The 115,343-nt window shown below is 43.0% G+C and carries 102 protein-coding genes (1 of these 102 running past the window's edge); 72 read left to right on the top strand and 30 right to left on the bottom strand.

What is annotated here, in order from left to right:
* Positions 1–452 carry the 3' portion of a DUF2959 domain-containing protein gene (locus tag ACGHAV_RS15370; protein WP_390382551.1) on the top strand. Its footprint begins 187 nt before the window's first position, so the window shows 452 of its 639 coding nt (coding positions 188–639); its start codon lies off the left edge, out of view; its stop codon occupies positions 450–452.
* Between the two features lie 112 nt (positions 453–564).
* Here ACGHAV_RS15370 and ACGHAV_RS15365 read toward each other — a convergent pair whose 3' ends face one another.
* Complete coding sequence (locus ACGHAV_RS15365; RefSeq protein WP_390382548.1) at positions 565–1,449, bottom strand: virulence factor BrkB family protein; 885 nt, start codon at positions 1,447–1,449, stop codon at positions 565–567.
* 284 nt (positions 1,450–1,733) lie between these two features.
* Positions 1,734–2,621, bottom strand: a complete 888-nt coding sequence (gene metF / locus ACGHAV_RS15360; RefSeq protein WP_334015779.1) for a methylenetetrahydrofolate reductase — start codon at positions 2,619–2,621, stop codon at positions 1,734–1,736.
* Positions 2,622–2,782: 161 nt separating this feature from the next.
* Between metF and metJ the strand changes: the two genes are divergently transcribed.
* Entirely contained in the window at positions 2,783–3,112 is a 330-nt protein-coding gene (gene metJ, locus ACGHAV_RS15355; protein ID WP_390382545.1) for a met regulon transcriptional regulator MetJ, read from the top strand.
* A 65-nt stretch (positions 3,113–3,177) separates the two neighbouring features.
* On the opposite strand, the gene ACGHAV_RS15350 is transcribed toward metJ, so the two are convergent.
* Positions 3,178–4,413, bottom strand: coding sequence for a malic enzyme-like NAD(P)-binding protein (locus ACGHAV_RS15350; RefSeq protein WP_334015777.1), 1,236 nt, complete (start codon positions 4,411–4,413; stop codon positions 3,178–3,180).
* Positions 4,414–4,823: 410 nt separating this feature from the next.
* Here ACGHAV_RS15350 and ACGHAV_RS15345 point away from each other — a divergent pair, with 410 nt between their 5' ends.
* A complete protein-coding gene (locus ACGHAV_RS15345) occupies positions 4,824–5,138 on the top strand; it encodes a hypothetical protein (RefSeq protein WP_390382542.1) in 315 nt (104 codons plus the stop codon).
* Positions 5,139–5,238: 100 nt separating this feature from the next.
* On the opposite strand, the gene rpmE is transcribed toward ACGHAV_RS15345, so the two are convergent.
* Entirely contained in the window at positions 5,239–5,451 is a 213-nt protein-coding gene (gene rpmE, locus ACGHAV_RS15340) for a 50S ribosomal protein L31 (protein WP_334015775.1), read from the bottom strand.
* Between the two features lie 321 nt (positions 5,452–5,772).
* Between rpmE and priA the strand changes: the two genes are divergently transcribed.
* Positions 5,773–7,956, top strand: a complete 2,184-nt coding sequence (priA, locus tag ACGHAV_RS15335) for a primosomal protein N' (RefSeq protein WP_390382539.1) — start codon at positions 5,773–5,775, stop codon at positions 7,954–7,956.
* 192 nt (positions 7,957–8,148) lie between these two features.
* On the top strand, positions 8,149–8,727 hold the full coding sequence (locus ACGHAV_RS15330; RefSeq protein WP_390382537.1) for an SPOR domain-containing protein: 579 nt from the start codon (positions 8,149–8,151) through the stop codon (positions 8,725–8,727).
* Positions 8,728–8,916: 189 nt separating this feature from the next.
* On the opposite strand, the gene ACGHAV_RS15325 is transcribed toward ACGHAV_RS15330, so the two are convergent.
* The 3 genes from ACGHAV_RS15325 to ACGHAV_RS15315 form a co-directional block, all read right to left on the bottom strand.
* Positions 8,917–9,639 (bottom strand): hypothetical protein, encoded by a 723-nt coding sequence (locus ACGHAV_RS15325; protein ID WP_390382534.1) that lies wholly within the window; start codon positions 9,637–9,639, stop codon positions 8,917–8,919.
* Positions 9,640–9,797: 158 nt separating this feature from the next.
* Positions 9,798–10,520 carry a hypothetical protein gene (locus tag ACGHAV_RS15320; RefSeq protein ID WP_390382531.1) on the bottom strand — a complete coding sequence of 241 codons (723 nt, stop codon included), beginning with the start codon at positions 10,518–10,520 and terminating at the stop codon, positions 9,798–9,800.
* 167 nt (positions 10,521–10,687) lie between these two features.
* On the bottom strand, positions 10,688–11,320 hold the full coding sequence (locus tag ACGHAV_RS15315) for a DUF1294 domain-containing protein (protein WP_390382528.1): 633 nt from the start codon (positions 11,318–11,320) through the stop codon (positions 10,688–10,690).
* Positions 11,321–11,572: 252 nt separating this feature from the next.
* Here ACGHAV_RS15315 and hslV point away from each other — a divergent pair, with 252 nt between their 5' ends.
* Both hslV and hslU read left to right on the top strand, forming a co-directional pair.
* Positions 11,573–12,097 carry an ATP-dependent protease subunit HslV gene (gene hslV / locus ACGHAV_RS15310; RefSeq protein WP_334015767.1) on the top strand — a complete coding sequence of 175 codons (525 nt, stop codon included), beginning with the start codon at positions 11,573–11,575 and terminating at the stop codon, positions 12,095–12,097.
* Positions 12,098–12,203: 106 nt separating this feature from the next.
* The gene (hslU, locus tag ACGHAV_RS15305) at positions 12,204–13,532 is read left to right on the top strand and encodes an HslU--HslV peptidase ATPase subunit (protein WP_390382525.1); all 1,329 of its coding nucleotides are present in this window, start codon (positions 12,204–12,206) and stop codon (positions 13,530–13,532) included.
* A gap of 127 nt (positions 13,533–13,659) precedes the next feature.
* Here hslU and ACGHAV_RS15300 read toward each other — a convergent pair whose 3' ends face one another.
* The 5 genes from ACGHAV_RS15300 to ACGHAV_RS15280 all read right to left on the bottom strand — a co-directional run bounded on the left by ACGHAV_RS15300 (position 13,660) and on the right by ACGHAV_RS15280 (position 18,768).
* The gene (locus ACGHAV_RS15300) at positions 13,660–14,601 is read right to left on the bottom strand and encodes a RimK family alpha-L-glutamate ligase (protein WP_390382522.1); all 942 of its coding nucleotides are present in this window, start codon (positions 14,599–14,601) and stop codon (positions 13,660–13,662) included.
* 84 nt (positions 14,602–14,685) lie between these two features.
* A complete protein-coding gene (locus ACGHAV_RS15295) occupies positions 14,686–14,868 on the bottom strand; it encodes a hypothetical protein (protein ID WP_390382519.1) in 183 nt (60 codons plus the stop codon).
* A gap of 41 nt (positions 14,869–14,909) precedes the next feature.
* Positions 14,910–15,221 carry a helix-turn-helix transcriptional regulator gene (locus ACGHAV_RS15290; RefSeq protein ID WP_334015761.1) on the bottom strand — a complete coding sequence of 104 codons (312 nt, stop codon included), beginning with the start codon at positions 15,219–15,221 and terminating at the stop codon, positions 14,910–14,912.
* On the bottom strand, positions 15,218–17,512 hold the full coding sequence (locus ACGHAV_RS15285) for a peptidase domain-containing ABC transporter (RefSeq protein ID WP_390382516.1): 2,295 nt from the start codon (positions 17,510–17,512) through the stop codon (positions 15,218–15,220). Before ACGHAV_RS15285 ends, ACGHAV_RS15290 begins: the two co-directional genes overlap by 4 nt.
* A 2-nt stretch (positions 17,513–17,514) precedes the next feature.
* The gene (locus ACGHAV_RS15280; protein WP_390382513.1) at positions 17,515–18,768 is read right to left on the bottom strand and encodes an HlyD family secretion protein; all 1,254 of its coding nucleotides are present in this window, start codon (positions 18,766–18,768) and stop codon (positions 17,515–17,517) included.
* Positions 18,769–19,177: 409 nt separating this feature from the next.
* Between ACGHAV_RS15280 and ACGHAV_RS15275 the strand changes: the two genes are divergently transcribed.
* Complete coding sequence (locus tag ACGHAV_RS15275) at positions 19,178–20,722, top strand: hydroxymethylglutaryl-CoA reductase (RefSeq protein WP_390382510.1); 1,545 nt, start codon at positions 19,178–19,180, stop codon at positions 20,720–20,722.
* Between the two features lie 110 nt (positions 20,723–20,832).
* Here the strand turns inward: ACGHAV_RS15275 and ACGHAV_RS15270 are convergent, their stop codons facing one another.
* Positions 20,833–24,168 carry an amidohydrolase family protein gene (locus ACGHAV_RS15270; RefSeq protein WP_390382507.1) on the bottom strand — a complete coding sequence of 1,112 codons (3,336 nt, stop codon included), beginning with the start codon at positions 24,166–24,168 and terminating at the stop codon, positions 20,833–20,835.
* A gap of 271 nt (positions 24,169–24,439) precedes the next feature.
* Between ACGHAV_RS15270 and ACGHAV_RS15265 the strand changes: the two genes are divergently transcribed.
* Positions 24,440–26,611 carry a molybdopterin oxidoreductase family protein gene (locus ACGHAV_RS15265; RefSeq protein ID WP_390382675.1) on the top strand — a complete coding sequence of 724 codons (2,172 nt, stop codon included), beginning with the start codon at positions 24,440–24,442 and terminating at the stop codon, positions 26,609–26,611.
* 93 nt (positions 26,612–26,704) lie between these two features.
* Here the strand turns inward: ACGHAV_RS15265 and gorA are convergent, their stop codons facing one another.
* From gorA to ACGHAV_RS15240, 5 genes are all read right to left on the bottom strand, one after another.
* A complete protein-coding gene (gene gorA / locus ACGHAV_RS15260) occupies positions 26,705–28,054 on the bottom strand; it encodes a glutathione-disulfide reductase (protein WP_390382504.1) in 1,350 nt (449 codons plus the stop codon).
* Positions 28,055–28,290: 236 nt separating this feature from the next.
* Positions 28,291–29,622, bottom strand: coding sequence for a response regulator (locus ACGHAV_RS15255; protein ID WP_390382501.1), 1,332 nt, complete (start codon positions 29,620–29,622; stop codon positions 28,291–28,293).
* Between the two features lie 63 nt (positions 29,623–29,685).
* A complete protein-coding gene (locus ACGHAV_RS15250) occupies positions 29,686–31,350 on the bottom strand; it encodes an ATP-binding protein (protein ID WP_390382498.1) in 1,665 nt (554 codons plus the stop codon).
* A 10-nt stretch (positions 31,351–31,360) separates the two neighbouring features.
* A complete protein-coding gene (locus ACGHAV_RS15245) occupies positions 31,361–32,191 on the bottom strand; it encodes a phosphate/phosphite/phosphonate ABC transporter substrate-binding protein (RefSeq protein ID WP_390382495.1) in 831 nt (276 codons plus the stop codon).
* Positions 32,192–32,214: 23 nt separating this feature from the next.
* Positions 32,215–32,775, bottom strand: a complete 561-nt coding sequence (locus ACGHAV_RS15240) for a response regulator (protein WP_390382492.1) — start codon at positions 32,773–32,775, stop codon at positions 32,215–32,217.
* A gap of 213 nt (positions 32,776–32,988) precedes the next feature.
* On the opposite strand from ACGHAV_RS15240, the gene prlC reads away from it, so the two are divergent.
* From prlC to ACGHAV_RS15195, 9 genes are all read left to right on the top strand, one after another.
* On the top strand, positions 32,989–35,025 hold the full coding sequence (gene prlC, locus ACGHAV_RS15235) for an oligopeptidase A (protein WP_390382489.1): 2,037 nt from the start codon (positions 32,989–32,991) through the stop codon (positions 35,023–35,025).
* A gap of 6 nt (positions 35,026–35,031) precedes the next feature.
* Complete coding sequence (locus ACGHAV_RS15230) at positions 35,032–35,721, top strand: DNA-3-methyladenine glycosylase I (RefSeq protein WP_390382486.1); 690 nt, start codon at positions 35,032–35,034, stop codon at positions 35,719–35,721.
* A 69-nt stretch (positions 35,722–35,790) separates the two neighbouring features.
* Positions 35,791–36,576: a bifunctional demethylmenaquinone methyltransferase/2-methoxy-6-polyprenyl-1,4-benzoquinol methylase UbiE gene (gene ubiE, locus ACGHAV_RS15225; protein ID WP_390382481.1), complete on the top strand. Its 786-nt coding sequence runs from the start codon at positions 35,791–35,793 to the stop codon at positions 36,574–36,576.
* Positions 36,576–37,211 carry an SCP2 domain-containing protein gene (locus ACGHAV_RS15220; protein WP_390382478.1) on the top strand — a complete coding sequence of 212 codons (636 nt, stop codon included), beginning with the start codon at positions 36,576–36,578 and terminating at the stop codon, positions 37,209–37,211. The genes ubiE and ACGHAV_RS15220 overlap by 1 nt, the downstream gene beginning before the upstream one ends.
* Positions 37,212–37,224: 13 nt before the next feature.
* On the top strand, positions 37,225–38,856 hold the full coding sequence (gene ubiB / locus ACGHAV_RS15215) for a ubiquinone biosynthesis regulatory protein kinase UbiB (RefSeq protein WP_390382475.1): 1,632 nt from the start codon (positions 37,225–37,227) through the stop codon (positions 38,854–38,856).
* Positions 38,857–39,149: 293 nt separating this feature from the next.
* Positions 39,150–39,359 (top strand): cold-shock protein, encoded by a 210-nt coding sequence (locus tag ACGHAV_RS15210; RefSeq protein WP_012519905.1) that lies wholly within the window; start codon positions 39,150–39,152, stop codon positions 39,357–39,359.
* Positions 39,360–39,533: 174 nt separating this feature from the next.
* Positions 39,534–40,217 carry a hypothetical protein gene (locus tag ACGHAV_RS15205; RefSeq protein WP_390382470.1) on the top strand — a complete coding sequence of 228 codons (684 nt, stop codon included), beginning with the start codon at positions 39,534–39,536 and terminating at the stop codon, positions 40,215–40,217.
* A gap of 40 nt (positions 40,218–40,257) precedes the next feature.
* Entirely contained in the window at positions 40,258–40,731 is a 474-nt protein-coding gene (locus tag ACGHAV_RS15200) for an Lrp/AsnC family transcriptional regulator (protein ID WP_390382467.1), read from the top strand.
* 86 nt (positions 40,732–40,817) lie between these two features.
* Positions 40,818–41,306: a methyl-accepting chemotaxis protein gene (locus ACGHAV_RS15195; RefSeq protein WP_390382672.1), complete on the top strand. Its 489-nt coding sequence runs from the start codon at positions 40,818–40,820 to the stop codon at positions 41,304–41,306.
* A 581-nt stretch (positions 41,307–41,887) separates the two neighbouring features.
* Here the strand turns inward: ACGHAV_RS15195 and ACGHAV_RS15190 are convergent.
* Genes ACGHAV_RS15190 through ACGHAV_RS15180 form a run of 3 tightly spaced genes read right to left on the bottom strand, consistent with a single transcriptional unit; the run spans position 41,888 to position 44,847 of the window.
* Entirely contained in the window at positions 41,888–42,895 is a 1,008-nt protein-coding gene (locus ACGHAV_RS15190) for a cytochrome d ubiquinol oxidase subunit II (RefSeq protein WP_334015737.1), read from the bottom strand.
* 9 nt (positions 42,896–42,904) lie between these two features.
* Positions 42,905–44,278, bottom strand: a complete 1,374-nt coding sequence (locus tag ACGHAV_RS15185) for a cytochrome ubiquinol oxidase subunit I (protein ID WP_390382464.1) — start codon at positions 44,276–44,278, stop codon at positions 42,905–42,907.
* Between the two features lie 11 nt (positions 44,279–44,289).
* Positions 44,290–44,847: a MarR family transcriptional regulator gene (locus ACGHAV_RS15180; protein ID WP_334015734.1), complete on the bottom strand. Its 558-nt coding sequence runs from the start codon at positions 44,845–44,847 to the stop codon at positions 44,290–44,292.
* Between the two features lie 242 nt (positions 44,848–45,089).
* Between ACGHAV_RS15180 and ACGHAV_RS15175 the strand changes: the two genes are divergently transcribed.
* The 5 genes from ACGHAV_RS15175 (at position 45,090) to ACGHAV_RS15155 (ending at position 53,973) form a co-directional block, all read left to right on the top strand.
* A complete protein-coding gene (locus tag ACGHAV_RS15175) occupies positions 45,090–48,416 on the top strand; it encodes a S8 family serine peptidase (RefSeq protein WP_390382461.1) in 3,327 nt (1,108 codons plus the stop codon).
* Between the two features lie 409 nt (positions 48,417–48,825).
* On the top strand, positions 48,826–49,923 hold the full coding sequence (locus ACGHAV_RS15170; RefSeq protein WP_390382458.1) for a glutathione S-transferase family protein: 1,098 nt from the start codon (positions 48,826–48,828) through the stop codon (positions 49,921–49,923).
* A gap of 46 nt (positions 49,924–49,969) precedes the next feature.
* Positions 49,970–50,506 (top strand): hypothetical protein, encoded by a 537-nt coding sequence (locus ACGHAV_RS15165; protein ID WP_390382455.1) that lies wholly within the window; start codon positions 49,970–49,972, stop codon positions 50,504–50,506.
* A gap of 204 nt (positions 50,507–50,710) precedes the next feature.
* Positions 50,711–50,896, top strand: a complete 186-nt coding sequence (locus tag ACGHAV_RS15160) for a hypothetical protein (RefSeq protein WP_390382452.1) — start codon at positions 50,711–50,713, stop codon at positions 50,894–50,896.
* A gap of 359 nt (positions 50,897–51,255) precedes the next feature.
* Positions 51,256–53,973 carry an ATP-binding protein gene (locus tag ACGHAV_RS15155; protein WP_390382449.1) on the top strand — a complete coding sequence of 906 codons (2,718 nt, stop codon included), beginning with the start codon at positions 51,256–51,258 and terminating at the stop codon, positions 53,971–53,973.
* A 68-nt stretch (positions 53,974–54,041) separates the two neighbouring features.
* On the opposite strand, the gene ACGHAV_RS15150 is transcribed toward ACGHAV_RS15155, so the two are convergent.
* The 4 genes from ACGHAV_RS15150 to ubiD all read right to left on the bottom strand — a co-directional run bounded on the left by ACGHAV_RS15150 (position 54,042) and on the right by ubiD (position 59,209).
* Positions 54,042–55,082, bottom strand: a complete 1,041-nt coding sequence (locus ACGHAV_RS15150) for a substrate-binding periplasmic protein (protein ID WP_390382446.1) — start codon at positions 55,080–55,082, stop codon at positions 54,042–54,044.
* Between the two features lie 135 nt (positions 55,083–55,217).
* Positions 55,218–56,570, bottom strand: a complete 1,353-nt coding sequence (locus tag ACGHAV_RS15145; protein ID WP_390382669.1) for a M28 family metallopeptidase — start codon at positions 56,568–56,570, stop codon at positions 55,218–55,220.
* 320 nt (positions 56,571–56,890) lie between these two features.
* Entirely contained in the window at positions 56,891–57,586 is a 696-nt protein-coding gene (gene fre / locus ACGHAV_RS15140; protein ID WP_390382443.1) for an NAD(P)H-flavin reductase, read from the bottom strand.
* 156 nt (positions 57,587–57,742) lie between these two features.
* Positions 57,743–59,209, bottom strand: coding sequence for a 4-hydroxy-3-polyprenylbenzoate decarboxylase (gene ubiD / locus ACGHAV_RS15135; protein ID WP_390382440.1), 1,467 nt, complete (start codon positions 59,207–59,209; stop codon positions 57,743–57,745).
* A 221-nt stretch (positions 59,210–59,430) separates the two neighbouring features.
* Between ubiD and ACGHAV_RS15130 the strand changes: the two genes are divergently transcribed.
* Both ACGHAV_RS15130 and ACGHAV_RS15125 read left to right on the top strand, forming a co-directional pair.
* A complete protein-coding gene (locus ACGHAV_RS15130; RefSeq protein WP_334015722.1) occupies positions 59,431–59,682 on the top strand; it encodes a TIGR02647 family protein in 252 nt (83 codons plus the stop codon).
* Positions 59,683–59,885: 203 nt separating this feature from the next.
* Entirely contained in the window at positions 59,886–60,515 is a 630-nt protein-coding gene (locus ACGHAV_RS15125; RefSeq protein WP_390382666.1) for a tetratricopeptide repeat protein, read from the top strand.
* Between the two features lie 116 nt (positions 60,516–60,631).
* On the opposite strand, the gene ACGHAV_RS15120 is transcribed toward ACGHAV_RS15125, so the two are convergent.
* Both ACGHAV_RS15120 and ACGHAV_RS15115 read right to left on the bottom strand, forming a co-directional pair.
* Positions 60,632–61,195, bottom strand: coding sequence for a cytochrome b/b6 domain-containing protein (locus ACGHAV_RS15120; RefSeq protein WP_390382437.1), 564 nt, complete (start codon positions 61,193–61,195; stop codon positions 60,632–60,634).
* 112 nt (positions 61,196–61,307) lie between these two features.
* Positions 61,308–61,592, bottom strand: a complete 285-nt coding sequence (locus ACGHAV_RS15115) for a PepSY domain-containing protein (protein WP_390382434.1) — start codon at positions 61,590–61,592, stop codon at positions 61,308–61,310.
* 244 nt (positions 61,593–61,836) lie between these two features.
* On the opposite strand from ACGHAV_RS15115, the gene rnr reads away from it, so the two are divergent.
* The 43 genes from rnr (at position 61,837) to ACGHAV_RS14900 (ending at position 106,121) form a co-directional block, all read left to right on the top strand.
* Positions 61,837–64,227, top strand: coding sequence for a ribonuclease R (rnr, locus tag ACGHAV_RS15110; protein ID WP_390382431.1), 2,391 nt, complete (start codon positions 61,837–61,839; stop codon positions 64,225–64,227).
* Positions 64,228–64,968, top strand: a complete 741-nt coding sequence (rlmB, locus tag ACGHAV_RS15105) for a 23S rRNA (guanosine(2251)-2'-O)-methyltransferase RlmB (protein ID WP_390382428.1) — start codon at positions 64,228–64,230, stop codon at positions 64,966–64,968. It begins immediately after the preceding gene.
* 727 nt (positions 64,969–65,695) lie between these two features.
* The gene (locus ACGHAV_RS15100) at positions 65,696–67,420 is read left to right on the top strand and encodes a S8 family serine peptidase (protein ID WP_390382425.1); all 1,725 of its coding nucleotides are present in this window, start codon (positions 65,696–65,698) and stop codon (positions 67,418–67,420) included.
* A 232-nt stretch (positions 67,421–67,652) separates the two neighbouring features.
* Positions 67,653–69,053 (top strand): DUF4397 domain-containing protein, encoded by a 1,401-nt coding sequence (locus ACGHAV_RS15095; RefSeq protein WP_390382422.1) that lies wholly within the window; start codon positions 67,653–67,655, stop codon positions 69,051–69,053.
* 162 nt (positions 69,054–69,215) lie between these two features.
* Positions 69,216–69,866, top strand: coding sequence for a response regulator (locus ACGHAV_RS15090; protein WP_390382419.1), 651 nt, complete (start codon positions 69,216–69,218; stop codon positions 69,864–69,866).
* A gap of 221 nt (positions 69,867–70,087) precedes the next feature.
* On the top strand, positions 70,088–70,456 hold the full coding sequence (gene rplN / locus ACGHAV_RS15085) for a 50S ribosomal protein L14 (RefSeq protein ID WP_012519228.1): 369 nt from the start codon (positions 70,088–70,090) through the stop codon (positions 70,454–70,456).
* 12 nt (positions 70,457–70,468) lie between these two features.
* Entirely contained in the window at positions 70,469–70,783 is a 315-nt protein-coding gene (gene rplX / locus ACGHAV_RS15080) for a 50S ribosomal protein L24 (protein ID WP_390382416.1), read from the top strand.
* A gap of 17 nt (positions 70,784–70,800) precedes the next feature.
* Positions 70,801–71,340, top strand: coding sequence for a 50S ribosomal protein L5 (gene rplE, locus ACGHAV_RS15075; RefSeq protein WP_071816102.1), 540 nt, complete (start codon positions 70,801–70,803; stop codon positions 71,338–71,340).
* A gap of 12 nt (positions 71,341–71,352) precedes the next feature.
* Positions 71,353–71,658, top strand: a complete 306-nt coding sequence (gene rpsN, locus ACGHAV_RS15070) for a 30S ribosomal protein S14 (protein WP_390382413.1) — start codon at positions 71,353–71,355, stop codon at positions 71,656–71,658.
* Between the two features lie 13 nt (positions 71,659–71,671).
* On the top strand, positions 71,672–72,064 hold the full coding sequence (gene rpsH / locus ACGHAV_RS15065; protein ID WP_131093534.1) for a 30S ribosomal protein S8: 393 nt from the start codon (positions 71,672–71,674) through the stop codon (positions 72,062–72,064).
* Between the two features lie 13 nt (positions 72,065–72,077).
* A complete protein-coding gene (gene rplF, locus ACGHAV_RS15060; RefSeq protein WP_071816101.1) occupies positions 72,078–72,611 on the top strand; it encodes a 50S ribosomal protein L6 in 534 nt (177 codons plus the stop codon).
* A gap of 12 nt (positions 72,612–72,623) precedes the next feature.
* On the top strand, positions 72,624–72,977 hold the full coding sequence (gene rplR / locus ACGHAV_RS15055) for a 50S ribosomal protein L18 (RefSeq protein ID WP_105932260.1): 354 nt from the start codon (positions 72,624–72,626) through the stop codon (positions 72,975–72,977).
* Between the two features lie 9 nt (positions 72,978–72,986).
* Entirely contained in the window at positions 72,987–73,487 is a 501-nt protein-coding gene (gene rpsE, locus ACGHAV_RS15050) for a 30S ribosomal protein S5 (RefSeq protein ID WP_012519221.1), read from the top strand.
* 6 nt (positions 73,488–73,493) lie between these two features.
* Complete coding sequence (rpmD, locus tag ACGHAV_RS15045; protein ID WP_044058207.1) at positions 73,494–73,673, top strand: 50S ribosomal protein L30; 180 nt, start codon at positions 73,494–73,496, stop codon at positions 73,671–73,673.
* 3 nt (positions 73,674–73,676) lie between these two features.
* A complete protein-coding gene (rplO, locus tag ACGHAV_RS15040) occupies positions 73,677–74,111 on the top strand; it encodes a 50S ribosomal protein L15 (protein WP_012519219.1) in 435 nt (144 codons plus the stop codon).
* 5 nt (positions 74,112–74,116) lie between these two features.
* Positions 74,117–75,436, top strand: a complete 1,320-nt coding sequence (gene secY, locus ACGHAV_RS15035) for a preprotein translocase subunit SecY (protein ID WP_159627411.1) — start codon at positions 74,117–74,119, stop codon at positions 75,434–75,436.
* A 38-nt stretch (positions 75,437–75,474) separates the two neighbouring features.
* Positions 75,475–75,591, top strand: coding sequence for a 50S ribosomal protein L36 (gene rpmJ / locus ACGHAV_RS15030; RefSeq protein ID WP_012519217.1), 117 nt, complete (start codon positions 75,475–75,477; stop codon positions 75,589–75,591).
* Positions 75,592–75,762: 171 nt separating this feature from the next.
* On the top strand, positions 75,763–76,119 hold the full coding sequence (gene rpsM, locus ACGHAV_RS15025) for a 30S ribosomal protein S13 (protein WP_039217822.1): 357 nt from the start codon (positions 75,763–75,765) through the stop codon (positions 76,117–76,119).
* A gap of 14 nt (positions 76,120–76,133) precedes the next feature.
* Positions 76,134–76,526, top strand: coding sequence for a 30S ribosomal protein S11 (gene rpsK / locus ACGHAV_RS15020; RefSeq protein WP_013786215.1), 393 nt, complete (start codon positions 76,134–76,136; stop codon positions 76,524–76,526).
* A 24-nt stretch (positions 76,527–76,550) separates the two neighbouring features.
* The gene (gene rpsD / locus ACGHAV_RS15015; RefSeq protein ID WP_012519214.1) at positions 76,551–77,171 is read left to right on the top strand and encodes a 30S ribosomal protein S4; all 621 of its coding nucleotides are present in this window, start codon (positions 76,551–76,553) and stop codon (positions 77,169–77,171) included.
* A gap of 19 nt (positions 77,172–77,190) precedes the next feature.
* Complete coding sequence (locus ACGHAV_RS15010) at positions 77,191–78,180, top strand: DNA-directed RNA polymerase subunit alpha (RefSeq protein ID WP_334015833.1); 990 nt, start codon at positions 77,191–77,193, stop codon at positions 78,178–78,180.
* A gap of 41 nt (positions 78,181–78,221) precedes the next feature.
* Positions 78,222–78,623 (top strand): 50S ribosomal protein L17, encoded by a 402-nt coding sequence (rplQ, locus tag ACGHAV_RS15005; protein WP_390382402.1) that lies wholly within the window; start codon positions 78,222–78,224, stop codon positions 78,621–78,623.
* A gap of 321 nt (positions 78,624–78,944) precedes the next feature.
* Positions 78,945–81,932 (top strand): SLBB domain-containing protein, encoded by a 2,988-nt coding sequence (locus ACGHAV_RS15000; RefSeq protein WP_390382399.1) that lies wholly within the window; start codon positions 78,945–78,947, stop codon positions 81,930–81,932.
* Between the two features lie 92 nt (positions 81,933–82,024).
* The gene (locus ACGHAV_RS14995; RefSeq protein ID WP_390382396.1) at positions 82,025–82,972 is read left to right on the top strand and encodes a Wzz/FepE/Etk N-terminal domain-containing protein; all 948 of its coding nucleotides are present in this window, start codon (positions 82,025–82,027) and stop codon (positions 82,970–82,972) included.
* Positions 82,972–84,093 carry a non-hydrolyzing UDP-N-acetylglucosamine 2-epimerase gene (gene wecB / locus ACGHAV_RS14990; RefSeq protein WP_390382393.1) on the top strand — a complete coding sequence of 374 codons (1,122 nt, stop codon included), beginning with the start codon at positions 82,972–82,974 and terminating at the stop codon, positions 84,091–84,093. Before ACGHAV_RS14995 ends, wecB begins: the two co-directional genes overlap by 1 nt.
* A 35-nt stretch (positions 84,094–84,128) precedes the next feature.
* Positions 84,129–85,403: a UDP-N-acetyl-D-mannosamine dehydrogenase gene (gene wecC / locus ACGHAV_RS14985; RefSeq protein WP_390382390.1), complete on the top strand. Its 1,275-nt coding sequence runs from the start codon at positions 84,129–84,131 to the stop codon at positions 85,401–85,403.
* Positions 85,400–86,476 carry a dTDP-glucose 4,6-dehydratase gene (rfbB, locus tag ACGHAV_RS14980; protein WP_390382388.1) on the top strand — a complete coding sequence of 359 codons (1,077 nt, stop codon included), beginning with the start codon at positions 85,400–85,402 and terminating at the stop codon, positions 86,474–86,476. The genes wecC and rfbB overlap by 4 nt, the downstream gene beginning before the upstream one ends.
* Positions 86,473–87,348, top strand: coding sequence for a glucose-1-phosphate thymidylyltransferase RfbA (gene rfbA / locus ACGHAV_RS14975; RefSeq protein WP_390382385.1), 876 nt, complete (start codon positions 86,473–86,475; stop codon positions 87,346–87,348). Before rfbB ends, rfbA begins: the two co-directional genes overlap by 4 nt.
* Positions 87,349–87,494: 146 nt before the next feature.
* A complete protein-coding gene (locus ACGHAV_RS14970; protein WP_390382383.1) occupies positions 87,495–88,040 on the top strand; it encodes a GNAT family N-acetyltransferase in 546 nt (181 codons plus the stop codon).
* 2 nt (positions 88,041–88,042) lie between these two features.
* Positions 88,043–89,179, top strand: a complete 1,137-nt coding sequence (gene rffA / locus ACGHAV_RS14965; protein ID WP_390382380.1) for a dTDP-4-amino-4,6-dideoxygalactose transaminase — start codon at positions 88,043–88,045, stop codon at positions 89,177–89,179.
* A gap of 31 nt (positions 89,180–89,210) precedes the next feature.
* Entirely contained in the window at positions 89,211–90,248 is a 1,038-nt protein-coding gene (locus ACGHAV_RS14960) for a TDP-N-acetylfucosamine:lipid II N-acetylfucosaminyltransferase (RefSeq protein ID WP_390382377.1), read from the top strand.
* 98 nt (positions 90,249–90,346) lie between these two features.
* Positions 90,347–91,783, top strand: coding sequence for an MOP flippase family protein (locus tag ACGHAV_RS14955; protein ID WP_390382374.1), 1,437 nt, complete (start codon positions 90,347–90,349; stop codon positions 91,781–91,783).
* Between the two features lie 2 nt (positions 91,784–91,785).
* A complete protein-coding gene (locus ACGHAV_RS14950; RefSeq protein ID WP_390382371.1) occupies positions 91,786–93,534 on the top strand; it encodes an asparagine synthase-related protein in 1,749 nt (582 codons plus the stop codon).
* A gap of 354 nt (positions 93,535–93,888) precedes the next feature.
* Complete coding sequence (locus ACGHAV_RS14945) at positions 93,889–94,743, top strand: hypothetical protein (protein WP_390382368.1); 855 nt, start codon at positions 93,889–93,891, stop codon at positions 94,741–94,743.
* Entirely contained in the window at positions 94,740–95,870 is a 1,131-nt protein-coding gene (locus tag ACGHAV_RS14940; RefSeq protein ID WP_390382365.1) for a hypothetical protein, read from the top strand. The genes ACGHAV_RS14945 and ACGHAV_RS14940 overlap by 4 nt, the downstream gene beginning before the upstream one ends.
* A complete protein-coding gene (locus ACGHAV_RS14935; protein WP_390382362.1) occupies positions 95,863–96,753 on the top strand; it encodes a glycosyltransferase family 2 protein in 891 nt (296 codons plus the stop codon). Before ACGHAV_RS14940 ends, ACGHAV_RS14935 begins: the two co-directional genes overlap by 8 nt.
* A 77-nt stretch (positions 96,754–96,830) precedes the next feature.
* Entirely contained in the window at positions 96,831–98,459 is a 1,629-nt protein-coding gene (locus ACGHAV_RS14930; protein ID WP_390382359.1) for a heparinase II/III family protein, read from the top strand.
* Positions 98,460–98,471: 12 nt separating this feature from the next.
* On the top strand, positions 98,472–99,641 hold the full coding sequence (locus ACGHAV_RS14925; RefSeq protein WP_390382356.1) for a glycosyltransferase family 4 protein: 1,170 nt from the start codon (positions 98,472–98,474) through the stop codon (positions 99,639–99,641).
* A complete protein-coding gene (locus tag ACGHAV_RS14920) occupies positions 99,642–100,589 on the top strand; it encodes a UDP-glucose 4-epimerase family protein (RefSeq protein WP_390382353.1) in 948 nt (315 codons plus the stop codon).
* Positions 100,590–100,609: 20 nt separating this feature from the next.
* Complete coding sequence (locus tag ACGHAV_RS14915) at positions 100,610–101,158, top strand: sugar transferase (protein ID WP_390382350.1); 549 nt, start codon at positions 100,610–100,612, stop codon at positions 101,156–101,158.
* Positions 101,159–101,253: 95 nt separating this feature from the next.
* Complete coding sequence (locus ACGHAV_RS14910; RefSeq protein ID WP_390382347.1) at positions 101,254–103,191, top strand: polysaccharide biosynthesis protein; 1,938 nt, start codon at positions 101,254–101,256, stop codon at positions 103,189–103,191.
* Positions 103,192–103,338: 147 nt separating this feature from the next.
* Complete coding sequence (glmM, locus tag ACGHAV_RS14905) at positions 103,339–104,679, top strand: phosphoglucosamine mutase (protein ID WP_390382344.1); 1,341 nt, start codon at positions 103,339–103,341, stop codon at positions 104,677–104,679.
* Between the two features lie 266 nt (positions 104,680–104,945).
* On the top strand, positions 104,946–106,121 hold the full coding sequence (locus ACGHAV_RS14900) for a nucleotide sugar dehydrogenase (protein ID WP_390382341.1): 1,176 nt from the start codon (positions 104,946–104,948) through the stop codon (positions 106,119–106,121).
* An 84-nt stretch (positions 106,122–106,205) separates the two neighbouring features.
* Here ACGHAV_RS14900 and ACGHAV_RS14895 read toward each other — a convergent pair whose 3' ends face one another.
* Positions 106,206–107,612 carry a mannose-1-phosphate guanylyltransferase/mannose-6-phosphate isomerase gene (locus ACGHAV_RS14895; protein WP_390382338.1) on the bottom strand — a complete coding sequence of 469 codons (1,407 nt, stop codon included), beginning with the start codon at positions 107,610–107,612 and terminating at the stop codon, positions 106,206–106,208.
* Between the two features lie 375 nt (positions 107,613–107,987).
* On the opposite strand from ACGHAV_RS14895, the gene ACGHAV_RS14890 reads away from it, so the two are divergent.
* On the top strand, positions 107,988–108,662 hold the full coding sequence (locus ACGHAV_RS14890; RefSeq protein ID WP_390382335.1) for a YkgJ family cysteine cluster protein: 675 nt from the start codon (positions 107,988–107,990) through the stop codon (positions 108,660–108,662).
* Between the two features lie 45 nt (positions 108,663–108,707).
* On the opposite strand, the gene ACGHAV_RS14885 is transcribed toward ACGHAV_RS14890, so the two are convergent.
* On the bottom strand, positions 108,708–109,598 hold the full coding sequence (locus ACGHAV_RS14885; RefSeq protein ID WP_390382332.1) for a LysR family transcriptional regulator: 891 nt from the start codon (positions 109,596–109,598) through the stop codon (positions 108,708–108,710).
* Between the two features lie 109 nt (positions 109,599–109,707).
* Between ACGHAV_RS14885 and ACGHAV_RS14880 the strand changes: the two genes are divergently transcribed.
* From ACGHAV_RS14880 to ACGHAV_RS14870, 3 genes are read left to right on the top strand one after another with little or no spacing between them, the layout of a single operon-like run.
* Entirely contained in the window at positions 109,708–111,411 is a 1,704-nt protein-coding gene (locus ACGHAV_RS14880; protein ID WP_390382329.1) for an ABC transporter transmembrane domain-containing protein, read from the top strand.
* The gene (locus tag ACGHAV_RS14875; protein WP_390382326.1) at positions 111,412–112,458 is read left to right on the top strand and encodes an HlyD family secretion protein; all 1,047 of its coding nucleotides are present in this window, start codon (positions 111,412–111,414) and stop codon (positions 112,456–112,458) included.
* Between the two features lie 26 nt (positions 112,459–112,484).
* Positions 112,485–113,933: a TolC family protein gene (locus ACGHAV_RS14870; RefSeq protein WP_390382323.1), complete on the top strand. Its 1,449-nt coding sequence runs from the start codon at positions 112,485–112,487 to the stop codon at positions 113,931–113,933.
* Positions 113,934–114,025: 92 nt separating this feature from the next.
* On the opposite strand, the gene ACGHAV_RS14865 is transcribed toward ACGHAV_RS14870, so the two are convergent.
* On the bottom strand, positions 114,026–114,829 hold the full coding sequence (locus ACGHAV_RS14865; RefSeq protein WP_390382320.1) for a hypothetical protein: 804 nt from the start codon (positions 114,827–114,829) through the stop codon (positions 114,026–114,028).
* Positions 114,830–115,343: the final 514 nt, after the last annotated feature.

Raw genomic sequence — 115,343 nt, 5'->3', positions numbered from 1 at the left:
CCGTGGTAGCGTTTGATGGTGGCGAGCTTGAAGAAGTCTACGACCGCTTGAACGGCCAGTATGAAGATAGTGTTGCGGCAGCCGAGGATGTTACTGCGCGTATAGATAAAGTTGAAGGTGTAGCTGAAGCGTTGTTTGATGAATGGCAGGAAGAGCTTGAAAAGTATCAAAATGCCTCACTTAAACGCGACAGTGCAAGCAAACTTCGTGAAACACAGCGTCGTTACAAATCGCTGATGAAGGCCATGCGTAACGCTGAAAGCAAAATGGCTCCTGTGTTAAGTGCTTTACAAGACAACGTTTTGTATTTAAAGCACAACCTAAATGCGAGTGCTATTGGAGCATTACAAGGCGAGCTTTCTACCATTGAAAACAACGTGGCGCAGCTGCTTCGCCAAATGAATGCAGCTATTGAAGAGTCTGACGCATTTATTGCGTCGATGAAAAACTAACGTTTCGAAGCAAAATTCTCATGAAAAAAGGGAGCAAGTGCTCCCTTTTTGGTCGCATAGTCTCTTGTCATACGCTTGGTAGCGTAGTATCGCTCTTTACTCTGCGATCTCTTCATTCTTCAGGCACTTTTCTTGGCGCGTGCTCTGCTTTTTTATTCTCTAATGCCTCTCCCAAACTACATGTGAATTCAGCGCCAAACAGCACAATAATCCAAGATAAATACACCCACAAAAACAGAATAGGTACAACGGCTAGTGCGCCATAAATAAGTTCGTACGACGGGAAATTAGTGACGTAAAGGGCAAAGCCAGATTTGGTAATTTCAAAAGCGATGGTAGCAACTACCGCACCTGCAATAGCATGGCGCGCATATACTCGTCTGTTGGGCACCACCATATATAAAATAGCAAACGCCAACATGGCAGCGCCGCTTGGCACTAAGCTTAATAAAAAGGTGCCAAGGCCTGGTGTATACTCTTCAGTAAAGGCGGCTAGGCCGGCTAAGTAAGAACTCACTATCACGCTAGAGCCTATAAGCATTGGACCAAGAGTAATGACCATCCAATAAATAGCAAATGTATAGACAACGGGTCTGTCGCTTTGCGTGCGCCAAATACGGTTTAGTGTTTTATCTACATTCGATATAAGCATAAGTGCCACTACAAGCAGAGACAAAATACCGATGGCACTCATTTCCGATGCATTACCCACAAAGTCCGTCATGTACTTATGAACTACATCGCTTGCGGTTGGCACGAAGTTGCTAAATACAAAGTGCTCTAGCTTACTGCGTACAGAGGCAAAAGCGGGGAATGCTGACATGATTGTAAAGGTCACCATGATGAAAGGCACAAGTGATAACAGGGTTACATAGGCCAAGTGGCCAGCCGAAATGGTGATATTGTCTTCTTTACAGCGCTTTACAAAGATACTGCTTAAGTCTTTAAGCTGAGGCTTAACGTTTTGGTAAACCGTTTTAACCCTGTTTAAATCCACTCGATTTCTCCTGACGACGTCCATGGGTTTGCATTTAATACCAGTGCAGCCATGTTTTAGTTTTTCATTTGGCTAAGCGGATGGGTATATCAAAAGTTAAATGTTAACTGTGCAGACGATAGGTAGCAAAAGGTTTGTTTAAAAATAATAACAGGGTGAATGCCAATAACGCTGGTTTAATTAAAAAGGGGGCTGGTTTTAACAGTAAGGAGAGTGTTAACTTTGAATAGCTGAACTGCAAACCCGCAGTACAGCTATTCAAAGAGGGGTATTAAACAGGGTGATTAACTGTTACCTCGAACGCCAAGCATGTGGCAAATGGCATAACTAAGTTCGCTTCTATTTAGCGTGTAAAAATGAAAATGTTTAACGCCTTCTTTCGCCAGTACTTTTACCTGATCCATGGCGATATTAGCGCCAATTAGGTTGCGGGTGGCCTGGTCGTCTTCATCTAGTCCGTCGAACATTTTATGTAGCCAGCCTGGTACGTGCACGTTTGTAAAGCCAGCAAATCGTACTAATGTTTGGTAATTAGTTACTGGCAAAATACCGGGCACAAGGTCTAAGTCTACCCCAGCTGCGGCGGCGCGATCTCTAAAGCGTAAAAATACGCTGGTGTCGAAGAAGAACTGAGAGATAGCTTCCGTAGCGCCTGCTTCTGCCTTGCGCTTCAAATTAAGTAAATCGAACTGGGCGTTGGGGGCTTCGGGATGCTTTTCAGGATACGCTGCTACCGATATATCAAAATCGGCTACGTCTTTTAACAGGGCAACCAAATCTGACGCGTACATTTCCGTTTTATCTACACCTGCGGGTAGGTCGCCACGTAGGGCTACAATACGGCGAATACCAGAGTTCCAATAATCTTGAGCAATTTGCTTTAGTTCTTCTCTACTGGCATCAACACACGTTAAGTGTGGAACAGCTGCCACGCCAGTCTGTTGCTGGATGCGCTTTACAACGTCATGGGTTCTGTCACGTTCACCGCTATTAGCACCGTAAGTTACCGACATGTAACTAGGCTTTAATGGCGCAAGACGTTCTACAGATTTCCATAAGGTTTTTTCCATAGCTTCAGTTTTCGGGGGGAAAAACTCAAACGACACATCAATATCTCGCAGCTCAGACAGAGACTGATTTAGGGCATCGATACCTTCTGCGTAAGAAACCATGGCTTATTCTCTCAAAATTAAAATCTTATGGACGTTTAGACGTCTAAACTAAAGAATATATGTCTAGACGTCAAGAGGTTTACACTGCTCAATTGACCTTTTCGTTAATCTGTTTAGAATTTCTATTCATAACATAAAAAAGAGTAAACCGAGTTAGTACAATGGCAGAATGGAACGGCAACTATATTCACCCCTACGCAGAGCACGGTAAAAAAAGCGAACAGGTAAAGAAAGTCACTGTTTCCATACCTATTAATGTGCTGAAAGCGTTAACCGATGAACGCACGCGCCGACAAATTAATAACTTGCGTCACGCAACCAACTCAGAGTTGCTGTGTGAAGCATTTCTACATGCGTTTACGGGTCAACCGCTACCCAACGATGATGATTTACGCAAAGACAATCCTAACCGTGTGCCTGCTGAAGCGCGCCGTATTATGGAAGAAATGGGCATAGACCCAAGTTTAGAAAACGACGTATCAGAAGACTAATTACGCTTTACTTCAAATAAAAAACGGCGCTGTATAAGCGCCGTTTTAGTCTGCTGGGCAAGCAGCTATTCTTTTTCAGCTCCAGGAATACGAGCAACGCCCGATTTGATAGCTGCTTCAGATACGGCAGAAGCAATGCGCTGGCAAAGCCGCGGATCCATTGGCTTGGGAATAATATAGTCTTTACCAAAGGTTAGGCTTTCGCTTTTGCTGGCGGCAAGAACTTCAGCCGGCACTTCTTCTTTGGTTATTGCACGAAGCGCTTCAACGGCGGCAACCTTCATTTCATCGTTAATAGCAGTTGCTCGTACGTCCAGTGCGCCGCGGAAGATAAATGGGAAGCACAGTACGTTGTTTACCTGGTTAGGGTAGTCAGAGCGCCCTGTTGCCATAATTAGGTCTTTACGTACTTCGTGAGCAAGCTCTGGCTTAATTTCTGGATCTGGGTTTGAGCAGGCAAACACAATTGGGTTTTCTGCCATTAGCGCCAGCGTTTCCGGTGGTAACAAATCTGGGCCTGAAACGCCTACAAAGATATCTGCACCGTCCATTACATCTTCAAGCGTGCGTTTATCGGTATTATTGGCAAACAGCTTTTTGTGTTCTGTTAAATCATCGCGGCGAGTGTGAATTACGCCTTTGCGGTCTAGCATATAAATACGCTCACGTTGTGCGCCGCACTTTATGAGAAGCTCCATACATGCAACGGCTGCAGCGCCTGCGCCCATGCAAACAATTTTAGCAGTCTCAATATCTTTCCCTTGAATTTCCAAGGCGTTTAACATGCCTGCGGCAGTTACAATAGCCGTGCCGTGCTGGTCATCGTGAAATACAGGAATGTTACAGCGCTTAATTAGCTCTTGCTCAATTTCAAAGCATTCAGGTGCTTTAATATCTTCAAGATTAATACCACCAAACGTGTCTGCAATGTTCGCTACGGTATTAATAAATTCTTCTGTTGTGCGATGCTTAACTTCAATATCAATGGCATCAAGACCTGCAAAGCGCTTAAACAGAAACGCCTTACCTTCCATTACGGGCTTCGATGCAAGAGGGCCTAAGTTACCTAAGCCTAAAATAGCTGTACCGTTACTAATAACCGCTACCATGTTGCCCTTGGCGGTATATTTATAGGCGTTATCTGGGTCTTCTGCTATTTCTCGTACTGGTTCAGCCACACCTGGGCTGTACGCTAATGCTAGGTCGTCAACGCTATCAGCCGGCGTAGTAAGCTCTACACTAATTTTGCCCGGCGTTGGTTTGGCATGATAATCGAGGGCGCGTTGTCTAAAATCTGACATGTAAGTTAATATCCTTAAGACGTAGGGTTCATCGGTGTTTTTCGTCTGTGCGATGCAGTTAATGTTGTTATTGTTGTTTTAAATTGCTAAAGCACATGTTCGACGTTGTTAGAATTCGTCCAGCAGCACTAGTCTGCGCCGTAAACAGATATCATTATTCATGAAATTAATACTCACTATTACGGTGACGGTGGCAACTCTAACACAGCCTTTCACTGTGTACATATCTGATCAGAATTCTCATATATCAATTTAGGTGACGCTCAGTTATTAGACCAGTAATATACGGCTATAATTGCCATTCATGCTATTTATTGATGTTGTGTTAGATATATAGTTTCTGTATTTTATTTAACGGTTAAATCTGTCAATAAATACGGTAACTATTGAGCGTTAAAAAAGAGGAAGTAATGACGGAAAGAAAGCTGGTTGCAGCGCTTACCGAGGTTTGCGAAGAGCTTAAACAAGATGATAACGGTTTTTGTTGGCTTACTCATATTGGCCATTGGCGCTTGCCTACCATTATTGCTGTGTTCAATACACAAGCTCAGCTAACTGCAGCTCTATCACGAAAGTGGGATATAGACTTTATAAATCGCGTGAATATAGCGCTTGATACGGTAAAGTCATCTGCACATGCCTGTCGTTTTACAAGTGAGGAGGCATGTAGAACGAAAAATGGTGGAGATTGGGACAGCCATTTGTCGCAAATAGACTTGCATTAACAATACAACATGCGCAAACAAGAGAATAAAATGGTTTTCAGGTAATAAAAAAGCGCCGTATAGGCGCTTTTTAGATTGGATACCGATAAAGGTAATGGGCTTACTTTTTGCCCAATGCACCGAAACGCTTCTTGAAGCGATCAACACGACCACCGGTATCAACGTTACGTTGCTTACCAGTGTAGAATGGGTGACATGAAGAACATACGTCTAGGTTAATGTCTTTACCCATAGTAGAGCGGATTTTCATTACGTTACCGCAAGAGCATGTTGCTGTGATTTCAGCGTATTCTGGGTGGATACCTTGTTTCATGGGATTACCTCATTAATAAGGCCGTATCGCTATACAGCCCGAAGCCGCACACCATACGTAACTTAAAATTCAAATGATGAGTCGTTTACTTAAACAGCCCATCGCAAAAGAGCGGCGCATAATAATAGATGAGCCCGCTGTTATCAAGCGGTTTTTGTACGCAGAATAGGCAGCTTGTGATTCTCCTTAGGGTTAAATAAAAAAGTGTGATTAAATATTTGTACATACTGGCTTGTTGCACTTATTGACGGGCATCAGGGCAAACGCGGAAATAAAAGACTCACGTGCGCATTCAATGCGTTAAGGCATTTTTCTTCAACCATGGCATATATTCAAGTTGCTGTACCTGTTCCACTAAGGCAGTTATTTACTTACACCCACACATCTACGTTGCATCGTGGGGTGCGTGTCTCTGTGCCTTTCGGGCCACGTAAGTTGGTTGGAGTAGTGATAGGTACTGTGCCTGAAAGCGATGTTGAAGATGTTAACAAGCTAAAAGCAATAGACAGTGTTTTAGATGATAACGCCGTTATAGATGATGTGCTGCTTAAAATGGCGCAGTGGCTCTGGCAATACTATCACCACGCACCAGGTGAGGTGCTGCATGCCATGCTGCCGGTGTTACTAAGAAAAGGCGAGTCGCCCAGCCCTGAACCCGAAGATATGTTGTCGTTAACAAGCGATGTTGAAAGTATCGATTTAAGTATTTTATCAAAGGCGCCAAAACAAAGAGCGTGTGCTGAAGCACTTGAAAAAGGCGACATGCTTGCGTCTGCCGCAAGAAAACGCTTCGGAGCACCAGCAGTTAAGGCATTGGTAGAAAAAAGCGTTGCCACCATTACCGCTATTATCCCTCAGTTTAAATGTGCCGGTTGGCTTAACACCATGGAAGTGGGTGAAAAGCCCATTCCTGATAAAGAGCAGTCTGTCGCAGTTGCAGCGCTTAATCGTCAGCACAACAGCTTCGCCGTTAGTTTGCTGGAAGGTGTAACCGGTAGCGGTAAAACCGAAGTGTATCTGCAGGCAATTGAGCCACTTTTGGCAGACGGCAAGCAAATTCTTATCCTTGTTCCTGAAATTGGGTTAACACCTCAAACCGTATCGCGTTTTGAAAAGCGTTTTGGCATTGATGTAGGCGTACTTCACTCTCAGCTGTCTGATAAAGCAAGGCTGCAAGTGTGGCAGCGAGCAAGGGCTGGCGAGTTAGGTATCATCATTGGAACGCGCTCGGCCATCTTCACCCCCCTTAAAAACCCAGGTATGTTGATTGTTGATGAAGAGCATGACGAGTCGTTTAAACAACAAGACGGCTTACGCTATCACGCACGAGATCTCGCTGCGATGCGGGCCAAGCAGCATAACATCCCTTTGTTGTTAGGCAGTGCAACGCCAGCATTAGAGTCACTGAATAATGCGTTATCGAATAAGTACCACCATTTGCAGTTAACTAAACGAGCAGGTGGTGCTCAAAGTACCCATCAGCACTTATTGGATGCCCGCGATCAGCCCATTCATTACGGTATTGCCCAAGGCATGTTAAGCATAATGCGTCAGCATATTAGTGCTGGCAATCAAGTGCTAGTGTTCGTTAACCGCCGTGGTTACGCACCGGCAATGCTGTGTCACCATTGTGGTGAAACTGTAACGTGTAAGCGCTGCGACCGACCGTACACCGTGCATAAAGGTCAAAATCGCCTTCAGTGCCATCATTGCTCCGGTACCCGCGCTATGCCGTCAAGCTGCGAGGCTTGCCACAGCAGTGAATTGGTTACCGCCGGTACCGGCACCGAACAAGTTGAACAGGGGTTAAGTGCATTATTTCCCGGTGTTAAGCAAGTTCGTATAGACAGTGACTCGGTACGCGGTAAAGACAAGTTACACCAAACCCTTGAAGCCATAAATCGACAGGAATATCAGCTGTTAGTTGGCACGCAAATATTATCGAAAGGGCATCATTTTCCGCACGTTACGCTGGTGGTTGTATTAGACGTAGATGGTGCATTATTTAGCGCCGATTTTCGCGCCCCCGAGAAGCTTGCACAGCTGGTAACACAGCTAGCCGGTAGAGCGGGACGGGCTAGCAAGCCAGGCGAAATGTGGCTGCAAACACACAATCCCCATCATCCTTTGCTGCAAGACCTTGTGAATAATGGTTATGGCCATTTTGCACGACTTGCATTAATGGAAAGAAAGGCTGCTAGCTTACCGCCTTATATCAGTCAGTTTGTTATTCGCGCCGAGGCTACCGACAGTCATCTTGCTTATAATTTCTTGCAAGGCTGTAAAGGTATTTTCAATCAGCATCAGGCTGTGGAAATGAACGGACCATTCCCTTGCTTAATAGAGAAGAGACAAGGAAGGTTTCGCTTTATGTTGGTATGCAGCCACCAAAAGCGAGCACCGCTTCATGAAGCGTTGCGTTTAGCGCTTCCTTTTTTGCAAGCCTTACCCCAAGCTATAAAAGTGCGCTGGTCGGTAGATATTGACCCTACCGATTTCAGTTAGCTTGTTGGCGTGCAATACGTTAAAATTTAGCAATTACGCCGGCTATTTTTTATCGCGGATATACACGAATAAGGTATGTTGGCAGCTTCAAAAAAAAGCTGGTACTTTGAAAAAATGGCCGAATAAAGCCTTGGTATAAGACGTTTTTCTTACGACCACGAACAATGATAACAAGTAGGAATATTGCCAACTATGGCTCAACGCGATTATGTCTCTCGTGGACGCTCTACACAAAAAAAGAAGCCTGCGAATAATGGCAGGAAACCCGCTTCACAAACCCAATCTAATGCCCCAGCGTTAGGTAAGCTACCTATCATTCGCCTTGTGGGCGTGTTTGCTTTGGTTATAGGTTTTGGTGTTTTTCTATGGTCTATAAAAGACAATGTTGAAGAACAAGTAGATGTACAGGCGGCAAGGCCTGTAGCGCCTACCGAAGAGGCATTACCGGAGTTGCCGGAAGAAGAGTGGGAATATATTAAAACACTTCCAGGTTACGAAGTAGAAGTTGAAGTTCAAGAGCAGGAAAAGTCTGATAAACGCTACCTAATGCAGTGCGCGTCATTCAGAACTCGCGCGCAAGCTGAAGAAATGAAAGCTAAAATTGCTTTCCAAGGTTTAGAAGCGCTAATTCGCCACAGCAGTGGCAGTAACGGCGACTGGTTCCGCGTTATTCTGGGGCCATTTGAGTCTAAGCGCGATGCTGAAAAAGCAAAGCATAGCCTGCGTAAAGTGAATATAGCGACTTGCCAAATTTGGTACTGGAATTTGTAGGCCACTGCCCGTATGAAAAGTAGGGGCAAGAAGAGCACTACGCGAATAATAAAAATGATCTTAAAATAAACGGGGGAGCTAACAGCTCCACCGTTTGGTTTAAGGTCTATCGTCGTTGCCATCTGTTAACCCTATAATGCTCTATCTGGTAAACCTGTAATGACAGTGTAGGCAACTTATAGCGCGTCTCTAATCAATAGCTCCGGTCTTATCCACAGAAAATTCAGCTAATCCCGAGAGGGCGTAATACGTTCCATATATTTCTTCAAGTTTGCCGCTGTCACGCAAAAGTGGCATTTTGGCATCAAAGTGTGCAGCCAGCATTCTACCTCGATGGGTATTTCTAAATGCCAAAAATAACTCGTCTCCTTCACGAATAGCTTTGTGATGAATACGGCCGCGGTAAGCCTCTAAAAAATTAATGTCGTAATCAAGCATGTAGTCAAGGCGGCGATTCAGCACAAGCTCAAAACCAGCTTCTATTGTGTCTACTGGGTAGGCGCTTTCAATGTTATGAAATAGCTTGTTGAAGCCATAGCCGTTACGAAAAGCAACTTGTTTCCCCGTAAAAATATCGTCTACATCGTCCGAAGGCGGCGACTCAGGTCGATAAAAAATATGAATGGCAAGGTCTGTATCCAATATCCACTTGGCATAAACTGCATCAGGTAATTCGTGTTGATACACGCCAACCATAATGTCGGCTTTGTCTTGTTTAAACTGATTCAGTGCTCGAGGGTAAGTGCTGGTTTGATGGGAAATAGTGTAACCGTCGAATACCGCGTCGAGCAGTTCATAGTACACGCCTGTATTGTCTCTGTTCGTAAAGCCCTCCCAGTGAGCTGCCGATACTACAATCGGGCGCTCACTCGTGTCAGCAAACGCGGTGCTGTTTAATAAAAATGACAACACAAAAAGGCTCGAAATGAGCATTGGAAAGTACAAACGGTTTCGCAATATACCGCAGCCTTAAATTTTTGTTATTCGTACTTCTCAGTATAGACACCAATGTGTCGGGATCTCAATTTATTAACACGTAAGAAAGCGCCCTAAGGTTCCTACAGCTTTAATTACTGACGGGAAGCTTTTACCATCTCGACTCCCAGCAACAAAAACCATATTATTTGCCCTAAGCCAAAAATGGACGTTGAGGCTTCAAATACCATGTTTCCTTCTAAGGCTGATAAGCCTGAAAAGAGTGTGAAGACCCCAGCGATACCCACTGCAATACCGATAATGTGAATGGTTTTTGCGTACTTATTGGCTTTTATGCCCATATAACTAATAAGCAGCACCCAAAGCGCTCCGAGAAGTTCGATACCTCCTCCAAGCGCATCTATCACAATATCTACACTGTTTAAGACCACAACTGCATTGTCTTCACTGGTGTTAGCATAGTTTGCAAGAGACGGCAGGCTTACTAAAAAAATAAAAGTGCTAGCGAGTACAAAGGTTGCCCAGATGTTGCCTAATGAACTGTTAAATTGTGCTGTGATAGGGCTCGTGCTTTTGTATATCTTTAACAACGATTGGTTCAGCAAAATAAGGCCTAAGCTAAACACAATGCCAATAACAATATAGCCCATAAAAAAGGTATCGCGCTGTGACAAAAGGAACGTAAGGCGAGAAGTCTCAGTGTTATCTGCAGGTGCTTCAATTAGGCCAAAAAACAGCACGAAGCCGAAGATATAAGTAAGTCCACAAACGAGTGATGCTATGCCGCCCGCTTTGCGTTGTGCAGAAGTTACTGTCTCATGGGTAGATGCTTCAGATGTGTGTGGGTTTAATTCCATTTTTATACTCGTGTTCTACTCTTGCTTGGCTTTTGCTCGGTTCTTACTCAGCTCTTACATAGCTCCTATATAGCAGGGCTACTGATTTCCATTAAGAACTACATGATGTAACCCATCAACTTCAATTTGTAACAAACATTGATTGCGCGGTAGCAATGGTTCTTTAATTACTGGTGAAGAAACGGAATAGCTATACCCCAGCGTTCTGCAAGCACGTTAGACGCCAATACACCAATGGCGAAAGTGTTAAGTGAAGCCGCAGCCCAAAACACACGCATAAAAGCCGGCTTGCTACGTTTATGTTTAAAAACATGCTGAGCAATAAAAGCACCGGGCCATCCACCTAAAAGCCCAAGTATGTGAAGTTTACTTTCAGATATGCGCCATCGTTGATGTTTGGCGGCAGATTTATCGATGCCATAACAAGCAAATGCAATAGCGCTTATTACTGCGCAGAAATAAGTGACATTAACAGGCAATTGACCTATTAAATTTAGCAACACCAACGCGCTGCAATACACTGTTACAACTAATTTAGCCACTTTTGAGCCTGACTTACCTGCGTTGTGTTGAGAGCGCACGTTTTTGTAGTCTTTTAATAGTTTTACAGAAGCCGCCTTTTGCCCGCCTTTACCATCGTCTTTCATTTCATAAACGATAATATCGCCGTTCACTGGGCGCCGAGATCGTTTCAAAAAGCTACTGATATGAACAAAGGCACGGGTTCCGCCTCCATTAGGCTCTACAAAACCAAAGCCTTTGGCGTCATCCCAATGCTGAATTCTTCCCTGATACTTCATTTATCTTCCTTTTAAACTACTTATTAAAAGCACAGAGTATGTGAAGCAGGGCACATTTATTCAATGTACTTTTTTAAACACAGGTATCTTTTTTCCCACTACAGTGAAACAGCATGTGGTAATACCCTTGAAAATAAGGCGTGCTGCCCCACTTTAAGAAGTATTGGACTTATAGGCTATCGCAGCGAGACGTTTTTAGTGAAACTGTTTTAGATAGTTTGGCGATAGCACCCAGCAAAACGGGGAATTAACGTGACAACGATTGTATCTGTACGACGTGGAAATCAGGTAGTAATGGCCGGAGATGGTCAGGTATCGCTAGGCAATACCGTAATGAAGGGCAATGCGCGCAAAGTTCGCCGCTTGTATCACGATAAAATTTTAGCAGGCTTCGCTGGTGGTACTGCAGATGCGTTTACGTTGTTTGAGCGCTTTGAAGCGAAGCTAGAAGCGCATCAGGGGCATTTAACCAAAGCGGCTGTTGAACTGGCAAAGGACTGGCGCACCGACCGAATGTTGCGAAAGCTCGAGGCATTATTAGCTGTAGCCGATGAAACCGCGTCATTTATAATTACAGGTAATGGCGATGTGGTTCAGCCAGAGCAAGACTTAATTGCCATTGGGTCTGGTGGTAACTATGCGCAAGCAGCAGCAACCGCGCTGTTAAACAACACCGAATTAAGTGCAAAGGAAATTGCGGAAAAATCGCTCACGATTGCAGGTGATATTTGCGTATTCACCAACCACAGCCAAACTGTTGATGTACTAGATTATTAAATCACCAAATTACTCAGTTTTTGCCTAAGCAAAAACTCATTCGCCGCGTTGGCGCTTTTTGTAATACCTTCCAACGCGAAGCGCTCTGTTAGAAAAGGGTTTATTCATGTCTGAAATGACACCAAGAGAAATTGTCCATGAACTGGATCGCCATATCATTGGTCAGCAAGACGCAAAACGCGCAGTCTCTATTGCGCTGCGTAATCGCTGGCGCCGTATGCAGCTTGAGCCAGAATTACGCCAAGAAGTAACGCCTAAAAACATTCTCATGATTGGTCCAACCGGTGTAGGCAAAACTGAAATTGCGCGCCGTTTGGCAAAGTTAGCCAATGCACCATTTATTAAGGTGGAAGCAACAAAATTTACTGAAGTAGGTTATGTAGGTAAAGAAGTAGAAACTATCATACGTGACCTTGCGGACATTGCCGTTAAGATGACGAAAGAGAACGAAATGAAGAAGGTAAAATTCCGTGCTGAAGAAGCAGCGGAAGACCGCATTCTTGATGTTCTTATTCCGCCACCAGAAGACGCATGGGGCAACAAAGAAGATGTTGAAGATCGCGGTACGCGCCAAGCGTTTCGTAAAAAACTTCGTCAGGGCGATCTAGACGACAAAGAAATTGATATTGATGTGGCACAGCCGCAGGTGGGCGTAGAAATTATGGCGCCTCCTGGTATGGAAGAAATGACCAATCAGCTTCAAGGCATGTTCCAAAATCTGTCGGGTTCGCAAAAGAAAAAGAAGAAGCTGAAAATTAAAGACGCATTCAAACTGCTTGTTGAAGAAGAGGCTGCCCGCCTTGTCAATCAAGAAGACTTGAAAGAAAAAGCGATTGAAGCAGTAGAGCAGCACGGCATTGTGTTTGTTGATGAAATTGACAAAATTTGTAAGCGTGAGGGTAATACATCTGGCGATGTGTCGCGTGAAGGCGTACAGCGTGACCTATTGCCATTAGTAGAAGGCTCAACAGTATCTACCAAGCACGGTATGGTTAAAACCGACCACATCCTGTTTATTGCTTCTGGTGCTTTCCAAATGAGCAAGCCGTCTGACCTTATTCCAGAGCTACAGGGTCGTTTACCTATTCGTGTTGAGCTATCAGCACTTAAAGTAGATGACTTCAAACGTATTCTAACCGAGCCAAACGCATCGCTTACGCAACAGTATATTGCGTTGATGAAAACCGAAGGCGTTGACATTAGTTTCGACGAATCGGGTATTCAACGTATTGCTGAGGCCGCGTGGCAGGTAAACGAGCGCACTGAAAATATTGGTGCCCGCCGTTTGCATACGGTGCTTGAACGCTTAATGGAAGATATCTCGTTTGATGCTTCTGAGAAAAGCGGTGAAAGCTTTGTGATTGATGCAGCGTACGTGAATAACCACTTAGAAACACTGGTAGACAACGAAGACTTATCGCGTTTTATTCTATAAATAAGTGTTTTACAGCGTAGGTAGTAGCGCTATATTAGCCTAGTGAAAGCCCTGCTATGTGATATTCACACGCTGGGCTTTTTTGTATTTTCAGTATTACCTACTTCTTTAACCTTCCGCTGCGCTCTTAATTAGTCAGTAATGACACTAAGCGGCCCGTGATATCAAGGCCGGTGTCTTTTTCTACTTTCATGAAAAATGGGCTAGGGTTTGCTTCTAAGAAAAAGTACTTACCTTTAGCACTTTTACGCCAGTCTATTGCACACCAGTGCATACCTAATGCTTTGCAAATAGACACCGCTAAACGTTGTGTTTCTTTTGGAACGAGTGTGATTACAGGTGTAGCGTTCTTATCGTTTCTAAAGTCTAGTTCGGTAGAGGGGATCTCAACACTTAATACATCGTTACCTAAAACATAGCTTCGAATATTGGTGCCACCAATATATTTTTGAAAAGTAACAGGGCGCTGTTGAAGCAGTGTGGTTAACAAGGGTTTTAACTCAGGCGTTTTATTAACGAATTGTGCCGTTTTCCCGCCTCTAACCGGCTTATACACTATGTTTTCCATGTTATTACAAAACTGAGTAGCGACATCTGCAGCGTTGCCGATAAATGTATAAGGTACTTTAGCGCCTAACTTGGCCGCTGCTCTTAGCTGAGCGGGTTTACACTGATGAGAGCGAACCGCGTCAATTGAGTTAACCCACTTAATGTCGTTAAAGCTAAACCAGCACAGCATTGCGCTACTTTTTTCTTGTTCAATCCAGCTTTGTTCATAAGTAGCCTCTTGATTTGAAGACGTAATTGGCTCACCCCCAATATACTCGTGCCAGTAGGCAGAATGCGTAGATGAAAACGTAATACGCTGGGGCATAGACTGGTTTATTTCACATACTTCATGATTAAAGTGAATGCATCCATCGTTAAAGTCGGGGTCGTAACTCAGGTTCCAAGAAATGCCAAACTGTGAGGTATTGATGATAAAATTCTGATGGCCAGACTGCGTGATAGCAGAGGCGACGTGCTGAATTTGTGGGTCTTTTTCGTTACCCAATAACGCAATGTGCATGTTTGTCCTTGTCGATACAAGATAAAGTGTAAAGCTTACAAACTGCGCGCTTGGACATCCTTTTCACCAAGCGCGCTTGGTTAATTAAGACAGGATGTCAGGTAATTTACCGCCGTCTTCTCCAATAGCCATTGTTATGTAAACCGGCTCTTTGGGAGGTCCTAAGCGCTCAGGTTCATCGCAGAGGTATGCTTTAGATACTCCTCCAGCTATTTCAAAAAGTTGGTTTTCAGCTAATTCAACACAGTCTTGTGTGGTGTTTTTCATATTACGCTCCTTGTAAGCGTTAGTTTTAAAATGCGCCGCCGTTAAGCCGACAGCGCTTCGTGGTAAAGGGTTCTAAAGCAGCCTGCAATAAGCGCTGTTCTGCTAGAAATATTCAGCTTTTTATAAATATTTGCGCAATGAAACTTAACGGTACGCTCGCTAATGAAAAGGTCTTGCGCAATAGTTTTGTTTGAGCAGCCCTCCATTATTTTGTGCGCTACCTGCAGTTCGCGTTTAGACAAACAATTTATTGGCAATAAGTCTTCGCTTGGCATTATGCCTTGCTCTTCAATAGACAGACGTTCTTTTTCCGTCATAAGCTGCGGCGTTTCTTGTCTTTCTCTATGTGTCATTGGTTTTCTCCTGGAAGGTCTTGCATTTGATTCCCTGGTACTTCAGAGGGAGAGTATGAATGTAGTTGCCCGTTGCGCAGACATAGCACGCGGTCTGCGATGGCAATAGATTGAGGTCGATGTGCCACAATAATGCGGGTGATATTCAGCGACTTCAGGTGAGCGTTAATCTTGGCTTCGTTTTCTATATCTAAATGACTACTGGCTTCATCAAGAAACAATATGTCGGGGTTTTGATAAAGGGCTCTTGCTAAAAGTAAACGTTGCTTCTGTCCGCCACTTAAGCTGCTACCCATGTCACCAATTAGCGTGAAGTACTGCATAGGCATTGCCGCTATTTCATCGTGAAGGCAGGCCAGTTGCGCCGAGCGCACAATTTTTTCTATCGAAGGATTGTCTTCAAAACAGCTGATATTGTCAGCTATTGTGCCGCTTAAGCAGGTATCTTCTTGAAGTACAGACGCTACCTTAATAGGGGCTCTTTCACCGATAGAATGATATTGAGGTGGACATGCTTCAGAAGAGCAGCCTTCAGATGAGCTAGCCTCTGACGAGTAAGGTGCAGACAAGTCCTGTTGTGACAACACGTTTTCTGGCTTTTTGCATTCTGCAGTGTGAAAGTGCTTCAGCCTTCCTTCGTTTAACGGGTAAAGCCCCATCAAACATTTCAATAGTGTGCTTTTTCCGCTACCGCTGTCTCCAACTATTGCGATTATCTCTCCCGCTTTTACCGCTATGTTTAAATTGCGAAATACCCATTCGCTGTTTTCGCTATAGCGATAGCCGATGTGTTCTGCCGTCATAGCGTTTAAAGAGCGCTGGTTTGTGGAAAGGCAGAGTCTTTGGTTTTGATCAACAGTTGTCTGGGATGTTGCAGGCGCAGTGAACAGAATATCGCTCAAGCGTGCAAAGTGAACATTCAGCATTTTTAGCTCTATAAGCTTTCCAATAATGCCGTCTATTGCCCCTACAAAGCGAGTTTTATAGGCAATAAAAGCTAAAAGCATGCCTATAGTTAGTTCGTTATCCATAACCAGCGTGGCACCGATGTACACAACAATAAGGTTCTCTACACCGAACAAAACCTGATTGGCGGAGGCACTACCAATGTTAATTTTTCCAAGAAGAATGTCTTTGTTTAGCGATGCTACGAGTTTGTTTTGCCAATCGCTGTGGCGCACGGCGCCTTGTTGGTAAACTCTAATAGGGAGAATGGCGCGAACACTCTCCATAAAATGGGATTGCTCATTTGCAGACAGCGCAATTTTCTCGGTAGTGAGGCGTTTCATCACTGGCAGCAAGTACAGCCTTATAGCTAAATACAGTGCCATAACAACGAGTACAGTAGCGCTAAGTTTTATGGAGTACATTGCCATAACAACTAGCGTGACAATTGCCATAACACCATCAAGTACTGCAGTGACTACGCCTGTTGTTAAGAACTCTCGAATGTGAGCCAATGAGCCAAAGCGCGAGACAATATCGCCAATATGTCGCTTGGCAAAGTAGTCTAGCGGCAGTGATAAAAGGTGTTTAAATACTGAAGCAGATAGCTGCAATTGAACTCGGGTTGATACCGAAAGGACCAGTAGCTTTCTAACGATGCCCGTAAAAACTTCGATAAACAGTAAAAAAGAGAAGCCAATCGCTAATGCTTTAAGCAGCGCGTCATTGTTGTGTGTAAGCACATCATCAATAACAGTTTGCATGTAATAAGGCGTAGCCAATGCAAAAATTTGGAGAACAACAGACAACGCTAGAAGCGTGGCCAGATTGCGCTTAAATCCTATGGCTTTACTAAAAAAAGATGCAAGGCGTAAACGCGGTGAGTTTTTCTCTGGCGTGAAGTCATCACTGGGTTTCACCTCAAGGGCAATACCCGTAATGCTGCGAGAAGCTTCGGCAAGTGAAAGTTGACGCAAGCCTACTGCGGGGTCGTTAATCCACACCTTTTTATTTTTAACCCGCGTTAGCACCACAAAGTGATTCATGTTCCAGTGCAAAATAGCCGGGCAGGTTAATGACGATAAGTCGTCCATTTCAATTTTAAGTGCTCTAGTTTGAAACCCCATCGACGTTGCTATATGCATAACATCTTTTAATGTGGCGCCTCGTAGCGAAACACATAGCTGCTGTCGTAAAGCCGTGAGATCACGCTTATCACCGTAAAACTGGGCAATCATGTTAAGGCAAGCCAAACCACATTCCGCAGCTTCACTTTGAAGCACAACGGGCACGCGCGCTTTCTTGTTTAGCTGTTTAATGGGATTGGTAAAGGTTAGTGTGGTCATTATTAAAGCTTCCCAATTACGCTGTACAGGGGTTCAAGCAACCACTCCATAAGCGTCCTGTTACTTAGTTCAACGTCAGCTGAAAACGTCATTCCAGCGCGCAGACCAACGGCTTTTCCGTAAGCGAGTATTTCTTGGCTACCAATAGTTGCGGTAACCAAATACGTGGGTTCATTTATCGGTATAGGTGCATTATTTAGGTCGCCTGGGATAAGCACGGTATGCGACACCGACTTAACCAGTCCTTGCTGCACGCCAAACTTTTGATAGGGAAACGCGTCGTAGCGAATATGTAGCGCTTGGCCAACATCAACAAACCCAGCTGAACGAACGGGAACTAGGATTTTTGCTTGAATATCGTTGTCTTGGGGCAGCAATGTAAGTAATAAATTAGAACCATCTACAATGTGTCCAGGCTGCAAGTGCATACCCGATACTATGCCTGCTTTAGGTGCGTATACCGTTTCTTTTGTTTGTTCGTTGTGAAGTACAATTTGCTGCGTTACGTCGCTAAGTGTATTTTTGAAATTCGCGAGCTCATTAGCGTGTTGTTGTGGAAGTCGCTCTATTTCCCGCTGTAAGGTATTAATTGCTATGAATTCTTTGCGTTTATCCTGCTGAGCTAGCTTGAATTGCTGCTCTGCACTTAAATATTGCAGCGTTTGGTTATCAAATTCCGACGCACTAATATGCCCTTTACGTTGCAGTGTTTGTGCATTCTCTAGGCTTACTTTGGCTAAGCTCCATTGCTTCTGTGCTAATGCTGTAATGTTGCTTTGCGCTTCGAACGACTGCTGTAATGCAGCAAGTGTTTCGTTCTTCGCGATGGTATTAGCAATATGCAGCGCCTCAAGTCTATCTATGGTGTTTTGCAGTCGCTGCTGCTTCGCATTTAATTCTTTCAAAAGCATACTGCTGGCACGTTCACCGGTTTCGCTTTGTTTACTGTAGGTAATTTCAAGAAGTGGTGCGCCCGCTTCAACTACATCACCTTCATTAATTAAAACCTGGATTACTGTACCTCTGCGCATATCTGGATACAGTTTGAAAACACCAGTGGCGGGCTCTAGCCAACCTAGCACCGAAGCTTTGCGCGAGAATGATGTGGTGTTCATATAAACGATAACAGCTAGAATCCATATGAAAATGGCGGTGGTTAACAGCATAAATGCAGGTTTAGGTGTCATTAATAAACGCCCCTGCGTTTTGCTGTTTTGGGCGCTAACCGCTTCTTGTCGAAAAAGTCCTTTTCTCATTTGATCCCCACAATTTCCCTATTTGCATTGAACGTTGGTTGCCCTTTGATGAAAAAGAAAGGTATCTGGTGTCGCTTCCATGACGACGCATTATCCTTGGCATCAAATCCCTGACGCCTCCGTTGTTACTGCCAGATACCCTGTGAAACACATCATCAGAGTGACGCAAACAAGACTATGTCTAATTGTGTTGTTTCGTATTTGTCGCGAGGTCGAATTTTCTGAAGCTCACTAAAACAAAGGGCGTGGCGCAATTTTTAAAGTGGTTGGCTCAAAAGTGTAAGTTGATTTGGCGCAATTATTTCGCGCATTGAAATGAATAAGTAATAGAACTGACTAAAGAATGTGCTATAAAAAACAAAGAAATATGAAAAAACAGTAAAAAAGACGTACTAAAGAAGGAATACTCATGTTTGTACCCAGCATACTCTTAAAGCAACTTTACACACGTGGCAGCCTTACAAAAGCCGGTAACGGGTTAACGTTTACGCTTAAAAACCGTTTAAAAGACGCCACAATTAACGAGGTGAAATGGATTTCATTGGATGGTGAGAAAATTCCCGAAGATAAGATATCGATACAATTAACTGGCGATACACGTATTTCAGTTGCAGAGCTGAATAAGTCAGAGGGTAAACCATTCGGGTTACGTCAAAGCATTACGGTGCATCTTGATATTAACGAAGGGCCGTGCCCGGAAAAGCGTAAACTTGGCATTTGTTTTTCAGCATCGCCTTTTGGAAAACTTAAGTTTGAAGTAGATGACAACATTACTGCTGAAGGGCAGCGCAGTGCGTCTATTCCGCGTGACGATATGGACGACTATGGCGAGTCAATTATAAAAACACGTCAGGAATATTTTGAAAGCGCCACTGGAAAGAAAGTGAATCATGTGGGCAAATATTCAATAGATCCCACAGAGCTTCAAGGCAACATCGAGCACTTCATCGGCGTGGCACAGGTGCCAATTGGTATTGCGGGGCCACTTAAAATTAACGGTGAGCATGCGAAAGGCGAATTCGTTGTGCCATTAGCTACCACAGAAGGTACGCTGGTTGCGTCTTACAACCGCGGAATGAAGCTTTTGAACATGAGTGGCGGTGTAACGGCTACCGTTGTTGATGATGCGATGCAGCGCGCTCCGGTATTCATTTTCGAAAATGCTCGCGGCGCAAGAGATTTTGTGAAGTGGGTAAAAGAAAACTTCGACAAAATTAAAGAAGAAGCTGAAGCAACATCGAGTGTTGCGCAGCTTACTTATATCGATCATTTCCTATCAAACAAGTTCGCGTTCTTGCGTTTTAATTACAAAACGGGCGATGCAGCAGGCCAAAACATGGTGGGGCGAGCGACGTTTGCTGCGTGCGGGTGGATTTTGGACCACTATGAAGGCATTGAAAACTTCTACTTAGAATCGAACTTCGCAACCGATAAAAAAGCATCGCAAATTAACATTATGCGTACGCGTGGTAAGCGTGTTACGGCAGAAGCGACTATTAAGCGTGAGCATCTGCTTGAAGTTATGCGCGTAGATCCTAAACAAATTGACTACCACGGGCGCGTAGCAGGTGTAGGCTCTTTCTTATCGGGTGTAAATAACACGGGTCTTCATTCACCAAACGGCATTACCGCTATGTTTATTGCTACCGGTCAAGACGTAGCAAACGTATCGGAGTCGTCTGCGGGTATGATGTACTCTGAACTTACCGAAGAAGGCGATTTATACCTATCTATTACTATTCCATCGCTCATTGTCGCTACCTACGGCGGCGGTACGGGTATTGGTACACAGCGTGAATGTTTGGAGCTACTTGATTGTTACGGACGTGACCGCGTTTATAAGTTCGCGGAAATTGTAGCGTCGGTAGTTCTGGCAGGCGAAATCTCACTTGCATCAGCGATCAGTTCGTCTGACTGGGTATCGTCTCACGAACAGTACGGTCGAAATCGCTAATCCGTCTTACTATCGCTAGTATAAAAGTACTAGCGTTACACCTATAAAAAAGCCAGTGAGCTATGCTTCACTGGCTTTTTTGTGCGTTTTCTACCTAAGGCTTTTAAGGCCTAGTGCTCCCAATGATAGTGATGCGCTTTCGCTTCCACTTCATCTGCGGTTTGCTGAGGCATAAAGGTAGCATTGTCTTGCTCGAAGAAGAACGGCTTACGGGTTTTCTTGCTGCCCACTTCGTTCATGGTTGCCGACTCGTAAACACGTCCATTAAGTACGGTGTACTCAACGTATTCACTTTTCTTGATGTCGCTTAATACATCGCCGTCGATAACCACTAAGTCTGCCAATTTACCCTTTTCGATACTGCCAATATCTTTGCCCATACCAAGGTGCTTCGCGCCGTCAATGGTGCCACCACGCAGTGCTTCCCACGCACTAAAGCCGCCTTGCTCCATGATCCAAAGTTCCCAATGTGCAGCAAGACCTTCACGTTGACCGTGCGCACCAATGTGAACACTTACGCCATTGTCGCGAAGCTCTTTCGCGTAGGCTGCTACATTTTGGTGATTGTACTGGTTTTCTGGTGCTGTTGGTCTGCGAATAGCACGTCTATCCAAAATGGTTGAAGGGGTATAACGCAGTAAGCGTGGGTTTTTCCATACTTCTGTTTTGTCGTACCAATATTCTTCACCCATCATGCCGCCGTACGACACAACAAACGTTGGCGTGTAACCAAATTCGGTAGCACGCCAAAGTTGGGTAACATCGCTGTAGCCTTTTTCAACAGGAATACTGTGCTCAAGACCGGTGTGACCGTCTACAAGCATAGTTAGGTTCTGCTGAAGCTTACCACCACCCTCTGGCACTACCATCATTTCTTGGTGTTTTGCTGCCCACAGTACCTGTTGACGCTGGTCGCGACGAGGCTGGTTGTAGCTTTTCACCGAAATAGCGCCGGCGTCTTTTAAGCGCTCAACATGGAAATACGCATCTTCGTAGTTGTTAATGATGGCTTTATACCCAAGACCTTCTGCACCGTACAAAATGGTACCGGTTGAATAAATACGAGGGGCAACAATGTCGCCTTTACGCTGTAATTCAGAGGCAGCAAAAATCTCGGTTGTATCGTTAGACGGGTCGTGAATAGTGGTTACACCAAACGACACATTTGAATACTGACTCCAGTTTTGCTGTGGAATAATTTCGTTTCGACCCTGCGAACCGTGTGCGTGTGTGTCTACCAGCCCAGGAATAATGGTTTTACCGCTGGTATCAATTTGCATAGCGTCGTCGGGAATTTTAACTTCGCCGCGCTTGCCTACGGCTTCAATGCGGTTGTCTTTAATTAATACTACGCCATCTTCAATCACTTCTTGCGTATTGTCGGCGTCGCGCATAGTAACTACTTTGCCGCCTACAAGCGCTTTATAACCCGATGGCTTATCTGCTTTGGTACTGAAAGACAAATCAATACCTTCAGCCACAGGCTCTGGAAGTGTTTCTGGTGCGCCTTCTACAAAAGCAAAAGCTTCGTCTAGCGAACGTTTATAAAGTGTTGGGCCATTAAACCAGCTTACCGTTTTGTTATCTGGCGACCACGTTAGGTATTCACCAGCACGACTTGAAAGTTGGGTAACCGGCAGCGATGTCATGTTCGGCCCAATGGTAATCTTTTTACCATTTTCAACAAACGGTGCTACGTAGGTTTTAAATTGATACACAAACGCAACCCACTTTTTATCGTGTGAAAGTTTGTACTCACTTACCTTGGTTGAGCCGTAAAGGTGCGTGCGTTTGTCATTGCCTTGTAAGTTAACGCTCGAAAGTTGAGTTTCATAATACGCAGCGCCGCCAGCCGATTCAGTGAAGTAAACGCGGTCACCATCACCCGCAAAATGCGCGTTGTAACCACCTTCGGTCACTTTGTTAACGGTATCTTCTTCAAGGTCAGCCACATAGATGCCAGGCTCCACTGAATATTTAGGATCAAGCAAGTAGCCGCCGGTAAACTTGCGGAAAACGACCTTTTCTCCATCGGCAGAAAACGACGGCTCAATGTAATGGCCAGGCTGTGATGAAATGACTTTGCCCTTACCACCGCGTGCAGACACAACGCGAACGCTACCTAGGTTTTGGTCGTTCCACGTGGTGTAAACAATCTTCTTACCGTCGTTAGAAAAACGTGGGTAATATTCGTCGTGGTCGTTCTGTTTAGTGAGGCGTTTAATTTTGCCCGACTTTACATCGCGCACATAAAGCTTACCTAATGCTTGGAATAAAACCGTTTTGCCGTTTGGCGACATTTGAGACCAGCGAATCATTCGTACATCAAATTCGTCAGGCGCTACATCCACATCGAATCGCAGTGCATCAGCGTACTTCACAGTACCTTCAACATTAATATTAATGGTGTTTGTGGTTTTGTCTTTAATGTCGATGGCGTGGAACTTACCGCCAGTCCAATAAACAATTTTAGCGCTATCTGGCATCCAGTCGAAATACGCAAAATAGCCTTCTGAGCCGAAGCCTTCCTGCATATCACGCTCAAGCTCAAGGGTGAGTGGTGTTTCAACGCCCGTTTTTACATCTTTGATAAATAGGGCTGTACGGTCTTTAACACGGCGGACAAAGGCAACGTACTTACCGTCTGGCGATGGAGTAGGCACTACTGCGCCACCTGTACCGCTAATGTAGCGACTTTCTTCACCAGTTTCACGGTCGTATCGAGTAACCGCAAAAATACCCTCAAGTGGGTCGCGGTTATATTCAAAACGCGCGCCGGGTACTGTGTTTTCCGTGAAATAGATATATTTTCCGTCAGGCGAAAATACAGGGTCAGCAATGTTCTGCTGGTCGCGCTTACCGTTGTTACGCGCTTTTATTTGAAGGCCATCACCGCCTGATTTGTGGTACATCCAAATTTCACCAGCAGGAATGCTGCGGCTAGACATAATACCTTTCGTTACCACCAAATATTCACCGTCTGGGCTCCATTTAGGCGAGTGAATTAGGTTGCTCTTCTCTTTTGTTACTTGGCGTAGGTTCGAACCGTCAATGTCCATTACCCAAATATTGCTAAGCCCGTCGCGGTCTGACACAAACGCAATCTGTTTGCCGTCTGGAGAAATAGCAGGGTGAATGTTCCAAGCAAAATCTTGAGTGATTGGGGTGGCTTTACCGCCTGCGGTATCAACCTTGTACAAGTCGCCCAGCATATCGAACACCATAAATTTGCCATTTGGTGCAATATCTAGGCTAGACCACGTGGTTTCTGTTGTATTAATGGTGACTTCGTTGAGTGAATAAGGCGGGTTAGTCACTTCCCAATTCTCGACGTCGTATTCCGATTGTGTTTCTGTCTCGGCTGACACAACAAACGGTGCAATTGCACTTAAGCTTAGTGCGCTTGCTAACGCAGCGGTTAGCAAGTTCTTAGATGTTTTGATCATAGTGGTGGTTCCAAACACTTTATTTATTGTTTTCTTGCTTGTACTTTTATTATTTGAATAACAGTATGCCTTATCTCCACTCAACTCAATGTAAGCGTGGCATTGTGTAATATCTTACCGTAAAGCTTCATACACATTGCGATAATGCGATTGTATGTACGATTTAAGCGCCTAATGCGCACACCATCACTTTCAATGATGCTTGTCTATTACAGCAATAATCGCTACTTTCATAACAAGATATTAACAAGTGACTTGTGTGAGAACTACCGTGAGCAACGCCGAACAACAATTGCATTATTCTACCTGTACGCTTTGTGAAGCCATGTGTGGCATTGAGGTAGCAACAAAGGGCCGTCAAATATTGTCAATAAAAGGGGATAAAGATAACCCTTTTAGCCAAGGTTATATTTGCCCGAAAGCCAGTGCGTTGAAAGATTTGTACGACGACCCCGATCGTTTAAAGCGTCCTGTTAAAAAAGTGAGGCTTGAAGGAGGCGAGAGCGCATGGCAAGAGATCACGTGGGATGAGGCGTTTGATTTAGTTGCGAATAATTTGCATAGCATACAGCAAGCTCATGGCAACAATGCGGTAGGCGTATATTTAGGTAACCCTAATGCACACAATATGGGGTCGATATTGTTTGGGCCGTATTTCTACAGGGCGCTTAAATCGCATAACCGGTATTCCGCTACGTCTGTTGATCAGTTACCGCATCATATTGTGAGCAGAAGGCTGTTTGGTCATATTTCACAAATTCCAATTCCCGACATCGACCACACCCAGCACTTTATGATTATTGGCGGAAATCCGCTGGCATCGAACGGCAGCATTATGACAGTGCCAAACGTGAAAAAGCGTTTAAAAGCCATTCAAAAGCGAGGCGGGAAAGTGGTGGTTATCGACCCTAAGCGCAGCGAAACCGCCGACATAAGCTGCGAGCATCATTTCATTCGCCCGGGAAGCGACGTATTACTTTTGCTGGCAATGCTGCATGTGCTGTTTGAAAAGCAGCTACATAAAATGGATGCAATAATGCCTTATGCCGAAGATATTAAAGAGGTAGAAAATTACGTTAAGGCGTATTCTCCGCAAAAAGTGAGCGAAGCTACGGGAATTCCGGCTTCACACATTACGCAGTTAGTTACCGACTTCTGTGATGCCGATTCCGCAGTTTGCTATGGCAGAATGGGGGCAAGCGTGCAGGCATTTGGCACGCTAACGCAGTACCTAATCATGCTGTTTAATATGCTTACCGGAAACTTAGATAAGCGAGGTGGCATGATGTTCACGCAGCCAGCCGCCGACGTGCTTCCAGTATCAGGTAAAGGCAGTATGGGTGGGTTTACTTCTCGCGTAAGGGGGCTTCCTGCATTTGCCGGCGAGTATCCGGTGGCCTGCTTGGCCGAAGAAATACTTACCCCAGGCGAAGGCCAAATTAAAGCCATGGTGATTGGTGCGGGCAACCCAGTGGTTACAACGCCAAATGCAGAGCAACTCGACAAAGCATTCTCTGAACTCGACTTTATGGTAGCGGTAGATTTCTACGTTACCGAAACTTCTCGCCATGCCGATGTCATACTTCCTCCGGTGACTGCGTTAGAACGCGACCATTACGACATTGTATTTCACAACTTTGCGGTACGTAATTTTGCTACTTATTCTGAAGCGGTAGTGGAAACAGATGAAGACCAGCTGACCGATTGGCAAATTTACTTGTCTTTAGCCGAGCGGTTAGATGCATTAAATGGAAAAAACACAGCACACTACGCGGAACTTTGGGATAAGCAACCTAAAGGTGTGGTAGACGATTTACTACAAGCTGGGTTGTATGGCGGTAAACCAGGTAATACCGTCGAAAGCTTAGCGCAAGGACTTTCACTTGAGAAGTTAAAAGCACACCCCCACGGCATTGATTTAGGGCCGCTTCAACCGTCTTTACCCAACGCGTTGTTCCATGAAGATAAGAAAATACATTTAGATTTTGATTACTTTATGTCGGACTTAGGCAGAGTGAATGCGCGGTTTTTTGATGCCGAGAATCAAGAAGAATCATTGGTCTTAATAGGGCGTAGGCATATTAAAACTAATAACTCGTGGCTGCATAACAGCCCAAGAATGGTGAAAGGAAACAATCGCTGTACTTTGCAGCTTCATCCCGATGATGGCGCTACGCACGGTATTGAAGATGGTGATGAGGTGCGTGTTACATCGCGCGTAGGGCAGCTAAGTATAGAGGCCGAAATTACCGATGCCATTATGCCGGGCGTGGTGTCCATACCTCATGGTTGGGGGCACAACAAGAAAGGTATAAAGCTCTCTGTGGCAAGCCAAACTCCTGGAGTTAATACCAATATTCTTACCGACGATTTACAAGTTGATGAGCTGTCGGGAAATGCAGTGCTTAATGGCGTGCCGGTTAAACTAGAAAAGGTTAGCTAAGCAGAATAAAACAACCGGGCTTTACTTAAGAATAAACCCCGGTTGTTTTAATCAGAACTTCGGTTAATAAACGTGTATTAGCTAGGTACCCTTTTAGGTCATAGTGACGAACTCTTCACCACTGGTTGGGTGTATCGCAACACAAGCGTCGAAGTCTGATTTTGTGGCACCCATTTTAATGGCAACCGCAAAGCCTTGCAGAATTTCATCCATGCCATGACCTATGCCGTGTAGGCCAACCACTTTCTCATCTTTACCAACACATACCAGCTTCATTTTGGTCATTTGGCGATGGCGCGTTACGGCGGTGTACATAGATGCAAAGCTAGACGTGTACACTTTTACGTTGTCTTCGCCGTGCTCTTCTATTGCCTCACCTTCGGTTAAACCAATTGTACCAATAGGTGGATGACTAAATACCACGGTAGGTATTTGCGAGTAGTCCATGTGTGCATCTTTCTGCCCATTGAATAAGCGCTCGCTTAATAGGCGGCCCGCTTTAACGGCAACAGGGGTAAGCTCTGCCTCACCGGTGATATCGCCAACAGCATAAACGTTTTTGGCAGTCGTGTTTTGATACTTGTCGACCTTCACTGTGCCATTGTCGTTAAGCTCAACGTCGGTGTTTTCAAGGCCGATTTTATCGGTTGATGGCTCGCGACCAATAGCCCACACAAGGCAATCTGCTTTTAGTACTTCGCCATTGGTTAGATAAACTGATAGTTCACCGTCATCGGCTTTTTCCACTTTCTCAACGCTTGCGTGCGTATGCAGTTTAGGGCCTTCGGCGTTTATCATGTCTACCAAGGTTTCATGAATAATAGGGTCAAAGTTACGAAGCGGTGCATGCTTTCTTACCACAAGATGTGCTTCTGTGCCCAATGCGTGTAGAACACCCGCAAGTTCAACACCTATATAGCCTGCACCCACTACCACCGCGCGTTTGGGTTGCTGCTTAAGTGCAAAGAAACCGTCTGAATCGATGCCGTATTCAGCACCTTCAATATTTGGAAAAACAGGGCGGCCGCCAACGGCGATAGTAATATGATCGGCGGTATATTGCTTGCCATCAACTTCAACGGTGTTGTTGTCGATGAACTTAGCAAAACCTCGAATTAGCGTTACGTCGTTTGCAGTAAGCACGCGATCGTAGGAGGCATGAATGCGTTCAATGTATGCCTGGCGACTGGCAATTAGTCCTTCCCAACTGAAGTGGTTTAGCGAGACATCAAACCCATATTCTGGCGCGTAGCGGTGTATTGCTTCGGCCACTTGCGCACCGTACCACATAGCTTTTTTGGGAACGCACCCTACATTTACGCAGGTACCGCCAATATCTTTTGCTTCAATAATTGCTGCTTTCTTGCCGTGCTTGGCTGCTCGGTTTGCTGACGCAATACCGCCGCTTCCACCACCAATACTGATATAGTCAAAATGTTCCATTTAAAACGCCTTTTCTGTGGATTGGGCAAGAGCTTGGTTTCACGTGATTGGCTTGTGACGTGCTAAACAAAAAGCCCTGCTGCACGCGTTTGACGCGCTAATTAATCATATATCCACAAGACCGACATTGGCATGTGAATATTTCAATGTATATGATCATGGGGGTGACGCTTGTTAAAACAACACCAACGAACTAAATGTAAACGTAGCTTACGATCAATAGCTCATAGCCATTTTCAATCGGCGTGCTTTGACAGCTCATTTTGGTCATTGGTTTCTTTTGCCGTCTGTGGCTCTACTTGTATACTGAATGCCTTGCCACGCTCTTCTTCAAAATGAATAAGTTTGTGAATGGTTGCGTCAGTAAAAACATGCCCTTCTGGCAGAATTAATATGTGACTGTCGTTGTAAAGGTTTTGCGCTAAAACCATTCCTGCTTTTAACTGAGTTGCTTTCATGGATGTGTGCAGGAGCGTGCTGGTGGTAACGTCTTCAGCTTCCAATAACAAGTCTAAAAACTCGCCATCATAACGCGTGTTGCGATGTTTCTTCATCTCAAGCTTGGCGTCACGAGGTGATAGTTCAATACCGCTTAAACGGCCGGTTACCAAGCGCCAGTAGTCACGCGCTATTGCTAAAATACGGGCACCTGCAGGAATTTCTTTAGCCACTTTTTTGTATAGCCCTGAACCATTATAATGTTCGAATTGATATTCAATAATGTCAGACACACCATGTAGTTCATGAGCGGGAGCCAGTATAAGTGCGGCTTGCTTTGTCTGTGTTAGATAATCTTGCTGTTGTTGATATTTTAATTTTGCGAAGGGCGCAAGAAAGTCCTCTGTTTTAAGGCCAAGCAAACCAAGCTCACAAATTAACCCTGCATAGCGAACGAGTTTAATTTCTTCTTTGCTTAACCGTGCAATGCGCGCCAATTTTCCCGCAAGCTCACTCACCTCAATGGCGAATTTCCCATTAATGTGTGGGTTAATACTGATTACGTTAAACAAAACCTGCTCCATTGCAAGGTTGTGTTTTTCAATTTTTTGCAGCGCCGCTTTAATTTGGCGCGTGCGTTTATGCACCATCTGCTCTAGTTGTGTATTAACGTCTTTCAGCTTTTTATTTTGTAAGCGTGTTAACTTCTGTAGCCTCTCATTTTCCGCTTTTAGTTTTACTCGTTCTAGCCCTTCTTCAACCACGCGAATGAGTTCTTGATTATCCCAGGGCTTTTGAAGATAGCGGTGAATTTTACCTTCGTTAACTGCTTTTATCGTTGATTCAATATCAGCGTATCCCGTTAACACCACGCGAAAAGTATCCGGGTATAGCTTCGCGACCTGTTCAAGTAGTTGGGCTCCCGACATTTGAGGCATTTTCATATCTGAAATAACCACGTGCACGTCGTTGGTACTAAGTAACTCGAGTGCCTTTTCGCCGCTGTCTGCAAGCAGTAGCGTGATGTCCATAGTGAAAAGCGCACGCTTTATAGCGCGAAGGATATTTGGCTCATCATCCACAAATAGCACTGTGTATGTTGCCTTCTTATCAGCTTTCAACTCTGTCATAAATACATATCCTTTATTAGCATCATGCTCGCGTTAATTTTTCCGCGGTATTGAAAAGCATGTTTATTGCTCCTCAGCATTTTCATCTTCTTCCTTTACCAGTGGCAGTGACAATGTAAAACAGCTGCCGTCGCCTTCTTTACTTTCAGCAAACAAGGTTCCACCATGCTCTTGCGCAATACCGAACGAAATAGATAGTCCCAACCCTGTTCCTTGGCCTTCAGGTTTGGTTGTGAAAAACGGATTAAAGAGCTTATCCAAATGGCTGGCAGGTATGCCACATCCCGAGTCTTCTACACGAAGCTCAAGGTGATCCCCGACCGTGCAGGTGGTTATAATAATTGTGCCGTGCTTGCCAGTACTCTCGATAGCCTGACCTGCGTTAATCAATAAGTTTGTAATTACCTGAGAGATTTTGCCGACATTCATCGATATATCAGGTACGTTACTCAAATGCGTCTCAACGGTGCATGTGTATTTGAGCTGATTGTTCACCATCGCTAATGTTGTGCGTACACAGTCATTAATGTTGTGCAAATGCATTTCGTCACTGTCTACTCGCGAAAACAGTTTCAGCCCTTTAACTATCTCGGCAACCCTGTGCAAACCTTCTTTTGAGTCTTTTAATAAGTCTGTGATATCATTGTTTACGAAATCGATGTCCTGATTGGCAAGCAGGATTTCCAAGTCTTTAATAGCTTTTTGACGCCGATCCTCGTCTCTTTCTTCCAAAACAGCTTTAAGTTGAGAAAAAACCATTTGATAAGTGGCAACGTACTCGCTTAACGTCGCAATATTACTGCTTACAAAGCCCACGGGGTTATTTATTTCGTGAGCCACCCCTGCGGCAAGCTGACCAATCGACGCCATCTTTTCAGCCTGCAGTAACTGCACTTGAGCTTCTTTTAAATCTTTATTGGTTTCTTCAAGCTGGTAGTTCTTTTTGTGGAGCAGGGCAGTTCTGTCTTGCACTTTTTCTTCTAACAAGGTGTTAAGCTCTTTAAGCTCGTCTTGTATTCGCTGTCTGTGGCTGTACTCCTCTTTTAGACGCTCTACAATGCTATTAAAAGCTTCCGCTAGATCGCTTAGCTCATCTTTTCCTTTTACCTCAATATAGATATCTTGGTAATTATTGTTCTCGACTGCATCACCCAATCGCTGCGCGCCTTGATGAAGTCTTGATAGCTGCGACATTAAATACGAACCTACAGAGTAAGAAAGCAGTCCAATAAGAATGAATTCAAGGAGAGCAAGCAAGAGTGTCCAGCTTCGTACGCGCGAGACGGATTCGGTATTAGATGCAATGTTTAACCCTAGTTCAACGAAGCCATAAACAGTGTTGTTTACCATAATAGGGGCGCGAGTGTCGTAGACACCATCTGTTGATTCTGTGGCTGCTGTTTCTTGAACGAAACCTTCGCTTGATAAGTCTGTATTGCTCTTTTCAACAAACACCTTGCCGTTTTTATCAATAACGCGAACGTAAGCAATATTGGGGTTGGTAAGAATCTCTGTTACATCTGCATCAAGCGCTGAAATATCATAGCTTAGAAAGGCATTTTTCGTAGTTGATACAAAAAGCGCTACGGTGGTGTCTGCCGATTTTTTTACACTGTTATCAACTAAGTCGTTGAGCAGTTGAAATACAGTAATGATTAGCACCAATAGCAGAAGAGCTGCTATGGAGGCTATGCCTGTAATGGTTTTCGTTCGTAAAGACAGTCGCATGGTTACCCACTCAAATTTTAGGCCGAGATAATGATACAATCCCCAGCGCTCTTACATCGTCCCAATCACTATCGCTTGATTGAATAAAACCGTTGAACCCTAATCCCTCTAGAACCCATGACTTGCTGGTGTCGTCCGATATTGCTATTAATGCTTTAAGGATAGCCTCTCTGTGGTTTTGCGCCATGTTAGGGTGCGTTGCCAGCGCATGTGGTGTGTAACCATTGCTTTCCCACAGCACGGTCAGTGCTTCATTAACATCATCAGGTACTGCATCTAGCGTGCGTAGAATACCGCCGCCGCTTTGAAAGAAGCCCTTCTTCACGGCTAGATAGACTGAGTCGTGAGATTTCACATAACGAGGAATAAAGTTGATGTTTCGTTTCCTGAGTTCTGCTTGAGTGATAATGGTTGCGGCAAATGCTGCCGGAGCCGGAAAGGCCATTTCAGTGCCGTTTAAATCTTCAAGCGAAGTAATATCGCTATCTTTGCGTGTAACAATAATGCCCTTAATAACTTTATTCTTTTGGCGAGCCAATGCTTTGTAGCCAACAGCATCGCTAAACGCTACAAAGTGATAGGGATTCATATACGCAATATCGTATTTTCCCTCGGCCAGGTTGTTTTCGAAAGTAGGGATGTCTTTGGCTGTCTGAAATTCGATATTTAGCCCAGAGTATTCTGAAATATAGTGAATAAGCGGCTGCCACCGCTCTACCATTTTTTTAGCCGACTGTTGCGGAACCACCCCTAGCGTTAATGTTGTTGTCGTATTGCTCGCCATTGTTGCTGAAGAGAACAACAATATAAAAAGGCAAATTTGGTGTCGAAATACTTGCATATACCGCTCCTTGTTTTGGCGTTTTACATCGACATGTATTGTTCTAAAACCATGGTCAAATCATGATTTGAAAATGGTTTTTGTAAGGTTGCATCGGCACCTAAATCCAGTGCTCTCTCAAGACTTATGTGATCTAGCGCTGAAATGACAACAATTTTCAGATCTTTGTATTTGTCTTGTTTGCGCGTGAAATCAATAACGCTGTAACCGTCCATGCCCGGCATGCTCAAGTCAAGCGTCATGATTTTGGGCTGATACTGGCTTAACATTATGCCAGCCTGAAAACCGCCGATAGCGATGTGGCTTTCATAGCCGGCGCGCCGCGCAACGCGTTGAATCGATTTGGCCAATGGCATTTCGTCATCTACAATCAGGATAGAAGGGTTTGCTGTGCTTTTTAGGGCATCAGGTATAGGCATGTCGTGACGCTCTAAAAACTCAATAAAGTCTTCAACGAGTACTCGGTTGTTTCCTCTACCGGGCAGCTTAAAACCTTTTAACTTTCCACTTTCTATCCATCTGATTACGGTACGCAGGTTAACATCGCAATATTCAGCGATTTCGCCCGAGGTTAATGTTTTCATAACTTAGCCTTGAAGAAGAATTGACCAAATTATAGTTGCAGATCCCGCATGAGACAAAGTAGACAAAAGGATTAAATGTGACAATTGCGACATTTTTAATGTTGAAAAGGGGCGAATTTAGAAGAAGCGGCGCTTAATTCAGGCCAATCGCAACTTGTATTTAACTTGGCAAGCCCCATCATAAATGTAAACAAAAGTTAAGAGTGACCGAATATGACAACACCCGCAATTGAATTAGTAGATGGACTACCTCTTTTTTCTTCTATTGATGCTCAATCAATAAAGCCTGCAATTGAAAAAGCAATAACGCAGTGTAAGCAAGAAATTGAAGACGTGGTGGCGTCAAAAGACTATTCGTACAGCAATCTGGTTCACCGTTTGGAAGAGTCGGACGATAGATTAAGCAAAATGTTCTCTCCTGTGTCACATATGAACAGTGTAGTCAGTAGTGATGAACTGCGCGAGGCGCACGACGCATGTTTGCCGTTGCTTTCAGAATATGGCACATGGGTAGGTCAGCATGAAGGGCTCTACAATGCGTATACTGAACTAAAACAGTCTGATGAGTTTTCAGGTCTGTCTGAAGAGCAGCAAAAAGTAGTAGAAAATGCCGTGCGTGATTTCACGCTATCTGGTGTTGCCCTTCCAAAAGAGGAAAAGGAACGCTTTGCACAGATTCAAGCCAAACTCAGTGAATTGTCATCAACATTTTCTAATAATGTAATGGACGCCACGATGGGCTGGACCAAGCACGTTACTGATAAAACGCTGCTTACCGGCATGCCTGAGTCGGCGCTAGATGCCGCAGCGCAAGCTGCTCATCAAAAAGACTTACAGGGCTATCTATTCACTTTGGATATTCCTTCTTATCTTCCTGTAATGCTATACGCCGATAATCGTGAATTGCGAGAGGAAATGTACCGTGCTTACGCTACTAAAGCCTCTGAGCAAGGCCCTAATGCAGGGAAGTGGGATAACACTGAAATTATCAAAGAAACGTTGGCACTGCGCACAGAACTTGCCGAGCTATTGGGCTTTTCTACTTACGCTGAGCGCTCATTGGCTACGAAAATGGCTGACTCTACCGAGCAGGTAATTACCTTTTTGCGCGACTTAGCGTCGCGCTCTAAGCCTCAAGCAGAGAGAGAGCTAGAAGAAGTTCGCGCTTATGCAAAAGACACTCATGGCGTGAGCGAATTGGCAGCATGGGATTTGCCTTACTTCAGTGAAAAACTGAAACAAGAAAAATACACTATCTCAGATGAAATGCTGCGCCCTTACTTCCCTGAAAACAAAGTATTGTCTGGCCTGTTTGAGGTAGTGCATCGCTTATACGGCTTGAAAATAGCTGAGCAGCCTGGTGTTGATACATGGCACAAAGACGTGCGCTATTTTACGATTACCGACGACAGCGACGTTATGCGCGGCAGCTTTTATCTTGATTTATATGCACGAGCTAAAAAGCGTGGCGGTGCATGGATGGATGAATGTCGTGTACGCCGTGAACTAGCCAACGGTGAACTGCAGTTACCTGTTGCCTATCTTACCTGTAATTTCAACGCACCTGTTGGCGACAAACCTGCGCTGTTTACTCACGATGAGGTAGTAACCTTATTCCATGAGTTCGGTCACGGTATTCACCACATGCTGACAAAAATGAAAGCGGCCGGCGTATCGGGTATCAATGGCGTACCGTGGGATGCTGTTGAGTTACCAAGCCAGTTTTTAGAAAATTGGTGTTGGGAGGAAGACGCGCTTAACTTTATTTCAGGTCACTATGAAACTGGTGAGCCGCTGCCTGCTGATTTACTAGAACGTATGCTAGCGGCTAGAGACTATCAGTCTGCGATGCAAATGGTTAGACAGTTAGAGTTTAGCTTGTTCGACTTTTTACTGCATAGCGAAAAAGGCAGTACGGTTGACGTTCAAGGTACTTTAGATGCCGTTCGTGAAGAAGTTGCTGTGGTAATTCCACCATCGTTTAACCGATTCCAAAACAGCTTTGGCCACATTTTCGCAGGCGGCTATGCAGCAGGTTATTATAGCTACAAGTGGGCTGAAGTATTATCTGCAGATGCATACAGCAAATTTGAAGAAGATGGCATTTTCAACCGCGAAACGGGTAACGCATTTTTAGAAAACATTCTAGAAATGGGGGGAAGCAGAGCGCCGATGGACCTTTTCGTTGCATTTAGGGGGCGCGAGCCGCAGGTAGATGCGCTGTTGCGTCATAGCGGTATAAAAGGCTAGTAAGTAATGGCAGAGTCTTTCCAGTCTATATACCGCCGTGCGTGCGAGCGCAAAGGCGGTGAAAAGGTGCTTGAGGCGATGCTTCAAGCACCGCTTTCAAAGGCACAAATACAGAAAATACCTGACGATCGTTTTCTAGCCGCGATAACAAAAAAAGTGTTTCAGTCGGGGTTTGTATGGCGCGTGATTGAACAAAAGTGGCCTGATTTTGAAACAGTATTCTTTAACTTCGATATTGATAAAGTGCTGTTAATGCCTGATGAGATGTTAGAGCAGAAAGCCACAGATAAACGCATTGTGCGCAACTACAAAAAAGTAATGACGGTGCGCGACAATGCCATAATGATTAAAGATGTTGCGCGAGAGCACGGCAGTTTCGGCAAATTCGTGGCGTCTTTTGAGCCTGAAAATATCACGCATCTTTGGGATTTTCTTAAAAAGCGAGGCGCTCGGTTAGGCGGTAACACCGGACCATATATGTTACGTTCGCTGCGAATAGACACCTTTTTGTTCTCACGTGATGTTGAAGACTACCTAAGAAAGCACGACATTATTGACGGTGGCCTAACGTCTAAAAAGTCATTAACGGCTGCAAACGAGGTGTTTGAAATGTGGCGCAAAGAGAGCGGACGTTCGCTTCAAGAAATAAGCGCCATTCTTGCATTTAGCTGGGGCACCAATAACCGATTGGCATAAAGCTTTTGCTTGCCCCCACAATCCGATACACTTCAGCTTTATAAAAATACTCCACAGAACAGGACTGTCATGAGCGACAATCAGACTTCCGCTACACAAGTAGACAACGCTGCAGAGCAAACCACGCACTTTGGTTTTCAACAAGTTGATAAGGGCCAGAAAGCGTCGCTTGTTGCTAATGTTTTTGATTCGGTTGCGGCAAAGTACGACGTTATGAACGATTTGATGTCGATGGGAGTTCACCGCCTTTGGAAGCGATTTACTATAGATTGTAGCGGTGTGCGTGCAGGCAATAAGGTACTTGATATTGCTGGTGGTACGGGCGACCTAACGGCAAAGTTTTCGCGCTTAGTTGGCCCAACGGGTCGTGTAACACTTGCCGATATTAACTTATCGATGCTAAAAGTAGGGCGAGATAAGCTTCGCGATCGTGGTTTGGTAAGCAACATCGACTATGTGCAGGCCGACGCAGAAGCACTGCCTTTTCCTGATAATCATTTCGATGTAGTGACTATGGCATTTGGCCTACGTAACGTAACCGAAAAGCAAAACGCACTTAATTCAATTTACCGTGTGTTAAAGCCAGGTGGCCGCCTTCTTGTACTTGAGTTTTCAAAGCCAACTTCTGAGCAATTAAGTAAAATCTACGATATGTACTCGTTTCATATTCTGCCAAAAATGGGGCAATTAGTTGCGAACGATGCAGAAAGCTATCAATATCTTGCTGAGAGTATTCGCATGCACCCCGATCAAGAAACGTTAAAGGGCATGTTTGAAACCGCTGGCTTTGAACAGTGTGACTATCAAAATTTAACCGGCGGTATTGTTGCTCTTCACCGTGGATATAAATTTTAATGCCAACCTCTGCGCTGATTTCTGCCACTGTTGAAACCGCGTTGAACAAGCTGCTTTCGTTAGACGACGAAAGCAAGAAGCGTTTGAAAGGGTTAAACGGTGCCAGACTGACTGCTTTTGTTTCGCCATTACCCTATGGCATAACCTTGTCATTTTCCGACCGAATTGATGTGTTGATTGAACAGGAAAGCTTTGATGACGTTGTGAAATCGTTGGGTAGGCAAGACTGCTGCATTAAAACGTCAATGCAAACCCTGCCTGCACTGAAAGAGACCAGCCAACTGACCCGACTTATTCAGCAAAAACAGCTGTTTCTTGAAGGTGAGTTGAATATCGCGCAGCAAGTAAGCGGGCTTTTTCAACAGCTTGATATCGACATTGAAGAATTGTTGGCAAAGAAAACAAATGACGTTTTGGCGCATCAAAGTGTGAAAACAGCGAAGTCAATTCATCACAAATCAGCGGCAGCAATTTCATCCATCGCGCGGGTATTTGGTAATGCCTTGGTAGAAGAAAAAAAGGTAGCGGCACACAAGCTAGCCGTTTTGCACTTTAGCGATGAAGTTAACGCCCTGCGCGATAGCACCGAGCGTTTAGACGCGCGCTTGCGCGCAATGGAAGAAAAATTTAAATAAGCACGGGTTGCACATGCGAATAGTAAGGTTGTATCAAATTAACAAGGTAATGCTTGAGCATGGGTTAGATGAACTCATTCCGGCAAAGTGGCTACCTTGGTATGTGCGTATATTACGATTTGCGATTTTTTGGATCCGCAACAAACACAAAGGAAAGTCGGCAGGCGAACGTATAACGCTTGCACTGCAAAACTTAGGGCCCGTATTTATTAAATTCGGGCAAATGCTGTCTACGCGAAGAGACTTACTTCCGCCTGCTATAGCGAATGAACTTGCAAGGCTGCAAGACAAGGTCCCGCCTTTCTCCTCACAGGCAGCTCAGGCAATAATTAAACAGTCTCTTGAACTTACACATTTATCCGATCTTTTTTCTGAATTCGATGAAACGCCATTGGCGTCGGCTTCAATAGCACAGGTACATGCAGCCAAATTAAAACACAACAATGAAGATGTTGTGGTTAAGGTTTTACGACCAGATATTCGCGATACCATTGTGGCCGATATGGAATTGCTATTTAGCCTAGCTTCAGTTGTGCAACGCTTTTTACCTGACGGCAAAAGGCTACGGCCCATAGAGGTGGTTGTAGAGTACCGCAAAACCATTGTAGACGAGCTGGATTTACTACGTGAAAGTGCTAACGGTATTCAGTTAGGGCGCAATTTTGAGGGATCTGATGCGCTTTATGTGCCCAAGATTTACAGCGACTATTGCAGAAGCAATGTGCTGGTAATGGAACGCATTTACGGCCTCCCTATATCTAATATCGATGCACTTCTTGCGCAGAATACCAATATGAAAAAGTTGGCTGAACGTGGTGTTGAAGTGTTTTTCACCCAAGTGTTTCGCGACAGCTTTTTTCATGCAGACATGCACCCTGGCAATATTTTTGTGTCTACAGAACACCCTGATAATCCAAAATACATTGCGATAGATTTTGGCATTGTGGGTACATTAAACCGCGAAGATAAACGTTATTTGGCGGAAAACTTTATTGCGTTCTTTAATCGAGACTACCGCAAAGTAGCGCAACTTCATGCCGACTCAGGCTGGGTGCCGCAAGATACCAACATCGACGAGTTTGAAATGGCTATACGCACGGTGTGCGAGCCAATCTTCCAAAAGCCTCTTGCTGAGATCTCCTTCGGTAACGTGCTGCTTCAATTATTTAATACGGCGCGTCGTTTCAATATGGTGGTGCAGCCTCAATTAGTATTGCTGCAGAAAACGCTACTTTATGTAGAAGGGCTAGGAAGACAGCTATACCCACAATTAGACTTGTGGAAAACAGCGAAGCCTTTCTTAGAAAATTGGATGAAGGAACAAATTGGCTTCTCGGCCATGATGGGCAAGGTGAAAGATAACTTACCGTTTTGGTCAGAAAAGTTACCTGAAATGCCAGACCTACTTTACGACAGCTTGCAGCAGTTAAAGCGGATGCCATTGCAACAGCAGCGAGCAACAGAAGCATTACTATTGGCACAAAAGCGCACAACTCAGACCACTCACCTTACTGTAGTAGGTGCGACTTTGGTCTTATTGTCTGCTGTATTGCCAATGTATGAATTATCTTGGTATTTCCCAGCTTTTTCGGCGACGTTGGGTGTCATGTTTTGGTTTTTAGCTTGGCGGCATGGCCAAAAATAATTGTGACACCTCGGTGAATTATTTATGAAATCCGCGGTTTATTAATTAATTTGTATATTAATCATCCCGAAGAGTGTTATAGTGCACGTGGCTTTATTGTCAAAGTCTTTAGATAGACGCGATTTTGTATTATTTGCTATATGTTAAAACCGCTCGAGTTACCCGGTAATTTGTTGTAAGTTGTTTGTCCATTCGTAAGTAAGACCCAATACTTCGCATATCTGAAGACTCTAAACGAACTTAGTTATACGCGCGAAAGCGCACTTTAATACAATATTTGAGGTCTATACGACATGTCTAAAGTTACAGGCACAGTTAAGTGGTTCAACGCTGACAAAGGTTACGGTTTTCTAACTCAAGATAACGGCGGCAAGGACGTTTTCGTTCACTTCCGTGCAATCATCTCTGACGGTTACAAAACGCTTCCAGAAGGTCAGCGAGTAGAATTTGAAGTAGAAGAAGGTCAAAAAGGTCTTCAAGCTGCAAACGTGCAAGCTATCTAAGAATTCGAGAACGAAAGAATTCCAAAACGGCGGTCATTGACCGCCGTTTTTTATGTCATTCCCTTTACCTTCCTTAAGTTGCTTTTCCCTATATTTTAATGCTTTACTACTTCTTCCTCAGCAGCGTTATTAAGACGTACTGAGAAATCTCATCGCTTGTAGGGAGTCGATATCATGTTTTTGCGTAACCGCAGTCATTCTTTTCTTAGTGCTATTGTTTTTTCGTTAAGTTGTTTTTACGCGCTTGCGCCAAATGCTCAAACAGCAGCTCCTCAACATCCCAAAAATGCACAAGATAACAATGAACAAAATAGCGTTGTGCTTGCTGTTGTATTGGGGCAGCTCGTTACCGTAAAGAAAGCCACACCGTCTATTAACGATTTAGTTCAGCTACGCGAAGATGCTGGCGACAACTACAATGCGGTGCTTGATCATATTATTAAAGTGAATGCATCGAACGCAGTAATTCAGGCAGTGTTAGATGACTATGCCAAACAAAAGAACATTGCATTAAACCAGCAATGGGTAAAGCAGTTTGAAACAAAGTTTGGCCGTGAGGTGTCTGATACCGAGCAGGCATCAACCAATATTGAAGACATTGCAAAAAAGCAGGTGTTACTGTTTCAAACCGAAAGAGCAATGTATGAGGAGTTTGGTGGTCGCGTTATCTTTAGACAGTCAAACCCTCAAATGCCCATTGATGCGTATCAAGCGTTGCTAAAAAGCTACCAAGTATCTGGGAAGTTAACTTTCAACGACATCCAACTCGCATCGTCCTTTTGGCAGTCTTTTGCTCCACCTTTTCAATTTGAAATACCTGCTGAGAACGTAGATTTCAGCACGCCATGGTGGCTTTAAAAAAAGCGTAAAAAGAAGTGTTAAATAGCAAGGAGGCCACGTGAAGTCTTCACTGGTAGATAAAACAGATCGCGCCATACTTACGCTGCTTCAGCAAAATGCCGAAAAGCCCATAGCAGAAATAGCTGAACAGGTTGGCCTAACCGTAACGCCTTGTTGGCGCAGAATTCAAAAACTCGAAGAGCGGGGCATTATTTCAAAGCGTGTTACGTTGCTTCAAGGCCGTGCTTTGGGGTTAACCATGACCGTTTTTGTTCAGGTAAAGGCAGGACGGCACGACGGTAAGTGGCTTGAGAGCTTTGCTAAGCATGCAGCATCTTTTGATGAAGTAGTTGAATGTTATCGAATGTCGGGAGAATACGATTATTTGTTAAAAGTGCTTGTGACCGACATGGACTGTTTTGATCATTTTTACAAGCGACTGGTAAATGGGCTTGAGTTTTCCGATGTAACGTCAAGTTTTGCCATGGAGCAAATAAAGTACACTACTGCACTTCCACTTAATCACTTATAAGAATGTCTACTGTTCGTTTCGTGCTAACTGGAATGCAGAGCGAATCTTTCATTTATTGTTTTTAATATAACAACCATTTTGCCGAAATTGCCGAACAAACTAACTTACTTGCGCTTAATGCTGCTATTGAAGCAGCGCGGGCAGGGGAGTCTGGCCGTGGATTTGCGGTAGTAGCAGATGAAGTGCGCACGTTGGCGTCACGCACACATCAATCTACTGAAGAAATTAATACCATGTTAGAGGCCATCGTGAACTCAATTAGAACATCGGTGCAGAATATGACGTCTAAGAAGGACAAAGCGCACACTGCTCTGAGTATGGCGAATGAATTGGTTGATACGCTAGAAGAAGGAAGGCAACGTATTTTGTCTTTAGTTGCGGTAAGTACGGAAGCGTCAGATTTGGTGTCTCATGCCAAAACCCAAGTGTCGCTAGCAAGAGAAGGGGCACTAGATTTTCAAATGTTAGGTGACAAGGTAAAAGAGGCAAATATTAATGTTAGTACAGAAGCCGAAGGGCTATCTGAGTTAGCAAAAGAATTACAGTCGAATGTGAATACATTCAAACTAACTTAGTAAGAATAGCAGGCAAAAAAATGGGGCCATTTTATAGGCCCCTTTCAATTAGTGATTTTGTTCTTCAATGTGCTGATCTGCAAATATCTTGGATTTCTTTTTAATTTTACATCCTAGGATACGCTGCGCATTCTTACGGCCAATATAATGGGCTACCGTATAGGGGTGTGCGCGCTTGAAGAACCGTGAAAACGAATGAAAAACATTTTCCATACTTAGGCTCCTTCTTAATAAAAATTCCCCAAATAAAATATAGTAATATTACAGATTAATGTCAACTTTGATTTGGATCTTCTGTTAATTGGTAGCGTTGGCAAACAATATTAGATCACTTTTTACACTAGCCACTAAGAGAGATGGCATAGAAGCAAATATAAATATAAGGCGGAGAAGCACAGTGCTGGTAAAGTAATTGTAGAATACGTGAATACAAGTGAAGTATCTAACACACTCTTGTGATGTTTACTATTTGAGCGGCGAATAATGAGTGAATGGGCAAAAGCGGATGGAAATGAGTCGAATGTTAAGGAGGCGGGCTACCTAATGTTTGCAACAATAAAGGTAGCCCGCCATAACACGCTTTAGTAATAAGACAGCTTTTCTGATTTCCCTGAGAAGATTTTATACACCATAACGGTGTAAGCTAAGATAACGGGAACAACAATAACAACACCCACTAAGAGAAAGCGTAACGAACTTGCATCGCTTAGTGCTTCATTAATTGTCATAGTGCCGGGAATGATAAAGGGGTAGTAGCTAATCCCGAATGCTGCAAAGCAGAGCATAAAGATTAGCAGCGCAATAAAGAACGGAAGCCATTCGCCCTTACCATTTGCATGGGGGAGCTTCTTCAGTAGAGTTGCGCACAGTATTAGCAGTCCAAAGCACATGGTTGGAATAGCAAACAACACATACCCCCAAGGTGCAGACAACCATAGGGCGCGAACGTCATCGTGAAGGGTTAGGTTAGCGATACTTACTGCAATTATCCCGCCGCCCAGTACGTATAAGCCACGCTGTGCCCAGTAATACGCTTTTTGCTGAAGTTCGCCTTCGGCTTTTAGTATTAACCAGCACGCACCGATAAACGCGTACGCAGCCGTAACACCAAAAGCGGCCAGTAAGGCAAAGCCTTGTGCCCACATATCGGTACGCAGCCCCGTTACATATATACCTAACATATAGCCCTGCGCCAGTGTAGTTAACAAAGAACCATACTTGAAAACTAAGTCCCATTTACGCTTTTTCACTTGTACCACCTTGGCGCGAAAATCGAACGCCACACCTCTTAAAATAAGGCCCAGAAGCATAAAGGTAGCAGGCAAATATAGCGTTTGAAGGAACTCACTGTGCGCCTCAGGGAATGCTATTAAAAGTAATCCAATGGCCAATACTAGCCACGTTTCGTTAGCGTCCCAGTAGGGGCCAATAGAAGCAATCATGTCATCTCGAAATGTCTCGGTACGAGGCGGGATTAAAACACCTACGCCTAAATCGTAACCGTCCAAAATGGCATAAAGTAAAACCGATAGCCCCAATAACCCCACATAGATATTACCAAGCATTTCTGCTGAAACATTTTCAAACATAGTCGCTCCTTACACCGTGGCTGGGTCTGGGTTACGAGGCTGCATTTTCGCTTTAGCGACCTCTCTTTCTTCTGTGGTTATTTCTTCAATTTCCACAGCGCGTCGACACATCAGCATTAAAGTGCCTATGTAGGCCACTAGTAGCACTGAATAGATAACTAGATACAGCGTAAACGACAGTGCGATATTGCTTGGCGGCAATTGCGTTACCGCATCGGCTGTGCGCAATACGCCACTTACCAAATAGGGTTGGCGTCCAATCTCTGTGACATACCATCCTGCAAGTGTGGCTACCCAGCCACTAAAAGCCATTCCTACAAACGTGTGCTTTAGCCACATTGGTAGCGCGCCCTTACGGAACAAATAGAAGCTGCCAATCCATGAAACGGCAAGCATAAGCATACCTACGCCAACCATTACCCTAAAGCCATAGAAGACTGGAGCAACTGGCGGGTGCTCGCCTTCAAACTCGTTCAGCCCTTTTATCTCGCCATCAAGTTTATGGGTAAGAATAAGGCTAGCGCCGTAGGGAACGGGAATTTCAAAGTGATTTTCTCTGCTTTCTTCATCGGGAATAGCAAACAGTAACAGTGGAGCACCTTTTGTGGTTTCCCACAGTCCTTCCATTGCCGCTACTTTTTGGGGTTGGTGTTTCAGAGTATTAAGGCCGTGCATGTCGCCTGCAAAAATTTGCAGCGGAATAAGGATGGCAGCGGTATAGGTTGCTGTTTTCAATGCTAGTTTAGGCGCAAGTTTGTCGTCGCCTTTCAATAATCGATAAGCCGAAAGGCCGGCAATAAGGAAACTAGCTGTTAAGCCAGATGCTAGCATCATGTGAGCAAAGCGGTACGGGAAAGAAGGATTGAAAATAATTTCTTTCCAGTTAGTTGCGTACAATACGCCGTCTACTACTTCATAACCTTGCGGCGTTTGCATCCAGCTGTTTAAAGCTAAAATCCAAAACGCAGATATTGTTGTGCCTATGGCTACAACCAGAGTTGATGTTGTATGAAGCCAGTTGGGTACGCGTCGTATTCCAAATAGCATGATCCCTAAAAAGGTAGCTTCTAGGAAAAAGGCAGTAAGCACTTCATACCCTAACAATGGACCAGCTACGTTGCCTACCTTTTCCATAAAACCGGGCCAGTTAGTTCCGAATTGGAATGACATGGTAACGCCGCTCACCACACCAAGCGCGAAGCTTAAAGCGAAAACACGTACCCAAAAACGGTACATACGCATCCAAACAGGATGCCCCGATGTGTTAGAGCGTAGTTTGAAGTAAAACAAAAACCAGCCCATCGCCATGGTTATGGTAGGAAATAAAATGTGAAAACTAATGTTTAACGCAAATTGTAATCGAGACAGCAAGAATGCATCCATAGAGGGCCCCCTTAGTTAACGCTGTTTTTCCCCGGAAGAAGCTTGTCTTTAAGTTCAAGCATACGGCCCACGCCTGAGCCCAACTTCATCAGCGTATTTAACTTTTCTGGCCCAAGGTTCTGAAGTTCTTCAGACCACACAGTAATTGATTCGAGTAAATCGTGAATTTCGTTCAATTTATGTTGGGCATTTGCTTCTTTATCAGTAGCTGGTGTGTCTAGTAACAGGTCGCGAAGCAAACTCATGGTTGGGTCTATTTCACGCTTTCTGCGTTCTTCGAATACGCGGTTGGCCAATGTCCATATATCGCCTGCCGGAATAAAGAAGTCTTTACGTTCGCCTGGCACTAAATGCTGTTTTACTAAACGCCAAGACTGAAGTTCTTTTAACCCCATGCTGGTATTGCCGCGTGAGATATTAAGCGCATCCGAAATTTCCTGGGCGGTGATAGGCTCTTCGTTTAATACTATTAATGCGAGTATTTGACCAACGGTGCGGTTAAAGCCCCAGCGACTGCCCATTTCACCAAAGTGCATAACGGCCGATGTGATTAGTGGTGTCATCTTCATTTTTGTTACCTGCTGAAGTTTCAGAAATTACTGAAAGTTTATTATGGAGCTTGATGTAGATCAACTATTTTTGGTGTTTATTACAGGCGTTTTATGAAGTTTGGCTGATACAGCATTTCTTTACATTTACAAGTTTTGAGCAATAACCAAAGCTCTAAACTGGCAATGATTTTAGCTTTGCTGTATTTTCCTGTGGGTTTAATAGAAACCCATGCATTGGTATATATAAAAAGGACTTTGTTTTGTCACTAGCACAACGGTTAATCTCCCTTAGTTTACTCTCCTTCTCTTTTCTAACAATTGTTACCCCAAAAACTCTCCACGCGACAAGCGACCCTTTGTTTTACAGGCAGTGGCAGTTCGAGGGAAACAGCGTACCATCGGATTTCTCTAATTTTAACTTAGGGGTTCTTAGAGCCGAAGCTCAACTAGGTCTTGGCGAAGAGAATGTTCTGATGCTGATCACAAATGGATTAAAAACCGATCACGAAGACCTGGAGGGGGCTTTCTGGACCAATACACAAGAAGTCCCTGGTGATGGTATAGATAATGATGGTAATGGCTACATCGACGATATACACGGCATAAATACCGGAACGAAAAATGGAAACTTTACCGATGAAAATGGGTGGGGAACAAATGTTGCCGGTATAATAGGCGCTACCGTAGATAACGGAGTCGGTATACGTGGTATTGCGCCAAATACCAAAATTGTTGGTTGTCAAGTGAACGAAGACTTCAATGAATTGGAGTTGGCACAGCAGATAACCATTCTAAATGAATGTATCAATTACGCTATTAGCTTGAAGAAAAACTCGGTTAACATCTTTGCGATTTCAAGCACATACTTTGAACATCCATATCACTATTTTCTTGAGGTGGAAAAAAATCTCAAGTTGTTTATGCAATTGATTGAAAAAATTGAAGAAAATGACTTTCTTTGGATCAATGGTGTACCTGAACCCATAGATAACACTGAACTGACCCTTGATTATTTACCAACCTATCCACTTGGACTGAATAGCCCTAACATGGTGGCGGCAACTAGGTTAAGCCGGTCTCTTGAGCTGGCTAGCAACTACGGTAAAGTTGCCACAACTTCTGTCATTGTCGGAGATGTCATGACCACCACACCGTTTGATAAAATAGAGTCAAACGGAACATATATTTTTGATGTAACGCCTGAAGATGAACGCGTTATTAAGTCTCCATTTATTGACATTGTTGAGCATCCTGATAATCCGCAATTGTTGGCGTGGCATATACCCGCTTTATCAAACGACGGCGGCCAGTCAGAAATTATCTTTCCTCACGTCGATTTATCAACGGTGACTACATCTTCTTTGATGATTGATGTAAGTCTCAAAAGAAACAAAGCATTGAATGGTTACAACCAAGACGGTAACCCAATATATCAAAGGGGAGGGGAAGTTAGGATAGAGTTCAGGGTAGATGATTCAGAGCAATGGATATATTTTAATTCTGATTTTTTGAGTGCACGGGGGGTGTGGGATCTGTATACGGCGCAATTAGACCTAGAACGTAATTTTGATACGCCAATTTTGCCTGATTCCAAAATTCAATTTCGACTGAGTATTAGCGGGAATGAGACCTATATCGATGGATTGAAGGTTTGGGCTATTGAAGATAGCGTGTGGAAAAACGGTTATGACTACACTTATCCACCCAATGCTGGGCAGGCAATTCTTTCCGCTTTAGCAGGTATAATCAAATCACACAATAACGATTGGCCGGCCTGGAAAATCGCCAACGCTATTACATCTGGCGGTTCATTTGATGAATATGTTCTAAGTCCTGTGCGCACGCATAACACTTCAGGTGCTGGAATTCTTAGTCTATTGAATGAGGGAGAAGGCGCGTTAGATTGTCGCAATAAATTACTACAGAGACGGTTATTACCAGCAACCAATGAAGCAGTATTCATGGTTGTTAATGAAGAATTAAGAATCAGAACAAAAAGTCTAAACTGTGAAGAGCCAGGAGATGCTTACACGCTGGTTGATGATATAGCGGGTAATACGTTTATCTCGGTTGACGACGGTAGCTTTGGTGATCGATTTGCTGGGGATGGTTTAGGAATACTCACCTATCAACCAAATAATGTTGGTAAAACAATACTTAAAAACGAGTTTGATGACAACTTACCCGTCTTTGTTTTTTATGACTACCACCCCGTGCGACAGGAAGATTCATCCTGGGTGGATACCACAGATGCAAGGCATGTAATGTGGCAAGATACGGAAAATTTAAGGCTAGGCGGGTTAGGTACTGATATTAGCAAGTCTTTTTACGAGTATCCATTTGGTTACTTGGGGATAAACACGACGCGGCAAATTAGCTCAGAGGTTGGGACGAACGAAAGTCGGTTCGAGTTATCGATTAAAAATTCTAATACAAGCAATATTCTCAGTACGTCTAAATTTGAACATCCAGAAACGTCAAACGCGATTTACGATTCCAACATTCTGGTTGATAAAAGACTTAATAGTTTTCGAATATATGCAGCACCTAAGAATACGTCGGATAATGTTTACACTCGTTTGCATATGAAGGGTGATGAAGGTAATCGACAATTAATCGCAGAATATAGCGCAACGCACTACCACGAAAATCAATCATCGCCATTTCTACAGATTGTGTTTTACGAGAACAAAAGCGTTATCGAGTTTAATTATGGAGACCTTCCTAATTATCTTGAGGGGGTTGAATATGATATCGGACTTGAAGTAGGTCGCTCATTCAGACAAAGACGCACTGTTACGTTAAAATCGCACTCATCTTATCTGCTTGATGTCGATTTTGACTTCGATGGTATCATTGATGTAGATGATCCAGATGATGATAATGATGGCGTGGCTGATGAAGTAGACGCTTTCCCATATGACGCCGCCGAAGATACTGATACCGACGGCGATGGCATTGGAAATAACGAAGATACCGATGATGACAACGACGGTGTGAATGATGAAGAAGATGCTTTTCCATTAAACCCGAATGAAGATACGGATACCGACGGTGATGGCATCGGAAACAACGAAGATACCGATGATGACAACGATGGTGTGAATGATGAGGAAGATGCTTTTCCATTAAATCCGAATGAAGATACGGATACCGACGGTGATGGCGTTGGAAACAATGAAGACACTGACGACGACAACGATGGTGTGAATGATGAGGACGATGCTTTCCCATTAAATCCGAATGAAGATACGGATACCGACGGTGATGGCATTGGAAACAACGAAGATACCGATGATGACAACGATGGTGTAAATGATGAGGAAGATGCTTTTCCATTAAATCCGAATGAAGATACCGACACCGACGGCGATGGCATTGGAAATAACGAAGATACTGACGATGATGGGGATGGTGTAGCAGATGGCAGTGACGCGTATCCTTTGGATCCTAGTAGAACCCAAAATCCTGCTACCCAACCAGTTTCTTCTGCATCTGAGTCAGGGGGAGGGGCATTTAGTAGTATGAGTGTTTTGTTACTAATCATAATTATCGCTGCTAGGAGAGGGCGGAGATATCATGGCTAGTTAGCCAGTAATTAGACATCTTGGTAGATAATTATTGATAGCGCCAATTGCCCAGCAAAACGGTAAACGCTATGCCTTAAATGCTGTAGAAATTACATATTTTGATGTTTCGAATTGTGTGATTTCCGCAGCACTACCTTTTCTCTAGATGCACTGTCGAAGAAAAAGTTAACCGACTTTTTATTAGTTTTGCATAGTTTGATATTTCTTTATGCCTAGCGCACTATCACTTCAAACTTTTTGTCAGCGCTGCTTTTGTAAGCGCCGACCTTGCCTGCAGCTCCGTCGATAAAACCTTCCGCACTCTTTTTGTAGAAACGCTGAATATTTCTTCATAACAGCATGTGAATAGTATTGTTTCGCGCTTTCTGATAACAATAAGAAATCATCTTAGTTTCAGGTACTTGTAATGACAGAGCACTACACCCTTTATGGCGCACTTTTTTCTTTATATACCGGCAAAGCTCGTGCGTATTTGCGTTACAAAAACGTCCCCTATAAAGAGGTTTTTTCATCATTAAAAGTCTACAAGCGCATTATCGTACCCAATACCGGCGTGCGTTTTATTCCGGTAGTTAAAACGCCTGACGGGCAATATATTCAAGATACAGCAGAAATAATTGACGCTATCGAAACTCAGCTCCCCCAACGACCTGTTTACCCACCCACACCAAAGCAGCGCATAGTGTCTCAACTATTTGAGTTTTATGGCGACGAATGGCTTCTCTTGCCCGCCATGCACTACCGATGGAATAAAGATAACGACGATTATATTTATGGTCATTTTGGCTCTGTAGTGTTGCCTGGTTGGCCAGCGTTTATCCGAAGATTTTTGGGTAAGAAAGTGGGGAGCAAGTTTAAAGGGTTTGTGCCCCTTCTTGGTATTACTGAGAAAACAATACCGGCGTTGGAGCAATGGTACGAGAGCGAATTGCTCCCGTTGCTGGATGCTCACTTTGCTAAGCACGACTATTTACTTGGTAGCGCTGCCAGTGTGGGTGATTTTGGGCTTATGGGGCCTTTGTACGCGCACTTGTATTTAGATCCATATCCCAGTCAGTTCATAAAAGCGAAAGCGCCTAACGTTGAAGCTTGGATTAATCGTATGAATGTTACGCCCACCGAGGTAGGCGACTGGCTAGCTGATGATGCCATTCCAGATACGCTTTTGCCTATTCTGCAGTTGCTTTTCAGGGATCACTGGCCCGTTGTGCAAGATACACTGTCTGCGTTTTCAGTATGGTCAAAACAAAACGCTGATACAGCTATTCCACGGATGATTGGTCAGCATCCCTTCTGTATTAATGGAGCTGAAGGTAGTAGATCGATAACGACGTTTTCTGTATGGAAGTATCAGCGAATTCTTGATATTTTCAATGGGTTAAATGAAGAAAAGCAGGAGCAGGTAAATGCATTTTTGAATGCCTGTGGTGCTTATGAACCGTTTAACATTCTATCTTTTCCAAGAGTTAGACGGGAAAGTAATAAGCTTGTTATGGATAAGTAATTAGGGGCAAGCCAGCCTTGTTACATAAAAAAGGATTTTGAACAACATGAAAGCACCTAAAATTTTAGCAGTTACCTTCATTGTTTTAGTGGTAATTGCTGTATTTTCCTATAAAAGGATAATAGCGAGTGTTTTATTGCCGCAATATATTGAATGGGCACATGAAACAGAGCTAAAGGGCCAAGAAAAAGGTACGCCATTAAATGAAAAAGAGTTACTACTAGCAGCTGAAATTGGCATCAAGCACCCTGAAAAAGTACGTATTGTGTATGTTGATGAAGTGCCTTACCCGTACGAAAATTATGCATTAAAAGTTTTCGGTGAAGCCGTTGGCCTTGTGGGTGAGGGTATTATTAATAATGCTCAAGTATTTGGATACTCAATTTACTCCCGTAAAGATTTTGAACTCAACAGGCCTAAGTTGGCGCATGAATTAGTTCACGTTTTGCAAATTGAGAGGGCGAGTTTAGATAGCGTGGTGACTCAGCACTTCTTCGATATGGCTGAATATGGTTACGATGACGCGCCGCTAGAAGTGGAAGCTTTTAAAGCGAACAAAACATATAGTGCCGATTGGCAGTGAGAACACGGCTCCATACTTGCTCCATATTGTGTGCGTATAACTACGGTTATTGTCGCAGCTATAACTCTTCTTGTTCATCGCCATTAGGTTTTTGATGAATACGAACTTGGTCGTTAGCTCCTTTTTAGTTTCACACATGCAGGGCCAGACTCTATAGCTTTTGATGGTACGAAGCTATTCGATTCATTAACGATTTCCTACAGAATGTTCATTTCAGATGCAGTCACTAACATGCTAAACAGCATAGACGACAGTGCAAGTTTCTCAATCTGGAACACGTTATCTAATAGCAGTACTTTTGTTAACCCTAATGCTACTGAAGTGTTGGAGCCAATTAGTCTGTTGATTTTAATGCTCAGTGCGTTAGGGCTTGTGGGATCTCGTGAGTAAAATCATAAAACCCGCTTGTTACAAGCAGAAGCAGCGCTAGAGGGAGGTCGCGTGCTGCTTTTTGCTTTTTTAAAGCTACATGCACCAACATAATTTCAAACCGTAGCCAAGTGTCTGTAATATCTATAATTGTTATTAAAAGTGCAGACTGAATTTTAGACTAAAGTATTAAAGCTTAAAATTCTCTATAGCGTAATCATATTCTAAAAAAAATACGACATTTACCATTAGTAAGTAAATCTGGCGTATATTAGAAATTCTTGATTGTTATTCTAATTCAAAAGCTTAGCTGATACTGTTTGAACAAAACAGTGTTCTGCTTCACCATAGACACTTAAAAATAGATCACGGCGTATAAAATGAGCGTGCACAATAAACCTACCCTTCAGAATTGTGAAGACGAAGCCATACACCTTATTGAAAGCGTGCAAAGTTTTGGCTATGTCATTGCTTTAAACCCACGCGACAAGCGCATTCAGGTTGTTAGCAGCAATATCAATGAGCTTTTCAAAGTTGATATCGTGCCTGGTGAAACGCTAATTACAGAGCTTATCGACATTCCTACGCCCGATTCTCGCACGTTTCAAAATATTTACGAATCAATTGAAGGTGGAAAATTACGCCGCGCTTACCAATGGAAATTCGCAGAGAACGCACTGCACCTTGAAGATTGGGATAAAGAAGGAAGTGGTGTTGCATTTGACTCTGATGGGTTATTAGTGATTGAACTAGAGCCCACACCGCAATTAACTCATGAGGCGGCCCAGCAGTGGGTGCCTATGGATATGGATGTTCGTCCGTTACTTCCTGATGTTGAAAACTGCGAGGCTATTGGTGATGTGGCAGACGCTATAGCAAAGGTATTTCAAAGCTACATCGGGTTTAGTTCGGTAATGGTGTACCGTTTTGACGAGAAATACAGTGGTGAAGTGATTGGGGAAGCAACTAAAAGCGAGCGTTCTTTCAAAGGGTTAAAGTTTCCCGCGTCGGATATCCCGAAACAAGCACGCGAGCTTTACCTGAGTAACCGGGTACGATGCGTTTATGATGTTGAAGAAGCGCCTATTGGTTTGCTGCCAAAAATCGATAACGGAAATCGTGCTCCACTGGATTTGTCCATGTCGATGGTTCGCTCGGTATCACCGCTCCATATCCAATATTTAAAGAACATGGGGGTAAGATCGTCCTTCTCGGTTTCTTTGGTATTTGAAGGTAAATTATGGGGTTTATTGGCCTGTCACAATCATGAACCTATTTATATCGACCAAAAGAAGCGTTTGGTGTGCGAATCGCTAGGGCATCTTTACGCATGGCAGCTGCACACAAAAGCGCTGCACGAAAAGAAAGAGCAATTTCAATCTAGGCAGCGCAAATTAAACAGTATTGTTCATCAGCTAACTACGTTTGCAAACCCTCTTGAGGCAATTACTCAAAAAGAAGGCGACTTGCTCTCTGTTACTGAGTCGTGCGGAATGGCCGTGGTAACACCGTCAGGTCGCTACAGTGTTGGTATTACACCTTCAGATAAAACCCTTGAGTTGTTATTAGACAAATTTGCGATAACGCAGCCAGAACAGTCTGTTGCTATTAATCGTTTAACTGACGATATCATTCAAAATAACGACCTGAACGGCATACGGGGAATCTACATATCATGCGTATCCTCTAAACTTGGTTATTACACCGTATGGTTTAGAGAGCAGCGCGACAAAACCATTCGTTGGGCGGGTAAAGAAGCCGCGAATAAAGATGTGTCAAAGTCGCTTACACCAAGAAATTCATTTGATACTTATTTGCAAAGTGTAGCCGATGAAGCCCTCGACTGGACTGAAGACGACAAACTAATTATTGAAGGCTTCGACCACTTATTTATTCCTTACGCGTTGAGCTTAAAAGCGTCGCTTGATAAACAAATTAGTAAGCTTGAAGAGCTTGATAAAGCAAAAGACCATTTTCTTGCCAGTATTTCTCACGAGCTGCGCTCGCCCTTAAATTCCATTGTAGGCTGGACTGATTTAGCACTAATGGATGTAACCAATGTTGAGCGTATGACTGACGCATTAGGTGTAATCAAGCGCGCTGCATCAACACAGGCAGCGCTGATAAACGATATATTGGATTTATCACGCATTATTTCAGGCACCATGAAGCTTAGCACGCATTCGCTTAATATTGCAGACGCCATATCGGAAGTGTCAAAGTCGTTTGAAGCGGGTTTTGCTAGTAAGAATATTCAGCTTTCTATTCACTGCGACGACAGCCATACGCAAATACTCGGCGATAGCCTGCGTATAAAGCAGGTGGTAAATAATTTGCTTAGTAACGCCCTCAAATTTACTGCCAAGGGCGGCACGGTGCACGTGCGAGGCAAACGCGAGCACTCAAATTACCTGTTCCGAGTGAGAGATAACGGCAAAGGCATGACTCAGGAACAGCTTTCGCATGTATTCGAGCGATTTTATCAAGGGAAAAATGAGCATAACCGTCATGGGTTAGGACTGGGCTTATCTATCGTTAAAAGTCTTGTTGAAATGCACGGCGGTGAAATTTATGCACACAGTGACGGGCCAAACAGTGGTACGACTTTCTTTGTGTCGCTACCCATAGCTCCGCTTAGTTTGCAAGAAGACATTATTGAGACGAAGAACTCGCAAATTAGTGATTTAACGAAATCGCTTCGCCTAGAAGGGCTGCGTATTTTGGTGGCGGAAGATGAGGCTGATGCGCGCGACTTTATAAAGTTGTTCTTAGAGTCCAACGGCGCTCGTGTAAACGTGGTGAAAAATGGCCTTTTAGCTTGGAAAGAAATAAACGATATGCCAGGTGCATTTGACCTATTACTAAGCGATATCGGTATGCCTGAACTTGATGGCCTTGGGCTTGTTACCAAAGTAAGAGCTAGCCAAATTCCGGAAATAGCAAAGCTTAACGCTGTAGCGCTGACTGCATACGCCTATACCTCTGACCGTGTGAAGGCACTGAAAGCTGGGTTTTCCAACTACGTATCGAAACCTGTTGATGGTGAAGAGCTACTCACCATCTTGGAGATGTATTCGCCGGATAAAAATCGGCGCTAGGCTTTTACTATCCTAAGCGCTTTGCTTTTAGCTGCTGTTTTTTTAAGAACAAATAGCGCTTAGTGTTGCTACCACCTTTGAATTAGCTGTTTGTAGGTGGTGGCATCAAGCAATGACAACTGGCGATTAATTGGGGGCTGTTGCCTGAGCACGTCTTGAACGGCCTTTATAGACGTAAATTTTTTACCATCAATATAGTAGTGGCTTTCGTCTGAAGTTGGTACACCATCAAGTGAATAAGCACCCGTCAATTCACTGTTCTTGTGTGTTATTGATGAATGACCAATAAAGTCTGCGGTACCGTCTCCATCGATATCTTTCGTTAACCATTCAAGTGCTAAATGTTGATTCATAACACCTTGTCTCTGCATATCAACAATGGCTGCGTTAAAACTATCGATGATTTGTTTAGCATTACTCACATTTTTGCGAAGGGCGATTTGAAAACCTGTCGTGGCCAAAGGTGAAGCAGAAAAATGAAGTAGTTCTTCATTGTCGTTAAGTAATAGTTTATTGAATTCTGTTGCCAGCAACGCGGTGGTTACAAGGTAAGGAGCACGGTCATCGGCAAGCTGCTTGAAAGCATCGAACGAAGAAGGATTACGCGACCATTTTACCTCTTTCAATAGGCGGAAATTGGGTGTGTTCGCGAAGCGGTTTTCAATGGCCACACGATTGTCTTTTAAATGAGAAAAACGTTGTACATTCTGTACGTTACTGGTTTTACCTAACGCGTATAAGTAAATTGGTAGATAGATATCCGATAATAAAAAATCGTCTTTATCTTTTCCTAAATCTATAAATGCAAATTCTCCATCTACCTTGCCAGTAAGCACCGCGCTACCTAAAAATGCATCTCGCATTATCTTAAGTTCTACATCTATACCCGCTCTGCGAAAGGCGTCTGCTGCGATATCGGTAGCTCTTGAGGGCTCGCCATTGTCACTTACGTAAGTTTCGAAAGGGGAAGCGGCTAATTGCGTTTTGGCTTGAGCAGACATTGCTGGCAACAGACATAAGGTAAAGCCTAACACTGTCATTGCCTGAATTGATCTTGATGTAAAGATAAGTAGCGATTTAAGGGGCAAGATGTTGTCTCCATACTGCATACATGCACTTTGTACACTGTAATGCAGATGGATGGTTTAATCCAATGGCGCTATTTGCGAGAGTATTAATAAAACGTAAGCGACTACACCTTGTAGCCGCACGTTTTTTTAATGGCTTTTCTGGTTAAAAATGCCCTATTCACCAAAGCTGCCAGCAGGGCCAGGATAGACCACCACGCTTTCTACGTCATGGTTGTTTACACTAGCAACGCCGAAGAAATAGTTGTCGATAACAATGTTTTCCAGCGTAGCCTCGGTCACGTTACCCACAAATTTACTGTACTCCCACTGTGGATCGTCGGTGTGTCGCCAGTAAATTTTATAACCCTTCAATTGTGGGTTTTGAGTCTCGTCAAGGGCATCCCAACTCAAGGTGGTAGATGGCTGTACCGCGCCTTTTATTTTAACGCCCTTAGGTGGATTTGGCGCCCACGCCATTGCTGCAAGTGATACCGCATTTAATCCTGTAAGTTTAGCTGCATAATCGAAGTTAACGCCGTCTAACGTATCGCCGTATTTAATGCCGTCTTCGGTACGCAAATCTTGATGCTGTCGCGTGTAGTTTTCATTCGTTTCCATAATACGAATGCCAGGGTAGCCTAAGTCGTTAAACGGGCGATGATGCCCACCGCGACCAAAACGATCGAGGCGGTAAACCACCATGGTATCGAGGTTCTCAATATATTGGTCGGCAATTTTATCGATGTAGCGCGCCAAATTGCGGCTAGGAGAGTCTACTTCACCACCTGTGAAGCGGCGACGGCGCGCTTCTGCTTCGGTTTCAGTAACACGGGTGCCTTCTGCAAAAATGCGTGCAGTGGTATTGTTAATAACACCGTTTACGCCTTCAATATTGCCAATCATATCGTTATTTAATACGGCCTTAATGCGCCAGCCGTCTTCTTTTGCTTGTTCTGCCATAATACGGCCACCAAACAAGCCCTGTTCCTCACCTGCAAGGGCTGCGTATACAATACTGCCGTTAAACTTGTACTTGCTTAATACGCGCGCCGCTTCAAGAGTACCTGCTACGCCCGACGCATTGTCATTAGCGCCTGGTGCATCTGACGTGTAATCCATTACATCGCTAACACGTGAGTCGATATCGCCTGACATGATTACGTAGCGATCCGGATCGGTGGTGCCGCGTTGAATAGCGATAACACTTTTTACTTCTACCGGGTCGGGAATGCGCTTTTCGCCGCTAATCACATCCGATTGGAAATACACTTCAAGACAGCCGCCGCACTCTGCAGATATTTTGTCGAACTCAGCTTTAATCCACCGCCTTGCTGCACCGATACCACGCGTGTCTGACTCTGTTTCAGAAAGTGTATGGCGAGTGCCAAAATTGACTAATGTGGTAACGTCGCTTTCAATACGCTCTGGCGAGATTTCCTTGGCTATATCGTAAAGCGTTTGTGTTTGCTCGCTCTGAGCAGCACTCGTTGTTTGCAAAAACAATACACCTAAACAGGCGCTAGCCATCATGGCTGGTTTTTTAATTAGGTTGTGTGGCTTTTTCGAGGTTAGGTTTTTTATCATTGTTCTCTCCGTTGTATATGCTCAAACCATAACCAATACGAACAAAGCGAACAATTAGAGTAAACGTATGAGAACGCAAGTCATCGCAATGCAGCGATTTAGAGAATATTTAGGGGAATTCAGCGGTTTGTCGATTGAAACGAAATGTATAGAAAAATTCACACGTAACAATATGTATTAAGGAAAACAGGCCTACAAAAAAGCCAGCAATGATGCTGGCTACTGACAATTATTTATTGAAGGCTCAAACATAGCCTTACTTGCTAAATAAATGCAAAAGCATCGCCAAATAAGTTTTCTGGCTTCAGCCCGCGCTGCGTGAAGTCATCGCGCACTACTTTCGACATTTCAAATCGACCCGCAACGTACACTTGCACATTTTCAAAGTCTGCATGGTCGGCCATTGCGGCATGGTGAACCCAGCCTGTGCGGCCAGTCCAATCGTCGTTGGCAAACTCAACTACAGGCACAAAAGTAAAGTGCGAATGTGCTTGAGCAAGCGCAGTTAGTTCGTCTGCTAAGTAAAGATCTGAAGCGTGTTTACCACCCCAATATAGCGTTAACGGGGTTTTGTCGCCGCTATTTAAGTGCTCTTGCAAGATAGAGTAGGTGTATGAAAAACCGGTTCCACCAGCAATAAGCACCATAGGTAGCCCATTGCTTTGAAGAAACGCATCGCCATGACCAATGCTAAGCGTAATTTCGCCCTCTTCGCGCATACGGGCAAGCACTTCGCCAGCATAATTGTTGCCTGGTTCAGCGCCAATATGCAGCTCTACTCGGCTTTTGTCAAATGCTGCATTGGCAATTGAAAAGGGCCGCATATCTTTTTCACCCATTACAGCCATAGCATATTGACCCGCCTTAAACGTAGCAGGTGAGGTAGGTGTTAATTCAACTTTATATACAACGTCGGTTAAAGGCGTGATGCTTGCAACCTTACACTTAATTTCTGACATGGTTTCTCTTTTTACCTTGTATTTAGCGTCTCGCCTTTTGCTTTTTCTAGCGCATGCTATGTAGTGCACTTATTTGCGATGCAGCGCTTTTAAATACTTCAACTACTTAAAGCTAATGCCGTAGTTAAATAATACCAAAGCTACATAATACCAAAGCTACATAATACCAAGTTCGTCCCAGATATCATCTACTCGCTTTTTAACATCTTCGTCCATCACAATAGGTACGCCCCACTCGCGGTCCGTTTCGCCCGGCATTTTATTGGTCGCGTCCATACCCATTTTCGACCCAAGGCCAGAAACCGGCGATGCAAAGTCTAGGTAATCAATAGGTGTGTTTTCTATCATTACGGTATCGCGTGCAGGGTCCATGCGGGTGGTAATCGCCCAGATAACATCGTTCCAATCGCGCGCATTAACGTCGTCATCACACACAATAACAAACTTTGTGTACATAAACTGTCGCAAGAAAGACCAAACCCCCATCATTACGCGTTTTGCATGACCCGGATATTGTTTCTTCATAGTCACTACCGCCATACGGTACGAGCAACCTTCAGGTGGAAGGTAGAAATCTACAATTTCTGGGAACTGCTTTTGTAATATAGGTACAAACACTTCATTTAACGCTACACCAAGAATGGCTGGTTCATCAGGCGGGCGACCTGTGTACGTTGAATGATAAATAGGATCTTTTCTATGGGTAATGTGCGTTACTGTGAACACCGGGAAGTCGTCTACTTCGTTGTAGTAGCCTGTGTGATCGCCGTAAGGCCCTTCTGGTGCGGTTTCATCTTGCGCAATATAACCTTCAAGCACAATTTCAGCACTTGCCGGTACTTGTAAATCGTTGCTTATCGACTTCACTACTTCTGTTTTATCGCCGCGCAACAAACCTGCAAACGCGTATTCAGAAAGCGTATCTGGCACAGGTGTAACTGCGCCTAAAATAGTAGCTGGGTCGGCACCTAGGGCTACTGATACTGGGTAAGGTTCGCCAGGATGAGTTTGACACCACTCGCGAAAATCTAATGCGCCGCCACGATGTGATAACCAACGCATTATCAGCTTATTCTTGCCAATAACCTGTTGACGGTAAATACCTAGGTTTTGACGTTTCTTGTGTGGGCCTTTTGTTACGCTTAAGCCCCAAGTTACTAGTGGTGCAGCATCACCAGGCCAGCAACGCTGAACCGGAATTTTCGACAAGTCTACATCGTCGCCGGTTAATACCACTTCTTGGCATGGCGCTTTTTTCAGTACCTTCGCCGGCATATTAAGCACTTGCTTGAATACGGGAAGCTTTTCCCACAGGTCTTTTATACCTTTGGGTGGCTCAGGCTCTTTTAAATACGCAAGCAGTTTACCCACTTCACGCAGGGCCTCTACCGAGTCTTGTCCCATACCCATAGCTACACGCTGTGGCGTACCAAACAAGTTGGCAAGTACCGGCATATCGTGGCTCTTAGGGTTTTCGAACAAAAGCGCTGGGCCGCCAGCACGCAATGTGCGGTCGGCAATTTCGGTCATTTCTAGGTCAGTATCAATAGGCTGACTAATGCGCACCAATTCGCCTTTCGCTTCAAGCTGACGAATAAAGTCGCGTAAATCTTTGTACTTCATCTGGGCAGGTGTATCCACAATCTGTAATTATGGCAAGAATATACTATTTGAAACGAAAGTCCGATCAGTTAGCGGCAGGAAAGTGAGATTAAACGTTTTACAGATAAAAATACGCTTTACAGCGCTGTCAATTGAGTGTGATATAGAGACATGCGCTTAACTTATCATTAACAAATCATAGACCATGCGCTTTCTCTAAACCCTTTGCCTAAGGTGGTTACATGACAACATTCGATCAAGACATGCTCGACGAGTTAAATTTACTGCTTAAGTTTCCAAACGATAGCCTGCTTCAGGGGCTTAAAATTCATCACGATGCCAGTCAAACAATGGTTAATGCTGCAGCTAGACTGTACGCAAAAGGCTTAATTACGCAATCTGATGGTGGCTACTTAACCGATTTGGGCATTGACCTTGCCGACCATGCGCGTCATATCCAGTCTGCATTATGTCCACGTAAAAGCAGTCATTAGGGTCAATAGACCACAATACGTCTTTAAAAAAATATTTGAAGCGCTTGGGTGCGTAATATTCGTTTAAGCGCTTCGTCTGCAATACTGCGTTAAGTTATTCTATACTTAGCCGATACCCTCTTTGTATATGTGTATTTCGTGTTTGAGCGCTTGTTATGAAACAAAATCTGTTTACTTCGATGGTTGCTAATGTCTCTGCTAGCATGATTTTTGCCGGCGTTTTGTTGTTCGCTGTAACAAGGCCCTCTTTCGCGTTAGAAGGTGAAACCATTGAAGAACTGCGTGCAGTGCAGTTATACAGTCAAGATGCACTTATTGAGATGATAAACGCCAATACTCACTTAGATAAGGTTGTTGAGGATCGTTGTCAGCTTGTACAAGACATTGAGGCACGTGCCGATGTACTAAAAATTCCTGCTTATCAATTCCTTTGGGGTGATATGTTGGCGTGGGGCGTGTGTATAGATGAAGCGCCCGAGCGCGGTATTGGCTACATGGAAGATGCTGCTAATCAAGGTTTGCCCGCGGCACTTGAACAGCTTGGTCGCTATTACTCAAAAGGCACTTTAGTGCAGCAAGACAAAGAACGCGCTGTGGTTTATTTGCGAGAGGCGGCTGCGCTTAAAAATTTAAATGCGCAAATACGATTGGTTGAATTGTTTTTAGAGGGTTACGGTAGCCCGTACGATTACGTCGATGCGTACCACTGGTTATACAATTCGGTGACTTCAGATAAACAGCAGCACCAACAAATAGCAGGTTATTTAGCCAAACTTGAAAAGCTGATGCATCCTAAAGCAGTTCGTGAGGCCAAGCGCCCTTTAGACAGTTAAACGTTATTAAAGGTGGCTCTTTAACTAATTCTGCGGACGGCAATAACGCAGAGGAAAGAGCCTTATAAGCATTAATAGCCTGCTACTAATTTGTGCATCTGTATCTTCAGCTGGATTTAACGCTTTCTTCTGCCCGTAAGCATAGGGCGAAGCAACTGAATGTTTCCCGCATGCTGTACGGCAAACACTGCGATAATATGTACTAGCACACAGCCGTACAACACATCAGCCATAATGCTGTGTATCCACTCAAGTGTGCTGTTTCCAAACAAAGCATCAATCTCTTCCATCAGAAAGCCGGTAACACCTAGCCCAAGCAGCAAAACAACAATAAGGCAAACCATTAGCCAACCGAACGGGTTGTGGCCGTGTTCTGGATTTACTCTTCTTTCCTTTAATTCAGAAAGGTGGGTTTTGAATGCACGTTTACTTAAGTCGATGTGTTTAAAACTAGCCAAAGACGCTTTTGTGCGGGTGAAACCCCAAAACAACCTGACTGCAACAAGTGCAGTTGCGATGTAGCCTACAATTTCATGAATTTGCCTGCCTGGCTCAACAATAAAATAATTAGTGATAAAAGCGGCAACCAATCCCCAATGGCATAATCGAACCAGTATGTCCCAGATAACAATTACGTGGTCTGTATGAATAGAAGTTTGATGTGAAGGTTGTTGGTTCATTTATTTAAAAACTACGGAGCGTCATAAGCGCAAGATAGCGCATGTTTTCTGAAATAAAAAACGCCACAGTAAAAGCGTGGCGTTTTAAGCAATAATGTATACATATATAGGCTTAGTGCATTTCTTTCTTAACAATGCTGCCATCAACAGGGTTGAAATAAATCTCAACTTTGTTTTCTTCTTTGTCAAAACCATAAATTTCGTAGCAGTTGCCGCCAGTTACTTTAAATTCGTTAATTTTGTAACCTTGCGCAAGTAGCGTAGCTTGAAACGCTTCTTGGTTTTGCCAGTCAGACTGAGGTGCTGATGTACATTGTGTTGTACCATGCTCTGCACTACAAGCGCTCAACAGTGTGGCTGCGCCAACCGCAGTTAGCATCATCATTGTTTTTTTCATCGCAATCTCCCTAAAGATTTATTTAAGCGTTACTTGATACATTGTTCCCAGCTGTATCAGGTCAATATATTTTATACCTGAAGAGTACATGCTTTTAATGAGAATGACTATAGCTCTCATTAAGATGTAGCACATTAATGCCATTGCAACAGTGAACGTAATTACTACGCAATGTTTTGCGTCAATACTGTTATACTGTGCACCAAACGACCACTAGTTTAATTTAAAGGTAATTTATAAATACATGAGTGATGATCCGCATTATCAGCGCGAGAAAGAGAAGTACGAAAATCCGGTAGCAAGCCGAGAATATCTAATGAGCTTGCTAAAAGAACATGACAAACCACTGTCGTTTCTAGATATCTGTAATTTGGTCAATGCTTTCGACGAAGACGCGCGAATAGGCATTCAACGTCGCTTGCGTGCAATGGAGCGCGAAGGGCAGGTTCAATTTACAAAACACAAAAAGTACATACTTCAAAACCGTGATGAAATAATTAAAGGTCGTATTATTGGCCATCGTGACGGTTACGGTTTCTTGCGCCCAGAAGATAAAAGCGGCGATTTATTCATAAGTGCAGGGCAAATGAACTTGTTTATGCACGATGATGTGGTCGAAGCACGTATTAGTGGTACTGACCGTCGTGGGCGCAAAGAAGCGTTCGTGACTCAAGTTATTGAGCCGCGCAGCGAGCCTATTGTTGGCCGATATTTCGTTGAGCAAGGCTTCGGCATGGTTGTGCCCGACGACAGCCGATTGCAGCATGAAATTGTCATTCCGCCAGAAAGTACGCATGGTGCCCGCATGGGCCAGGTGGTAGTGGTTGAAATTACGCAGCGACCGCGCCGTAAAATGAGCCCAGTGGGCAAAATTGTGGAAGTACTTGGCGAGCATATGGCACCGGGTATGGAAATAGAAATGGCCCTGCGCACTTTTGATATTCCTCATCAGTGGCCTAAAGGCGTCACCAAGCAAATTGAAAGCTTAACCAGTGAAGTGCCCGACGAAGCCAAAGAAGGGCGCATTGATTTACGCCAACTTCCATTGGTAACCATAGACGGAGAAGATGCAAGAGACTTTGATGACGCGGTTTATTGTGAGCCACTTGATGACGGTGGTTGGCAGCTTTGGGTAGCTATTGCCGATGTAAGTCACTATGTACGTACTGGTTCAGCGTTAGACGATGAAGCGCAGCAGCGTGGTAACTCGGTGTATTTTCCAGACCAAGTTATACCCATGCTACCTGAAGTGCTCTCAAACGGCCTATGTTCACTTAACCCTGAAGTAGACCGTTTGTGTATGGTGTGCGAAATGACTATTAGCGCACAGGGTAAGCTGCAAGAGTTCCAGTTCTATGAAGCCGTGATGAATTCTCACGCGCGACTAACCTACACCAAGGTATGGAATATTCTGCAAGGTGATAAAGAACTGCATCAGCGTTACGAACCACACGTTCCTCATTTACGTAATTTGCACGACCTCTATCGCGCGCTCAAAAAGGCCAGAGCCAAGCGCGGTGCTATAGAGTTTGAAACACAAGAAGTGAAATTTGTGTTCAATGCGCAGCGTAAAATAGAAAACATCGTACCGCTGGTTAGAAATGATGCACATAAGCTTATTGAAGAGTGCATGATTATGGCTAACGTAAGTGCGGCGCTAATGCTTGAAAAGCATGAGGCTCCCGCCTTGTATCGCGTGCATGACAAGCCTGATGCCGACCGACTTACTGCATTCACAAGCTATTTAAGTGAAATAGGTATTCCACACGGTATTAATGAAGACGCCGAGCCTGCTGCATTTACTGATGTGGTACTGAAAACGCGTGGGCGAGCAGATGAGGAGCTTATTCAGACCATGCTGCTACGCTCGATGAAACAGGCTATTTACGATGGCGATAATGTAGGTCACTTTGGCCTTGCACTAGAGGCCTATGCGCATTTCACGTCTCCAATTCGACGTTATCCCGACTTGGTCGTACACCGTGCTTTGAAAGGTATTATTGCCAAGCAAAAAGGCAAGAAAGCGGTTAGCGGTGCGAAGAGCTATACCGTTGAAGAAATAGAGCAGTTAGGTGAACAGTGTTCAATGACTGAACGCCGTGCCGATGATGCGACCCGTGATGTTGCCGACTGGCTTAAGTGCGAGTTTATGCTTGACCACGTTGGCGATACTTTCGAAGGCGTTGTAAGTTCAGTAACGAACTTCGGCTTGTTCATTCGTATAACCGAGTACCACATAGACGGGCTTGTACATATCACATCACTCGATGACGACTTTTATCACTACGACGATGTAAAACAGGCGTTAGTAGGGGAGTCTGGGCATCGCCAGTTCCGATTAGGCGATACCGTAGAAGTGAAAGTTGCTGCGGTAAATCTTGATGAAAGAAAGATTGATTTATTGTTGGATAAGTCTATGCTGCGCGGCACTTCTGGTAAGAAGGTAAAGGTTAAGACTGCTAAAAAGTCGCGAGGACAAAAACAACGCGATTTTAATGAACCGGTAAAGGGCAAGGCTAACTCAAAAAGCAGTTCGAGACGTGGTTCAAAAACCAGAAGCGGCTCAAAAGGCGCTAGTAAAAATGGCGCGAATAGTGGCAAAACATTAAAGCTGAATAAAAGAGGTAAGCGTTAAATGGCGCAGCAAGAATGGTTGTATGGTTTACATGCAATGCAGTCGGTACTTGAACAAGAGCCCGAGCGTGTAATGGAAGTAATGGTGTTAAAAGGGCGAAATGATGAACGTCTAAACAACATTGTGAACCAAGCACGCCGTTTCGGTATTTCTGTTCAGTTTTGTCAACGCAAAGCGCTAGACGACAAAGTGAATGGCGAACAGCATCAAGGCGTAGTAGCAAGAGCGAAGCCCGCGCGTGTTCTAGACGAAGCAGACTTAGACACAATTTTAGCCAATGAATCACAGCCACTACTGTTAGTGTTAGACGGTATTACAGACCCGCATAACTTAGGTGCATGTTTGCGTACCGCAGATGGGGCTGGCGTTCACGCGGTAGTGGTACCTAAAGATAAATCAGCAAGTTTGAACGGCACAGTAAGAAAAGTGGCCTGTGGTGCTGCTGAGGTTGTGCCTTTAATACAAGTTACTAACTTGTCTAGAACACTGAAACACCTGCAAGACAAAGGCTTATGGGTTGTGGGTACGGCAGGTGAAACCGACAAAATGCTTTATGATGTAGATCTTAAAGGGCCTGCTGCATTAGTGATGGGCGCGGAAGGTAAGGGTATGCGTAGACTGACCAAAGAAACCTGTGATGAACTGGTTAAACTACCTATGGCGGGCAGTGTGACTAGCTTAAATGTATCTGTGGCTACAGGCGTATGTCTTTATGAAATTGTAAGGCAACGCAGCTTGTAAGCAGCGACTTCCTTTTTTAGTCAATGTACTTTCTCTGTTGTGCGCTAAATTCATTATGTGTGAATGGCGCACTCTGTAACTACCATCATCAAAAGTATTTGTCACAGTACTTTCTCAAAATTGAAATAGAAACGCGCACTTTCGTTTAAAAAGTGCGCGTTTTTTATTTCTAACGTTTCATTTCTTAGTTTTTTTCCAAAAAATAACAGCCCGTTCGGCGAAAATCGAAACCGCTTGATCAAATTGTGAACACCGCGGTTTGTTTGGTATTTAAGGGTAAGTCCTTATTTACATGTTTGTGCAAAACAGAAGTTGTTTAATATTTTGTTACATTTTGCGAGTAAGTAATTAATGTTAATTATAGATTTTTATTCCTAATATGAATTCGTCTGTAGCGCCCAACGCGCACAGTTTTTCATAGCGATGTTGTTCAAATGTGCGCAAATATTACGTATAAAAATCGCACCTCCAGGGTAAGGCAACATACCTAACGCATTGATAAACTGCCTAATATAGACCTTGTAAGTGGCTTGTGGAATTTCAAACTACTTACTTACCTGACAAACGGGTAAGTCGTTGCAACGCAGTTGCGTCGGTAGTCATGGATGAGCATTTCGTATAAGGTAACGGTTACACCTGTATGTCAATTTATAACAAAAGTTTCAAAAGCACGAAAAAACAAAAACAGTGCTGAAACACAACAAGACAGATAAACAGGAAATAAATTTTGAACTCAAAATTAAATAAGAAACACACATGTATGACAGCAGCAGCGCTTGCTGTATCACTTGGCTTAATGGGTAATTCAGCAATTGCAGCAGAGACTGGTTTAGTAAAAGTTGAAGCCCAACCAAAATCATTTCAGGAGAAACTTCGCGGTCGTTTAGGCGAAAGATTTGCTGAAATTGAAACTGATGAGCGCTATATCATCACGTTTAAAGACGAAATGAGCAGCGGTGAAGTTATTATGGGAGAGGGCGATGCACAGGTCATGTCTGTGAGTCGCGACTCAGGTCTTGCACTAAACAACAGCCGCGCTGGAAAAGTGAACGGCGGTGCGAAACTTGGCCTTAAAAAGCGTCCATTCAGCATTTCTGCTGCACGTTCTGAAGTTCAGAAAGTAGGCGGTAAAATTAAGAAAGAAATCGGCAAACGTCGTATGGTTGCTGCTACGCTTAACAAATCAGCACTAAATAAACTGCGTAAAAATCCAAACGTTGCAAGTGTTGAAGTAGATGCTAAGCGCTCACTTATGGCACAAACTGCTCCTTACGGTTACACCATGGTGCAAGCAAACCAGTTTGGCCAAGGTGATACCACTGCACGTAAAGTATGTATTATCGATACTGGCTACAACTACGGTCACCCAGACCTGCCGGACATTAACAACGGCCTTTCTGGTAATGCTAACAACAGTGCTGTAGGCAACTGGTATAACGATGGTAACGGTCACGGTACTCACGTTGCGGGTACCATTGGCGCATACGATAACAACGAAGGTGTTATCGGTGTTTACCCAGGCGTTAGCATGCACATTGTTAAAATCTTCGATGACAACGGTCAGTGGACATTTGCTTCAGACCTTATCGATGCAATTCAACAGTGTCAGGACGCAGGCTCGAACGTTGTTAACATGAGTTTGGGTGGTGGTAGCTCGTCTACTGCAGAACGTAATGCTATGCAAAGCTTCACCGACGCTGGCATGCTGTTAGTAGCGGCTGCGGGTAACGACGGTAATAGCGCTAAATCTTACCCTGCATCATATGACGCTGTTATGTCTGTTGCTGCGGTAGACTCAAACGAGAACCGCGCGAGCTACAGCCAATACAATGACCAAGTAGAAATTGCAGCGCCGGGCTCTGCGGTTCAGTCTACTTACCCAACTAACACTTATGCATCGTTAAGCGGTACATCAATGGCAACACCACACGTTGCTGGTGGTGCAGCGCTAGTATGGAGCTACTTCCCGCAGTGTTCTAACACGCAAATTCGTAATGCACTAAACGCGACAGCAAAAGACAAGGGTAGCGCAGGCCGTGATAACTTCTATGGTTACGGTTTAATGCAGCTTGCTGATGCTTATAACTACCTAAACACCAATGGCTGTGATGGAAGCGGTAATGGCGGTGGCGGTTCTGAGCCAGGTGTAGAGCCTGTATCAGGTCAGCTAACGGGTCTTTCTGGTACACGTCGTAACTGGGATCGCTATCAGTGGACTATTCCTGAAGGCGTATCACGCATGACAGTAACTATTGGCGGTGGTTCAGGCGATGCTGACCTATACATGAAGTTTGGTTCTCAACCAGAAACAAATAGCTACGATTGTCGTCCATATCAAAATGGTAACAACGAAGTATGTACTTTTGACGCGCCAGCGGCAGGTACATGGCACATCGGTATTCGCGCTTACTCTTCGTATAGCGGCGTAACGCTGAACTACTCTTACGAGTAAACTTCTCTTAGTTCCCATATAAAGCCTGCCTCTGTGCAGGCTTTTTTCATTTCAGTACCCTTTACTACCCCTGTGAAGTGTCAACAAATAAGGGTGTAGTGTCAGTTTTGCAAAGTTAGTGTAAAGGCCTGAACGGAAGTCGTTTTATTTAGCCATAGAGCAATGACGCACATGCTTGTGTGTTTTTTACCTTCAACGCTAATAAAGAATACTTCTAAGGACCTTCACAACAATGCAAATCACATTCACTGATATGCACCACTTTTTTATTTCAAAGGCGCGCACTTTAATTTCAGCCATTGCTGTTCTGACGCTACTTTCAGCATGCGGAAGTTCAGACAGCAATAATTCCGACTACACTTTTGCCTATTTGCAGTTTTACAACGGCTCACCAAACGGTGCTAACGTTGAAATGCGTGAAGTTGACGGCGACAGCTTTGGCTCTGCTCAATTTGGTGATGCCACATCAATGTATTCAATGGATGATGGCGAGATAGAGCTTGAATTTATTCGAACTGATGCGGATGACCAAGAGGTTTTCATTGACGAGCTTACGGTAAACTTGCGCGACGGCTACAAAACGATTGTAGTGATGAATGGCGATTTTAATTCTCCTTCATTTACAGCGTATCAGTATGAGCGTGAAACACTTGATGGTCATTTTCGCTTATTTGTGACATCTGTAGTAATTGATGAAAGCCAGTATGACTTTTATATGAGTGAAGCTGGCGACCCTTTTGAAGCAGCAAACTTTTTGGGTACGGTGTCAGCCGGAGAAATTTCGGAGTTAACTTACTGGGACGCCGATGACGATAGTAGCGACTTCGATGAAGGTGAATATACTATCTTTTTAACGCAGCCAGGAAGCGATACGGTAATATTCGAGTCACAAACCCTCGACTTTATTTATGAAACTGAGTATTTGCTATCACTCCGCGATGTTAGTGGCGCAATTCAAGATGGGTTGGTAGTAGATACCATCTTGAACTCATCGTCAGTCACTGCACTGACCGATGTGGAAGCCGATTCACAATACCGCATTTATAACTCAACTAACTTAACCACACCGTTGTCAGTGACGTTTGGCGGTAATTCTGATGAAGAAGATGTGACTTTCACACTGGCATCTAACGAGTTGTCTTCGTTCAGTGCAATTCGTTATGGTGATTATCGCGTTACGGTGATAGACCCAAGTAATACGGTGTTACCTATCAACAACAAGTTGATTACGCTGAATCAAGGCGAGAGCAAAGCTATCCTTATATACAGTAGTAATGGGCAGTTAGGTGCGGCTTCGTTGGTAGAAAGTGGTCTTCCACAGGCATATGACAAAACCGTTAACTTCGTCAATTTGGTTGACGACTATGACGATGTTGATTTTTATCTTGTTCGTAATGACGAAACGATTGATACCGCAGAATATGACGTTCAGAACTTGTCGTTTGCTGAAAGTGAAGATGAAGTTCTGCCGTCTGATTTCTATGAAGTCATTGCAGTGTATGAAGACAACAATGGAGAGCAGGTGTTATTGGATAGAACTGCGTTGTTCGGATTTACTGAAGAACAGAACTATATCGTAACTGTGGAGCCTGCAGATACACCAACAGGTTATAAAATTAGCATTTTATATTAACGGGTTACGTTTAGCTTAGACTAATTGATAAGTAAAAAAACTTTCATAAATAAGCAGATGTTATAGGTTTAAAAGGCTGAGTAAAAAATGCTCAGCCTTTTGTGTTGTAAATCTTTATGACGTTAGTAGCAGTAAACTTGGCCTTAAGGGGCATCAATCCTTATGAGCATCATTAGCGATCTTCACAACATATCCAACGATAAAGCGCTGTCTTTTGACGAACGTTTAGATAGGTTGCTAGAAACAGGTACTACACTGCTTAACTTAGAAACGGGAATAGTAAGCAGTATACGAGGTGATTCTTACCAAGTACTGAACGTGCACACTCCCGATGCTGTGATAACGCCAGGAATGCGTTTTCCACTTGCTGATATCCCACAAACCTTTGAAAACCACAAAGTACCTATTGTGGAAGACAACGAAATTAACCAACTCGTTATCCGAGAGCAATTAAGAGACATAGGGTTACCTGCCGACCTTGCAGAAAATGGCGAAGAAGCGGTTAAATTTGTGCAAGATGCTTATCAAACTGGCGACATCTATTCTATAATTTTGATGGATTGTCATATGCCTGTGATGGATGGGCTAGAAGCCACCAAGCAAATTCGATTGTTGGAAGGTAATACCAAGCGCGTTCCTATTGTTGCAGTAACGGCCAATGTGTTGGCAGATGATAAAGAAAAATGCTTGAATTCTGGTATGGGTGACTTCATATCTAAACCCGTTGGCACTGACAGTTTAAAGAAGTGCATTTCTCGACATATAAATACTGCGTTTTCCGATAGGGAAAACGGCCTAAAGGCTCCTGCATGATAACCTTTGACGTGGTTATCAGCCCCGGCTTTTAGTCGGGGCTTTTTTATTGCTCGCATAGTTTAAAAATAATTCAATTTACCGCTATCACTTCCCAAAGTTTTCTGTTATTATTTCGCGCCCTTTTTATGGGGGTATGTACATAAAAGCAACGATATCCAGTTGTTTTTAGCAGCACTAACGACTCGGGAGAGTCTTAATTTTAAGAGCGGAGCACTAACATGATCCAAATGCAAACTAACCTGGACGTTGCAGACAACAGCGGCGCTCGCAGGGTTCAGTGTATTAAGGTTCTTGGTGGCTCGCATCGCCGTTATGCAGGTATCGGTGACATCATCAAAGTTACTGTTAAGGAAGCAATTCCTCGCGGTAAAGTTAAAAAAGGTGACGTACTGAACGCAGTGGTGGTGCGTACTAGAAAAGGCGTTCGTCGTGCAGATGGATCAACCATCCGTTTTGACGGTAACGCGGCTGTTATGCTTAATGCAAACAAGCAACCAATTGGTACGCGTATCTTTGGCCCGGTTACCCGTGAGTTGAGAAGTGAAAACTTCATGAAAATCATCTCATTGGCCCCAGAGGTACTATAAGGAGTCACGATAATGGCTAATAAAATTCGTCGTGATGATGAAGTAGTCGTATTAGCGGGTAAAGACAAAGGCAAACAAGGCAAAGTCCTTAAAGTGCTTATTGCTGATAACCGTGTAATTGTAGAAGGTGTAAATCTTATCAAGAAGCACACTAAGCCAAACCCACAACTGGGCGTAGCTGGTGGCATCGTTGAGAAAGAAGCTTCTATTCACGTTTCTAATGTTGCGATTGTTAACCCGGCAACGGGCAAAGCAGATCGCGTTGGTTTCCGTTTCGAAGATGAGAAGAAAGTACGTTTCTTCAAGTCTAACGGCGAACTTGTTTAATTATATTGGAGAGTACGATGGCGAAACTGCATGATTTCTATAAAGAAACAGTAGTAGCTGAACTTGCTAAGCAGTTCGGGTACAAAAGCGTCATGCAAGTCCCTCGGATTGAAAAAATCACTCTAAACATGGGTTTAGGTGAAGCAGTTGCTGACAAAAAGGTACTTGAGAATGCTCAAGCTGACATGACGGCTATCGCCGGTCAGAAGCCTGTTGTTACGGTTGCAAGAAAATCAGTAGCGGGTTTTAAAATCCGTGAAGGTTATCCGATTGGCTGTAAAGTAACCCTACGTGGCGAGCGTATGTGGGAATTCCTAGAGCGTTTGATTTCAATCGCTATCCCGCGTATCCGCGATTTCCGTGGTTTGAATCCTAAATCATTCGACGGTCGTGGTAACTACAGCATGGGCGTGCGTGAGCAAATCATTTTCCCTGAAATCGATTTCGATAAAGTGGATAAAGTTCGTGGTATGGATATTACTATCACTACCAGTGCGAGCTCTAATGAAGAAGCACGTGCTCTGCTGGACGCGTTTAACTTCCCATTCAAAAAGTAAGGGTGTAGGGTTATGGCAAAAGAATCAATGAAGGCACGTGAAGCTAAGCGTACTAAGCTAGTAGCTAAGTATGCTGAAAAGCGCGCCGCACTTAAAGCGATTATCAGCGATGTTAACGCTTCTGAAGAAGAGCGTTGGGACGCTGTTCTGAAGCTACAACAACTGCCACGTGACTCAAGTGCATCACGTCAACGTAACCGTTGTCGTGTAACTGGTCGTCCACATGGTTACCTACGCAAATTCGGTCTTAGCCGTATCAAGCTTCGCGAAGCTGCGATGCGCGGTGAAGTCCCTGGCCTTAAGAAAGCCAGCTGGTAAGGAGTAGCTGATAATGAGCATGCAAGATCCTATCGCGGATATGTTTACCCGCATCCGTAACGGCCAGATGGCACAGAAAGTTTCTGTAACTATGCCTTCTTCAAAACTTCGCGTTGCTATTTGTGAAGTATTGAAAGCAGAAGGTTACATTGCAGACTTCGCTGCTTCTGGTGACGTTAAGCCTGTTTTAGAAGTTACGCTTAAGTACTTCGAAGGCAAGCAAGTAATTGACACTATCGAACGTGTAAGCCGTCCAGGTCTGCGCATCTATAAGAAAAAAGATGAGCTTCCAAAGGTTATGGGTGGTTTAGGTATCGCTATCGTGTCGACTTCTAAAGGTGTGATGACTGACCGTGCAGCGCGTAACGCTGGCATGGGCGGTGAGATCATCGGTTATGTAGCATAACGGAGGAGTTGAAATGTCACGTATAGCAAAAGCCCCAGTAGACGTTGTATCAGGTGTAGAAGTTTCTATCTCTGGTCAAGAAGTTACTGTTAAAGGTAGTAAAGGCACTTTGACTCGCGTTTTCAATGACGCTGTTGAAATTGCACAGGAAGATAACCAATTGAAAGCACTTCCACGTGAAGGCTTTGCAAACAATTGGGCACAAGCAGGTACTGCTCGTTCTATCCTAAATGCAATGGTTCAAGGTGTTTCACAAGGTTTCGAGAAAAAACTTACATTGTTAGGTGTTGGTTACCGTGCACAAGCACAAGGTGCCAAGCTAAACCTTACTCTAGGTTTCTCTCACCCTGTAGTATACGAAATGCCAGAAGGCATTACGGTTGAAACTCCTAGCCAAACTGAAATCGTCGTTAAAGGCGCCGATAAGCAGGTGGTTGGTCAGGTTGCGGCGAACATTCGTGGTTACCGTCCACCAGAGCCTTACAAAGGCAAAGGTGTTCGTTATGCTGACGAAAACGTACGTCGTAAAGAAGCTAAGAAAAAGTAGGTGGGTGATACGATGGATAAGAAAACAGCTCGCATTCGTCGCGCTACTCGCGCACGTGCAAAAATTCGTGAACTGGCCGCGCATCGCTTGGTAGTTAACCGTACACCTCGCCACATCTACGCTCAGTTAATCGCTCCTTGCGGTTCTGAAGTGTTGGCTGCAGCTTCAACTGTTGAGAAAGATCTTGCAAAAGGTCTTAAGTCTACAGGTAACGCTGAAGCAGCGACGGTAGTCGGTAAAGCAATCGCAGAGCGCGCACTTGAGAAAGGCATTAAAGCAGTGGCTTTCGATCGTAGTGGTTTCCAATACCACGGTCGCGTTAAAGCATTAGCTGATGCAGCTCGCGAAGCTGGTCTTCAGTTCTAGGAGTTTATAATGGCTAAACAAGACGTTCAAAATGGTGAATTTCTAGAGAAATTGATCGCTGTAAACCGCGTTTCTAAAGTGGTTAAAGGTGGTCGTATCTTTAGTTTCACTGCATTGACAGTAGTGGGTGACGGTAACGGTCGCGTTGGTTTTGGTTACGGTAAGGCACGTGAAGTACCTGCTGCAATCCAAAAAGCAATGGAAAAGGCACGTCGCAACATGGTTGACGTAGACCTTAACGGTCACACGTTACAGCACCCTATTAAAGGTCGTCACTCTGGCTCTAAAGTTTACATGCAGCCAGCATCAGAAGGTACCGGTATTATTGCTGGTGGTGCGATGCGTGCAGTACTTGAAGTAGCTGGTGTACAAAACGTACTTTCAAAATGTTACGGCTCTACAAACCCAATCAACGTTGTACGTGCAACAATCAACGCGCTGACAGAAATGAACAGCCCGGCGAAAGTTGCTGCGAAGCGTGGATTGTCTGTAGAAGAAATTTTGGGGTAATCAGACATGGCAACGATTAAAGTAAAGCAAACTAAAAGTGCAATTGGCCGTCTGCCAAAGCACAAAGCTACGCTTAAAGGTTTAGGCCTTCGTAAAATCAACCATGTTCGTGAACTGGAAGATACCCCAGCCGTTCGTGGCATGATCAACCGTGTAAATTACATGGTTGAGATAGTGGAGGAGTAAGACATGCGTTTAAATACAATTTCTCCAGCCGAAGGTTCAAAGCCTACTGGTAAGCGTTCTGGTCGTGGTATTGGCTCAGGTCTTGGTAAAACAGGTGGCGTAGGTCACAAAGGTCAAAAAAGCCGTTCAGGTGGCCGTGTTAAGCCAGGATTCGAAGGTGGTCAGATGCCTATCCAGCGTCGTCTTCCTAAGTTCGGTTTCACTTCACGCAAGAGCTTTGTTACTGATCAAGTAACTCTTGCTGAAATCGCGAAGGTTGACGGTGATACAGCGTCTCTTGAAACTTTAAAAGCAGCTGGACTTGTTAAGAAAGAAATCCAGTTCGTTAAAGTTGTTAAGAGCGGTGAAGTATCACGCGCTGTTACAGTAAGCGGTTTAAAGGTTACTAAAGGCGCTAAAGAAGCGATTGAAGCTGCTGGCGGTAAAGTAGAGGAATAAGCTAGATGGCTAAACCAGGATTGGATTCAGGCGCTAAAAGCGGCTTGAGTGAGCTAAAAGCAAGATTGTTGTTCGTACTTGGTGCGATTGTTGTTTTCAGACTAGGTTCTTATGTTCCTATTCCTGGCATCGATCCAGCGGTACTTGCTGACTTGTTCGAGCAACAAAAAGGCACCATTGTAGAAATGTTTAACATGTTCTCTGGTGGTGCGCTTGAGCGTGCATCCGTTCTGGCTTTGGGCATTATGCCATACATTACTGCATCCATTATCATGCAGTTGCTCTCGGTGGTTCATCCACCGATGGTAGAGCTTAAAAAAGAAGGCGAAGCAGGCCGTCGTAAAATTAGCCAGTACACGCGTTACCTAACGCTAGTATTGGCTATCTTCCAATCAATTGGTATTTCGACTGGTTTGCCTAACCTGATTAATGGATTGGTAATAAACCCTGGCTTCGGATTCTACTTTACGGCAGTAGTGAGCCTAGTCACAGGAACTATGTTCCTAATGTGGTTAGGTGAGCAAATTACCGAACGAGGTATTGGTAACGGTATCTCTATATTGATTTTTGCTGGTATTGTTGCCGGTCTGCCAACAGCGATAGGTCAGACTGCGGAACAAGCAAGGCAGGGCGACATTAACATGTTGTTCCTACTGTTGATTGGCGTGATTGTTATTGCTCTTACATACCTAGTTGTATTTGTAGAGCGCGGACAGCGCAGAATTGTGGTAAACTACGCAAAACGTCAGCAAGGCCGTCAGGTTTTTGCTGCGCAAAGCACCCATTTACCGCTGAAAGTCAACATTGCTGGTGTTATTCCACCAATCTTTGCTTCTAGCATTATTCTGTTCCCGGGTACTATCGCAGGATGGTTTGGACAGAATGAATCAACAGCGTGGTTGCAAGACGTAGCGCTTATGCTATCTCCTGGTCAACCGCTGTACGTGATGTTATATGCAGCAGCCATTATCTTCTTCTGCTTCTTCTACACGGCGTTGGTTTTCAACCCGCGTGATACAGCAGATAACTTGAAGAAGTCTGGTGCGTTCATTCCTGGTATTCGTCCAGGTGAACAAACGTCGCGTTACATTGACAAGGTAATGACTCGCCTTACACTGGCTGGCGCACTGTACATAACCTTTATTTGTTTAGTGCCTGAATTCATGCTAATTGCTTGGAATGTGCCGTTCTACTTTGGTGGTACGTCGCTTCTAATTATAGTAGTGGTTATCATGGACTTTATGGCACAAGTACAGACACATTTGATGTCGAGTCAATATGAGTCTGTGCTGAAAAAAGCTAACCTTAAAGGCTACGGCCGATAAGTTAGCCCCTTAATATTGATAGAAAGGGGAAAGATGTAATGAAAGTTCGTGCATCAGTAAAAAAGATTTGCCGTAATTGTAAAGTTATCAAGCGCAACGGTGTTGTGCGTGTAATTTGCAGTTCTGACCCTAAGCATAAGCAGCGTCAAGGCTAATCTAAGCGGTACAGAATATTGGCAAGACTGTAAGCAGAACCTGACAATACTTATCAGGTTCTGCAGTTTTGCTTTTGGGTATTCTGAACCTTTATTTGCAATTTAGTCGACGGGTAAGTATCCTATCGGGCTTTTTAGGTCGTCGACAAATAAACAAGAGGAGTGCTGTTAATGGCCCGTATCGCTGGCATTAACATTCCTGAGCACAAGCATGCTGTAATCGCTATCCAAGCGATCTACGGTATCGGTCCCACACGTGCGAAAAGCATCTGTGCGGGCGCTGGTGTTGCAGAAGATACAAAAATCAAAGAGCTAGACGAAGCTACTATTGATAAGCTTCGTGACGAAGTGGCAAAGTTCACTGTTGAAGGTGATCTGCGTCGTGAAGTCTCTATGAGCATCAAACGTTTGATGGACCTGGGTTGCTTCCGTGGTATTCGCCACCGTCGTAGCTTGCCTCTACGTGGTCAGCGCACTAAAACTAATGCGCGTACCCGTAAAGGTCCTCGTAAGCCAATTAAGAAGTAAGCGGGGAGTAAGTTATGGCTAAAGCACCAGCTCGTAGCACGCGTAAACGCGCTAAACGTCAGGTTGCAGACGGTATGGCTCATATCCATGCGTCTTTCAACAACACAATTGTGACTATTACAGACCGTCAAGGCAATGCACTAGCATGGGCGACATCTGGTGGTTCAGGTTTCCGTGGTTCACGTAAATCTACCCCTTTTGCTGCACAGGTAGCTGCTGAGCGTGCAGGTGTTGCTGCACAAGAATACGGTCTTAAGAACCTTGAAGTATTCGTTAAAGGTCCAGGTCCAGGCCGTGAGTCTGCGATCCGTGCTCTTAACGCTACAGGTTATAAGATCACAAACATTACCGATGTGACCCCTATTCCTCACAACGGTTGTCGTCCACCGAAAAAACGTCGCGTTTAATCGACGGACAGTTGGAGAAAGATCATGGCAAGATATTTGGGTCCAAAACTCAAACTTAGCCGTCGCGAAGGAACTGACCTGTTCCTTAAGAGCGGCGTTCGCGCAATCGATTCTAAATGTAAAATCGATACAGCGCCTGGTCAGCACGGTGCCCGTCGTGGCCGTCTGTCTGACTACGGTGTACAGCTGCGTGAAAAACAAAAAGTTCGTCGTATGTACGGCGTACTGGAAAAGCAATTCCGCAACTACTATAAAGAAGCTGCACGTCTAAAAGGCAACACAGGTGAAAACTTGCTACAGCTTTTAGAACAGCGTCTTGATAACGTAGTTTACCGTATGGGTTTCGCTAGCACTCGTGCTGAAGCACGTCAGCTAGTTAGCCACAAGGCGATCATGGTAAATGGTCAAGTTGTGAACATCCCATCGTTTAACGTTTCTGCCGAAGACGTGGTTTCTGTTCGTGAGAAAGCTAAAAAGCAAGCGCGTATCGTTGCTGCTTTGGAACTTGCTGACCAACGTGAGAAGCCAACCTGGATTGAAGTAGACAGCAGCAAAATGGAAGGCACTTTTAAGCGCGTTCCTGAAAGAACTGACCTGTCTGCGGAAATTAACGAACAGTTGATCGTCGAACTTTACTCTAAGTAAAGCTAACTAAAGAGGAAGCATTGTGGGTTCTGTGACTGAATTCCTAAAACCGAGATTAGTAGAGATCGAAAACGTTTCTCCTACTCGTGCCAAAGTAACTTTGGAACCACTAGAGCGCGGCTTTGGCCACACTCTAGGTAACGCCCTACGTCGTATCTTACTGTCATCTATGCCAGGATGTGCAGTTACCGAAGTAGAAATTGATGGCGTTCTTCACGAGTACAGCACCAAAGAAGGTGTTCAGGAAGACGTAATTGAAATCTTGCTAAATCTAAAAGGTTTAGCGGTTCGCCTTGAAGGTAAAACTGAGGCAACCCTAACTCTAGTGAAATCTGGCGCTGGCCCTGTTGTTGCTGGTGATATTCAGCATGATGGCGACGTAGAAATTACAAACCCTGAGCATGTTATTTGTACTTTAACTGGCGAAGCTGAAATCAGCATGCGCATTAAAGTAGAAATGGGCCGTGGTTATGTACCAGCTTCTACCCGTCGCTCCTCTGAAGAAGATGATCGTCCAATTGGTCGTTTGTTAGTTGACGCTTCATACAGCCCAGTTGAACGTATTGCTTACAGTGTAGAGTCTGCTCGTGTTGAACAACGCACAGACCTAGACAAACTAATCATCGACATGGAAACGAACGGTACTTTAGATCCTGAAGAAGCGATCCGCCGTTCTGCAACCATCCTTGCTGAGCAGCTAGACGCATTCGTAGACCTACGTGATGTATCTGAGCCAGAAGCGAAGGAAGAGAAGCCAGAATTCGATCCAATTCTGCTTCGTCCGGTTGATGACCTAGAGCTAACAGTACGTTCTGCAAACTGTTTGAAAGCAGAAGCTATCCAGTACATTGGTGACCTGGTACAGCGCACTGAGGTTGAGCTACTTAAAACGCCAAACCTTGGTAAGAAATCGCTAACTGAAATCAAAGATGTTCTAGCATCTCGTGGTCTTTCTCTAGGTATGCGCCTAGAAAACTGGCCGCCAGAGAGCATCGCTGAAAAAGATTAATCAGGTTTTTATCAAACTGATTTGTAGAGAAGGATAAAACTATGCGCCATCGTAAGAGTGGTCGTCAGTTGAATCGCAACAGCAGCCATCGTCAAGCTATGTTCAAAAACATGGCCGGTTCTTTGGTCAAGCACGAAGTGATCAAAACTACGTTACCAAAAGCGAAAGAATTACGTCGCGTAATTGAGCCTCTAATCACTATGGCTAAAGAAGACAGCGTTGCAAACCGCCGTCTAGCTTTTGCCCGCACTGGTGACAAAGAGGTTGTTGGTAAACTATTCAACGAGCTTGGTCCTCGTTACGAAGCTCGTCCAGGCGGTTACACTCGCATTCTTAAATGCGGTTTCCGTGCTGGCGACAATGCCCCAATGGCATATGTTGAGCTAGTTGACCGTCCAGTTGTAGAAGCTGAAGAAGAATCAGTAGAAGCAACTGAAGAGTAATAAATACTCTTAGTTCTGAATAATCAGAACTTTAGAAAAACCCGGCTTAGGCCGGGTTTTTTGTTGTTTGCAAAAACACACAAGTTGTTACAAAAAGTAAAAGTACAAGATTGCCATTGCATATCGCTTACCTAGCCTATCCATACCGTTAATACCATTGAAACTGCCTTTTAAAAAATTCATACTAGAGTGTGATCCATTTCGTCAAATTTAATACTTTGGTATTGGAAATTTTTAGGCTAAACAGGTAGAATCCCGCGCCTGTGCTTAATCATCTGGACTGAAGTAGTGGCACGCTCACGCATAATTAAGGGAATCAATGTGAAGAAAATCTGTTTTATCATTGCATCATTCGTATCAATGACGATGTCCTCGCAAGTTTCAGCGGTTACCCCAACACCAGAACAACTCAACATGTTTATGCAGTTGCCCAAAGCGCAACAAGAAGCGTTGGCTGCCCAGTACGGTGTTGATTTAAATTCTTTGAAGCAAACCTCACAAACTCAACAAGCATCTCCCTCGCTTAACGAGCTTAATGGTGAGCGAAATAGATCAGCTGCCAACGAAGATAGCACCACTAACAATAATCAAAGCTTCGCAGAGTCAATGGGCTTCAATGAGAGCTCAGTACAGATTTCTCAAATAAACGTTGGTGACAATCAGATTGTTCGCTGTGTACCACGTACTCAAGCAACTGAAGAGCAAAAGGCTGAACTAGGTTCGCGTGTAATGCAGCCCAAAATAGCGATGTTAGAAGATATTGAGCGCCGTAAGAGTGAACAAGAAGAGCCATTATTCAGTGACGATTTCTACTGCTTCGCGGAAAAAAATAAGCAAACACGTTTCTCTCTTAAAAACGACGCTGAAGAAGCGCTAAAACCATTCGGTTATGATTTATTCGCTGGCGAACCTAGCACTTTTGCACCTGTTTCAGATGTGCCCGTGCCAAATGAATATGTTTTGGGCCCTGGCGATACCATTCGCGTAAAAATTTATGGGAAGGAAGCACAAGACTACTCATTAGTAGTTAATCGCGAGGGCGATGTTGATATACCAAAGCTTGGCCCGTTTTCAGTTGTTGGAAAAAGCTTCTCTGATGTGCGTAAAGAATTAAGCGAAGAAATTAGCAATCGAATCATCGGTGTTCGCAGCAACATTTCAATGGGCGAACTGCGCTCTATTCGTGTTTTCGTTTTGGGTGAGGCCTACAAGCCTGCAAGCTACACGTTAAGTTCACTTTCTACGGTTACACAAGCCATTTTTGCCGCTGGCGGCATTAGCGATATCGGCTCACTACGTAACATTCAAGTGAAAAGACAAGGCAACGTGGTAGCAGAGCTTGATTTGTACGACCTACTGCTAAAAGGCGATATCAGTGGCGATGTAAGTTTAATGGCTGGTGACGTAGTGTTTATTCCTACACGCGGGAAAACGGTAGCGGTTAAAGGCTCGGTTACGCGCCCGGCAATTTATGAAGTGAAACAAGAAAGCTCGGTGAGAGAAGTTATAAAACTTGCCGGCGGTTTGTTGCCCACCGCGTTTGGTGACATTGTTAAACTAGAGCGCATTACCACACAAGGTTTAAAGCAGGTTGTTAACGTAAACCTTAGAAACAAACGCATTCAACCTGTTCAAAATGGTGATGTAGTTGAGGTAAGTTCAACATTAGATACTGTAGAACAAAGTGTAACGTTACTTGGTCATGTTGCCCGCCCAGGAGTGTACGGCTGGTATGAAGGAATGCAGCTAAGTGAATTACTGCCAAGTATTCACGATTTTAATCCGCAGCCCGATTTAAACTACATTCTTATTACACGTGAAGATCCGCTAACAGGCGCAATTACTGCTTACGATGTAAATTATGCCGATTACCTACGTTATAAGAGCGAACAGTCAAATTTCACGTTAGGCGCTAAGGACAAGATTTACGTTTTTAACCGTGAAGAAGAAAGAGCGTTTAGTTTACGTTCTGTTATCGAGCAGCTTCAAAAGCAGACTACGCTAGCGCAGCCACCAAAGGTTGTGAAGATTTCTGGGGCAGTTAGAAACCCAGGGCATTATCCACTGAGTGTTGATGCGACAGTAAACAACGTTTTACGCGCTGCTATGGGTTATACCCAGCAAGCAGAATTGAATTTCGTTTTACTTGCGCGCATCAATCAAAATACGTTCAAAACAGAGCTTCGCTACATTGACCTAAACAGTAGTGAGCAGTTAAAACTTGCACCGCTAGACCGTTTATTTGTGTTCAGTAAAAACGAACCTCGTGATGAACTTATTGCAGACTTGATAGAAGAGCTTGGACTACAAGCTACCAAAGGGTTTTCTCAGCAGCTGGTCACCATTAGTGGTGATGTGCGTTTCCCTGGTGTGTACCCGTACGTTGAAGGTATGACCAAGGACATGCTAATCAAATTAGCGGGCGATTTAAACGCATCAAGCTACATGGTAAATGCAGAGCTTACGCGCTTTAAGTCAGACGATGCTACGCGCGCAGAACTTGTACACAGCGTTATAGAGCTTAATGAAGAAGTAGTATTGCAGCCGTTAGACACCCTGCTTATAAAGCGTATACCTGAGTGGCGCGAACGCAGAACTATTAAATTGGCGGGCGAAGTGCAGTTCCCAGGAATGTACGTGCTGCAAGAAGGTGAAACCCTTTCATCTGTTATACAACGGGCAGGCGGCTTAACAGACTTAGCGTACCCAATGGGCGCAGTATTCTCGCGTGAATCATTAAGAATACGTGAGCAAGAGCAGATTCAACGACTTACTAAGGAGCTAGAGTCGGAACTAGCAACCTTAAGCGTTGATAAAAGCGACGATACGAAGAGTGTAAGTGCCGCAGAAGCACAGCGTTTGAAAGACCGCCTAACCGCTACTACAGCCATCGGCCGCTTAGTCATAGATTTACAAGCCCTTTGGGACGGCGACCTGCGTTTCGACCTTACGTTAAACGATGGTGACGAGTTGTATGTGCCTAAAATTTCGCAGTCGGTAACGGTAATGGGCGAGGTGCAGTTCCCAACATCTCACCTATTCGACCCAGACCTTAATGCAAAAGAATATATTGAAAGCTCTGGTGGTTTGAAAGTACGTGCCGATGATGATCGTATTTATGTAGTTAGAGCCAACGGCTCAGTATTCAGACCATCTTCTGGCTGGTTTAAAAACAACGAAATAATGCCTGGCGATACCATTGTTGTTCCGCTGGATACTGAATACAGAGATACATTGAGCCTGTGGAGTACGGCGACAGGTATTCTTTATAACACAGCGATTGCTATTGCTGCGATTAATGGTTTGTAGTTTTTCCAAGATTTAAGGAATTGTGAATTGACTCTGAAAGACTGTTCAAAATCAATTATTAGCCTTAGGTAATGATGGGGTAATGTGTTGATATGAAAATTAATAATGAAAATACTGTGTCTGATCAAAAAGATATAGCCAATAGAGTAGATATAAAAGAAATTGTTAGCGACTTGTGGGAAGGAAAATGGATAATTATTGCTTCTACTGTTTTAACCGCATTAATAACAGTTTTCTACTCTTTGAGTATCCCCAATATATACAAAAGTGAGGTATTGCTAGCTCCCGTTCAAGAAACCACTAGCGGTGGAATTAGCGGTATAGCAAATCAGTTTGGTGGCCTTGCATCACTTGCTGGCGTTAATCTTTCCAATGCATCTGGAGATAAAGTTACAATTGCCTTGGAGCTACTTAAGAGTCGGCAGTTCATTGGTGAGTTTATAGATACGTATGAACTAAAAGCTACCTTATTAGCAGTAAAAGGCTGGGACCAGCAAACTAACACATTGATTTTTGATACCAGCGTTTATGATGTCGAGCAAAATCTATGGGTAAGGGACGTCAAGGCGCCTAAAAAGCCAGAACCAAGTTACTTAGAAGCTCATAAATACTTCGTAAAGGAAGTCCTTTCCGTTGGTCGAGATAAAGAAACTGGTTTAATTACTGCTTCGGTAAAACATGTTTCTCCAATAATTGCTCAAAGCATTTTGACAAAACTTATTGAATCAGTGAATTCAAGTATGCGTCAAAGCGACATTGCTGATGCTCAAAAAAGTATTGACTATTTAAATGACGCTTTAACTAAGACTAGTGTTGCTGACATGCAGCAAGTGTTTTATCAACTAATAGAAAAGCAACAACAAACTAAAATGCTGGCGAGTATTCGTGATGAATACGTCTTAGAGGTTATAGACCCAGCAATAGTAGCTGAAGAAAAAGTAGGGCCTAAACGTGCGTTGATGTGCGTGATCTCAGTATTCTTTGGTGGTCTCATTGGTGTCGCGTTAGTGTTAACGCGGAAATTCTTAGGTTTTAATTAATGAAAGTTTTAACTGTCTTTGGTACTCGTCCAGAAGCTATAAAAATGGCGCCCTTAGTTCATGCTTTATCGGACGATAATCGATTCGAATCAAAAGTATGCGTTACGGCTCAGCATCGAGAAATGCTGGACCAGGTTCTAGAACTGTTTGTAATTAAACCTGACTATGACTTAAATGTCATGAAAGCGGGCCAAACTTTACCTGAGGTTACAAGTCGAATATTGCTTGAGCTTACTCCTATACTCAAAGAGTTTAAGCCTGATGTCGTATTAGTACATGGGGATACCGCTACTACCTTCGCAGCAAGTTTAGCTTCTTACTATGAACAGATAGCCGTAGGTCATGTGGAAGCTGGCTTACGCACTGGTAATATATATAGCCCATGGCCAGAAGAGGCAAATAGAAAACTTACGGGCTCGCTCACAAAGTTTCATTTTGCACCAACAGAAAAAAGTAAAGCAAATTTGGTTGCTGAAAATCATCCCGAGTCAGCTATCAGCGTAACGGGGAACACAGTTATTGATGCACTGCTTATGGTAAAACATAGGCTTGAAAGCGATGGCATGCTCAAGGCGGAACTTGACGCTCAGTTTCCATTTATTGACTCTAGTAAGAAGCTTATATTGGTAACCGGGCATCGCAGAGAAAGCTTCGGTGGTGGTTTTGAGCGTATTTGTGAAGCATTAGTCGAGGTGGCAAAAAGTCATCCAGAGGCCCAGATTCTGTATCCTGTGCACCTCAACCCAAATGTTCAGAAACCAGTTAATAGGCTGCTTACTGGTATTGAAAACATAAAATTAATTGAGCCACAGCAATACTTGCCTTTCGTTTATCTTATGAATCGTGCTCATATTATATTAACAGATTCAGGCGGAATTCAGGAGGAGGCTCCTAGTTTAGGAAAGCCTGTGCTTGTAATGCGTGATACGACTGAGCGGCCTGAAGCAGTTGACGCCGGCACAGTAAAACTGGTTGGTACAAATAAAGAAGCAATAGCTAGAACACTTCGCGAATTATTAGTAGATGAAGACTCGTATAACACTATGAGCTTCGCTCACAACCCATACGGGGATGGCAAAGCCTGTACTCGTATTCTAGATATACTGGCTTCCAGTAAATAACTCAATATTTCATATTTAAAGCGCAAGGGATTTTCATGTCTTTTAATACTATATCAGTTGTAGGTTTGGGCTACATAGGTTTGCCAACTGCAGCTATGTTTGCGTCTCGTAAAAAGCAGGTTATCGGTGTTGATGTAAACCAAACGGCGGTCGACACCATCAATCGTGGTGAGATACATATCGTAGAGCCTGAACTCGATATTATAGTACATGCTGCAGTTAAAGAAGGTTATCTTAAAGCGGTTTTGTCTCCTGAACCTGCCGATGCTTTTTTAATAGCAGTTCCTACACCGTTCAAAAATAATGGAAGTGAAATTCCTGAGCCAGATTTGCGATATATTGAAGCTGCTGCAAAAGCAATCGCACCGGTACTCAAAAAAGGTGATTTAGTAATATTAGAATCCACCTCTCCGGTAGGTGCCACAGAACAAATGGCTGCTTGGTTGGCAGAAGAAAGGCCTGAATTGAATTTTCCATCAGCAAATACTACCGCTGACATCGCTACCGTAGATATAAATATTGCACACTGCCCTGAACGCGTATTGCCGGGGCATGTTGTACGAGAGCTAGTAGAGAACGACCGCGTTATCGGTGGCATGACTCCAGAATGCTCAAAGCGCGCTATCGAGCTATATAAAACCTTCGTGCAAGGTGAATGTGTTGTTACTAATGCGCGTACCGCTGAAATGGCCAAGCTTACGGAAAACTCATGTCGAGATGTTCAAATAGCATTTGCTAATGAGCTTTCTGTTATCTGCGATGAATTAAATATCAACGTTTGGGAGCTAATTTCATTAGCCAATAGACACCCTCGTATAAATATTTTACAGCCGGGACCTGGAGTGGGCGGGCACTGTATCGCGGTAGACCCATGGTTTATTGTAAGTCAAACTCCAAATTTAGCTCGCCTAATTCACACTGCTAGAGAGGTTAATGACAGCAAACCATTGTGGGTAATTGATAAGGTAAAAGCTGCTATTTTCGATTTCGTAAAAGCGAACCCAGAAAAACGTATTGAGGACGTAACTGTCGCGTGCTTTGGACTAGCATTTAAGCCTGATATTGACGACCTGCGAGAGAGCCCGGCAATGAACATTACACGGCAGATAGCAAAAGAGCATACAGGGCGTGTGATTGCTGTGGAGCCGAACATCATAGAAATAGCAAATGAGGGTTTTGAGCTTGTGTCGCAAGCTAGCGCCGAAAAAGAAGCTGACGTCGCTGTACTGTTAGTAGACCACAAAGAATTCAAAGCTAAAGGAACACCACAAATTCAGGCTATTGTTGATACAAAAGGAATTTGGAAGTGAGAATTTTAGTTACAGGTGGGGCTGGTTTTATCGGTTCTGCTGTTATTCGACACATTATCAACAATACAACTGATTCAGTGATAAACGTCGATAAGTTAACTTATGCTGGCAACCTCGAGTCATTATTAGAGGTGAAAAACTCAGAGCGTTACGAGTTTGAACATGTCGATATTTGTGATTTTGAAGCACTCCGAAGCGTCTTTGAGCGTCACAAACCTGATGCTGTGATGCACTTGGCAGCGGAATCACATGTGGATCGTTCAATAGACGGCCCGCGTGAGTTTATTGAAACCAATATTCTTGGCACATATAACCTTCTTGAAATTACACGTGCATACTGGAACTCGTTGCCGAGTGAACAAAGAGATGCTTTCCGTTTTCATCATGTATCAACCGATGAGGTATATGGAGACTTAGAAGGTACAGATGATCTATTCACAGAATCAACATCGTACGCGCCATCGAGCCCATATTCTGCGTCTAAAGCGTCTAGCGACCATCTAGTGCGTGCATGGCAAAGAACTTATGGTTTACCGACAGTTGTGACAAACTGCTCTAATAATTATGGGCCTTATCATTTCCCAGAGAAACTTATACCGCTAATGATTCTAAACGCATTAGAGGGAAAATCACTTCCGGTTTATGGGGATGGAATGCAAATCCGAGATTGGCTTTTTGTTGAAGACCATGCACATGCCCTTTATACCGTGGTAACAACAGGCCAAGTTGGAGAAACTTATAATGTTGGTGGACATAACGAAAAGGCAAATATTGAAGTAGTAAATATTATTTGCGAACTTCTTGAAGAATTTGTCCCTGCAAAGCCAGAAGGGATAAAAGAATACAAAGAGTTAATAACCTTTGTGAGCGATCGCCCGGGGCACGATGTGCGCTATGCAATAGATGCAAGCAAGATTGAAAAAGAGCTTGGTTGGAAGCCAGCGGAAACCTTTGAAAGCGGTATAAGAAAAACTGTTCAATGGTATTTGAGTAATGAGAAGTGGTGGTCTCGCGTTCTTAATGGAGCATACAAAGGAGAACGTTTAGGTTCGTTAGACGGAGGTGAATTATGAAGGGCATCATTCTAGCGGGCGGCTCAGGTACGAGGTTGTATCCAATAACAATGGGCGTTTCGAAGCAGTTACTGCCTATTTATGATAAACCAATGATTTACTATCCGCTTTCCGTGCTCATGTTAGCGGGTATTCGAGAAATACTAATAATTACAACAAGTGAAGACAGTGATTCCTTCAAACGCTTGTTAGGAGATGGTTCTCAGTTCGGTATCGAACTTCATTATGCAGTTCAACCATCACCTGATGGGCTAGCCCAAGCTTTCATAATTGGAGAAGAGTTCATTGGTAAAGATGATGTTTGTTTAGTGCTAGGGGACAACATTTTCTATGGGCAAGGCTTTACTCCTAAATTGAAGCATGCCGTTGAAAATGCTGAAAGCGGAAATGGTGCGACTGTTTTCGGTTATCAAGTCAAGGACCCTGAGCGTTTTGGAGTAGTAGAATTTGACCAGAACCAAAAAGTTGTTTCAATAGAAGAAAAGCCAGAACAACCAAAGTCTGACTTGGCTGTGACGGGACTCTACTTTTATGATAACTCTGTTGTGAATTTTGCAAAAAGCGTAGTGCCTTCTGAACGAGGTGAGTTAGAAATAACTTGTATAAATGAGATGTACTTACAAGACAAAAAACTTCAGGTTGAAATTCTGGGGAGGGGCTTCGCGTGGCTTGACACAGGCACGCATGAAAGTTTATTAGAGGCAGCACAATTCGTAGAGACAATAGAGAAGCGGCAAGGATTTAAAATCGCATGCCTTGAAGAAATAGGCTTCAATAATGGGTGGCTAAAGGAGTCCCAGATAATGCATGCAGCATCTTTGATGTCTAAAAATAGTTACGGTCAATACCTAACTGAGTTAATCAAAAAGTGAGTACTGGTAACCTTGTACTGAACGAGTGGGAAACTGCTTTTTTCGGACGACAGATATATTCGCTTTCCCCCCCACTTGATTCAGTTGTGCAAACTCATGCTATACATAATGCTCTAATCTCTATAAAACTGAATTCAGATGACGCCATGTCACTTGATTTTGTAAGTAAAAGTGGGTTTGGTTTCGTTGAGGGTGAGATCACATATTCAAAATCACTTAGCAGCTGCGAGTCAAGATTTGACTTGGTTTCATATCATCTTGCTGATGATTCCTTGTTAGATGACTTAAAAAAAATCGTAACCGGCTTGTATATTAACAGTCGTTTTAAAGAGCCTTGGTTTTCTGAGAATGAAAGAGATGACTTCTATCGCTGTTGGTTACGAAATGCGATTTTAGCTAAGTTTGATGATTGTTGTTTAGTGATAAAAACTAACGAGGACATATCGGGCTTTGTAACTTTGCGAATAAGGCAAGAGGAAGCGACAATAGGGCTAATCGGAGTTGCACCCAGTTACCATGGTAAGGGTATTGGAAAGAAATTGATTGATATAGTTGAAGCATATTGCGCGAGAAGAGGCGTGAATAGCATCAGTGTATCAACTCAAAAAAGTAATATTGCGGCCACTAATCTCTACATTAAAACTGGCTTTTCGACTACGGAAAAGTCTTATTGGTTCTACAAGCAGGTATAAAAATGATTCCTTTCAATATCCCTCCTAAAACAGGGCTTGAGATAGCATATATCGAGCAAGCGCTTGGTTCAGATAAACTATGTGGTGATGGTGCTTTTTCAAAAAAATGTGAACATTGGATTGAACAAAAGTTTTCTTCCCACAAAGCGATGCTAACACCTTCTTGCACTGCGGCCTTGGAACTTGCAGCAATACTTATAGATGTGAGACCAGGCGATGAAGTAATCATGCCATCGTACACCTTCGTTTCAACTGCAAATGCATTCGTACTAAGAGGTGCAACAATTGTTTTTGTTGATGTTAGAAAAGACACAATGAATATTGACGAATCGTTGATTGAGGCTGCGATTACAACAAAAACTAAAGCGATTGTCCCAGTACACTATGCTGGAGTAGCATGTGAAATGGATGAGATTATGGCTATGGCTAAAAAGCATAATCTGTGGGTCATTGAAGATGCTGCGCAAGGAGTTATGTCTACCTACAAAAACAAAGCTCTCGGTACTATCGGCCATATTGGTTGTTACAGTTTCCATGAAACGAAAAACTATACTTCGGGTGGTGAAGGCGGTGCTATATTAATAAATGAGCCAAGACTAGTAGAAAGAGCTGAAGTTATAAGAGAAAAAGGAACAAATCGTAGTCAGTTTTTGAACGGAAGTGTTGATAAATATACATGGAAAGATATTGGTTCCAGCTTTTTGCCAAGCGAGTTGCAGGCGGCTTATTTATGTGCGCAATTAGACGCGGCAACCACTATTAACGAGTTTCGTTTGTCTTTGTGGAATGAATACTATAGAGGACTCAATAAACATTTAAATGTCGAAGAGTTACCCGCTATTCCTTCTTCTGTACAGCATAACGCTCATATGTTTTATATTAAACTGAGTTCATTTATTGAACGCAGCGAATTTATAGAAACGATGAAAAAGCTTGGTATACAGACCCCTTTTCATTACGTTCCGCTGCATACGAGTCCGGCCGGCAAAAATTTCGGAAGGTTTGTTGGAGAAGATAAGAATACCTTGAGAGAAAGCGAAAGATTAGTCCGTTTACCTCTTTACTTCGGAATGGCGAAGAAGAATCAAGAAAAAGTTATTGAAAGCGTTCTTGAATTTTTTGGTTCAAGAGAGCGTTAGTTTTTAAGTTTAACGGTTTCTGGACCAGATTATGACTAGAAGAATTTTGCACATAGGCAAATGTGACAAGTTTATCCCACCATTTATAGAGTTTGTAAACTCAAACTTTAATTTCGAAGAACACTTGTTTTTGCTTAAGGCAGGAATGGCAGAAAAGGAGCTCCTACCTCACGAAAACGTAAAGTTAATAGGTAAAAAGCGCAATTCCAATATTACATACTATTTGAATGCAATTATAAAAATGCATTTATCAGAAAAAATAATTCTTCACAGTCTATTTGACATTAACATAGTAAAGATTTTGTTTTTTGCACCTTGGTTACTGAAAAAGTGCCACTGGGTGATTTGGGGTGGCGATCTTTATACATACAAATTTGGCAAAAAGACATTTAAGTGGAAAGTAAAAGAGTTTCTACGAAGGCATGTCATCAGAAACATTGGTTTTTTAGTTACCTATCTTGAAGGAGATGTAAATCTGGCTCGTGAATGGTATGGGGCAAAAGGGCTACACTTTGAATGTTTGATGTACACCAGTAACCTTTTTCAATGTCAAAGATTTGAAAGGAAGTACAATGAGGGCATTAATATTCTCTTAGGAAATTCAGCCGCATCAAGCAACAATCACATAGCGACACTAGAAAAGCTGTTAGATTTCAAAAACCAAAATATCACTATTTACACACCACTATCATATGGTCCCCAAGAGCACGCTCAAAAAGTGATAAAACAAGGGAAAGAGTGGTTTGGTGACAAATTTAAACCGTTGACCAGTTTCATGCCGTTTGAAGAATACTTGCAACTGTTAAGTAATATCGATATTGCGTTGTTTAATCATAAAAGACAACAAGCGATGGGTAACACTATTACGCTACTTGGTTTAGGAAAAACTGTATATGTCGATAGTTCTACAACTCAATGGAAATTTTTTGAGGACAAAGGGATCAAAGTTAACGATATTGATAAGTTTGACTCTTTGGAACTAGAGAAAAATAACGAAAATATAGAAATTATCAGGAATTATTTTTCAATCAAAAATTATCATAAACAGCTACAAAAAATATTTTTATAAAAACTACGAAGGATTAAAACGGCGTCGGAATCGCTGCAAGTAGTGAGTCAAGAATACTCAAAAGCATCAAAGTATTTTCGTCGTTTCGTGAATTGATTATGAATTTAAAAGCGAGCGCCATTGCAGGTGTCAAATGGACAAGCGTATCATTAATAATTGCTACATTGATTCAATTTTTACAGCTTTCAATCCTGGCGCGATATTTGCGGCCCGATGAATTCGGGATTATGGCAATCATAGTGGTTGTCATTGGTTTTTCGCAAGCCTTTATGGATATGGGTATAAGTAAAGCAATAGTACAGCGTCAAGACGTGACATCTAATCAACTATCTAGCCTTTATTGGTTGAATGTTTTTTCTGGTTGCCTTTTAAGTATCGTTGTCTTTGCCACAGCTCCACTTCTAGGGAGTTTTTATGAAAACAACGATATTTCTGAGCTAATATATAAGCTTTCACCTGTTTTTCTAATAACTGCGTTTGGTAATCAATATCGTGTGCTATGCCAGAAGACATTGCAGTTTAATTTACTAGCGTTCATCGACCTCACATCGGCTGTACTCTCTTTTTGTGTTGCCATAACGCTTGCCGTAAATGGGGGGGGGGTTGATGCTCTTGTATATGCTATGCTTACAAACGCAGTTTCTTCAAGCATACTTCTTCTTTTTATTGGCGTTAGGAATTATCAACGACCAAAATTTCGATTCAATCATAGTGAAGTCAAAAGCTTTTACTCTTTTGGTTTTTTCCAAATGGGAGAGCGTTCAATCAATTACGTTAGTGCAAATCTCGATAAGATGCTGATTGGGAAAATGATTGGATTGCAATCAGTTGGATTCTATAATATGGCTTGGCAGTTGGTAGCTTTTCCATTAGCTAAAATTAATCCTGTAGTGAATAAGGTTGCGTTTCCAATTTATTCAAAGATTCAGAATGATAACGCCTTGCTAAATAAGTATTATAGTTTAAGTATTAGGCTTCTCGGCTTGATTACAGTTCCTATCTTAATTTTCTTGGCGACTTATTCTAATGATGTAGTTTTTATAGTCTTTGGTTATGGTTGGGAAGAGTCAGCGAGTTTAGTGAGACTTCTTGCGGTCATTGGCATATACAAGGCTCTTTCAAACCCTGGTGGCGCTCTTTTACTTGCGCTCGGGAGAGCCGATATCGGCTTTTATTGGAACGTGTTTTGGGTAACTAGCATAGCCGGCACTCTATATTTCTCGATTTTGTATTTTCAGACAGTTGATGCCGTTTGTTTTGCACTACTTCTGTTGAACTTTACTATTGGACTTATTTGGCATTTGATTGTGGCGAAAGTAGGCAAGATACATTACTTCGATATTTTCGTTCAAATAATGAAGACTGTAGTAAGCACAGGAGTCATAGTATTACTCTCAATAGTTGTTGTCTTCCTCCTCCACATCGAAACCGCACTCATGAGAGTTCTCATTGGGGGATTGTTTTGCGTAATTTTGTATACGATGTTCGTAATAACCTTCGAAAGGTCTTTACTCCGTCTTTTAAAAAAGGAATAAAAATGCCAGGTGTTTTCGGTTTTGTGAAAGGTATTGACGCTTTCTCCATTAAAAGTATGCAAAAAGCTATGTCTCTGTATCCTTCATTTAAGAGGGACACAATCTATGAGGATGAAAAGATAGCTGCCTCACGCGTCCATCTCAACAAGATTGGAGAAAAAAACTCACCATATGTACTTGACGATATTTGTGTTTGGGTTGAAGGCGAATCCTACAACGTTTCTGAATTATCAAACGATTTCGATCTAGAGATTGGAACATCATTTAGTAAAGCTTTATTAATAAACTATCAACGTGGAACGCTCGATTCTTTTCTTAATCGACTTGATGGTTATTTTTGCGCCGTAATATACGACAGACAAAACTCAAAACTAAAGTTAATCTCTGACCGGTATGGTATGCGCATGCTTTATTGGTATTTCCATAATGAAAAATTTTTATGGTCTAGTGAAGTGAAAGGTATTCTTGCTCTTGAAGGAATAGACAAAACAATTGACTCTGCAAGCTTCAATTGCTTTATGGAACTTGGGCATTTATTGGGGACAAGTACATGGTTTGACAAGATTAAGTTAATTAATCCAGCCAGTATTTTATCATTTGATTTGATAACAAAAGAAGTAAGTCAGCATCATTATTGGACCTGGGCTGAAATTTTACCATCATCACTAAAGTTCGACGAGGCAGTTGATGAACTTGGCAAGCGATTCATAAGGGCTGTGGAAAGAAGATTTAGCCCAACAGAGAGAATTGGTGTCACACTCAGTGGAGGACTGGACTCAAGAGCAATAGTAGCAGCCATAGATCATTTAAGCAGCAATTTTTGTGGTCAAGCATTTACTTTTGGTATTGAAGGATGTGACGATATAGAGATAGCAAGGCAAGTGATAGAAAAAACAAAATGGCGACACAAGTGCTACCACTTTACAGATGATAATTGGTTTAAGCCTCGAATTCAAAAGGTCTGGAATACAGATGGTATGAAGGACATGATGCATATGCATGGTGGTGAGTTTGTTGATGATATGGCTACCCATGTAGATGTCAATTTAAATGGTTATTTAGGTGATGCAATTTTTGGTGGTAGTTATATTCCGCACAAGGAGCATATTGATAAAAGAATAGATAGGGAAACTGCTGAGAAGTTTTATAAGCTTCATGATGTGGAAACTTTCTACCAAAGTAAGTTTTTTGACATTAACCACATTGATCCTTATCTATTCATGTCACGAGGTCGGCGATTTATCAATATGGGCACCGTTAACAGTCTAGTATCGTTGGAACAGAGAAAACCTTTCATGGATAATGAGTGTGTCGAGTTAATATACTCATTGCCCGATCATTTCCGAGTCAATAACAAATTGTACTCCACAATGCTACAAAGGTTTTTTCCTGATTTCTTCAAAAATATTCCATGGCAGCAAACAGGTAAACCTGCCGGTGAAACGCCACAATGGAACCTGTACAATCGTTTGTTAAAAAAGTTCCACAGACTTTTTATCAACTTTAGCGGGGGACAAAATAAAAATAATTATACGAATTACAAAAATTGGATACTTACAAATGAAACCAAGAGCTATCTCTCAGGGTTGTTAAAACGAGAACAGTCCGAATACAGTAAGTTAACGCTTGATGATTTAAAAGCAAAGTATCTTGATGTGCATGGAAGTGACTGTGACAAAAGTCGCGAGGTTCTGCGAGCCGCTACTATAGAGCTTTACCTTAAACTATTAAATAAGAATAATTGTGAATAGTGTAATAATACTAATAACTCTCTTCTGTTTAGTAATACTCGTTACTGTCGATTTTCACTGTTCTTTTGAGGGTTGGTTTTGATAGTCTTATCATCTGTAATATTGATGCTGATCTTGTCATTTCTTAGAAGTAATAAATTATTCAGAACGCAGCTTTTACTGCTGTTTTTGTCTTTAATTATGTTCTCGGCTTTTCTTTTTGAGCATGCACTAACAGGTGTTTTGCTTCTTAATTCAGATGAACTCGTGTACACATTAGATAGAGGAAAGTTGTTCGATTTTGAGGGAAAAAGTAGCCGTTTGATATGGTATTTTTTGAACGATTCTGTTTACGCTTATTCAGGTGTGTATGGAATGGAAAGTAAACTTCTTCCGATTTCCTCTCTTTTGTTTTTAAATTATATTTTATACGTCTCTTTTCCAACTATCGATAAAATTTCATACGCGATATTTTTCACTCCATATCTCATTTTTATTTCAATTATGGATTTGCGTGACGTTTTAATTATTTCGATTTGTTTTTCTGCTTTTTATTGCTTCATTCAAAGAAAGTATCTGTTTTTTTTGGTCGCGTGTTTGCTTTTGATTTTTTTAAGACCATTTGTTATTCCCTTAATAATTCTACCTATAGTGATAGTATCTTTTTTCGATAGCCGTGTAGGGTTTTCAAGCCGTTTATTTACAATATTTCTAGTAGGTTTGATCTTTTCTAGTCTTCTCTTTTTGTTTTTCGACAAAGCGAACTCTTATATTTATCGACTTTCTTTTTTGATCGATGGTGGTTTAAACGAATCGCTTCAAGGTGAGCAACTTTCTTTAAACACGAGCAGTGTAATTAGATATTTTGGCAAGTTCTTGTTTGCTCCATTACCCACCTCGCTGCTTGAGAGGGTCATCGTAGATGGAGGTCATGAGGTTTTTGGTGCAGTTGATGACACTGTAAGAGCCATTGGGCAGTTCCTATACTACATATTATTTGCCTATTTGGTCTGTAACTTAAAAGTTTTATTTGTTCTAACAAAGCGCGAAATTTTTCCGCAAAACGAAATAAAGCTTCTTCAGATTTTTATCACATTTTCACTCGCCTGGGTGTGTATTTATACTCTTTTTTCCCTTGGCGACGCACATACTAGGATAAAGTTAGTTCATATGATTTGCGTTACGATCTGTAGCCTGTTTATCTATACCTATAAGAGAAAAGTATCATGAAGAGAATTGCTTTCGTTGTAAAAACGGCAGGGTTAGAATTTGACGATAGGGTACGAAAAGAGGCTTTGTCAATACGTTCGATCGGCTATGATGTGACCATCTTTGTTCAGTTGAATTCAAATTTAAAGGAGACTGGTACTACCTCGTATGGGATAGCTTACGAGTCCATAGAATTAGAGACTAGAAATTTTTTGCCATCATCCCGCTTTTTATTGATTAAAGCATTCGAATTTTATCTACGACTACGTGGAAGGTTAAATCAGTTCGATTATGTGTGGTGCCACGAAGAGTACACATTTATATTTCCATTACTTATTGCAAAAAACAAGGTCATTTGGGATCTGCATGAGTTACCTATCAGATTTAACACAAAGTTCATGCAAATAGTTTATCGAGCGATAGAGGCAAGATGTTTATCAATTGTTCATGCTAATAAGTATAGGCTTCAGTTTTTGAAAAACACTGGTTTAGTGAGAAAGACTGAAAAGAACTTTGTGATTAATAACTATCCCGATGATAGATTTTTGAAAAGCACCATTAAGTCTTCCGTTAACGACGATTTTATAAAATGGAAGGGACAATCCAACTACGTTTATCTTCAAGGACTCACGACAAGTAAGCGCCTTCCGTATAACACTCTCAAAGCTGTTTTAACCGCGAAGTGCCGAGCTGTAATCGTGGGTAATATTGAAAAAGGAGTTATGGAACGCCTTAAGGAGGAATTTGGGGAGGTAGAAGTCCAAAGGCGACTTTTTTTGACAGGGATGATAGAACAGATGGCGATCAGAAATTTATTGATCGACGCACAGTTCACTATAGTTTTATATGATGACTCAACTCCTAACAATCGATACTGCGAAGCTAATCGCTTATATCAGTCAATTCTTTCTCGTGTCCCGGTCATAGTTGGTGCGAATCCGCCGATGGCCCAATTGGTTATGAGTTTAAAATGCGGAGTTGTCCTTGATGACTTTGGCGACGATCTTGAGTCTCTTACTTCTGCTGTTTTATTAATGAAACATAAAAGCCAGGAATACACAGTAAATGAAAGAAAATTAGAGCAACTCCTCTGGAGTGACACTCAAGTTTTTAAACTAATGACCTATGTTGAGAAAAATCATGACTGAATTGAGCATCATCATTCCGCACTTCAATTCTGAAAAATCTTTGGTCAGATTACTTGAAACTATACCTCTTTCCAATGATATACAAGTCGTAGTCGTAGATGATAATAGCGATAGCTTTGATATAGAATATTATAGGAAAGCTTATCCGAAGTATGAGTTTCATATCAATACGAGGGGAAAAGGTGCCGGTGGTGCAAGGAACACTGGGCTTACATTTGCTTGTGGCACATGGGTGACTTTTGCAGATTCTGATGATTATTTTTGTGAAAAAGAGCTGGAGAATGTTTTGGCTCTGATTAGTGAAAAAGATGTCAATGCTGATATTGTTTTCTTTAAACCTTCGTCGGTTTTTCTTAACGAAGAACGTAAAGCAACTAGACACAAAAAGTATGCAGAACTTGTAGCTGATTTTATCCGGGAATCGTCGGACATTAATAAAACGAAGCTTCTTTTTTCACATTATGTTCCTTGGAGCAAATTTATAAAGCTGGATTTAATCAAGAATAACAATATCCATTTTGATGAGACAATTATCGCAAATGATGGAATGTTTTCTGCAAAGTGTTCATTACTGTCGAAAGAAACTAAAGCATATGAAAATGAAATTTACACCGTCACTGTTTCGAGCGATAGCCTGACCAAAATAAAAAATGTTGAATTTTTTAGAGTACGTATCGAAGTTTTTACTCGAATGTATCACTTTTTACCATCCAATATTAAGAAGATTATCGGGATGTCACCTTTATCCTTGGTCAGAATGAGTCTTATTTATGGTTTGAGTGAGTTCGCTAGGACCGTTATTTATTTTCGAAGAAACAATGTAAAGTTCTTTCGATATTTGAATTTTGCATCATTACGTCGATTTATACTTTCGAACAAGTGACTTACTTCTGGCTGGAACTGTTTGAAAAAGTGCCGTGCTGAATTAACATATAGTCAATTCCGAGAAAATTATTTCTAATGAAAAGTAAATTAGCTTACTGTCAACAATTGTTCTTCACTTTACGATTTTTGACGTTACGTCAAATTTTTTATCGACTGTACTACAAAGTTAAAAAGCCTAAAGTTGTCAAAAGAAAGGTCAAAGAGCAGCGAGATTGGTGTTGGAAAGGTCCAACTCTTAACAAGCAAAGTATATTTAGCCAAAGTGATGTTTGCTTCTTAAACAGAAGCGGAAAAGTAGTTTCTTCCTGTGACTGGAATAGTCCAGAGCAAAGCAAGCTATGGCTTTATAATCTGCACTATTTTGATGACCTTAATTCTATTGATTATCAAGATAGGAAAGAGTTACATTACAGTTTTTTAAAAAAATGGATTGTAGACAATAAGCCGACTGTAGGAAATGGTTGGGAGCCATATCCAACGTCACTTAGATTAGTAAATTGGATTAAGTGGTTCAGTAAAAAGAGTGATGTAGATACTCGTTATCTTTCTAGTATTGCATTGCAAGCACAAGCGCTTAGACAACAGCTTGAATATCATATTCTTGGCAATCATCTTTTTGCTAATGGCAAAGCTTTAGTTTTCGTTGGCGCTTTTTTGACTGGTGAGTTTGCTGAAAGCTGTTTGAAAAAGGGGCTCGAAATACTCGACGGTGAAATAGAAGAGCAGTTTCTTTCAGACGGTGGGCATTTTGAACTTTCACCAATGTATCACTGCATACTGCTATGGGATTTGCTTGAGTTAATTCACCTTGCCGAGATTAGTAAAAATAAACAATTAATAACTAGGTTGGCTCACTGGAAACGCGTTGCTCAAAAGGCGCTGCTTTGGTTGGAATCGATGCTGCATACCGACGGCGAAATAAGCTTTTTTAACGATGCAGCGATAGGAGTTGCACATAACCCTGAAGAAATATTTAAATTTGCAAAAAATTTGAATATCAAGTGGGGAACTCCTTTAGCTCCTCTACATACGAATAGTGATACCGGTTACAGCCGGGTGATGCTTGGTAACTATTGTTTATTTATGGATCACGCCCAAGTCGGGCCAGATTATCTTCCGGGCCATGCTCACGCAGATACGTTAAGTATCGAGCTTTCGTTAGGAAGCGACAGGGTGTTTGTCAACTCAGGGACTTCCCTTTACGGGGTTTGTGAAGAGCGGTTAAGACAGCGACAAACAGCAGCTCACAATACTGTCGAGGTATGTGGGCAAAGCTCTTCTGAAGTATGGTCGGGTTTTAGAGTTGCAAAGCGTGCAAAAGCTTCACTTACTAGTTCGTCTGCTGATAGCGATGTGGTTAAGCTTGTTGCAAGTCATGATGGATATAAAAGGTTAAGACCGAAAGTCACTCATCAACGTGCTATTGAAGCAACTTCAGGTTTTTGTCAAATTGAAGATACACTGTCTGAGCAAGTTGAAGCCGTTTTTCATTTGCATATCCACCCAAGCGTAAACATTAATAAAGTTAACGCTAAAACAGTTGAACTAATAACGCCATCTAAACGCACTATTACGTTCACTAGCGAACTTGATATAAAGCTTATGCCATCAACCTATCACCCTAATTTTGGTGTTGCAATATCCAGCACAAAAATTGTTATACCTTTCATTAATGGGCAGTTAGTGACCCGTATGGATTTTTAAAGGGTTAGTATATTGAAAATCTTATTATTTTCTTTTTATTATAAACCAGACCTTTGTGCTGGTTCTTTTCGCATGACAGCGTTGGTCGAACAGCTGAAAAATATTCCCAATGTGGAAATAGAGATAGTAACTACAATGCCGAATAGATATGCAAGCTTTGCTTCTGAAGCATTGTGTTATGAGAATGAGAGAAATGTAACTATCCACCGCATAGAGTTGCCTTCGCATAATAGCGGAATGATGGATCAAATTAAGTCTTTTTATACTTACTTCAAACAAGCACAGAAGATTATTAAAAACAAAGATTACGAACTTGTTTTTGCAACTAGTTCAAGGCTGTTTACAGCATTTCTGGGTGCAAAAGTTGCTCGTCAAAAAAAATTACCACTGTATTTGGACGTTCGTGATATTTTCGTCGACACTATAAAAGATGTGCTCAGTCCAAAAATTACGTGGTTCGTTAAGCCACTGCTTGTCTTAGTCGAACGGTGTACGTTTGCAAAAGCTGACCACATTAACCTGGTGTCTGAAGGGTTTAAGCCTTATTTTGCAGCACGATACCCGCGTCCCCAGTACAGTTATTTTACTAACGGTATTGATGGTGAATTTCTGAGCGATAATCGTACCTACTCGTTTGTCGAAAAAACTGCTGAAGAGCCAATAACGGTTCTTTATGCCGGTAATATCGGCGAAGGGCAAGGCCTACACACTATTCTGCCAGCGCTTGCGAAGTTAGCAGGTAATCGCTATAAATTTAAAATTATCGGTGACGGTGGGAGGAAAAAGAACTTAGAAGAAGCAGTTGTAGGTTTACAGAATGTTTCACTCCATCCGCCGGTGTCTCGAGCAGACCTCGTCTCTGAATACTTAAACGCAGACGTATTATTTCTACATTTAAACGATTACCCTGCGTTCAGAAAAGTTTTGCCGTCTAAATTGTTTGAATATGCGGCTATGGGCAAACCTATATTAGCAGGAGTGCAAGGCTATGCGTCGCAGTTCATTGTGCAAAACTTAAATAATACGCAAGTATTTTTTCCAAATGATGCGCATAATGGTTTAAAAGCACTTTCTTCTTTGCAGCTTGAGCATACCGACCGAAAGGATTTTGTAATTAGGTTTGCAAGACAGAACATTATGAATGATATGGCTAAGTCTATAGCCCAGTTAAAGGGGTTATAAATGGCAACGGTTTTAGTTACTGGTGCAAGCGGCTTCGTTGGTCGCCATTTGGTTGATTGTTTACACGAAAGCGGTGCCGACGTAAGAGTCTTAGGTAGGCGAGATATTCATGCTAATAAATTTACTTTTTTTGAAAGTAATTTTAATGATGAAAATGAGCTGAGCGCCGCAACAGTCGGTGTCGATACTGTCGTTCACTGTGCGGCACGCGTGCATGTGATGCAGGAAACTGCCAGCGATCCTCTTTCTGAGTTCCGTGCGTTTAATGTAGACGCTACGCTCAAATTGGCCACACAGGCAGCGAAAAACGGCGTTAAGCGGTTTATTTTTCTCAGTACAATTAAAGTTAATGGTGAGAGCACTACGAACAAAGCTCCTTTTACAGCCTTCGATCAGCCAAGGCCAGAAGATCCTTATGGAATTTCGAAGGCAGAAGCCGAGCAAGGCTTAATCGCCCTTGCGGAGCGCACCGGCATGGAGTACGTTATTATTCGTCCACCACTTGTGTATGGGGCCGGTGTGAAAGCAAATTTTGCCGCTTTAATGGGATTGGTAAAAAAAGGTATTCCTTTACCTTTTCGAATGATTAAGAAAAACAGGCGAAGTATGGTGTCTGTTGTTAATTTAGTAGACTTAATTAGAGTATGTACCACTCATCCGCTAGCTAAGAATAATGTATTCTTAGTCAGTGATGACAATGATGTCTCTACATCTGAAATGGTTAAGCTGATGGCTTATTCGTTTGGAATGAGAGATAGATCAATACCAATCCCTCCATTTTTTTTCGAAGGATTAGCCAGACTACTCGGAAAAAAAGACATAGTCGAGCGGTTAACCGGTTCACTGCAAATCGACCTTACTCATACAAAAGGAACATTAGGATGGTACCCACCACAGTCAATTAAGAATGCGTTCGAAGCCACTGCAAATAACACACCTATCCACTAGCTTATAGTTGTTACTACTTTATGATTCGTTTTTTAGATTTAGTATTTTCTTTTATCGGTTTACTTCTTGGTTTCCCGATTTTTTTAACTCTCTTTATCATTGGCTTGTTTGATACTGGCTCACCTATCTTCAAACAAAAAAGAGTTGGTCGTTACAAAAAGCCTTTTACACTAGTAAAGTTTAGAACAATGAATGTGGATACGGCGTCTGTTGCAAGCCATCTTGCCAGCAGCTCTTCGATAACAAAATTTGGACACTTTCTCAGAAAAACAAAACTAGATGAACTGCCACAGCTATGGAATGTGTTAAAGGGTGAGATGAGTTTAGTTGGTCCACGTCCTGGTCTGTTCAATCAGGAAGAACTCACTCAAGAAAGAGGTGAGCGTGGAGTCTACAGTGTTCGTCCAGGCATTACTGGTTTGGCGCAAATAAATGAAATAGATATGTCTACCCCCAAACTTCTTGCTGAAACCGATAGAAAAATGATTGATGAACTCAATTTGTCTTCTTATTTCAAATATATATTTCTAACGCTTGCAGGAAAAGGCAGTGGAGATCGTGTTAAATAGCGGCTCGTGGCGTTCTAAACAACTAAAATGTGCTATTATCTTGTACTTTAGTATTGTTTTAGCGGCCGTTAACGCGTAACACCAAGGATTGTTGTTTGGAAACTCTAATCAAAACTCTTCTCTCATTGCCCAGAGCGCAAAAGCGATTGATAACGGTATTAATCGATGTTTCTTTTATATTGGCGTCATTCTGGGCGGCGATGTTTATTCGTCAAGACTCGTTTGATTCTGCTTTAAGTTCACAGCATTGGGTACTTATTGGTTTAGTTATTCCTGTAAGTGTTTCTATTTTCGTTAAGTTAGGGCTTTACAGAGCTGTTCTTCGATATGTAGGAATTAATGCACTTGGAGCTGTAATCGGTGGGGTTATTGCATCTTGTTGTGCTCTGATTGGCCTGGCATTTTTCTTGAAAATACCTATTCCGCGTACTGTCCCAATAATATTCATTTCATTTTCTTTACTGCTAATCGGCGGAAGCCGCATTATTGTGCGAGCTTTAGTTAACAAAGTAAGCGCCTCAAAACGTCGCCCCGTTATAATCTATGGCGCTGGCTCTGCGGGCAGGCAGCTAGCTACTGCTCTAAGGCATGGACCCGAATATCGTGTGGTAGCATTTATCGACGATGACAAAGCTAAGCATGGCTCTTTAATTGAAGGGCACTTGGTTCACGCCATGGACGATTTACAGTCAATTATACGCCATGAAAACGTAGAAAAAGTGCTGCTTGCACTACCCAGTACATCTAGATCTAGGCGTAAAAAAATTCTTCAAAAGCTTGAAAAGTATTCGGTAAAAGTACAAACCATTCCGGGCATGGCAGACGTGGTTGCAGGTGCCGTAAATGTAGACCAAGTTAAAGATGTTGAAGTTGAGGATTTGCTTGGCCGCGACCCCGTGTCACCAAAAAAAGCTTTAATGCACGCTGATATCAAAAACAAAGTGGTAATGGTTACAGGTGCTGGCGGGTCTATAGGCTCAGAGCTGTGTCGCCAAATCGTTAAGAACGAGCCAACAAAACTTGTTTTGTTTGAATTATCAGAGTTTGCTCTGTATTCAATAGAGCGAGAGCTCTCTCAGTTTGTAGCTGAACGAGGCCATCACATTGAAATTATCCCGATAATGGGCTCTGTTCAGAAACAAAATAGACTAGAAACAGTAATGAGCACTTTTAGTGTTCAAACGGTTTACCACGCTGCGGCCTATAAACACGTACCATTAGTTGAGCATAACGTTGTTGAGGGAGTACGAAATAACATCTTTGGTACCTTGTACACGGCACAGGCTGCGATAAAAAGTAACGTTGACACATTTGTATTGGTGTCTACTGACAAAGCAGTAAGACCAACGAATGTTATGGGCACAACTAAACGGATGTCGGAATTAGTACTACAAGCGTTAGCCGATAAACAGAGCTCCACACGTTTTTGTATGGTTCGTTTTGGTAATGTTCTGGGGTCGTCAGGTTCTGTAGTACCATTGTTTCGCAAGCAAATAAAGCAAGGTGGTCCAGTAACACTTACCCATCCTGACATAACCCGTTACTTTATGACTATTCCGGAAGCAGCACAGCTAGTGATTCAAGCAGGCGCCATGGGCATGGGCGGTGATGTGTTTGTATTGGATATGGGCGAGCCAGTAAAGATAAAAGATTTAGCAACTAAGATGATTCACTTATCTGGTTATTCTGTTAAAGACGATAAACACCCAGATGGCGACATTGAAGTAGTATGTACTGGACTTCGTCCGGGTGAAAAACTATACGAAGAACTCCTTATAGGCGAAAACGTTGAAGGCACAACGCACGAACGTATTATGACCGCGCAAGAAGTGAAACTGAGCTGGAGTGAACTAGAAATTATCTTATCTAAGTTAGACTTGGCCTGCCATAACTTCCAACATGAGAAAATAAGAGAAATTTTGTTAGCTGCGCCTACAGGTTTTAAACCCGCAGATGGAATTTGTGACTTAGTATGGTTGGAAAGACAAGTCATCTCGTCAAAGAAAGCAGATGTGCTTAAATTGAAACACTAGTATCTAGCTTTAAATATCAAAATACGGGTGGTGTAAAACTGCCCGTTCTGTTTTACATGTCCCACATAACATTTTCAATGAACAAACATTTAAGCATTTAGCATAAATGTTTTAAGTGTTATCGAATAATCTTAAAGGAAGTTTAAAATGCCACAGAAGTTTTTTGGCACAGATGGAATTAGAGGGAAAGTCGGCGAGTTTCCAATGACGCCCGATTTTGTAATGAAGCTTGGTTGGGCAGCTGGCGTTGTACTAGCAGCAGATGGAACAAAAGAAGTGCTAGTGGGTAAAGATACGCGTGCCAGTGGCTATATGCTTGAATCTGCTTTAGAAGCAGGTTTGTCAGCCGCCGGTGTTAACATTGCGCTTGCGGGCCCCATTCCCACCCCAGCGGTAGCTTATTTGGCCTCAACATTTCGTTCAGACGCGGGTGTTGTAATTAGTGCCTCTCACAACCCTTACTACGACAACGGTATTAAATTTTTTGGGCGAAGTGGCGCTAAACTTGGCGCAGCACAGCAAAACGCAATTGAAGAAAAATTACAGTATGCCTTACAGCACGGCATTGAGTGTGTAGATTCTGAAAAGCTAGGTAAGGCAAGACGAATTGAAGATGCATCTGGTCGGTACATAGAGTTTTGCAAAGGCACGTTTAATTCAGAACTAAGCCTTGAGGGTTTAAAAATAGTTGTAGATAGTGCCAATGGTGCGGCTTACAAAGTGGCTCCCAGTGTATTCGAAGAGCTTGGTGCTACGGTTATTAATATTGGTAACAAACCTAACGGCGTTAACATTAACTATGAATGCGGCGCAACGTCACTCGCTGCACTTAGTGCTTCGGTTATTGAATGTAAAGCTGATTTGGGTATTGCCGTTGACGGCGATGCCGATCGCATAATGTTTGTAGACGGTAACGGCGAAGTTGTGGATGGTGACGAGATACTCTTCTTAATGGCAAGAGAAGCAAAGCAACAAGGTTATAAAGGCGGTGTTGTTGGAACCTTGATGAGTAACCTTGGTTTAGAGCTAGCCCTTCGAGAATTAGATATTCCATTTGTTCGTTCGAAAGTAGGCGACCGCTACGTAGTTGAAAAACTAAATGAAAACGGATGGAAAATTGGTGGTGAAACATCAGGCCATATACTGAACTTCAACTACACCTTCACGGGCGATGCGATTATTGCTGCTCTTCAAATTTTGTCGATTATTGTTAAAAGTGGGTATTCGTTAAGCCAGCTTAAACAAGGTATGAACAAGCTTCCACAATGCATGGTGAACGTGCGTCACAGCAACCTAGATTCGGTATTATCACTCGACTCGATTAAGCACGAAGTAGCAACTGTGCAGGAAAAATTGGGAAATACTGGCCGCTTGGTGTTAAGAAAGTCAGGCACTGAACCACTTATTCGTGTAATGGTAGAGAGTGAATGCGCAAATACTGCCACTGATCTTTCAAATCATTTAGCTGATTGCATTAAAGCTAGCTAAATATGCAAAACGTGTAGCTAGTATCTGCGCTACACGTTTCCCCTCATTTATTCTTTTGCTTCACACATTCTGATAGCGTCAATATTCAGCAAAGATGTAAATATAAAATTTCAAATAAAACAAATGCAGCAATAACTAGTAAATAACGCGCTAATAATGCAATATTTGTAGTCGTAAAACGGTAGTTTACTCATAATAAAATGCAGCTAATACAGTGTGGTTAGTATGCGTAAAGAAGGCAAAATATAAAAGTAACGGAGAACAGGGTGAAAAAATACAAGATTGCAGTGGCTGGAACAGGCTATGTAGGGCTGTCAAATGCCGTACTATTAGCCCAGCACAATGATGTAAAAGCAGTCGACTTGGTTGCTGAAAAAGTAGCGCTTTTAAACAGCAAGAAATCGCCCATTGAAGATAAAGAAATTTCTGAGTATTTAACAACTAAAGAACTTAACCTTGAAGCTACGTTAGATGCCGAGCATGCATACAAAGACGCAGATTATGTGGTTATAGCCACCCCAACCGACTACGACCCTCAAACGAACTATTTTAATACAGGTAGCGTAGAGGCGGTTATCAAAACAGTAATGGAAATTAACCCTAATGCTGTCATGATTGTAAAGTCAACTGTACCGGTAGGGTTTACTAAAGACGCAAAAGCGCGTTTCGGTACAGAAAATATTATTTTTTCACCTGAGTTTTTACGCGAAGGCAAAGCACTTCACGATAACTTGTATCCTAGCCGTATAATTGTGGGCGAGCGCAGCGAGCGTGCCGAAGTGTTTGCAAAGCTGTTGCAACAAGGCGCAATAAAAGAAGATATTGATGTGCTGTTTACTGACAGCACAGAAGCAGAAGCCATTAAATTATTCGCTAATACCTATTTAGCAATGCGTGTAGCGTACTTTAATGAATTAGACAGCTATGCAGAAAGAAACGGCTTAGATACTAAGCAAATCATCGAAGGTGTTGGGTTAGACCCTCGCATAGGGAAGCACTACAACAACCCTAGTTTTGGTTATGGCGGCTACTGCTTGCCGAAAGACACCAAGCAATTGTTAGCTAATTATAGCGAAGTGCCTAACAACATGATTCAGGCTATCGTGGACGCAAACCGCACGCGTAAAGACTTTATTGCCGATTCAATTGTTAGCCGCAAACCGAAAATTGTGGGCATCTACCGCCTTATCATGAAGTCTGGTTCTGATAACTTCCGTGCTAGTGCTATTCAAGGCATTATGAAGCGCATTAAGGCCAAGGGCATTGAAGTTGTGGTGTACGAGCCGGTATTAAAAGAAGCTGACTTCTTTAATTCGCGTGTTATTAACGATCTGGAAGAATTTAAGAAAGTATCTGATGTTATTGTGGCTAACCGCGTAACAGCGGATGTAGAAGATGTTCTGAATAAGGTATACAGCCGCGATTTGTTTAACGCTGACTAGGGAAGCCTTTTCAAATAGTGATAAAAAAACCGAGCTTCAAGCTCGGTTTTTTTATTTTATGCAGATAACTATATTTTCAGAAAACTATTTATCCGAACGTCCGTATCGGTCAGAAAAACGCACTATGTCATCTTCGCCAAGATACGCGCCCGACTGCACTTCAATAAGTTCTAGTGGAATCTTACCTGGGTTTTCTAGGGCATGAACAGCACCAATTGGAATGTAAATAGATTCGTTTTCCGTAAGCATGGTGGTGCCGTCATTAACGGTAACGTTTGCAGTACCTGAAACCACTACCCAATGTTCAGCGCGATGATGATGCATTTGAACAGACAGCTTTTCACCAGGTTTTACCGTTATGCGTTTAACTTTGAAACGGCCGCCTTCATCAATTGAATCGTAACTTCCCCAAGGGCGGAACACTTCACGGTGAAATTCAAACTCTGGGCGTTTGTTCTTTTTAAGGTTGTTAACAACGGTTTTTATTTGTTCTGAGTTTTTCTTGTTAGCAACCATTACCGCATCTTTGGTTTGTACAACTACCACGTCGTCTAAACCAATAACCGACACCAAGCAGTCTTCTGCGTTCACATAGCTGTTTGTCGTGCTCTCAAGTAGCGTGTCACCTATTGAAACATTACCGTTGTCATCTTTGTTGCCTGTCTCCCATAGTGACGACCAACTACCAACGTCAGACCATCCGGCATCTAACGTAACCATTGCCGCATCTTCGGTTTTTTCCATTACAGCATAGTCGATTGAATCGCTTGGGCATGTGGCAAAAATATCTTCGCTAATACGAATAAAGTCTAAATCTCTTTCGGTTTGAGTAATAGCTTTTGTACAAACAGCAAACATCTCTGGCGCGTGTGTCTCTAATGCTTTTAAAAATACGCTTGCTTTAAACATAAACATACCGCTATTCCAGAAGTACTCTCCTGAATTCACATATTGCGTTGCGGTATCCATGTCAGGCTTTTCTACAAACTGGCTTACTTCGAAGCCATTACCCATCGCAGGGCCGGCCTTGATATACCCGTACCCGGTGTGGGGTTGTGTTGGTACTATGCCGAAGGTAACTAATTTACCTTGCTCTGCAAGAACTTGGGCCTGTTTTATCTGAGCCTGAAAAGTAGCGCTATCTTGAATTAGATGGTCAGCGGCCAACACTAAAAGAGTAGGGTCTTCTCCATTTGTAGCTGCATGTAGTGCGGCAAGTGCAATGGCCGGAGCTGTATTTCTGCCTACCGGTTCAAGCAAAATATCGCTGTTATCGATATTAATTTGACGCATCTGCTCAGCAACCAAGAAACGATGTTCTTCGTTGCAGATAATTGAAGGAGGCAAGGCATCTAAGCCATTAAGACGTTGCACAGTTTCTTGAATCATTGTTTTATCTGAAGTTAGCGCTAAAAACTGTTTTGGTAGCGCTGCACGAGACTTCGGCCATAATCGGCTTCCGGTGCCACCGGCAAGAATAACTGGCTTCATTAAGCGTTCCTTGATTTTCGTATACTTATTCTTGGCTCAGTATACTAAGTTATTTGAATATTTAAACGGATAAAGGTTGTTTTGGTACAGTTTGAATATTACTTATATGCTTGAAAAAAAACTTTCCAAGTCTCGAAATTCAAAATAAACTTCGCGTCAATTCAACCCCTGCTATTAAGCTTCAAGCTTATCCACACCCGGCGGGGAAGAAGCATGCTTTAAAATATTGGTGGCAGAGTACTTATTTGTTCCCAATGCGTTCTGTGCAACTGGTCCTTAAAACCAGCAAACAGAGTTTTGAGTTCATGCTACCTATTACATTTTGCCAGCATGAACATGTATATGTTTTAGTTTGCTTTTATAAGCGGAGTCGTTATGAATAGGCTGCGTGAGCTGTCCAGTCAAGTGATGGATGTTTACCAATCTCTTTCTAAAGAATTCAGCGCATACCAATCCAGCCAGTCATTGAACTGTGTTGAGAAATGTGGTGCGTGTTGCAATAAACCTGACATTGAAGTGTCACCATTAGAAATGTTGCCTTTTGCGTTGCACCTGTTCGATACGGGGCAAGCTGAGCAGGCGTTTGATGAACTAAACAATTACAGCGGCTTCGCTTGTAAGCAATATGAGCGCTTAAGTTTAGACGGCACAGAAGGCTACTGCGGAATTTACGAGTATCGACCAGGCATTTGCCGCATGTTTGGCGCTGCAGGTTATAAAACAAAATCTGGTGAAGCCACACTGTCGGTGTGCAAACCAATTAAGCAAGCCGTTCCAGAAAAGTACGCGGCCGCGCTAATCGCTATACAACCACAGCGTTCCAATGCCTTTGAATTGCCAGTGATGGGTGATATTGCGGCAAACAGTGAGGTTCTAATTACCTCTGCAAAACCGCCTATGATTGCAGAAGGCAGACAAAAGCTTGCACAGTTAGACTATGAGTTGGGTGAAAAGCTTATGCCAATTAACGACGCATTGCGTTTTGTTTTAGAAAAAATTCTAATACTTAGCGCCTATTCACAAGATATAAATGATGGTGTTGCGGCTTAAATTAAATGGGGTCATAAAATGTAGCCTGGCCCCTCTATTAGTGCGCTACGCTAAAATCGCCCTCGCCGCATGAATTATCGACTCACTAATCGTATAGTCAGCTCTACTTCTGCCTGTAATGGCGTAATAGCGTTCGTTAAGGGTTGCAGCATTACCAATACAATGCACGTCATATTGTTCTTCTACATGAGATGAAATAGCGGAAGGCGCGCAAAATACGCCAAAGTTTTCGCTGCCAAACAGTTTAAGTAGGGCGGTGTCGTCAAACTCGGCAACAATTTTAGGGTAAAGCTGTTCTGTTTCCAGCCAGCTGGTTAGCACATTACGGATACCAGATGTGTTGCCTTGAATTAACAGCGGCATGTTGTTTAAACATTCAGGAAAGTGTTGTTCTGCAGAAAGCGGTTGTTTGGCAAAGAAGCTTAACGAGCTTTCACCTAAAAAATGGCCGTTTGCATTTACTTGCGTACCGGGTGCAATACTTCTATCTGCTACAATGAAATCAATGGTGTTAACAGCTAGCTCTTTTAATAAGCCGTCGAAGCTATCTTCCTTAATCACATACTTAACATTTGAAAACTGTCGCATAGTGGTGTGCACAAAATCGTAGAAAAGTACTTTAGGTATGCCGTTAGTAATACCAATCACGAATTCCTTCGTATTCACTTCGTCGCTATTGTTAAGTATTTCAGCCAATTGGTTGCCTTTATGAAATATTTCACTGGCATACTGATACGTCACTTTGCCTTTCGTGTTTAAATGAAGGCGTTTATTAATTCTGTCGAACAGCGAATAACCCAACTGAGCTTCAAATGTACTTAGTTGGCCGCTTACGGTTTGAGGCGTAACGTGCAGTAGTTTCGCAGCTTTTGCAATACTGCCTTCGCGGGCGACTAAAAAGAAATAATACAGGTGATGATAGTTTAGATGATGCATAACTAAGCTTTTATCGATGAACTAAGAAGAATATAACAGATTTATTCTAAGTAAGTGTTACATTATACTTAAGTGCAATAAAGCTAGCGGTGTTACTGAAGATACTATTATGGCAAAAGCAATTAACTTACGTGAAACGCGCAAGACGCTCTTTTCTCTCCTTAAACCTGAATCTGGCTTTTTCTGGGTAGCCATTGCGTATGGTGTTGCAATTAGTTTAATGACGTTGGCTGTACCTATTGCGGTTCAAACGCTTATAAACAGTATTGCAAATATTGGCTCAACCCGCGCAGTAGTTATTCTGGCCGTTGTGTTGTTTCTTACATTATTTATATCAGGTGTTTTTAGTGCACTAAGAATGCGAGTAATGGAGTTTTACGAACGTAAAGTATATGCCCGTCTTACGTCTGAACTAGGCCTTAAAACTATCATGGCGCCGCATAGCTTTTTCGAGGGCCGTCAGAATGTAAGTATTACGCAACGTTACTTCGACATTATGACACTGCAAAAGAACATTCCTTCGTTGATGATCGACGGCTTTGCTTTGGTGCTTCAAATGCTGGTGGGCTTTACCCTCGTTTCCTTCTATCACCCAGCACTGTTCGCATTTAACGTAGTGTTGCTTTTAACCATGTACGCTGTGTGGAAAATTTGGGGGCGTGGCGCTAAGCGAACCGCTATCGAACTTTCTAATGCAAAATATGCATCTGCTAAATGGCTGCACGATATCGCCAGCGCACACGAGTTTTTTAAGTCTGCCGACCATGTGGAATACGCAGGAAGAAGTACCGAAGGCTTTATTAATAGCTATGTGAAAAAGCACAAAGCACATTTTCACTATACGTTCTCGCAAGTTGTCATGTTCCTTCTTATGTATGCCATCTCAAGTGCTGCGCTTTTAGGCATAGGTGGTGTGCTGGTTGTGCAAGGTGAACTGTCTATTGGTCAGTTAGTGGCAGCGGAGCTGGTTATGTCAGCAGTATTCCTCGGCTTGTCGCGTTTTACACAGTATTTAAAACTGTATTACGAGCTATACGGCGCTGCCGAGAAACTAGGAGGTGCACTTAAAATACCGCAGGAAGTGCTGCATTCTGATTCAGTGGCTATCCCGGCATCTTCAAAGTTGGTATTTAATAAAGTGACGTTGGCCTACGGCGATGATAGATGCGAGGTAGACGTTACGTTAGAGCCTGGTACACAATACTTTGTAACATCCGATAAAAGCTGGGTGCAAAAGCAACTTCTGGGATATCTTAAGAAGTATGAGCGCGTGCCAGCCGGCGACATCCTGCTTGGCGATTTGAGTTTAAACGACTATGACACTCACGAATTACGCCAGGCAGTAACTATACTCGACCGCTCATTAATTGTTGAAGTATCTATAGAGCGATACTTAAAGCTGGCACAACCAGAAGCTACTTTTGCTGACATACGTAAAGCGCTTGAAGAAGTAGAGATACATAATGTTATCGATGCCTTGCCAGAAGGGCTACAAACGAAAGTCACTGTGCTAGGTGCACCGCTACAACCGCTAGAATTTCTGTTATTGAAATTAGCAGCTGCCATTGTAGCAAAACCAAAATTGTTAATACTGAATCAGCATTTTGATGCGATTCCAGTCGACCTGCGCTCACGTCTGCTGAAACGGCTTAAAAAGTACGAATTCACCGTGCTGTATTTTACCAATATGCCAATGTCTGAATGTTTGAGCGGTGTGCTGCACATGCATGATAATGCGCAAGCGACCATTTATGATATTGATGAGGTTGAATGTGCTATGAAAGGTGACCAACAGTTAGGGGAGGATGCATAAATGAATAATGCAGAAAGACGTTTCCTCGACAACATTGAAACACTGCCAGCCTTGCATGTACCCAAACTGCACAGGGTAGTAAGCGGGATTATTATTTTTCTCGTTCTATCTGCTGGCTTGGTGTTGTATTTCACGCCTTGGATCCAAACAGCTTATGGTACTGGAATGGTTGATTCACTGGACCCTAAAGATCGTACTCAACCCATTAATGCGTTGGTAGATGGGCAAGTTAAGCAATGGCATGTTCGTGAAGGCCAGCAAATTAAAGCGGGCGATCCTATTGTTACGCTTATTGATATTGATGCGCAGCGACTTGAAAAACTGCAGTCACAGCTATCAGCTGCTAATCTGAAACGAGAGGCGAATGAAACGGCAGTAAGAAATGCTGAAAATAACCTCGCGCGTCAAAGGGCACTTCAAGAGCAAGGTTTGGTGTCGACAAAAGAAGTAGAAAAAGCACAAATAACAGTGCAAGAGCTTCGCGCAAAGGCAGCAGCTTCGGTGTCTGAAATTAATGAAGTAAGCATGACCTTGTCACGTCAGTCTACGCAAACTAAAAAAGCGCCGGTTGATGGTACGGTGGTAAGACTGCTATCAGGTGGCGTATCTACCTACGTAAATTCGGGCGATATTCTAGGCCAATTTATTCCGGCTGATGCAAAGCGAAGCGTGCGCGTAACGGTTAGAGGTTTAGATGCACCATTAGTTAAGCCAGGTGCTAAAGCGCGCCTACAGTTTGAAGGTTGGCCTGTATTTCAGTTCAGTGGCTGGCCTGGTGCGGCTATCGGTACCTTTGGTGGCGAAGTGGTATACGTTGAGCCCGTAGCAAATTCTACCGGTGACTTTAATGTGTGGGTCCGCCCTGATGAAAATGATGTCCCTTGGCCTGCCGAAAGTTCAGCTCGTTTGGGAAGCCGCGTAAAAGCATGGGTGTTACTAGAAGAAGTGCGCCTTGGGTATGAAATGTGGCGTCAGCTTAACAACTTCCCACCTTTACCTACCGAACCGCCTCAATCCATGGGAGGCGTTAGCAGCGCAACATGGTAATTACTAAAGGAAGAGCATTGCAATTAATGAACGCAGTAAACAGTCTAGGGCTGAATTTTGAATTGCTTAAACGTGCGATGGGCGCAGCTGCATTATTAGTCATACTCAATGCCCCTGTATCTGCGAAAGACAATGTGCAGATGCCCGCACCAACAATTGATGCGCTTATTAATAGTATGGTGAGCTATCACCCCTATGTACTAGCAATTAATGAAGGTAATTATCAGGCTGCCGCGGAACTCGAAATAGCGCGAAGTAATTTTGACCCGTTTATTGAGCAAAAAACGAATAGCCGCGTAAGTGGCTATTACGATGGCACAAGTTTGGCGCAGCGTTTTTCAAATCCTATAGAAGATTTTAACGGTACGGTATTTACCGAATATCGTTTAGCAGGTGGTGACTTTCCATCTTATGAAGGCGCATACGACACGCTATCAGCAGGTGAAGCTAGTGTAGGTGTAGCAATTTCACTTCTTCAAGGCCGTGAAATTGATAAAAGAAGAACTGAATTACGCAATGCGGGTTTAGCCACATCTCAGTGGCAAGCGCTTGCCACTAGCATGATCAATGAGTTTATTTACAAAGGTGTAAGTGAATACATTTCTTGGTATGAAAGCGCACTGTCGGTAGAAGCGGTGAAAGGGTTATTAGAAACCGCTGAAGAGAGAGAAAGGGCACTGGTTACACGTGTACAAAAAGGCGATATCGCCAGTATCGTTCTTACCGAATTCAAAGCAAACCTTTTACAGCAGCAGTTATTGCTAGCAGAGCTTCGTCAAAAGCGCGATGCGCACGCTCAGCTACTCTCATTCTATTGGCGAACTGAAAGCGGTGACATGCTGCGAATTCGAGAAGACCAACCGCCGAAAGAAATAGAATGGCCCTTTTGGGTAGGCGAAGGGCAGCTTGTTAAGTTAAGACAAGCGCTACGTCAGCATCCTGAACTAGATGTCATGAAGTTAGAGCAGCAGGTGGTTCAAAATAAAGCGGCACTAGCTGAAAATAGTTTATTGCCAAAGTTAGATTTAAAGGCGTCAGTTGCACGTGATGTAGGCTCTGGCTCTGAAACTTTAGAAGGCACTGAAACAAAACTGGGCCTTTCTTTTAGTTACCCGCTTGGGAACAGAAAAGCGAAAGCTGAAAGATCGCAGCTGTTATCAAAGCAAAGAGAGCTACAGCACAAACTGACTTCAACCGAACAGTCGATAACGCAGCGGTTTGAGCAAGCTTATGTGTATTGGTTTCAAGCAAAAGATATCGTAAAGCTGCAAAGTGAAAATGCAGAGCTTGCAAGAACCCTTTCTCAAGTAGAGCGAACGCGCTTTGATGCTGGGGACAGCGACATGTTTGTAGTTAATGCGCGTATGCAAAGTGAAATAAGAGCGCAGATTAAAGAAATCAAAGCAAAAGTGGACTTGTTAAAAGCTGAGTTAATGCTCTATAAAGAAGCCGCACAGCTTTATACGGTAAACTAAGTCACCTAAAACGAGTTATACGAACGCACAAAAAAGCCGCTTAATGTCAGCGGCTTTTCACTAATAGGTAAAATGACAGCGTTAACGCTCTATTAATTAATTGCGCTGTCGAAGTCTTTTTCGCTTAAGCCTGCTGACAATGCATACTGCTTAAGCTTTACTTTATCGACACCTGCGTTTTGCGCTGTGTTCAATATACGAATAACCTGTTCGCGCTGTTCTGACGATTCACGTACAGCTGTTTCTACAACCGATTGCGCTTTATTTGGAAATACAGCAAGTAGCGCATCTACCACGTACTCACCAACAAATGGCACTGCGTTAAGAGCACTTGTCATAATGTCTACAATCTTGTTGGGGTGCTCTTGAGATAGAGTTTGAACAATACTGTCAGCTGCGTCCGGTTGCGTTAGCACCGCTACTCTCACTATTTCATCTAATTCTTCCGGTGTTGCAACAGATGCTGCGTGTACTACAAAGTCAACATAAGTAGGCTCAGCTTTAATAGCCAGTTGAACAATGCTAGGGCAGCTAGCAACATCTTTCTCTATTGCTAGTTTTACAATTTCTTCAGTGAACGCGGGTTGAGCAGAAATGGCTGCAAATATGATTTCACGATACTTGTCAGGGTAAGTATCAAGGGCAACGCCTACAATTGAAACAATTTCTTGTGGATAGTGACTCGCAATAGAACTAATAGCGCGTCCGACAGACATTGTTTGATTAACTTGTCTTTTCAGGAACGTGGTTTGAAAGTGACTATTGTCATCTGATGAGTTAGTTGTGCTTGAGTCTGAGCCTGTCGCTTGTGTAGTTACACTATCTTGCGCCATCGCTACTACACCTACATTTAATGTAATGGCTGCGGTAGTTAGCAATGTAAGAGTTTTTAACATAAACCCACCTTTTATAGTTATAGCGTAGTTTCTAACTTATGGCTGCGTGCAACGCAGTTTTCGTTAAAATGAACCTAACAGACAACAATGAACCGAAACATCTTTATTCACCAGGCGTTGTTATTTATACGCTTAACGGCAGATTGATTCGCGACTTTAGGAGTTACTACTTTATAGGTTTTAAACGACCATCCTATTAGTAATTAGTCCATATTGTCTACTATTTATCACATCTGACTAGAAAATAAGCGTTCAGTTCACTTTTATCAATTAATTTGCGTATGGCGCTTGACCTTTAGTTATAGATCTCTACAATGCGCATCCGCTTCGGGGGTAAAGCAAAACAGCAAACCTCTTGGAGTAAGTCTCTACTACCTTTATAGGCCAGTAAAGACGGGAGTTTGAAAGAAACGCTTTCGAAAATAAATTTTCAAAAAGTGTTGACACTGAAAACTTCCAGCGTATAATGCGCACCTCACTCGAACGGGGTGAGTCACTAAGAAGCAGCGCTTCT

This window comes from Alteromonas sp. MTD1 (genome assembly GCF_042848195.1).
Classification (GTDB): domain Bacteria; phylum Pseudomonadota; class Gammaproteobacteria; order Enterobacterales; family Alteromonadaceae; genus Alteromonas.
Note: the sequence above shows the minus strand (reverse complement) of the source record. Positions and strands in the feature narration are given on the sequence as shown.

What these genes read in the sequence shown, in the direction of transcription:
- metF (WP_334015779.1), bottom strand. Translation starts at nt 2,621, where the DNA reads ATGGTTTCTTACGCAGAAGGTATCGATGCCCTAAATCAGTCTCTGTCT.
- metJ (WP_390382545.1), top strand. Translation starts at nt 2,783, where the DNA reads ATGGCAGAATGGAACGGCAACTATATTCACCCCTACGCAGAGCACGGT.
- ACGHAV_RS15350 (WP_334015777.1), bottom strand. Translation starts at nt 4,413, where the DNA reads ATGTCAGATTTTAGACAACGCGCCCTCGATTATCATGCCAAACCAACG.
- ACGHAV_RS15345 (WP_390382542.1), top strand. Translation starts at nt 4,824, where the DNA reads ATGACGGAAAGAAAGCTGGTTGCAGCGCTTACCGAGGTTTGCGAAGAG.
- rpmE (WP_334015775.1), bottom strand. Translation starts at nt 5,451, where the DNA reads ATGAAACAAGGTATCCACCCAGAATACGCTGAAATCACAGCAACATGC.
- priA (WP_390382539.1), top strand. Translation starts at nt 5,773, where the DNA reads ATGGCATATATTCAAGTTGCTGTACCTGTTCCACTAAGGCAGTTATTT.
- ACGHAV_RS15330 (WP_390382537.1), top strand. Translation starts at nt 8,149, where the DNA reads ATGGCTCAACGCGATTATGTCTCTCGTGGACGCTCTACACAAAAAAAG.
- ACGHAV_RS15320 (WP_390382531.1), bottom strand. Translation starts at nt 10,520, where the DNA reads ATGGAATTAAACCCACACACATCTGAAGCATCTACCCATGAGACAGTA.
- ACGHAV_RS15315 (WP_390382528.1), bottom strand. Translation starts at nt 11,320, where the DNA reads ATGAAGTATCAGGGAAGAATTCAGCATTGGGATGACGCCAAAGGCTTT.
- hslU (WP_390382525.1), top strand. Translation starts at nt 12,204, where the DNA reads ATGTCTGAAATGACACCAAGAGAAATTGTCCATGAACTGGATCGCCAT.
- ACGHAV_RS15300 (WP_390382522.1), bottom strand. Translation starts at nt 14,601, where the DNA reads ATGCACATTGCGTTATTGGGTAACGAAAAAGACCCACAAATTCAGCAC.
- ACGHAV_RS15295 (WP_390382519.1), bottom strand. Translation starts at nt 14,868, where the DNA reads ATGAAAAACACCACACAAGACTGTGTTGAATTAGCTGAAAACCAACTT.
- ACGHAV_RS15290 (WP_334015761.1), bottom strand. Translation starts at nt 15,221, where the DNA reads ATGACACATAGAGAAAGACAAGAAACGCCGCAGCTTATGACGGAAAAA.
- ACGHAV_RS15285 (WP_390382516.1), bottom strand. Translation starts at nt 17,512, where the DNA reads ATGACCACACTAACCTTTACCAATCCCATTAAACAGCTAAACAAGAAA.
- ACGHAV_RS15280 (WP_390382513.1), bottom strand. Translation starts at nt 18,768, where the DNA reads ATGAGAAAAGGACTTTTTCGACAAGAAGCGGTTAGCGCCCAAAACAGC.
- ACGHAV_RS15275 (WP_390382510.1), top strand. Translation starts at nt 19,178, where the DNA reads ATGTTTGTACCCAGCATACTCTTAAAGCAACTTTACACACGTGGCAGC.
- ACGHAV_RS15270 (WP_390382507.1), bottom strand. Translation starts at nt 24,168, where the DNA reads ATGATCAAAACATCTAAGAACTTGCTAACCGCTGCGTTAGCAAGCGCA.
- gorA (WP_390382504.1), bottom strand. Translation starts at nt 28,054, where the DNA reads ATGGAACATTTTGACTATATCAGTATTGGTGGTGGAAGCGGCGGTATT.
- ACGHAV_RS15255 (WP_390382501.1), bottom strand. Translation starts at nt 29,622, where the DNA reads ATGACAGAGTTGAAAGCTGATAAGAAGGCAACATACACAGTGCTATTT.
- ACGHAV_RS15250 (WP_390382498.1), bottom strand. Translation starts at nt 31,350, where the DNA reads ATGCGACTGTCTTTACGAACGAAAACCATTACAGGCATAGCCTCCATA.
- ACGHAV_RS15245 (WP_390382495.1), bottom strand. Translation starts at nt 32,191, where the DNA reads ATGCAAGTATTTCGACACCAAATTTGCCTTTTTATATTGTTGTTCTCT.
- ACGHAV_RS15240 (WP_390382492.1), bottom strand. Translation starts at nt 32,775, where the DNA reads ATGAAAACATTAACCTCGGGCGAAATCGCTGAATATTGCGATGTTAAC.
- prlC (WP_390382489.1), top strand. Translation starts at nt 32,989, where the DNA reads ATGACAACACCCGCAATTGAATTAGTAGATGGACTACCTCTTTTTTCT.
- ACGHAV_RS15230 (WP_390382486.1), top strand. Translation starts at nt 35,032, where the DNA reads ATGGCAGAGTCTTTCCAGTCTATATACCGCCGTGCGTGCGAGCGCAAA.
- ubiE (WP_390382481.1), top strand. Translation starts at nt 35,791, where the DNA reads ATGAGCGACAATCAGACTTCCGCTACACAAGTAGACAACGCTGCAGAG.
- ACGHAV_RS15220 (WP_390382478.1), top strand. Translation starts at nt 36,576, where the DNA reads ATGCCAACCTCTGCGCTGATTTCTGCCACTGTTGAAACCGCGTTGAAC.
- ubiB (WP_390382475.1), top strand. Translation starts at nt 37,225, where the DNA reads ATGCGAATAGTAAGGTTGTATCAAATTAACAAGGTAATGCTTGAGCAT.
- ACGHAV_RS15210 (WP_012519905.1), top strand. Translation starts at nt 39,150, where the DNA reads ATGTCTAAAGTTACAGGCACAGTTAAGTGGTTCAACGCTGACAAAGGT.
- ACGHAV_RS15205 (WP_390382470.1), top strand. Translation starts at nt 39,534, where the DNA reads ATGTTTTTGCGTAACCGCAGTCATTCTTTTCTTAGTGCTATTGTTTTT.
- ACGHAV_RS15190 (WP_334015737.1), bottom strand. Translation starts at nt 42,895, where the DNA reads ATGTTTGAAAATGTTTCAGCAGAAATGCTTGGTAATATCTATGTGGGG.
- ACGHAV_RS15185 (WP_390382464.1), bottom strand. Translation starts at nt 44,278, where the DNA reads ATGGATGCATTCTTGCTGTCTCGATTACAATTTGCGTTAAACATTAGT.
- ACGHAV_RS15180 (WP_334015734.1), bottom strand. Translation starts at nt 44,847, where the DNA reads ATGAAGATGACACCACTAATCACATCGGCCGTTATGCACTTTGGTGAA.
- ACGHAV_RS15170 (WP_390382458.1), top strand. Translation starts at nt 48,826, where the DNA reads ATGACAGAGCACTACACCCTTTATGGCGCACTTTTTTCTTTATATACC.
- ACGHAV_RS15165 (WP_390382455.1), top strand. Translation starts at nt 49,970, where the DNA reads ATGAAAGCACCTAAAATTTTAGCAGTTACCTTCATTGTTTTAGTGGTA.
- ACGHAV_RS15160 (WP_390382452.1), top strand. Translation starts at nt 50,711, where the DNA reads ATGTTCATTTCAGATGCAGTCACTAACATGCTAAACAGCATAGACGAC.
- ACGHAV_RS15155 (WP_390382449.1), top strand. Translation starts at nt 51,256, where the DNA reads ATGAGCGTGCACAATAAACCTACCCTTCAGAATTGTGAAGACGAAGCC.
- ACGHAV_RS15150 (WP_390382446.1), bottom strand. Translation starts at nt 55,082, where the DNA reads ATGCAGTATGGAGACAACATCTTGCCCCTTAAATCGCTACTTATCTTT.
- ACGHAV_RS15145 (WP_390382669.1), bottom strand. Translation starts at nt 56,570, where the DNA reads ATGGCTAGCGCCTGTTTAGGTGTATTGTTTTTGCAAACAACGAGTGCT.
- fre (WP_390382443.1), bottom strand. Translation starts at nt 57,586, where the DNA reads ATGTCAGAAATTAAGTGTAAGGTTGCAAGCATCACGCCTTTAACCGAC.
- ubiD (WP_390382440.1), bottom strand. Translation starts at nt 59,209, where the DNA reads ATGAAGTACAAAGATTTACGCGACTTTATTCGTCAGCTTGAAGCGAAA.
- ACGHAV_RS15130 (WP_334015722.1), top strand. Translation starts at nt 59,431, where the DNA reads ATGACAACATTCGATCAAGACATGCTCGACGAGTTAAATTTACTGCTT.
- ACGHAV_RS15125 (WP_390382666.1), top strand. Translation starts at nt 59,886, where the DNA reads ATGATTTTTGCCGGCGTTTTGTTGTTCGCTGTAACAAGGCCCTCTTTC.
- ACGHAV_RS15120 (WP_390382437.1), bottom strand. Translation starts at nt 61,195, where the DNA reads ATGAACCAACAACCTTCACATCAAACTTCTATTCATACAGACCACGTA.
- ACGHAV_RS15115 (WP_390382434.1), bottom strand. Translation starts at nt 61,592, where the DNA reads ATGAAAAAAACAATGATGATGCTAACTGCGGTTGGCGCAGCCACACTG.
- rnr (WP_390382431.1), top strand. Translation starts at nt 61,837, where the DNA reads ATGAGTGATGATCCGCATTATCAGCGCGAGAAAGAGAAGTACGAAAAT.
- rlmB (WP_390382428.1), top strand. Translation starts at nt 64,228, where the DNA reads ATGGCGCAGCAAGAATGGTTGTATGGTTTACATGCAATGCAGTCGGTA.
- ACGHAV_RS15095 (WP_390382422.1), top strand. Translation starts at nt 67,653, where the DNA reads ATGCAAATCACATTCACTGATATGCACCACTTTTTTATTTCAAAGGCG.
- ACGHAV_RS15090 (WP_390382419.1), top strand. Translation starts at nt 69,216, where the DNA reads ATGAGCATCATTAGCGATCTTCACAACATATCCAACGATAAAGCGCTG.
- rplN (WP_012519228.1), top strand. Translation starts at nt 70,088, where the DNA reads ATGATCCAAATGCAAACTAACCTGGACGTTGCAGACAACAGCGGCGCT.
- rplX (WP_390382416.1), top strand. Translation starts at nt 70,469, where the DNA reads ATGGCTAATAAAATTCGTCGTGATGATGAAGTAGTCGTATTAGCGGGT.
- rplE (WP_071816102.1), top strand. Translation starts at nt 70,801, where the DNA reads ATGGCGAAACTGCATGATTTCTATAAAGAAACAGTAGTAGCTGAACTT.
- rpsN (WP_390382413.1), top strand. Translation starts at nt 71,353, where the DNA reads ATGGCAAAAGAATCAATGAAGGCACGTGAAGCTAAGCGTACTAAGCTA.
- rpsH (WP_131093534.1), top strand. Translation starts at nt 71,672, where the DNA reads ATGAGCATGCAAGATCCTATCGCGGATATGTTTACCCGCATCCGTAAC.
- rplF (WP_071816101.1), top strand. Translation starts at nt 72,078, where the DNA reads ATGTCACGTATAGCAAAAGCCCCAGTAGACGTTGTATCAGGTGTAGAA.
- rplR (WP_105932260.1), top strand. Translation starts at nt 72,624, where the DNA reads ATGGATAAGAAAACAGCTCGCATTCGTCGCGCTACTCGCGCACGTGCA.
- rpsE (WP_012519221.1), top strand. Translation starts at nt 72,987, where the DNA reads ATGGCTAAACAAGACGTTCAAAATGGTGAATTTCTAGAGAAATTGATC.
- rpmD (WP_044058207.1), top strand. Translation starts at nt 73,494, where the DNA reads ATGGCAACGATTAAAGTAAAGCAAACTAAAAGTGCAATTGGCCGTCTG.
- rplO (WP_012519219.1), top strand. Translation starts at nt 73,677, where the DNA reads ATGCGTTTAAATACAATTTCTCCAGCCGAAGGTTCAAAGCCTACTGGT.
- secY (WP_159627411.1), top strand. Translation starts at nt 74,117, where the DNA reads ATGGCTAAACCAGGATTGGATTCAGGCGCTAAAAGCGGCTTGAGTGAG.
- rpmJ (WP_012519217.1), top strand. Translation starts at nt 75,475, where the DNA reads ATGAAAGTTCGTGCATCAGTAAAAAAGATTTGCCGTAATTGTAAAGTT.
- rpsM (WP_039217822.1), top strand. Translation starts at nt 75,763, where the DNA reads ATGGCCCGTATCGCTGGCATTAACATTCCTGAGCACAAGCATGCTGTA.
- rpsK (WP_013786215.1), top strand. Translation starts at nt 76,134, where the DNA reads ATGGCTAAAGCACCAGCTCGTAGCACGCGTAAACGCGCTAAACGTCAG.
- rpsD (WP_012519214.1), top strand. Translation starts at nt 76,551, where the DNA reads ATGGCAAGATATTTGGGTCCAAAACTCAAACTTAGCCGTCGCGAAGGA.
- rplQ (WP_390382402.1), top strand. Translation starts at nt 78,222, where the DNA reads ATGCGCCATCGTAAGAGTGGTCGTCAGTTGAATCGCAACAGCAGCCAT.
- ACGHAV_RS14995 (WP_390382396.1), top strand. Translation starts at nt 82,025, where the DNA reads ATGAAAATTAATAATGAAAATACTGTGTCTGATCAAAAAGATATAGCC.
- wecB (WP_390382393.1), top strand. Translation starts at nt 82,972, where the DNA reads ATGAAAGTTTTAACTGTCTTTGGTACTCGTCCAGAAGCTATAAAAATG.
- wecC (WP_390382390.1), top strand. Translation starts at nt 84,129, where the DNA reads ATGTCTTTTAATACTATATCAGTTGTAGGTTTGGGCTACATAGGTTTG.
- rfbA (WP_390382385.1), top strand. Translation starts at nt 86,473, where the DNA reads ATGAAGGGCATCATTCTAGCGGGCGGCTCAGGTACGAGGTTGTATCCA.
- ACGHAV_RS14970 (WP_390382383.1), top strand. Translation starts at nt 87,495, where the DNA reads ATGTCACTTGATTTTGTAAGTAAAAGTGGGTTTGGTTTCGTTGAGGGT.
- rffA (WP_390382380.1), top strand. Translation starts at nt 88,043, where the DNA reads ATGATTCCTTTCAATATCCCTCCTAAAACAGGGCTTGAGATAGCATAT.
- ACGHAV_RS14960 (WP_390382377.1), top strand. Translation starts at nt 89,211, where the DNA reads ATGACTAGAAGAATTTTGCACATAGGCAAATGTGACAAGTTTATCCCA.
- ACGHAV_RS14955 (WP_390382374.1), top strand. Translation starts at nt 90,347, where the DNA reads ATGAATTTAAAAGCGAGCGCCATTGCAGGTGTCAAATGGACAAGCGTA.
- ACGHAV_RS14950 (WP_390382371.1), top strand. Translation starts at nt 91,786, where the DNA reads ATGCCAGGTGTTTTCGGTTTTGTGAAAGGTATTGACGCTTTCTCCATT.
- ACGHAV_RS14945 (WP_390382368.1), top strand. Translation starts at nt 93,889, where the DNA reads ATGGAAAGTAAACTTCTTCCGATTTCCTCTCTTTTGTTTTTAAATTAT.
- ACGHAV_RS14940 (WP_390382365.1), top strand. Translation starts at nt 94,740, where the DNA reads ATGAAGAGAATTGCTTTCGTTGTAAAAACGGCAGGGTTAGAATTTGAC.
- ACGHAV_RS14935 (WP_390382362.1), top strand. Translation starts at nt 95,863, where the DNA reads ATGACTGAATTGAGCATCATCATTCCGCACTTCAATTCTGAAAAATCT.
- ACGHAV_RS14930 (WP_390382359.1), top strand. Translation starts at nt 96,831, where the DNA reads ATGAAAAGTAAATTAGCTTACTGTCAACAATTGTTCTTCACTTTACGA.
- ACGHAV_RS14920 (WP_390382353.1), top strand. Translation starts at nt 99,642, where the DNA reads ATGGCAACGGTTTTAGTTACTGGTGCAAGCGGCTTCGTTGGTCGCCAT.
- ACGHAV_RS14915 (WP_390382350.1), top strand. Translation starts at nt 100,610, where the DNA reads ATGATTCGTTTTTTAGATTTAGTATTTTCTTTTATCGGTTTACTTCTT.
- glmM (WP_390382344.1), top strand. Translation starts at nt 103,339, where the DNA reads ATGCCACAGAAGTTTTTTGGCACAGATGGAATTAGAGGGAAAGTCGGC.
- ACGHAV_RS14895 (WP_390382338.1), bottom strand. Translation starts at nt 107,612, where the DNA reads ATGAAGCCAGTTATTCTTGCCGGTGGCACCGGAAGCCGATTATGGCCG.
- ACGHAV_RS14890 (WP_390382335.1), top strand. Translation starts at nt 107,988, where the DNA reads ATGAATAGGCTGCGTGAGCTGTCCAGTCAAGTGATGGATGTTTACCAA.
- ACGHAV_RS14885 (WP_390382332.1), bottom strand. Translation starts at nt 109,598, where the DNA reads ATGCATCATCTAAACTATCATCACCTGTATTATTTCTTTTTAGTCGCC.
- ACGHAV_RS14880 (WP_390382329.1), top strand. Translation starts at nt 109,708, where the DNA reads ATGGCAAAAGCAATTAACTTACGTGAAACGCGCAAGACGCTCTTTTCT.
- ACGHAV_RS14875 (WP_390382326.1), top strand. Translation starts at nt 111,412, where the DNA reads ATGAATAATGCAGAAAGACGTTTCCTCGACAACATTGAAACACTGCCA.
- ACGHAV_RS14870 (WP_390382323.1), top strand. Translation starts at nt 112,485, where the DNA reads ATGAACGCAGTAAACAGTCTAGGGCTGAATTTTGAATTGCTTAAACGT.
- ACGHAV_RS14865 (WP_390382320.1), bottom strand. Translation starts at nt 114,829, where the DNA reads ATGTTAAAAACTCTTACATTGCTAACTACCGCAGCCATTACATTAAAT.